We start from the raw sequence: 107,524 nt of genomic DNA, 5'->3' as shown, positions 1-107,524 counted from the left end.
GGTCAGAGCGACACCGGCGGTGCGGACTGCGCCGCCCGCCTGTGTAACAGCGGCATCGAGCCGGGTTTCACTGCGCGGCTCGGCAGCTGGCTGCAAGCCCGCCACATTGCCGATATTTCCCTGCGGGGAAATGCTTCTTTCATTGCTGATCGGGTTCATCTTGCTGATCCCTTCTGATTGCGATGGCTTCCAACATGACCTTGGCGCTTGCCGCCAGATCAGCCAGCTGCGGGTCGCCGCCCGCCAGCAGGTGGGCCGAGTGGAAGCCACTCTCGGCCCCTGTCAAATCCCCCTGTTGCAACCGGCACTCGGCTGCATGAAACGGGAAACGGGGATCTTTCAAATCGAGCATGGCGCCGAAGCTGTAGCTCTGAACTGCCGTTTCGTACTCACCCATCGCCTGACGGCAGGCTCCGAGCCCGAGGAAATAACGCGGCTCGTAATGATCCAGCATGCAGAGGGCCTGAAAAATCTTGTGGGCCTCTTGCCACTTGCCGGCCTGGTACTGCCCGTATGCCAGCGCATAGAGCTGCTCCAGGGTATCGCCGGAGATATCCTTCAACATGGCGATGGTGCCGCCATCGGCGAGGAAGGACTCCAGTTCGGCTTCATACTCCGGGGCCAGGGTGGTATCGGTCTGCATGTGATCTCCTTAAATGGCGGCAAGAATGTCGCGCATGATGCTGTCGTATTTCTGGATAAAACGGTTGAGGGCTTCGATGGCCGAGTTATAGCGGGAGCTGACATCGTTGAGCCGGGTGGTCTTCTCGCTCACCTGATCGTTGAGCGGACGTGAGCGGTCACTCACGCTGGTGGCGAAGTTGCCCAGCTTGTTGTTGTCCTTGTCGTACTTGTACTCGTTCTCGACCCCTGTGATCGACCCACTCTGCTTCTTGTCACTCTCGAGAAACGTTTTGACCGACACATGGCCCGAGGCATCCTTTGGCATCTGATCCAGCAGCTTGAACTCGGGACCGGCACGAAACTTATCTTCGTTTTCATAGCCATAAAGCTTGTAATCCATCAGATTGAAATCTGTCTTGAAGGTCTGGCTGGATGAGGAAGAGAGCGCCTTGTTGATCTCTGACTGGATAACCCCGTAGATCTTCAGCTCGGCGGTGAGCGCCTTGAGCTCTTCGTTGATACCGGTACGCTTGTTGTTCTGGGTAAACATCACCCAGGTGAAGGCGTCGATGACCTCCTGATCGATACGATCATCGGTATAGCGACTGATCTGCGCCACGACATCGGGGAGCGCCACCGGTAGCACCAGCGTGTCGACTTGCTTGCTGACCTCATCGAGCACGTCATCGTTGCTCAGGTAGCGGGCAACCAGCCTCTCCAGTTGTGCCAGGGTCAGCCTGGTCGAGTCCTCCTTGCTGATGGAAACGTTGTCTTTCAGCTTGTCGACCAGTGCCCGCTGTTTTGCATTGAGGGTGCCTGACTCGCTGTTTAGCCACTGCTCAATCTGGATATGATTTTTGTTGCGGGTGTAATCAGAGATAATGCTCATCACGACTCCTTAAATCATCAGTCCACGCATCATGGTGGGACGCCGGCTCTTGCGGCTCTCCCCCTGCTGTTCCGGCAGCATCGCCTGCCTGCGGCGAAACTCCGCCAGCAACTCCTGTTCGGCCACGGCGACCTGTTCGCCGGGAGCATTGAACAACAGCTGGCAGGTCTGCTCCGAGAGAGCAAGGCCGGCCAGCATCTCCTGCAGCAGGGCATTGCGCTGCTCGCTGTCGGCGATGGCCTGTTCGGCTCGTTCGATGGCATCGCTATGGTGGGCAAAACGCGGTTGTTTCATCATGGCTCCTATTCTATGAGGCCCTTTTGGGCATGCCTGTCACGCAAGGCCGTCCTTTTGTCGTTTTCGCATCTCGCGCAGGGAGCAGACCTGCTCGGCCGCAAGAGCAAACCAGCCTGGTGCGGGTTCGCTGGCGCCGGTCCAGTGGCGATAGAAGCGCCCCAGCCGCTCAGCGCTAAGGGTGCTGCCACGAAACACATCGACGTTGCCATAGAGCTCGTAACCCGCACCCAACACCGCCAGCGTCGCCTCCGCCAGCAGGTAGAGCGCGGCAAAGGGGTTGGCAAGACCATCCCGCTCGCCCTCACGGCGTACCAGCAGGATCCAGACCCGGCGCGTGTCGCTATCGACCCGCCAGGCGAGAGAGATGTGGCGATAGTGCAGGGCATGGCCGAGCTGGATCGGGGTCACCCCCAGATGGTGAGGAGTCACTGTCACGCCGCGGGCCTGCAGCCAGGGGATAAGCGGATCGCCGCCGTTCACAGGCAGACCCTGCCAAGCGGCTGGATATTGATCTGCTGGGTCAGCTCCTGATAGGAGAGCACCGGCAGGGCGTGGTAATCCCCCTCGATGAGCTTGCGCACATAACGGCGGATATCCATGGAGACGATGAGCACCGGCTTGTTCTGCATCCGGGCCAGATCCCCCACGGTGTGACGCACCTGATCAAGGAAGCCCTGGGTCACGGCGGGGTCGAGGGCAAGATAGCTGCCGGCGCTGGTCTGGCGGATGCCGCCACGGATCTGCTCCTCCACCTGCTGATCGAGCAGATAGGCGGGCAGGATGTTGTTGCCGTTGGCGTACTTGTAGCAGATGTAGCGCTTGAGGCTGCTGCGGATGTACTCGGTGAGCTGCACCACATCCTTCTCCTTCTGGCCCCACTCCACCATGGCCTCGAGAATGGCGCGCATGTTGCGGATCGAGATATCCTCCCCCACCAGCCGCTGCAGGATCTCGGTCATCCGCTGCAGCGGAATGATGCGCTGCGCCTCCTTCACCAGCTCGCCATAGCTCCCCTCCATCTGCTCCAGCAGATAGCGGGTCTCCTGAATACCGATAAAGTCCTCGGCATATTCGCGCAGCACATGGGAGAGGTGCCAGGTCATCACCTGATCAGGGGTGAGGGCGGCAAGGCGCGAGGTGTCGAGCCGTGCCTGATGTTCGCTGGCCACCCAGAGCGTGGGCTGCCCCGGCAACAGCGGCGTCCCCTCCTCGTAGGCAAGTCCCAGCAGATCGAGCTGGGAGGCGCTCTCCTGCACCAGCAGATGACCCGGCCGCAGCTGACCGCGGGCCACCGGCACCTCCTGCAGCTGGATCAGGTATTCGCCCGCCCCCATCCCCTCGTTGAAACGTAGGTGAATACCCGGGAACGGCACTCCAAGATCGAGATAGAGGGCACGGCGCACTCGCACCAGCTCGTCGTTGAGGGCGATGGCCTCCAGCTCGGCCTGCAGGGCGGCATCCACATCGATCAGGAGAGGCACCGTCATGGCAAACTCCTCCTTTTCACCCAGCTTGCCGCGCGGTTTGCTGCCCGCCTTCGGCTTGCTGCGGGCGGCAGGGGCTCCCGCCCCCTGCGCCAGCATGGTGGGCAGATCCTGGCTCTGCTGACTCTGCGCCTTGCGCTGGCGCAGTCCGATAAAGTAGCCCCCCGCCGTGACGATGGCAGCCAGGGTAAAGAAGGTGACCATCGGGAAGCCCGGGATCAACCCAAACAGCACCAGCAACAGGCCGCCGATCAGCATCGCCTTGGGCTGGGCCACCACCTGGGCGCCGATATCGGAACCGAGATCGGAGGACTCTTCGGACGACACCCGGGTCACGATAATGCCCGCGGTGATGGCGATCAGCAGGGCCGGCACCTGGGAGACCATGCCATCCCCCACCGTCAGGATGGAATAGAGCTGCAGCGCATCGGCCGCCGACAACCCCTTCTGGGTCACCCCTATGGTGACCCCGCCGAGGATGTTGACGAAGATGATGATGAGACCCGCGATGGCGTCCCCCTTCACGAACTTCATGGCGCCATCCATGGAGCCGAACATCTGGCTCTCCTTCTCGATGACGCTGCGCCGCTCGCGCGCCTCGTTGACGTCGATCACCCCGGCGCGCATGTCGCCATCGATGCTCATCTGCTTGCCGGGCATGGCATCGAGAGAGAAGCGGGCACTTACCTCTGCCACCCGCTCCGAGCCCTTGGTGATCACCAGAAACTGGACGATGGTGATGATGAGGAAGATGACGATCCCCACCACTAGATTGCCCCCCACCACGAAGTTGCCGAAGGTGTAGACAATCTGGCCGGCATCAGCCTGCAGCAGGATCATCCGGGTGGTGCTCACCGAGAGGGCGAGCCGGAACAGGGTGGTGATGAGCAGCACCGCCGGGAAGGCGGAGAACTGCAGCGGCGAGTTGATATAGACCGCCATCATCAGCAGCACCACCGAGATGGTCATGTTGATGGCGATCAGGATATCCAAAGCCACCGGCGGCAGCGGCAACACCATCATGAAAACGATGGCCAGCAGCAGCACCGCCAGCATGATGTCCTTGCGCTCGCCAATCCGGCGCAGCAGCTCAAGAGAGCGTTGGTTCATTCTGCTCTTCCAGTTCGAGATATTGTTGATAGGCGAAACGGGCTTCATCCAGCCTGCCTGCCAGCTGGCAGGCGCGGCTGCGGCAGAGCCAGAGCGGGCCGTCAGCCTCCCCCTGTGCCATCAGCAGATCGGCATGACCGAGCGCCTCCTCGCCAAAACCCTGCCTGAGCAGGGCCACCAGCAGAGTGCGGCGGGCCGCCTGATTGGCGGGGTGCAGCTGCAGCAGCGCCACCAGCAGGGTGCAGGCACGGTCGGGGTGGCCATACTGCAGGTGCAGCCAGCCGGTGAGCAGCAGCGCATCCTGCTGCTGTGACGAGAGGATCATGGTCATACCTTGTGCAGCAGATGGAGGGTCATCTGCATTAGTTGTTCATCCCCGTGCTGCTGCTCGAGCAGTGCACTGGCTGCCTGCAACTCGGGGGTGGCGCCTTCGGCCAGCACGGCCCGCAGCCCCGCCATCACCTGCGCAAAATCGCGCGGGCGCAGCAGATCGTGAAAACCGCGATCCGGGGTGGCGAACTCATACAGGGTGCGCTCCGCCAGATTGGCGGGATAGAGCCTGCTGATGTGGGGTTCGATGGACTGGCCATCCGGCAGCAGGGCGTAGCGCCCCGGCAGGCTCTGCTCCTGCTCGTCGAGGCGGATGGCACTGAGCTGCTCAATCCCGATATGGGCCGCGGTGATCCGGCTCATGGCGCCACCACGTCCTGTTGCAGTCGGGTCAGGGTGCGTAGCGCCTGATGGAGCAGCGGCAGGGTTACGGCCCGCTCATCGAGGGTTACGAAGAGGATCAGCCGATCCTCCCCGAGCCAACCGCAGCGCACCGGCAGGGCGGGCGCCTGGGCGGCTGCGGTGAAACTCATGGCGCGGCGCATGGCCTCGCCACTCTGGTGCCACGGCAGCGTACGGGCCAGCCAGAGGGTCAGTTGCCCCTGATGGCGCTCCAGTTGCAAGGTTCCGCTCTGCTCCAGCTCAAGCTGGAGCAGGTAGTGGGGGTTATCCCCGATGGTGATGCCCAGATCCTGGCAAAACTGCACCAGCTGGGGTTCAATCCAGTTCATGACGACTCTCCGGACAACTCATCCTCTTCCCGTTCGATGGCGTTATCGAGCGCCCCCTGACAGCAATGCAGCAGGTTCTGGCGCTGATCCTCCTCACTGAACAGCTCCACCGGCAGCAGGCGGATCAGCCGCTTGAGCTCCTGATAGAGCTGCACCTGCTGATGTGTTTGCGTCAGCTCCAGAGCGACACCGATCTGCTCCACGTCGTGCACCGAAGACCAGCGCTTCTCTACCAGCGCAATGAGATCGCCCATCAGATCAGAAGGCCCGTATGCCATGGGCCGCCCCCTCCTTCACCCGCAGCCACAACTCGTCAACTTGCGCCGAGAGGGTGTTGAGCAACCGCAGCTTGTGCATATCGCTCATTACCCGCTCCAGCTTGACCGGGTCGAGCCAGCGTTGCTGACTGTCGAGATCGGCGCTTAAGGCCTTCATCATGAAGCCGGTCACCTTCTCCAGCGCACCGTTGCCAAAACGGCTATGAATATCGCGCCAGGCGGTGGAGAGAGCCCGATAGTCCTGCACCGCATCGCGATAGAGATCCCGCAGATCCTGCACATGGCCGAGCCCCTCACGGGCAGCCTCCTGCGCCGGGCCGGTAATGCGGGCGCCCAGCACGATGGCGCTGCCCTGCTCGTCGGCCAGTTTGGCCAGCGCCTGTTCAACAAGTGCCAACGTACCCCGCATTTCGGGGCGACCAGCGAGGGCCTTGCGTGCCTGGGTAAGCGCCTCGAACTGCTCGCTCACCTCCCCCGAGTAGCTCTCGAGGTAGGCCAGCAGCTGGGAGAGGTTGGCCAGCCGGCCGCTGCCGAGGTGGCTGATCATCTCCTTGATCTTCTGCTGGCGCTCGAGCTCCGGCACCTTGTCGAGGTAGTCTCCCACCAGCGCCTCTATCTCGCTGATACGGGCCTGACTGTCGCTCAGCTTGCGCTTGGCAAGGGAGAGCTCGGATCGCTCGGAAAAGACAAAGGTGAGCTCTTCTGCCATGTCGCCCAACGACTGGGTCGCGCTGGCCAGCACGACCTGCTCCCCCTGAAACTGTCCTCCCTGCAGGGGCACCTGACGGGGGGCATTCTCGGCGCCACGGGCTTCAGGTTGAGCGGTGGGGAGATAGGGATTGCTCTGGATAGTGGCCATGGCGGCTCCCGTAATGAGTGGATTGACGAGGATGGCATTATAAAAATCGCCCTCGGACGCCTATGCCAAAATCGGTCGTGAATTTTTAGCCGGCTCGCAACGCTTTTCTAAAAAGTCCCGACTCGCGCTGAAATCCCCGCGCGCGCCTATCGCCTATAGTGGCCACCGTTTTTAATGGTGCAGATCTCCCGATGTCCCTCTCCCTCGACCACATTCCCGGCCAGCTGCGTCACGCCATCGACGAGTGCCGCCTGATCCAGATCCGTGGCCGGGTCACCCAGGTGACCGGCACCCTGCTCAAGGCGGTGGTCCCCGGCGTGCGCATCGGCGAGCTCTGCCATCTGCGCAACCCCGACAACACCCTCTCCCTGCAGGCGGAGGTGATCGGCTTTGCCCAGCATCAGGCGCTGCTCACCCCATTGGGGGAGATGTTCGGCATCTCCTCCAACACCGAGGTGAGCCCGACCGGTGCCATGCATCAGGTCGGGGTCGGCGAGCACCTGCTCGGTCAGGTGCTCGATGGCCTTGGCAACCCCTTTGGCGGCGGCCAGCAACAGGAGCCAGCGGCCTGGTATCCGGTCTATCGCGATGCCCCCGCCCCCATGAGTCGCAAGCGGATTGAGCAGCCCATTTCGCTGGGCATTCGCGCCATCGACGGTCTGCTCACCTGCGGCGAGGGGCAACGGATGGGGATCTTCGCGGCCGCGGGGGGCGGCAAGAGCACTCTGCTGGCGTCGCTTATTCGCAGCGCCGAGGTGGATGTCACCGTGCTGGCGCTGATCGGCGAGCGGGGCCGCGAGGTGCGCGAATTTATCGAAGCAGATCTGGGGGAAGAGGGGCTCAAGAAAGCGGTGCTGGTGGTGGCCACCTCGGATCGCCCCGCCATGGAGCGCGCCAAGGCGGGCTTTGTCGCCACCTCCATCGCCGAATATTTCCGGGATCAGGGCAAGCGGGTATTGCTGTTGATGGATTCCGTCACCCGCTTTGCCCGTGCCCAGCGCGAGATTGGTCTGGCTGCCGGTGAACCGCCGACCCGACGGGGCTATCCGCCCTCGGTGTTTGCCGCCCTACCCCGCCTGATGGAGCGGGCCGGTCAGTCGGACAAGGGCTCCATCACCGCCCTCTATACCGTGCTGGTGGAGGGGGATGACATGACCGAGCCGGTAGCCGACGAGACCCGCTCGATCCTCGATGGCCACATCATCCTCTCGCGCAAGCTGGCGGCGGCCAACCACTACCCGGCCATCGACGTGCTGCGCTCTGCCAGTCGGGTGATGAACCAGATCATCGCGCCTGACCATCAGGCGCAGGCAGGTCGCCTGCGCAGCTGGCTGGCCAAATACGAAGAAGTCGAACTGCTGCTGCAGATCGGCGAATACCAGAAAGGGCAGGACAGGGTAGCCGACGAGGCGATCGCCCGTATCGAGACCATTCGCCAGTGGCTGAAACAAGGCACCCATGAGCCGAGTTCACTGCCCGAGGCGCTCACCACTCTGGAGGCGCTGACCCGATGATTGGCCGCCTGCAACGGATCAAAGACCTGCGACTGGAGCGAGCCGATCAGCAACTCACCGCTCAACAGGCCCGACTGCAACTCGCCCGCATCCGCCAGCGCGAAGCGGAGCAGGAGAGCCTCGACTACCGCCAGTGGCGGCAGGCCGAAGAAGATCGACTATTCGCCATCTGTCAGGCGGAGCAACTCGATCGCAAGGAGCTCAAGGCGTGGCAACAACAGGTCGCGCTGCTGCGAGAGAAGGAGGCTCACCTTGAGCAACTGGCCGCCGAACAGGGCGAGCGCGTTGCCGAAGAGCGCATTCGCTTGCAAGAACGCCAACAGGCGGTACACCGCGCCCGCCAGCAGCAACAGAAATTTGCCGAACTACACCGTCAGGAGCTGGCCTCACAGCAAGCCCTGCGCGACTACAACGAAGAGCAGGAACAGGAAGAGTTCCGCCAGCAGATCAGGATGTAACCAGAGATGAACCGACTCACTGCCCCCCGCGCAGAACCCCGGGTTGCTGACGAACAGCAAGGCTTGCCGCGCGAACCGCTCAAGGCGGATCTGGCGCAGCAGCAGCAGCGCTTCGAGCAGGCCCTGCGCCTCGAGTCCGCACAACAGAAGAGAGCGCGGGACCACAAAGCGCTGCCCGGCAACCCCATCGGCAAACGGGATGAGCAGCGCCGGGCAAAGCAGGATGCCCCCCTTGCCAACAACAAAGTGGCAGACAAGGAGAAGGAACTGGCGGAGAGAAGGCTGACACGCCCGGCCCCGCGCAGCAAAGCCCAGCATGACAAGCCGGAGGGAAACGATCGGCAGGAATCGCAGACGCTCCCCGTGACCTTGCCGCAGATACGTGAGGGCATGCAGGCCCCCACTGCGCAGCAGGATCACGAACAGCAAACGGCCACCGAGCACGCCTCACATGACAAAGATGGTGAGCTCATATTTGCCCTCCCCACTTCTTCCCTGTCGACTTCCATGGCGTCAGACGGTGAGCTTACCGGGCAGGATCAGAATGCCATGCAAGAAAGCGGCGAGCTGGCCGCCCGGTTTGAGGTGGGGGAACGGCTGCAAACAGCAGACGAGCCTACCGAACAAAGACCTGCGACCAGCGAGGAGGAGTTGCTTGCGCAAGAGAGCTTTGCCAGCTCGGCCATCCGGGTTCCACCTCTCAGTGCAACTCCGGGGGATCTGTTGCTGGCACGGGTTGCCCCCCGCGTCGATCATCACGAGCTGGGTCAACTACTCAGCCGACTGGCGGTGGATATTCACCTTGAGCTGGGTCGCCCGGAGCGCCCCCCCATGCTCCAGCTTACCCTGCCGGCGCTCGGGGAGCTTGCCATCCGCATCGAGCGCCATCAGGGCTCGCTACAGGTGGAGATGCTGGCCAGCGAACAGGGTTCCCATCTGCTCAATCAGGGACGCGGCGAGCTGATCGACCGCCTGCAACGGCTCTACCCCGGCGAGCGGGTCGCCTTTGACCTCTTTACCCGGGGCGACAGCGAACAGGGGTCGCGCCAGAAACGATCCATCTATGACGAGTGGGATGCCGACGCATGACATCGATAGCCTTTCCCTCTGCCTCGGCGGCGGAGCTGACCCTGCAGCAGCGGCTCAGCCAGTGCCGCCACCACTATGGCTGGAGTGGCGGCGAACTGACGCTCGCCATCGCGCCGCTGCCGGCATCCCTCGACTGCCGGCTGCAACTGCAGTGGCAGGGGCTCTCCCTGCCGCTGTTCTGCCATGGCGCCGAACTGGCTCGCTGGCTTGCGCCAGACCTGCAACAGGCAGCCCTGTTCAGCCTGCCCGAATCGCTGCAACTGGCACTGATCGAGCGCCTCGGGCAACCCCTTGGCGGCCTCAGCTGCTCGGCGCTGATACCGAACGCCACCTGCGAAGCGGCTGGTGACGCCGCGTTGCAACTGCAGCTCAAGCGGGAGGATACAACCCTCGCCCTCTGGCTGGCCGAGCCAGGGCCACTGCTTGGCAAGTTGCCTGCGCGACCCAGCCAGCAACGCCTGGTGCTGCCTCTCACCCTCTCCTTGCAGTGGGGGGCGATGGGCGTTGCCATCAGCGAGCTGGAGACACTGTGCTGCGGCGATGTCTTGCTGCCACCGCCGAGCACCTTGCTCGGCCAGCAGCTGCTGGTCTGCATCGAGGGACGCCCCTATGCCTACTGCCAACCCCATCAACAACATCTGGAACTGACCGCCATGCACAACGCCGCCCCCGATGATGCCCTCGACGCCACCTTGCTTGAGCACCTGCCGGTGCAGGTCACCTTTGAAGTGGGCCGTCAGACCCTGGACTGGCATACCCTCACCACCCTGCAACCGGGCTCACTCATCGATCTCGGCGCCCCCATCGATGGTGAGGTGCGGATCATCAGCAACGGCCATCTGCTCGGCAACGGTCGGCTGGTGGAAATTCAGGGGCGACTCGGGGTGCGGGTCGAGAGCCTCAAGAGCGAGTCGCCGTCATGATCCAGCTGCCGGACGAGCTAAACCTTATCGTCGGGCTGGCGCTGCTGGCCCTGCTCCCCTTTATCGCCGTGATGGCCACCTCCTTCGTCAAGCTGGCGGTGGTCTTCTCGCTGCTGCGCAACGCCCTCGGAGTGCAGCAGATCCCCCCCAACATGGCGATGTACGGGCTGGCCATCATCCTCAGCATCTATGTGATGGCACCGGTCGGCTTTGCCACCCAGGATTACCTGCGCCAGAACGAGGTGTCGCTGGCCAAATCCGAATCGGTGGAGAAGTTTCTCGACGAGGGGATGGCCCCCTACCGCGCCTTTCTGAAAAAGCAGATCAAGCCGCGGGAGCACGCCTTCTTCATCGACAGCACCAAGCAGCTCTGGCCCAGCGAATATGCCGACCGGCTGGAGCCCGACAGCCTGCTGATCCTGCTGCCTGCCTTTACCGTGAGCGAGCTGAGCCGCGCCTTCGAGATCGGGTTTCTCATCTATCTGCCCTTTATCGCCATCGACCTCATCATCTCCAACATTCTGCTGGCGATGGGGATGATGATGGTCTCCCCCATGACCATCTCGCTCCCCTTCAAGCTGCTGCTGTTCGTGCTGCTCGATGGCTGGGCCCGCCTCACCCACGGGCTGGTCACCAGTTACGGAGGCTAGGATGAGTCACGCCGATATTCTCCACTTCACCAGCCAGACCCTCTGGCTGGTGCTGATCCTCTCGATGCCGCCGGTACTGGTGGCCGCACTGGTGGGCACCCTTGTCTCTTTGCTGCAGGCACTGACCCAGATCCAGGAGCAGACGCTGGGCTTTGTCGCCAAGCTCATCGCCGTGGTGATCACCCTGTTTGCCACCACCGCCTGGCTTGGCAACGAGCTCTACAGCTTTGCCGACATGGTGCTGCTCAAGGTGCCGCAGATCCAATGACCCTCGAGAGCCTGCAGGGCCAGATGCTGGCCTACACCCTGCTGCTGCCGCGCTTTATCAGCTGCTTTGTCATGCTGCCGGTGCTGAGCAAGCAGATGCTGGGGGGGGCGATGATCCGCAACGGCGTGGTCTGCTCGCTGGCGCTGTTCGCCTACCCCATGGTGGCCGACACCCTGCCCCCCGCCATCGATGCCCTCGATCTGGCGCTGCTGGTGGCCAAGGAGGTGCTGCTCGGCCTGCTGATCGGCTTTGTCGCCGCTATCCCCTTCTGGGCCGTCGAGGCAAGCGGCTTTCTGGTGGATAACCAGCGCGGCGCGGCCATGGCGTCGCTGTTCAACCCGAGCCTCGCCAGCCAGACCAGCCCCACCGGTCTGCTGCTGACCCAAACCCTGATCACCCTCTTCTTTTCCGGCGGCGCCTTTCTCGCCCTGCTCTCGGCCCTGTTCCAGAGTTATGCCAGCTGGCCGGTGACCCGTTTTTTTCCCGCTATCGGAGATCTCTGGGTGAACTTTTTCTACAGCCAGTTCAGCCAGATGCTGCTGCTCTGCGCCCTGCTGGCGGCACCACTGCTGATCGCCATGTTTCTGGCAGAGTTCGGGCTGGCCCTCATCAGCCGCTTCGCCCCCTCCCTCAACGTCTTCGTGCTGGCGATGCCGATAAAAAGTGCCGTCGCCAGCCTGCTGCTGGTCATCTACATCAAGCTGATGATGGATCACGCCTACCGCCAGGTGCTGGCGGTGATGGATCCGCTGCAACTGCTGGCCCCCATTCTGGAGGCGCGATGAGCGGCGAAAAGACCGAACAGCCCACCCCCAAAAAATTGCGCGATGCCCGCAAGAAGGGGCAGGTGGTCAAGAGCAAGGAGGTGGTCTCCACCGCCATCATCCTCAGTCTGGTGGGCATGCTGATGGCGATGTCCGACTACTACCTCGAACATCTGGGCAAGCTGATGCTGATCCCGGAATCCCACCTCAACCTCCCCTTTGCCCAGGCGCTCAACCATGTGGTGGAGAACCTGATGCAGGAGATGGCCTACCTCTGCATCCCGATCCTGGCGGTCTCGGCGCTGGTGGTGCTCGCCTCCCATATCGCCCAGTACGGTTTTCTGCTGAGCGGCGAGTCGATCAAGCCCGACATCAAGCATGTCAATCCGGTGGAGGGGGCCAAGAAGATATTCTCCATCAAGAGCCTGATGGAGTTCGTCAAATCCCTGCTCAAGGTGAGTCTCCTGAGCCTATTGGTGTGGGTCACCATAAAGGGCAATCTGCAGGCGATGCTCCAGTTGCCCGGCTGCGGCATGAGCTGCATCACTCCGGTACTGGGGGGCATGCTGGGCCAGCTGATGGCGGTCTGCGCCATGGGTTTTGTGGTGATCGCCATCGCCGACTACGCCTTCGAGCACTACCAGCACATCAAGCAGCTCAAGATGAGTAAGGACGAGGTGAAGCGGGAGTACAAGGAGATGGAGGGGAGCCCGGAGATCAAGAGCAAGCGCCGCCAGTTCCATCAGGAGTTGCAGTCGAGCAACATGCGCGCCGACGTCAAGCGCTCCTCGGTCATCGTCGCCAACCCGACCCATATCGCCATCGGCATTCGCTACGAGCGGGGAGAAACGCCACTGCCGCTGGTCACCCTGAAGTTCACCGATGCCCAGGCGCTGCTGGTGCGCAAGATTGCCGAGGAGGAGGGTATTCCGGTGCTGCAGCGCATCCCGCTGGCCCGCGCCCTCTATCGCGATGCGCTGATCAACAACTACATCCCCGCCGACCAGATCGAGGCGACCGCCGAGGTACTGCGCTGGCTGGAGCAGTGGCGCCAGAGCGAAGGGCCGCAGTGGTAACCGCTTGCGGGTGAGCACCAGAGCGCATCACCTAAAAAACCGCGACCCGGGTTAATATCCGGCCGATCCCTCTTTTTGCGATCCTGCGCATCACAATCATCAACCCAGAGATGTGCATGGATCTCGATACTCTACTGACCCGGCTTGCCCGACAGCTCGATGCCGACCAGCTCAATCAGCTCTCTGCCGACGAGTGGCTGCTGCTTGCCACGGATGGCCTCGCCTTGCAAATCACCCGGATCGACACCGGCATGGTGCTGGCTTGCCGCCCCGATGACCGGGAGCTGGATCCCCGCTGGATGCCACTACTGCTCAGCTATAACGGCCTGCTGACCACCACGGGAGGCATCGTCATGGGGCTGACCGACAACCAGCGCCTGCTGATGCAGTTACCGGTCGCCATCGCAGATGACGATGCACTGGCCAGCGTGACCCTCAACTTCCTGCAACTGGTACGGGAGTGGCAGTTGCGACTGCTTGCGCCGTGCCAACCAACTCTGCCCGAACCCGACTCTCTTAATATGCTGTCTGCCATCAAGGGATAACTCATGAATACCACTTCAGCGACCTCATTGACGTCACTCTATCGTGACCTCCACTTATCCTCCGCCGGCAGCCAGCAGGAGCTGCGTGCCAGCAATGGCAACCTCTACCTCAAGGAGGGCAAGGGGCTGGTCTCCGTCGAGAGCCATCGGCTGGCTCACCGGGACGCCGCCATTGCTCAGGTGATCACCGCCATGAGCCGGGAATATGGCATGAGTACGGAAGAGGCTGGTAGCCTGCTGCGTAGCGTACAGGCAAATAGCGGCAAAGTGACGGTGGCGGATGTGCGTCAGCTGCACAACGAACTCACCCTCGGGGCCCGGCACCAGAGCGAACGCTCGCAAGAGCTGCAACAGGTCGCCGACCTGCGCAAACAGCAGCTCGTCTCAGCCACCCGCGCTCAGGGGCTCGCCCCCGATATTCGCATCCATGAGCAGTTGCGTAGCGCCATCACCCGGCAACATGGCGAGCAAACGCTCGCCCTGCTCGACGAGAAGCTCCCCTCTTTCATGCACAGCAAGGGGATGCTGACTCCGCGCCATATCGAGACCATCGGCCAACTGCTCAACTCCGGCGAAGTGGCCCGCTTCCAGCAAGCCATCACCATGGTCACACTCAACGCCAAGAGCCCGGTCGACAGTCAGGCGGCCCGGGCCGTTGCCATCGAATTGGCCAAGCTGCCCATGAACCTGCTCAAGCAGGCCGATGCAGAAGGGCTGACGATCCGGGTCACCCATGACAATGTGACCACCTACCACACCCATCTGGCCGGAACGAGCGCCCGTGGTCATGGTGGTGGCGGGTGGGACAAGCTGCCGGGCGTCGGTGCCTTCGGCGGCAGCAAAGAGACTGTTATAGCCATGGAGCAGGACCGCTCTGGCAAATGGCAAGTGGGTAGCCATCACGGCTCGGCCAATCTGGTGTTGCACGAATTTGGCCACTCCATCGATCGTCTGGTAGGTGCCAGCACCACAGGTGCCAACCTGAGTCAGGACAGCTCCTTCTATGCGGCCTGGTACAACGACTATCACAAGCTGGGGGATGCCTACTTTCAGCAGGCGGGCCCAAAAGGGAACTACGAACCGGGACTGGAGGAGAGCTTTGCCGAAGGTCTGGCACGTCTTTATGGCGACAACAATGCCTTCGCTCACTGGAGCCATATCGAGGCACAACTGTTGACGCTCTGACAGGATTCCCCTGTCCAACAGACCCGCCAAAAGAACGGGGCCATCATTGATGGCCCCGTTGTTGTCATCTGCTTGATGACCCCCCGTCAACCACTGCAAGGTTGTCGATTGCGGCCCATTTACGTACTATTGCCAGCCATTGTGCTTCAGGCTTCTTGGCTCGTGATTCAAGGAGTTGTCACTCGGCAGATAGTGGATACCGCCTCTTATGAAGATCTTGAAATACTGTTCGGCACTGGCACTCACGCTTGCTGCTTTTCCTTCGGTTGCCTCATTCGACCAAGACGGGTGCAGTTTTTGGCTGACAGACTGTCCATTGCCTGCTTATCCGCTTTTCCTTTCCGAAAATGACACCAAGAGCAACTTGCTGATGCTGCTGGCTGACAAGAAGCGACTCTCCCTTCCCTTTATGCTTCCGGCCGACCCGGCCAACGAACGCGATATGGAGCTCTTCTCTCTGCAACGCCTGCCACTTCCAGACGAGATGGAAAGCCCGGAACTGCGTGAACAGCTGGTTAGTCGGCTCACCGCCCATGACGCCTCGCTCCCGGCTTTGCTGGAACACTATGCTGGTCGTGATGCTCTTTACGGCCGAGCCATTTCCAACTCGCTGCAATCTGTCAGTCAATTTCTTGATGCCCTTGAGCAGAGTGACCTGTCATCTACCGAACGCACGCTTCTGCTCAAAACCCGCTTACAGCTCCTTGGCCAACAGGAAGATAGCCCCTGGCCTTCCGAAGTCGCAATGAGCGAGTCAGCCAAAGAGTGGCAGGCTTATCTGGATGCGGCACGCCACTTCTACCAAGGTCATTTCTCCGAGGCATTGACCGGCTTTATGGCTCTGCAAGGGGCAAAAGCGCAGTGGGTTGCCGAAACCGCAAGCTATATGGTGATGCGAGCACACCTTAATGCAGCGGTGAAAGATGCACAGAGCGAGTATGGTGATACCGATTTCACCAAGAGTGATAAAGAAGCGCTGAAACAGGCCATGACGCAGGGGCAGGCGTATCTGGCCGCCTATCCGCAAGGACGTTACGTCAGCTCGACCAAGGGGATGTTCAGACGCATCAACTGGATGGCGGGTGATCAGGCTTCATTACGCGATACCTATAGTGAAGCGATAGCCGCTGACCACTCCCTGCCGGAACTTGAGGCGCTGGTTAACGAAATAGATCTCTCTTTGCTGAGCGCTGACGCCTATCGAAATGAACTCGCCTACGAGGATAAAACTCAGCCTGAGCTGCTGTTTATCAATGCACTGCGTGGCCTCAGAACTGGCTATGACCAGAAACGCAACTGGAGTAACGAGCAGCTCGATGACGCCATCAAACAGCTGCAAGAGATGGGTAAAACGGAAGAGGCCACCTATCTGCAAGCTTATCGATTGCTGCAGAACCAACAGTTTGACGCTGTGCTGGCGCTGTTACCCAAAACAGAAGGACAAAACGCATCAACCCTGGCGTTCAGCCGCCAGTTGCTGCGCATCTGGGCGCAGCAAGGAATGAAGGCTTTTGACCAGGCAGAGCACGCCCTGATGACGCTGGTAACGGCACCTCTCACTCAAGCCCAACAGGCATTTGTGGAGAACATGCTGGCTGATCAGTGGGTGCGTACCGGCAATACTGCGGCCATTTTCAACCAAGAGAGCCCTGTCACTCAGTTGCGGATCCGCACCATAGTGTTAAAACAGTCGGCAGATCCGGACTTGCTTCGTCAGCAGGCCCGGCAGGCCACAAGCGCCTTGGAAAGACAAATCGCCCTGCATACCCTGCTGGTGAGAGACCTGATTGCAGGGGATTACGCAACATTCCTGAAAGACGTGACACTTATTCCGGCCGACTACAAGGAGGCTACCCCACCCAAGGATGAGCCGTGGCAACCGGTACCCAACGGAGATGTGCCCCTGTCAGCATTCAAGTGGGGAGGTGAAGGCACACCGCAGGACTATTACTGCCGTGATTTGGCCTCCACTCTCGGCACACTGCTGCAACGCCCCGGAGATGGACATGCACTCAACTGCCTGGGTGAATATCTGCGCAACAAGGATCCCGAGATCAATTTGTGGCAAGGAAAAGAGATGGTTTGGGGATTGCCAAAACCTGAGTCAGCCACCGCGCCAAGCAGGCTCAAGCTATATCAGGCAGTCATGGCCAACCCTAAAGCAGAGCCCGAAGACAAGAGTTATGCCCTTTACAGAGCCATCAACTGCTACGCACCATCAGGCAACAACGGGTGTGACGCTCAGGAGATCCCCAAGAGCATGCGGCAAGCCTGGTTCAACACGCTCAAGCAGCGTTATGGCAACTCGGTATGGGCCAAATCACTCAAATACTACTGGTAAACCATGCCGCAACCCCTCGGGCCTAGCCTGCTAATTCTGTTATCGACACTTGCTGCGCCACTTAAGGCAAGTGTCGATGCCAGCAGCTATCACGCATTCTGGCTCTGGTCTGCCACCCGGCATCAGCCAATCTTGGCACAGGCAACAACCCTCTATTTGCATCAGGGGGAGATCCTGAACAGGCCATCCGGCCCCCGTTTTATCAAACTGGGGCGCGCTCCAACACCACTTCAGACCGAACAACTCTGGCTTGTGGTGAGAGTGAATACGCTGCCGCTCTCTGCCGATCACAAGAAGTTGCTGGTCAAGCTGTATCAGGAGTGGCGCAAGGCCGGAGCCAAGGTAACGGGTATTCAGATCGACTTTGATGCAGCCACCCGCCAACTGGATCGTTACGCCACCTCTTTGCGGCAGTTGCGACAAGTGTTGCCTGCAGAGTGCAAGCTCAGCGTGACAGGCCTGCTCGACTGGGCCAAGACGGGAGATGTGGCGCAACTCAACAGCCTTCCGGTCGATGAGATAGTGATCCAGACCTATCAGGGCAAACATACGGTACCGGGTTACAGCTCCTATCTACCCGCCATGATGCAGCTCACCATTCCATTCAAGGTTGGTCTGGTGCAGGAGGGCGAGTGGGAACCCTCGTGGCAGGCAAAACTTGCGACCTCCCCCCACTACCGGGGGGAGGTCGTCTTCTTGCTCAATCGCTAGTCCAGGATATCCCTTACCCCACCTCCCCCAGCGCGCCGATGAGGGCATCGAGTCCCTGATCTACTTTCGAGCGGGGGCAGCCGACGTTGAGGCGGATATAGCCTGTGCCTTCCGGGCCGTAGGTATCGCCGCGCATGATGGCGACCCGGTATTTCTCCACCAGCAAGGCTTGCAGCGCATCCATCCGTTCGGTGGAGTCGATGCCAAGGCCGCTCAAATCAATCCAGGCGAGATAGGTCCCTTCGGGCACCCGATAGTCGATGGCGGGGAAAGCCGCGTTGAGCCGCGCCGCCACCTGGGCGAGGTTGCCGTGCAGATAGGATTTGAGCGCATCGAGCCAGGCAGCGCCGTCCCGATAGGCGCTGATATGAGCCAGCACCCCGAGAATGGGCGGTGATGAGAGGCCATGAGCCGCCTTGAGCCGCTGCAGATAGGCGGCCCGCGCCGCTGCGTTGGCGATAAAGGCGTAGGCGCCGCCAAGGGCCGGAATATTGAAGGATTTGGAGCCCGAGCTCACCAGCGCCCAGTGATCGTCCGGCGCCACCTCGCTCCACGGCAGGTAGCGAGCAAAGCTCACATCCATATGGATGTCGTCCGAGATGACTTTGACCCCGTGGCGCTGGCAGATGGCGGCCATCCGGCCGAGTTCATCCCGCGTCCAGACACGGCCGGTGGGGTTGTGGGGGCTGCAGAGCAGCAAAATCCGGCAATCGGGGCGGGCCGCCTGTTGCTCGAAGCTGGCCCAGTCGATCTGGTAACTCCCCTGCTCTTTTTTAAGCGGACAGGGCAGCAGCACCCTGTCGTTGGCAGCCAGCATATTGCCGAAGGCGTCGTAGGCGGGGGTATGCACCAGCACCCCCTCCCCCGGCGCCGACCAGAGGCTCACCAGCTGGGCAATCACATAGATGACCGAGGGGCCGTAGACCAGCGTCTCGGGGTCGAGGCTCGCCCCGTAGCTGCTGGCAAACCAGTTGCTCACCGCCCCCTTGAAGTCGTCGTGATTCCAGCGGCTGTAGCCAAATACCCCGTGTTCGAGCCGCGTTGCCAGTGTCTGGCGAATGCAGGGGGCGGTCTCGAAATCCATATCGGAGATGGTAAAGGGGAGCAGATCGGCATGGCCAAAACGGTCGGCCACATAGTCCCACTGGGTGCAGTAGGTGCCGTGGCGGTCGACCACATGGTCGAAGTCATAAATATCGTGCATGAAGTTTCTCCCTCCATAAACAGGAGACATATTGGGAGAGGCAAACAAGGGGGGCTTGCGCCCCCCGTTCGGATCTTATTGGCCGGTTCAGGCCCCCATCAGACTCTGCAGCTGGTTTTTCACCAGATGGACCTGCGGGCCGATCACCACCTGCAGGTTGTGCTCGTCGAGCTTGATCACCCCGATGGCACCGTTCGCTTTCAATACCTTGTCATCGACCCGGCTCATGTCCTGCACCGACATCCGCAGGCGGGTGATGCAGTTATCGAGCGCCAGAATGTTATCGGCGCCGCCCAGAGCGTTAAGGATGATTTCACCGTTGTAACCGCTGTTGCCGGCCTTCTTGCCTGCGGGCTGGGCAGCTTCGCTGGTTTCAATCTCGCGGCCCGGAGTTTTCAGGTTGAAGCGCACGATGGCAAAGCGAAACACGCTGTAGTAGATGGCAAACCAGATGGCGGCCGCGACCGGCACCAGATACCACTTGGTGGCAGTGCCTTGCAGCACGCCGAACACCAGAAAATCGATAAGGTTGCCGTCGGTGTTGCCGATGGTAACGCCGAGCAGCCCCATGGTCATAAAGCCCAGACCCGTCAGGATGGCGTGAATGACGTAGAGCACCGGCGCCACGAACAGGAACAGGAACTCCAGCGGCTCGGTGATACCGCCGATAACGCAGGCCACCACGCCGGAGACCAGCAGTGCCTTGATCTTGCCGCGATTTTCCGGGCGGGCGCAGTGATACATGGCAAGCGCCGCACCCGGCAGGCCGCCGAGGAAGGCAGGCATCTTGCCCTGAGAGAGGAACGAAGTGGCAGAGACCGAGAAACCGCTGGTGTCAGCGCAGGCGAGCTCTGAGTAGAAGATATTGAGCGCGCCGCTCACCTCGTGACCGCATACCAGCTGGGTGCCGCCCGCTTCGGTAAAGCGGATCAGCGCCACCAGAATGTGGTGCAGACCGAGCGGCAGCAGCAGGCGCTCACCGGTACCGAACAGGAAGGGACCGAAGGGACCAGCGTGGGAGATAAGCGCCCCGATACCGTTGATGCCAGCGGCAAACCAGGGCCAGGCAAACGGCACGACCAGACCGACCACCCCCAGTACCAGCACAGTGATGATGGGCACGAAGCGGGCACCGCCGAAGAAGGCGAGCGCATCGGGCATCTTGTAGGTGTAAAAACGGGCGTGCAACTTGGCGACGATCACCCCGACGATGATGGCCCCCAGAATCCCGGTGTCGATGGAGCTGATGCCGAGGATCGATTTCACCCCGTAGGCCTTCTCCGCTGCCGCATCACCGATGACGTTGGCCACCGTGAGGTAGAAGTTGATGGAGAGGTTGAGCGCCGCATAGCCGACGAAACCGGCAAAGGCCGCCACCCCCTTCTCTTCCCGTGCCAGCCCCAGCGGAATGGCCACCGCGAACATCACCGGCAGGTAGATAAAGGCCACCAGCCCCACCTTGGTCATCCAGAGGAACAGCAGTTGCAGCACGGTATTGTCGAGGAAGGGCATGCTCTGCTTGACCGCATCGCTGGTGAGCGAGCTGCCGACACCGAGCAGAATGCCCGAGAAGGCCAGCAGGGCGACCGGCAACATAAAGGTCTTGCCGAGGCTCTGCAGGAACTCCCAGATAGTGGATTTGGCTTGAGGCTTGGCCATGAAACGGCTCCTTGTGAATAGACAGCAATATCTGCGGCTTTCCCCGTGGCTGCTCGTAGCAATCTCGACGCAGAGGCGCGGGTCAGCATCAGGTTTTGCTGGATGATAAAACGTTTTATCAACTTACAAGTGCCGACAGGATCACAGAATAAGGGGGCTGGCTGGCAGCAGGATCCAAATTTGTGAGCCGGATCGGCCAGATGGTGATGTAACGTTTCACTTAAGTACTCGAGCAGGTATGCTGGGGCCTCGCTTTCAACTGTCCGTCGTCCATTCGCCCTATGTCGCCCAAATCCCTCTCTGCCAAAGCCACCAAGATCACCGATGTCGCCCAGCGGGCGGGAGTGTCGGTCACCACCGTCTCCATGGTGCTCAACGGCAAGGGGCGCATCTCGCCGGCCACTGCCGAGCGGGTGCAGCAGGCGATAAAAGAGCTCGACTACGTGCCCAACAGCGCCGCCGCCAACCTGCGCAGCCAGCAGTCCAATCTGGTGGGGCTGATCCTGCGCGACATCACCGACCCCTTCTATACCGAGGTGACCGCCGGGGTGAGCGAGGTGCTGGAGCAGCAAGGCTATCTGCTGTTTCTGACCCAGTGCGGCCACAGCCCGGAGCGGCTGCAGCAGAGCATCCACTCCCTGTCACGGCAGGGGGTGGCGGGCATCATCTTCAATCCGGTGCGCGGCGCGGCGGCCAAAACCCTGGAGACCCTGCTCGACTCCGAGCTGCCGGTGGTGTGCGCCGCCCGCTCCTACTATCGCGATGACGTGGACTTTATCGGCCCCGACAACACCCACGCCGCCAAGCAGGCCACCACCTACCTTATCGAGCAGGGCCACCGCCATATCGCCTATGTCGGCGGTCGGGCCGACTCCCTCACCCGCGCCGAGCGCATCGGCGGCTACTGCGCCAGCCTGCTGCAATATGGCTTGCCCTTCAAACCGGAGTGGGTACTGGAGTGCGAACGCACCCAGCGCAGCGCCGCCGACACCATCGCCCAGCTGCTGCACCAGCACCCCAAGGTGACCGCCGTGCTCTGCCACTACCCCGAGGTGGCGCTCGGCGCCATCTATGGCGTCGAGGCAAGCGGGCGCACCGTCGGCAAGGACAACTACATCGGCCAGCAGGTGGCCCTGCTCGGCTTTGACGATGTGGCGGAGGCCGAACTCACCTCCCCCGCCCTCACCTTCGTCAGCTCACCGGCCCGCGAAATCGGCCGTCAGGCGGCAAGGCGCCTGCTGACCCGGATGCAGCAACCCGAACTCGCCCCCAACCGCCATATCATCACCCCCAATCTGCAAAAGCGGGAGTCGGCCTGAGCTGGCTGGGCGCCCGAGCTCGCCCCACCCGCCATATCATCACCGCTCACCAGCAAACCGCAGAAGCAGGAGTCGGCCTGAGGCGCACGGTTACGGCGCGCAAATAAGGGGCTGTAGTGGCCAAATAGCAAAGAGGGGGCGCAAAACGTGAGCCTGCTCACTGCGCTGGCAAGGAGAGATTGAGAGCCAAGTGGAGAGGAATATGATGGGCGTCCACTCTCTTCACGAGCCCCTTTATGAGCAACCCGCACGACCAGAATCCGCCGAGTGAAATCCATCGCTGTGACAAATGTGGCGAGCGAACCCGCCATATCGTGGTGCTGGTCGCTCGCGATCACAGCCAGGACATCATGCCCAAGGATCCGCGCAAAGCCTTCTGGCAAGCCTTTACTTCCAGCAGCATCACCAACTGGGCGTTTGGTGAAACACTGGCCTACCAGACAACCCATGTAAAACATCTAATTTGCGAGCGGTGCGGGGAGAAGTTTCTGGAGTATTGAGGGCTACAGCCTGCCATCCGTCACACAACCAACCGAATAAACTCCCGCCATCAAGCAAGTAGTTTGTTGATCCTTGGCAGGTTTTTACCTGCTGCCGGTTTTGCATCGCCCCCACCTTGATTACCATGGCTCACTTGGCAACCGGGATTGGGAGGGACGTTGCCGAGATCGCTCTGGCCACCATAGCGCCATCCCCTCCCACCACATCGCCGGTTAACAGCAGCAGAGTGGAGGCTGTCGTCCAGGGGCGGTAGCGTGCCGCTTGGCCACACCTGGGCCACAAACCCCTCTCCAGTAATCCACAAGGATCCCGCCGTTATGTTTGAGTACGTCGAAAAACTGCAAGCGCGCATCACTACCATGGTCAGCCAGAACGAAGCCGGGATCCGGCAGGCGGCCTACTGGTTTAGCGAGGCCATCGTCCACAACAAGATGATCCATATGCTGGGCACCGGGCACTCCCATATGGTCGGGCTGGAGGGGTTTATCCGTGCCGGTGGCCTTGGCAATATCAACGCCGTGCTCGACTCCACCGTCACCACCGCCGATGGTGCCCTGCGCAGCTCGGCGCTGGAGAAGCTGCCGGGGCTTGCCGCCATCCTGTGGGAGGAGCAGCCGATTGCGCCGGGGGACCTGATGGTGGTCATCTCCAATTCGGGTCGCAACGCCCTGCCCATCGAGTGGGCCCAGCTTGCCAGAGCGCGCGGCCACAAGGTGATCGCTATTACCTCAGTGGCGCAATCGGCGCAAAACCCGAGTCGTCACCCTTCTGGCCAGAAACTGATGGAGCTGGCCGATCTGGTACTGGACAACTGCGTGCCGCCGGGCGATGGCCTGTGCGAAGTCAATGATCAGGTCACCGGCGCCTTCTCCTCCATCTCCGGCATGGTGCTGATCAATACGCTGGTAGTCGAAGCGCAGAAACTGGCGCTGGCACAAGGCGTCACCCCACTTATTTTCTCCAGCCAGAATGTGGATGGCTTTAATAACGAGGATGTTTACCGCCATTTCCAAGGACGATTGAAGTCGATGTAAGCAATTAAGATATTGTCGCGGTAAACGTTGGGCTTCACTTCGTTTAGCTCCAACCTACGATGTTTGGCCCAACATACGCGATACAACCTATTTTTTCCTTTTCTCATAAAATAAAAACAGGATAATCAATGCACGTATATAGATACCGTTCACCAGGTCTTTTATCTCAAAAAGAGCTTATTTATGATGAATGGTACTTTGCCTCCCGTGAAGAGCTAAACGACCCAATTGATATGCAATCAAGATTTGAGTTCCCTGGAAATAGTACAGAAATTTGGAAAAGGGTGCTCAGAGCGCTATGGAAAGATAGTGAATATATAGATTTTTTTGCCAATTACTTATCAAACATAAGTCCTATCTCTTACGAGAAAATTCTTTCTGAGTATGAACACCATGTAAAAAACTTAATCTCTCATGCATACGAGAGTAATAATTTTAATTTGTTCAAACTAGAACAGTTAAATAGTCATATAAACCAACTATCATCTCTATTGTCACTCTATGCACCAAATGCAGGCTATTCGGTCTCTCTTTCAAAATCAAATAGCGATATGTTAATGTGGTCCCATTATGCATCTAGCCACACCGGTTACTGCTTAATATATAGGCCAATTAATAAAAAATTAAATCAATGCCCTCATAGAACAAAGGATTCATTAATCGTTAGTGATGGGCATACCAGTCTGATAGGTTGCGATTTCCCTCTAGAAGAGATTCAATACAGTAATCAATTAGAACCTATAAACGCATTCTATCTTCTTCCCAGTTTTAACACAGGACTTCAATTCAAATCAGATAGTGAGCGTTTGCATTTTCATTCAAAAATACAACAGCAACTACTAACAAAAAATGAATGCTGGGATTATGAAGAGGAAGTTAGATTGTTACTTCTACAGCCTAATCACTGGATATCAGGTCAGTCGGAATATAGTAGTTATCAACGCCTCTTTCATTATGATTTTGACCAAGTGGCTGGAATAGTATTTGGTGCAAGGATGAAAAAAAATGAAAAGGCAGCCCTAAAAGAAATTATAAATAAAAAACTAGAAGAGAGAATACGCATAGAGAACTGTAAGGGTGGTAGAAAATACATCTTCGATTTTCTTTACCAGCAAGCTGAAATTTGCAATTCATCTCGAACAGTAAAAATAATAGATAATGAATTGATATCTATGGGTTCAGTTATTGATGTAGGCACACCATATTATGAAAGACAGTTAAAACGATGGAAGGATTTTAAAGGTATGACTTGGGATTCAGAAATGTTCAACTATGACGACATACCATAGAAACGTCGGTTAGACGTGTGCTGCGTATTTAGGCATTCATTTAATCACCTCGACCTTCCAGACGCCACAATTTTGTTACCAAATAAGCAGTGCAATTCACCTAGTTTATTACCCCAACGGTACCACAACTTTAAATATCAAAACAAAATATTATGAAATTACGCGTTATTTACTTATTGTTTTTCCTCGGATTATCCAGCCAAATCTCATTTGCTAATGAAACCGGATCTCAAGTTCCACCTCGGACAGAAGACTACCCGGCACCACCTGTATATAGAGGTAAGCCAGCCAAGCTTTCACTAGACTCTGAATTGGCCAGAACATTCCGTACCCGACTTACCGCGGCCTTGTCACAAAAACCAGTATATGCTGGTGAATATGTACTGACAGGCTGGGGATGTGGTTCATCAGGTTGTTATGATCAAGTCCTTGTCAACAAACGCACGGGCAAGGTACTTGATATGGTATTTAATGCTTATAGCTCATATGATGTAAATGATGAATCTGATATCCGTGTGGGAGAATGGATAGAATCACCCAAAATTGATAGCAGCCTTCTCACAACGGTTAAAGTTGAAAACAGTCAAGACGGAAAGTCTTTTATTTATTACACAAACTATTACATTGTTGATAAAAACCAGCTCACGCTTATAAAAACGCTCCAAGACAGTCCATAGATTCGAGTATTCAGGTATTCATCCGGTCACCTTAATCCAGTAGGGTGCAATAAGCGCAGCGCATTGCACCTCTATCTTTGCCACCACCCAGCCTGCCCAAACAGGCGGTGCAATTCACTCTGTTCATTGCACCCTACGGTGCGTCTATGGCTGTGGTTTTTCTTGCCCGTTGTGGTGAGCTGTCTGGCACTGATGGTGCAACCCATTTATCCAGCTTGTTCTGCTCGCACCTCCCCTGCGCCCGCCCCTCGCTTCCCGCCAGCGGGGCCATTTCTGTGCGTTGGCTCACATCTCGCAGCCGTTTATCACCTCACAAATTTATAGAAAGAGTGCTCCCATTCGCTGAGTAAAAACTCACCGCATGGCCAAATCGCTGAACCACGAACAAACACAACTAATTGATTTTAATCATCAATAAAAATATGAGCGATTCAATCCGCCCCCGTTTCAGCAGCTGTTCAGCTTTGCGATCAGGGTCACACTCAAGGTGATGGCGCACAAAAATCCAGTTATTCGCACATTTGTCCGATAGGGTGACCTCTCCCCCGGCGCGATAATAGTCGGGTCAATTTTGTCTGCATGCCGCCCAGCAAGGGCGGCATGCCAACAGGCTCCGGCAACGGAGCGGGGAGAGCGCCATGATAACCACCTTGATCAATGAACATCTGATCAATCTCGATTTGAAAGCGACACGCAAGGAGGAGGTCTTCACCGAGATGGCCCGCCTGCTGGTCGCGCAAGGCAAGGTCAGTGACGAGCAGCAGTTCGTCAAGGATCTGTGGGCCCGTGAAGAGCTGGACAACACCGGCTTTGAAGAGGGTGTTGCCCTGCCCCACGCCAAGAGTGCGGCTGTCAGCACCCCGGCCGTCGCCATCGGCATCAGCCGCAACGGCATCGACTACGGCGCCGAAGATGGCAAGCCGTCCAAACTGTTCTTCATGATTGCCTCCCCGGCCGGTGGCGCCAACCACCATATCGAGGTGCTGGCCGAGCTCTCCGCCAAGCTGATTGAAGAGGGCTTTATCGATGCCCTGCTGGCAGCCAAAACCCCGGCCGATGCGCTGGCACTGCTGCTGGCCAAGAAAGAGGAAGCGGCTGCCGCACCTGCGGCTAACAAGGGGCTGATCATCGGTGTCACCGGTTGCCCGGCCGGTATCGCCCACACCTATCTGGCGGCCGAGTCGCTGGAGCGCGCCGCCAAGGAGCTGGGTTATGAGGTGAAGGTGGAGACCAACGGCTCCATCGGCGTCAAGAACAGCCCGACTGCGGACGAGATCGCCCGCGCCGCAGCCATCGTGGTGGCCTGCGACAAGCAGGTGGACATGGCCCGCTTTGCCGGCAAACCCCTCATCAAGACCGGCGTAAAAGCCCCCATCAAGGATGGCAAGGGTCTGATTGAGCAGGCCCTGAAAGCCCCCGCCTATGTGGCAGACAAGGATGAGAAGAAGGGTGACGAGAAGCGCGCCAGCGGCGGCAGCTCGGATCTCTATCGCTACCTGATGAACGGCGTATCGCACATGATCCCGTTCGTGGTGACCGGTGGTCTGCTGATCGCCCTGTCACTGGCCATCGGCGGCAACCCGACTCCGAGCGGCATGCAGATCCCGGAAGGGAGCATGTGGAACCAGATCCTCAACGTGGGCGTGGCCGCCTTCACCCTGATGATCCCCATTCTGGCGGGCTATATCGCCTACGCCATCGGTGATCGTCCGGCACTGGCACCGGGCTTTATCGGCGGCTGGATCGCCAACAACGGCAGCTTCTACGGCGCTGACGCCGGTACCGGCTTTATCGGTGCCATCATTGCGGGCCTGTTGGTCGGCTATCTGGTGCGCTGGATTGCCACCCGTCAGTACCACAAGATGGTGCAACCGCTGGTGCCGATCCTGATTGCCCCCATCGTCGGGTCGCTCTTTATCGCTGCGGTATTCATCTTCATCATCGGCGCCCCGATTGCCGACATGATGACTGGCCTCAACGCCATGCTGCTCTCCATGAGCGGTGGCAGTCTGGTGCTGCTGGGTATCGTGCTGGGTGGTATGGCCGGCTTTGATATGGGTGGCCCGGTCAACAAGGTGGCCTTCCTCTTCTCCGTCGGCATGATCGCCTCCGGTCAGACCCAGTTCATGGGGGCCATGGCCTGCGCCATCCCGGCTGCGCCTCTTGGCATGTCGCTGGCTACCGTGCTCGGTCGCAAGCTCGGCATCTTCGACGAGTCCGAGATCGAAGCGGGCAAAGCCGCCGGTGCCATGGGTCTGGTGGGTATCTCCGAAGGTGCGATTCCGTTCGCCGCCCGTGACCCGCTGGCCGTCATTCCGGCCAACGTGCTGGGCAGCATGACCGCCGCTGTGATGGCCTTCCTGTTCGGCATCACCAACAGCGTTGCCCACGGTGGCCCCATCGTGGCCCTGCTGGGTGCCGTCAACAAGCCGCTGCTGGCCCTGCTCTGCATGATCTGCGGTGCCATCGTCACCGGCGTGGTAGCGGTTGCCCTGAAAAAGCTGCGGGTAAAAAAGAGTGACGAGGTAACCCTGGCCAAGGCGGCCTGAGTTCTTCCTCCCCGAGCCACAAACGCTCGCGAACCATAACAATGAGGCCACCCCGGGGTGGCCTCTGCTTTTTCCTTGTCTTTTCCTTATCTTTTCCTTGTCGGCCTCAACACCCTCTTTATCGCCCCCTCTCTTGCCACGCCAAAGCAGCGCCTCGTTTCCCGCGCCATTCCCTCTCCTCCCACCCCGATACCGGCGGAAATATCGCCAATCCAGGGTCAGCTCTGTGATTGCACTCACGCTTTGCCCGCGAAATCGCAAAAACTAGGAAATTTTCCTAATTGCCCTAGGGATGGCTCTCAAGCCATTTTTTCCGCCCCTGATTAGAGTCACCCCACCTGATGTCGTGACCCGCACCACGACGGGCGAAATGCCCCGTCCTTCGGCAGCGGGCCCGGGTTTACACGGGCAGAAGCAGGCCAACCGGCCCCCTTTTGCCCCCTTTCCGTGGCGTGACCTCCCATAACTGCACAACAACGCAAGGGGCGCGGCGGAATAGCGTCTATCTCGCAGAGGATGAACGAAAATGTTGAAATTTCTTGAACAGGTCCGGGTCCCCACCCTCGACCTGCCGGTAGAAGCCCGGCGCAAACTCTGGTTCAAGCCGTTTATGCAATCCTATCTGGTTGTATTTATTGGCTATCTGACCATGTATCTGATCCGCAAGAACTTCAACATTGCGCAGAATGACATGATCCAGTCCTACGGTCTCTCCATGACCGAGCTCGGCATGATCGGCCTTGGCTTCTCCATCACCTACGGGGTGGGCAAGACCATCGTCTCCTACTATGCCGACGGCAAGAACACCAAGCAGTTCCTGCCGCTGATGCTGATCCTCTCCGCTCTGTGCATGCTGGGCTTCAGTGCCAGCATGGGCGGCACCGGCTTCAGCCTCTACTTCATGATCTTCTTCTACGCCCTGAGCGGCTTCTTCCAGAGCTGTGGCGGCTCCTGCAGCTACTCCACCATCACCAAGTGGACCCCCCGCAACAAGCGCGGCACCTATCTCGGTATGTGGAACCTCTCCCATAACGTGGGCGGTGCCGGTGCGGCCGGTGTGGCGCTGTTTGGTGCCAACTACCTGTTCGATGGCCACGTGCTCGGCATGTTCATCTTCCCCTCCATCATTGCGCTGATCGTCGGCTTTATCGGCCTGCGCTTTGGTAGCGACTCGCCGGAAGCCTACGGCCTTGGCAAGGTGGAAGAGCTGTTTGACGAAGTGGCGAGCGAAGAAGATATCGCCACCGAGGAGCAGAAGCTGACCAAGGGTCAGATCTTCGTGAAGTACGTACTGCTGAACAAGGTGATCTGGCTGCTCTGCTTTGCCAACATCTTCCTCTATGTGGTGCGTATCGGTATCGATCAGTGGTCCACCGTCTATGCCCACCAGGAGCTGGGCTTCTCCAAAGACGTGGCTATTCAGGGCTTTACCTTCTTTGAAGTGGGCGCTCTGGTCGGCACCCTGATGTGGGGCTACCTCTCCGATCTGGCCAACGGCCGTCGTGGTCTGGTTGCCTGCGTGGCACTGGCGCTCATTATCGCCACCCTGGGTCTCTACCAGCACGCCACCACCCAGTTCATGTTCCTGGGCTCCCTGTTCACCCTGGGCTTCCTGGTGTTTGGTCCGCAGCTGCTGATCGGCGTGGCCGCCGTGGGCTTCGTGCCCAAGCAGGGCATCAGCGTGGCCGATGGCGTCAAGGGCACCTTCGCCTACCTCATCGGTGACAGCTTCGCCAAGCTGGGTCTGGGCATGATTGCCGATGGCACCCCCATCTTCGGCCTGACCGGCTGGAGCGGCACCTTCGCGGCGCTGGACATGGCAGCAGCCGCCTGTCTGGTACTGATGGCCTGCGTGGCGATTGCCGAAGAGCGCAAGATCCGCCGCATCAAGCGCGAGCTGAAAGCCGCCGAACTGGCAACCCAGACCGCCTGATAGCCATAACAACAGACGCAGATTGTTCAGGGCTACCCACACGGGTAGCCCTTTTTGTTTAGCCAAACTAAATACTCAAGTGGCCCTTTTCCGCCATTTTTGTGGCCCAAAGCCCTATCGAGATCCCACTTTTGGCCGGGGCTTTTGGCAAAAAATCCCCGCCGGCGTTATCTTGTTGGCCCCCCGTTTCGCACAGTTCAGAGCCAATGAAGATCATTGCCGTCACCGCCTGCCCGACCGGCATCGCCCACACCTATATGGCAGCCGAAGCGCTGCAAAAAGCCGCCGCCGCCCTCGGCCTCAAGATCAAGGTCGAAACCCAGGGCGCCATGGGGATGGAGAACTCCCTCACCGCCCGCGACATCGCCAGCGCCGATCTGGTGCTGATCGCCTCCGACATCGACATCGAGCAGAAGGAGCGTTTCCTCGGCTGCCATATCCATCGGGTGAGCCTCGAAACCGTGTTGCTCGATGCGCAGGCGGTGCTGAGATCACTGCCCCGGCCCAGCTGATGCTAAGCCGCGAGATCACCTTCTACTGCCATCAGGGGATGAGCATTGCCCGCACCAAACAGCTGAGCCGGCTGGCGGGGATGTTCAAATCCTGCATTCGCTGCGCCAACCTCACCCGGCGCCAGACGGTTATCGCCAGCAATCAGCTCTCCCTGCTCACCCTCGCCACCCAGCCCGGCGATCTCTGCCAGCTGCAGATCGAGGGCAACGACGCCGAGCTGGCCCATATGGCCTTCACCTGCTGGTGCGGCGAGCTGGGCCAGCCGCTGGTGCGTCCCGCCAGCGCCGCGCTGGCCGAGCTGCGTCTGGCGAGCGCCCTGCCCGACTACCACTTCGCCCTGCACCAGCTGGCCCACAGTCCCGCGCCGCTGACCAAGAGCGAGGCGCTCGAACACCTGATCGACCTGCTGCCCGCCGAGCTGATCAGCAACAGAGCCGCGCTGGAGGAGGCGATCAGTCGGCGCGAGCAGATCGCCGCCACCATCATCTGCCCGGGCCTCGCCATGCCCCATGTGCTTTGCGAGGGGATAAGCCAGCCCGCCCTGAGCCTGCTCAGCAGCCCGGCCCCCATCGAGTGGGGCTCGCAGCTCGGGCCGGTGCAGACCATCATCCTGCTGGCGGTGCCGACCGGCTGCGGGCGCGACACCCTGCTCCCCCTCACCCGGCTGGCCCGCGCCCTGATGGACGACGTGATAAGCGGCGCCCTGCTGCAGGCGAGCTCGGCCCCCGCCAGACAAGCCATCGTGATTGAAAACCTGCTAGGTTGACCCTCGGCCGGAAGCCGCCTATTTTCCCGGGATCTCTTTACCCCCCTCCCATTCATCCTGCCGTCAGCCCCCTGTGGTACACTCGCTGCCATTCCCACTTGCCAATCCGCTATCCGATGAAATCTGCCCGCTCCCGACTCTCGCTGCCAAACCGTCCCGCCCGCGATGGCGCTCCCCGCTCTGCTGCCCGGCCAGCCGAATCCCGCCACGTTGCGGCGCGCAAGCCGGAGCTGGCCCCCGAAGATCGCAAGCTGCTCCTGCTGAACAAGCCCTACATGGTGCTCTGCCAGTTCACCGACGAGGCGGGCCGCGAGACCCTCAAGGATTACATCAAAGAGCCCGGCATCTACGCTGCTGGCCGACTTGACCGTGACAGCGAGGGGCTGTTGCTGCTCACCAACGATGGCAAGCTGCAGGCGCGCCTCACCCAGCCGGGGGAGAAGACCCCCAAGACCTACTGGGTGCAGGTGGAAGGGATCCCGAGCGAAGAGAAGCTGGCTGCCCTGCGCGCCGGTGTCGAGCTCAACGACGGCATGACCCTGCCCGCCGGGGCACGCATCATGGATGAACCTGCGGTGTGGCCGCGCAATCCGCCCATTCGCGAGCGCAAGGAGATCCCCACCTGCTGGCTGGAGATCAAGATCATCGAGGGGCGCAACCGCCAGGTGCGGCGGATGACCGCCCATATCGGCCACCCCACCCTGCGCCTTATCCGCTACGCCATCGGTGACTGGACGTTAGATGGTCTGGCCCCGGGCGAGAGCCGCGCCCTGCCCGCCCCCGAGCTGGCGCCAGCCCCGCGCAGGACACAGACGCCAAACAAACCGCGCGGTCAGGGCTCGGGCAGCAACAATCCGCGCGCTGCCCAATCGACCCGAAGCCCTCATAGTCAGGTACAAGGGCGCGACAGCCGTGACGCGAGCCCGCGCCCGGCCAATCGCAGTAGCGGCCGTGGCACTGCGCGCCGACCGGCCCGCAGCAAACCCTCGGAATAACGCGCAGCCTGCTGGCAATCAAGCAGTAAAGCACGCCGCAGAATCGAGCCCCCTTGCTCCGGCTGGGGGCCAAACCGGTAACGAGACAAGGAGTCCTTATGAGCGATAACCTTCCTGTATCGCAGGAGAAAACGCCGCACGAACGCATGCAGGCCAGATTGACGGTCGCCGCGCTGGTGCAGTGGCAGGGCCGTTTTCTGGTGGTGGAAGAGGAGATCAAGGGCCAGCGCCGCTTCAACCAGCCCGCCGGCCATGTAGAGGCCGGTGAAGATCTGCTCACCGCCGCCTGCCGCGAGCTCAAAGAGGAGACGGGGCTGACCGCCACGCCCACCGCCTGGCTTGGCACCTATCTCTATAAACCGGCCGACAGCGAGGCCACCTATGTGCGCACCGCCATCATCTTCGACCTTGAAAAAGCGCCGGGTCAGCACCATCCAGAGGATCCTGACGGCGATATCCTCGCCTGCCACTGGCTCACACTGGAGGAGATTGCCGAGTGCAAACCGGCCCTGAGAAGCCCGCTGGTGTGGCAGTGCATCGAGGATTATCTGGCCGGCACCCGCCTGCCGCTCTCGGCGCTCAAGGCATTTATCCAGAGCTAGGGGCAGAGCAGGCATCCGCTGGCAATCGCCACAAGAAAAACGATTTCCTGCCGCAAGGTTCCTGATGGGGACAGTGGCATGGAGATGTGACCGGGGGCGCAAAACTCTGGTAGAATACGCCCCGTTTAAACGAACTGGTAACTTCGACTAATGACAGACAACAGCCAAATCAAGGTGATCGTCGGCATGTCCGGCGGCGTGGATTCTTCCGTCTCGGCCTACCTGCTCCAGCAGCAGGGCTATCAGGTCGAAGGCTTGTTCATGAAGAACTGGGAAGAAGACGACACGGACGAGTACTGCTCTGCCGCCCAGGATTTGGCTGATGCCAAGGCCGTCTGCGACAAGCTGGGGATGAAACTCCACACCATCAACTTCGCGGCCGAGTACTGGGACAATGTGTTCGAGCACTTCCTCGAAGAGTACAAGGCTGGCCGCACGCCGAACCCGGATATCCTTTGCAACAAGGAGATCAAGTTCAAGGCATTCCTCGAATTTGCTGCCGAAGAGCTGGGAGCCACCTACATCGCCACCGGCCACTATGTGCGCCGTGACGACAGCACCGGCCGCCCGCGCCTGCTGCGCGGTCTCGATACCAACAAAGATCAGAGCTACTTCCTCTACACCCTGAGCGAGAAGCAAGTGGGTCAGAGCCTGTTCCCGGTTGGCGATCTGGAGAAGCCGGAGGTGCGCCGCATCGCCGAGCAGCTGGATCTCATCACCGCCAAGAAGAAAGACTCCACCGGTATCTGCTTTATCGGCGAGCGCAAGTTCAAGGACTTCCTGGCCAAGTTCCTGCCCGCCCAACCCGGTAAAATCGAGACCGTGGATGGCAAGGTGATCGGCGAGCATCAGGGTCTGATGTATCACACCCTGGGCCAGCGCAAGGGGCTCGGTATCGGCGGGCGCAAAGATGCCACCGAAGAGGCCTGGTATGTGGTCGACAAAGAGGTCGAACGCAACGTGCTGGTGGTTGCGCAGGGCGAGCATCCGCGCCTCTACTCCGATGGTTTGATTGCCAGCCAATTGCACTGGGTGGATCGCACCCCCATTCGCGAGCCGCGTCGCTGCACCGTCAAGACCCGCTACCGCCAGCAGGATATTCCCTGCCTGATCCAGCCCATCGACGACGAGACCATCCGGGTCATCTTCGACGAGAAGCAAGCTGCGGTGACCCCGGGCCAATCCGCCGTCTTCTACGACGGGGAAGTGTGTCTGGGCGGCGGCATCATCGAACAGCGTTTCAGCCATCCGGTTTGAGCCAATAGCAGAAGGCAGCATACGTGAGCGATAAATTCCAAGACAGAACCATGGCCTTTGCCGGCATCTGCCAGGCGGCCGCGCTGGTCCAGAAGGTGGCCCGCGACGGCAGCTGTGACGAGGCCGCCCTGCGCGAGAGCCTCTCCAGCATTCTGGTGACCAATCCGAGCCACCCGCTCGAGGTGTTCAACAACACCCATCTGGCCATTCGCGACGGCTACCGCGCGCTGGTCGAGCAGCTGGGTGCCGATGGCAGCCAGAAGAATGCCGAGCTGACCCGCTATGTGGTGAGCCTGATTGCACTGGAGCGCAAGCTGGCCAAGCGCAAGGACATTCTCAACATGCTGGGTGAGCGGATCAGCCAGATCGGTCGCCAGCAACAGCATTTCGATCTGCTCGACGAGCAGATCCTGGCCAACATGGCGAGCATCTACAGCGACCTTATCAGCCCCATCGGGCCGCGCATTCAGGTGGCCGGCACCCCGCTGTTCCTGCAGCAGCCGCTGGTGCAGCACAAGGTGCGCGCCCTGCTGCTGGCAGGCATCCGCGCCGTGGTGCTGTGGCGCCAGCTCGGTGGCAGCCGCACCCAGATCATCTTCGCTCGCAAGAAGATGGTGGAACTGGCCAAGCGTTACTAATCATTGGCTTGCGCGCAGGCAGAGGGAGGACAAGGTGAACAGCCGCACATCAGCCTTGATATACCCCGACCGGCGCGCAAGTGAATACGGATCCCCCACACCAATCATCAGGAGTTCACCCCATGGAGCTGTCCGCGCTGACTGCTGTTTCCCCGATTGACGGTCGTTATGGCGACAAGGCCGATGCCCTGCGCCCTATCTTCTCCGAATTCGGCCTGCTGCGTTTTCGCGTTGAAGTCGAGGTTCGCTGGTTGCAGAAACTGGCCAGCCACGCCGGGATCCCGGAAGTCCCTGCCCTGAGCGCGGCCGCGAACGCCCTGCTCGACGGCATCGTCAGCAACTTCAACGAGAGCGACGCCGCCCGCATCAAACAGATCGAGCGCACCACCAACCATGATGTGAAAGCGGTGGAGTACTTCCTCAAAGAGAAAGTCGAAGTGAACCCGGAGCTGGCGGCTGTCAGCGAGTTCATCCACTTCGCCTGCACCTCGGAAGACATCAACAACAACTCCCACGGTCTGATGCTGAAAACCGCCCGCGAAGAGGTCATCAAGCCTTATTGCGAGAAGCTGATCGGCGAGATCAAGCGTCTGGCCCATGAGTACCGTGACATGCCGCTGCTCTCTCGCACCCACGGCCAGCCGGCGACCCCGAGCACCATGGGCAAGGAGATGGCCAACGTCGCCTACCGTCTGGAGCGCCAGTACAAGCAGATCATGGCGGTGGAGATCCTCGGCAAGATCAACGGTGCGGTCGGCAACTACAACGCCCACATCAGCGCCTATCCGGAAGTGGACTGGCACCAGTTCTCCGAGGAGTTCGTTACCTCCCTGGGTCTGACCTGGAACCCCTACACCACCCAGATCGAACCGCACGACTATATCGCCGAGCTGTTCGATGCCATGGCCCGCTTCAACACCATCCTGATCGACTTCGACCGCGATGTGTGGGGTTACATCTCCCTGGGCCACTTCAAGCAGCGCACCATCGCAGGTGAAATCGGCTCCTCCACCATGCCGCACAAGGTCAACCCCATCGACTTCGAGAACTCTGAAGGCAATCTGGGTCTGGCCAACGCCGTGTTCCAGCATCTGGCGAGCAAGCTGCCCATCTCCCGCTGGCAGCGGGATCTGACCGACTCGACCGTGCTGCGCAATCTGGGTGTTGCCATCGGCTATTCCCTTATCGCCTACCAGTCCACCCTCAAGGGTATCTCCAAGCTGGAAGCCAACGATGCCGCCATGGCCGCCGATCTGGATGCCAACTGGGAAGTGCTGGCCGAGCCGATCCAGACCGTCATGCGCCGCTACGGTATCGAGAAGCCCTACGAGAAGCTCAAGGAGCTGACCCGTGGCCGCCGTGTCGATGCCGAAGGGATGCGCACCTTTATCGACACCCTGGAGCTGCCGGAAGCGGTCAAGGTTGAGCTGAAGAAGCTGACCCCGGCCAACTACATCGGTGACGCCCAGCGTCTGGTTGATCTGCTGAAATAAGCGGATAAATGACACCACCGGGGCCCTGTGCATGATCTGCAACAGGGCCCCGGTTATTTTATGTGGCACCCTATACACGGTTTGCAAGAGGGCTTGCCCGAGGCCGGCTGCCGCCTCTGGCAAGACCTCTCCTGACCTTTGTCGAACCCTTTGACGAGAAGATCTATGTACGAACTCAATCTGGATATCGCTCACTTCCTCGAGCACTACTGGCAGAAGCGCCCGCTCCTTATCAAGGGCGGCTTCAAGGACTTTCAGGATCCCATCAGCCCGGACGAGCTGGCGGGTCTGGCCATGGAAGAGGTGGTAGAGTCCCGCCTCGTCACCCGTTTCGACGGCAAGTGGGATGCGGCCCACGGCCCCTTCGAATCCTATGACCATCTGGGCGAAGAGAACTGGACCATTCTGGTACAGGCTTGCAACCACTGGGCTCCCGAGGTGAACGAGCTGGCCGTGCCGTTCCAGTTCATTCCGGGCTGGCGCTTTGACGATGTGATGGTGAGCTTCTCCACCCCCCATGCGGGTGTTGGCCCCCACATCGACAACTACGACGTGTTCATCACCCAGGGTCTGGGCAAACGCCACTGGCGCGTTGGCGATGCCAAGCCGCTCAACGAGTTTGCCGCCCACGCCGCCCTGCTACACTGCGAGCCGTTCGAGGCGATCATCGACGTCATCATGGAGCCGGGCGATATCCTATACATTCCGCCCGGATTCCCCCACGAGGGCTACGCCATCGAGCCCTCCATGAACTTCTCGGTGGGCTTCCGTGCACCGGATGCCAAGGCGCTTATCTCCTCCTTTGCCGATCACTTGATCGACAACGAGGTGCGTACTGAGCGTTACGCCGACGCCGACCTCAAGCCCCGTGCCCGTCACGGCGAGATCCAGCCCCACGAGCTGCACCGTCTGCGCGAGCTGATGCAGCAGGCCCTCGATGACGAGACCCTGTTCAAGGAGTGGTTCGGCACCATGATCTCCGAGGCCAAGCACGATCTGGACGTCAATCCGGTGGAGCCGGACTACAGCGCCGAGGAAGTGGCCGACCTGCTGACCCAGGGCGAGCCTGCCATCAAGGTGCCGGGTCTGCGCACCGTCTGGTTTAGCGGCGAGAGCCAGCAGTGCTATATCGATGGTGAAGCCTGGACTCTGCAGAGCGAAGATGCGGCAGCCATTTCGCTCTTGTGTGACAAGGACATCATCACTCAGGCCGACATGGTGGAGCTGGCCGATCAGGCCGGTTTCCTGCAACTGCTGACCCGTCTGGTCAACCGCGGTTACTGGTTCTTCAACTGATCCAGCTGTGACTGAACGATAAAAAGGCGCCTTATGGCGCCTTTTTTATTGCTATGTGCCCAACGGTTCAGCCGGGAATGGCGCCGCTGTTGAAGGTAAAGCTGTAGCTATCGCCGCGGCAGAGGCTTTGACTCACCTCGAGCAGCTCCCCCTGCGCCGTGTAGCTGCGCTGCATCACGGCCAGCACCGGCATGCCGACCGGCAATCCCAGCATGGCGCTCTCGGTCTGGCTCGGCACCTGCTGGCGGATCTGGTACTGCTGGGCGACGGGCTCAATTCCCTCCTCGCGCCAGTGGGCGTAGAGCGAGCCCTCCAGCAGGTCGGGACGGGGCAGAAACTGGCGAGGGATATAGGTGGTCTCGATGGAGGTGGGGTCATCGTTGACGCAGCGCACCCGGCGGATCTTGGCGATCTCGGTGCCCTCCGCCACCCCCATCAGGGCGGCCTGCTCGGCGCTGGCGGCCACCAGCTCGCGCGCCAGCCAGCGATCGCTCAGCGCCCCGAGCTGGCTCAACTGGGCGGTAAAGCTGCCACCGGCCAGGTTGTAGGTAAACGGAGCGTGTACTACGGTGCCCTTGCCCTGCTGCTTGATCACCAGCCCCTGCTCCGCCAGCAGAGAGATCCCCTTGACCACAGTGGCCCGGGAGAGAGCGAGGCTGTCGGAGAGCTGACGCTCGGAGGGGAGCACGCAGCCGTGGGGCAGCAGTTTGCGTTCGATAGCCTGCTGCAGCCCCTGCGCCAGAATGAGATAGAGCGGCTCATCCCCTGCACAGGCCAGCCGTTGTTTCAACTCGTCAAACAGGTGTTCAGCACTCTCTCTCTGCATGGCGCTCTCGTCTAAAGATGCAAAAATATCAACAAATGAATCCAGTCCACTTTACTTTAAAATGCGTTATGGTTCACACTGGACTGACACTGGATGTGTATAATACCCACTGGACTGCAACTGGACTACACAAAAAGGTGATCGATATCGTCATGACCCCATCAAGCTCTACCTCACTTCAACAGCAGCGTATTCTGGGTTGTCTCTATGGACAAGCGGTTGGCGATGCCTTTGGCATGCCATCGGAGCTCTGGTCCCGCGAGAAGGTGCGTGCCTTCTTCGGCTGGATCCATGACTTCCTCGACGGCCCCGAGGAGAACATCGCCGCCAACGAATTCGTGCGCGGCCAGTTTACCGATGATACCAGCCAGATGGTTGCCCTGATGGATGCCATCATCGAGGAGCAGGGGGAGATCAAACCACTGACCATCGCCCGCCACATCATGAAGTGGGCCGAGGGGATCGACGCCTTTAGCAAAAATATTCTGGGCCCTACCTCCAAGGGAGCCCTTATCGCCCTGCAGCAGGGGATCCCCCTTGAGGAGATCCAGGCCAACGGCGTGACCAACGGCGCCCCGATGCGCATCGCCCCCATCGGCTGCCTGATGCCGACCAGCGACAAGGAGGTCTTTATCGAGGCCGTGCGCCTTGCCTGCGTGCCGACCCACAAGTCGGACATCGCTATCGCTGGCTCCGTAGTGATCGCCTGGGCCATCAGCCGCGCCATCGAAGGGGCCAAGTGGGCAACCATTCGTACCGAACTGCCCCCCCTCGCGCAAGAGGTGCAGAGCCGTTTCGCCTCCACCTTCAGCGCCTCCCTTGGCCGCCGCATCGAACTCGCCTTCACCGCTGTCGACAAGGCGCCGACCATCGAATCGGGTCTGGACGATATCTATGACCTGATCGGTTCCGGCATGGATGTGATTGAATCTATCCCAGCCGCGCTCGGCATAGTGGAGCTCTCCGAAGGGGATCCCATGCTCTGCGCCCAGCTGTGCGCCAACCTCGGCGGCGATACCGACACCATAGGTGCCATGGCCACCGCCATCTGCGGTGCCCTGAGCGGCATCTCGGCCCTGCCGCTGGCAGCGCGCCAACTGATTGATCAAGCAAACCGGATTGACTTCGGCCCCTATGCCGAAGCCCTTGCTCACTATCGGCAACAGGACGTATGACTATGAGCCAGCAAGCAACCGAGATGCAGCCGGAACAGGCTTCCAGCGGCATCGATCTTATCCCTCCCCACGAACGAACCAAGCAACCGGCGGAGCTCTTCTTCGTCTGGTGTGCCGCCAATATCGGCATTCTGGGGGTCGTCTACGGTGCCGTGGTGGTCTCCTTTGGCCTCTCCTTCTGGCAATCGCTGCTGGCGGCGGTCGCCGGGGTCGCCTCCTTCGCGCTGGTGGGGATCACCAGCATGGCGGGCAAGCGCGGCCGCACCACTACCCTTACCCTCTCCCGCATCTGCTTTGGCAAGCGGGGCAATATCGCCCCCACCGCCTTCTGCTGGATCAACCTGATGGGCTGGGAAGCGGTCAATCTGGTCACCGGCACCCTGACGCTGGCGGCACTGTTTGCCGCCATGGGGATGACGGAGTCCCACTGGATCACCGCACTCTCCCTGCTGCTCTTTGGCGGCCTGACCGTGGTGGTCTCGCTGCTGGGGCAAAATACCGTGCTGATGATGCAGAAGTGGATCACCCGCACCTTCGGGGTGATGACCCTGATCGTGGTGCTCTATCTGATGGCCAACGCCAACTGGCAGGTGATCATGGCGCTCCCCTCCGGTGACTGGCTGACCGGCTTCCTGCCCGCCGTGTCGGTGATTGCCGCCGGTACCGGCATCAGCTGGGCCATAGCAGGTGCCGACTACAGCCGCGACCAGAGCGAAAAATCGCGCCCCGGCTCCGTCTTCTCATCCGTGGTGGTGGGCGCCTCCCTGCCCCTCATTCTGCTGATGTTCGCCGGCATTCTGCTCACCGCCCAGATCCCCGATCTCGCCTCTACCGAGAACCCCATCGCGGCCATCGGCAAGCTGCTGCCAGCCTGGATGGCGATCCCCTATCTGGCCGCCGCGGTTGCCGGCATCGTCACCATCGCGGTGCTGAGCCTCTATTCCGCCAGCCTCAACCTGCTGAGCATGGGGGTCAAGCTGCGCCAGTCCCACGCCGTCATGCTGGATGCCGTGCTGGTCGTCGGCGTCGCGCTCTACGTACTGTTTGTCTCTGGCGACTTCCTTGGCCCCTTTATCGCCTTCCTGATCTTTTGCGGCCTCTTCCTGGCCTCCTGGGCCGCCATCTTCATCCTCGACTATCTGGCGCTGCGCCGTCATCAGGGGTACGACTATCTGGCTCTCTACGGTGATACCGGGGTGCGCAAGGGGCCGCTGCTCTGCTGGCTCGCCGGCTCCATCAGCGGCCTGATGGTCACCAAGACCGGCTTTATCGACGGCCCCCTGGCCATCGGCGTCTTTGCCGACTCCAGCCTCGGTCTGTTTGTCTCGTTTGCCGTCAGTCTGGTGCTCTATGCCCTGTTGCTGCCCCGCATGAGGAGTGTCTGAGATGACTCCGCCCGTCCCGACCATGCCGGTCATGGTGATTGGCGCCGCCTTTGGCGACGTGATGCTGGAGATGAACCGCCTTCCCGTCTCGGGTGGCGATGAAGTCGCCCGCGAGAGCGGCCGCCAGATTGGTGGCTGCGCCTTCAACGTAGCCCGCGCCCTCGCTCGGCTCGGCACCCTGGTGATCAACGGCATTACCGTCGGCCAGGGCAACTGGGGAACAGCGGTGGAAGCCGCCATGCTGGCGGAGTCGCTGCCAGTCCAGTTGCGCGATCCGGCTCACGACAATGGCTGGTGTCTGGCACTGGTCGAGCCCGATGGCGAGCGCACTTTCATCACGGTGGAAGGGTGCGAGCAGTACTGGGATACCGCGGCACTAAGCCGTCTGCTACCCGCTGGGACAGGGTGGGTCTATGCCTCCGGCTACGAGCTGACCGGTACCCAGGGCGCACCGCTGCTGGAGTGGTTGCTCCAGCTACCCGAGCGCATCACGCCGTTCATCGATCCGGGTCCCCGTATCGGCGATCTGAGCGCTGACGAGATTGCCACTCTGCTGGCCCGTGGCGCCCTCTTCTCCCTCAATCGTGAAGAGGCAGCCGTGCTGCTGGGGGCCCCCGCCAGCACAGAAACCGTGGCCAGCTTCTGCCGGCAACACAGGGCTGCTCTTATCGTGCGGGAAGATAAAGAGGGCGCTCTGGTCGGCTCCCCGGATGGTCAATGCCTGCGGGTACATCCCGTTGCGGTAACCCTCTGCGATACCGTCGGAGCGGGCGATGCCCATGGCGGCGGCACCCTGATGGGGCTCGCCAGCGGCCTGCCGTTGGCAGAGGCGGTTCGCCTCGGCAATCTGGTGGCCGCCATCGTGGTCAGCCGTCCCGGCGCCGATGGCGCACCAACCCTTTCTGAACTGGTCAATTACGACTTGCCTGTGATCACCGCTGCGTGATCGCTTTGGCCCGCTCCGGCACCGCCGGAGCGGGCATTTTTTCAATGGCAGCAACCACTTCCCCCACACCGTTCACCTCACCCCTCTGTAACAGACGATTTGCGAAGCTGAACCGGATCTTGACGGCACTTCATTTGGTGTTTTATTGACCAGAGGAGGGCTAGTATTATGAGTAGGTTCCCGATCAGTCAGAGAAGCGATCATGCAAATCAACTCAGCCTCCATGCCCATCATGCGCCCCGATTACGGCAAATATCCCTCTTATCCCGAGGCCACACCGGAGCAGATCAATCAGGCTCAAAACAAGGTGCTGGACAAGAAAGACGAGGTTGAAACTCAGCGTGAGGATCAGGCTACCGCCCGCCGCACCATGGCGGTCTCCTACTCGGCTGCGCAGCAGAACAAGGCGGTGGTCGAACGCTATATGGAAGCCAGCGATACAGAGAGCAACGAAAATAGCGGCCCGAGCGCCAGTGACGTCTATCAGGCGGCCAACCGCTACCAGCGCCAGCAGAACCTGAGCGACTACCTGCAATTCCAGCAGAGCCCGCTCGGCCAGCAGATGGGCAACATGGTCGGTGAAGAGAAGCCCAAGGGCTCCCTGCTCGATATCACCGCCTGACAGACCAACATCCGCTAATGAAAAAGCCCTCTCGATGAGGGCTTTTTGCTATCAGTGAGATCCTTCCGCCACTTCGTCGGGCAGCTCGTCAAAGAGAGGATGGTAGAGCACCTCGCCCGCCACGTTGGCCAGCCCCCCCGGCTGCAGCTCCATCGCCATAAAGCACTCTGCCGGCACCTCGTAGATGCAGCGCAGGCCAAATTCGCTGGCGGGACGGAAACCGAAGCGGCTGTAGTAGGCCGGATCGCCGAGCACCACCACCCCTTTCCAATCCATCTCGAGCGCAGTATCCAGCCCTTCACGGATGAGATCGGAGCCAATCCCCTGCCCCTGCCAATCAGGATGCACCGCAACCGGTGCCAGCCCAAGCCAGGGCCCCTCGACACCGTTAATGGTGATCGGGCTTAGCATCAGGTGGCCCATGAACTCGTACTCTTCCTCTTCGACCATGGTCACCACGGCGGCACCACACTCGCGCAGACGGTTGACCAGCTCGGCCTCATCGGTGCGGCCAAAAGCGGCAGTGACCAGCTCATAGACCGGCAGCATGTCACCGGGGCGCTCGGTTCTCAACATCAGGTATTACTCCTCGTACAGCAGAGCGGCCATTATTCCACAAACTGCCCCCGCTCCTGAGCACCTTTGTCCAGAAATGGGAGGGTGCACTCAGGAAAACGATCGGCAAACTGCTCTCGCAAGGCTCGCCAGTTGTCCGGTGCGGGCTGGGCCAGCACCCTCTGATAGGCATTCAGCAAGGAGGGGGACTCCCGCGCCAGCCGCGCAAACGTCTGCTCCAGCCCCGGATGCCAGCGACCATCCAGCTCATCCATCAGCTCCGGCAACTCCACCAGCAGCCTCATCAGTCGATAGCGCAGGGGGAGCTCGCTTTCAGCCGTCAATCTATCCCCATCGGCAAGTAGCCGGGTGATCCAGCCCAGCCGCTCGCACCGCTCTGTCAGCGTCAGCAACGTGGACCCCTGACGCAGCAGTGCAGCGAATTGCAGCAGCCACTCCAGCCCCATATCCCCCTCATCCTTTAGCAGCACGCCACCAGCATGGTGGAACAGCTCGGGCTCTGCTGCCTCCAACCGGGAGAGGGGATAGTTATGCAGCTGATATCCCTCGGCCGCCAGCAGTGGATCAGAAAAGAGCCGTGCCTCGTCAGCATTCATGTCGGCCAGAAAGAGGGAGATGACTGGCAGCGTCGCTTCGCACACAGCGGGATCGCAGAGGATCACCACAACGATCCGCTCATCCTGCTGCCATCTGGCCAGCGCCTGCTGCAACGCCCCGGTCAGGGCAGGACGGCGATCCAGCCGCCAGTAACGCACCTCGCACGGCTGATGACCGTCAATCAGACGCAGCCCCTGCTCAACCATGCCAAGCTTGGCCATCACCCGGCCAGAGGCCAGATTCTGCGGCATATGGCGAGCCGTGATGGCGGGCAGATGCAGCTGGTCAAAGGCGAATGCCTTGACCAGTCTGGCCGCCCGGGTTGCAATGCCGCGCCCCTGCCAGGGGACACCGACCCACCAGGCCAGCTCGCCATTCCAGTGCAGTGAGATGACGCCGACAAGGGGCGCTTCTGCCTCCCCTTGCGGCAAGGTGATGGCCCAACTCCAGCCAAGGCCAAGCGCCGCTCTGCGCCAGCAAAGGGCCAGCCAGTCGCGGGCCCCCTCCGGTGGATAGGGGTGGGGAATATTGAGGGTGTAGCGGGCGATCGCCTCATCGCTGCAATAGCGCACGATCTCTTGTTCATCTCCGGCGTGCAGCGCTCGCAGCTGCAACGGAGCATCACCATCGAGTTCCCGCAAGGAGGGGATCTGCAGGCGACGCGCAAGCAGGCGATTGAGCAGAGCGCCCAGATCCGTGTGCGCATCCAGCGTCAGATCGGCGCCAACTGTCCCCAGCGTGAGCCCCCCCTGCTCCCGGGCCAGCGTCAGCAAGGAAGCTGAACCACTGATAAGGATCTGCTTGGTAGGATCGGCGTGGTGTTGTGGCAACAGGTCGCCATCAAGCCAGGCTGCCAGCAGGGCGCCGGGACAGATCACGCCATCAGGGGTCAGACCTGCCCAGGGGGCACAGTGGTGATCGAGGGTAGCGGCAGCCTCCTTGCCCAACAATAACTGCCAGCGATGGCCCCGCTGCTGCCAGCTGCCCACCACCTGGTTCCAGTGGGGCTGCCACAGGCTCCCCTCGATCAACAGCTCCATCAGCCCGCCTGACAGGCCGCTGGCAGGCTCATGTGATGTGGATGCGCCTCGATGCGGGCAATCCAGTCACGAATGGCGGGCCACCCCTGCAGAGAGAAGATCCCCTCCTCCGCCACATGGGTGTAGGCGTAGAGGGCGATATCGGCGATGGTCGGCGCCTCGCCGCACAGATAGGGGCTCTTTTTCAGTTGTTGCTCCATCACCGCCAGCGCCTTCTCGCCACCGGCTTTCAGCCCGTCGAGCCGCGCCTCCTGCGACTCGGGCCGCCCCAGATAACGGACGATAAAACGGGCCACCGCAATATAGGGCTCATGGCTGTACTGCTCGAAGAACATCCATTTGAGCACGTCGGCCTGCTGGCGCGGATCGGTCGGCCACAAAGGCGAGCCTTGCGCCAGATAGAAGAGGATGGCATTGGATTCCGCCAGCAGATCGCCGGGAGCAAGCTCCAGCACCGGGATCTTGCCATTGGGGTTCATCGCCAGAAAATCGGGGGTTTGAGTCTCCCCCGCTGCGATATCGACCGCCACCCACTCGAGAGGCAGTTCAAGCCAGCGGGCCAGCAACCACGCCTTGTAGCAGTTGCCGGAGCGCAGATCACCGTGCAGACGCATGCACACTCCTTGTGAAAAACGGGTTTGAGAAACAGATCAGGGAGCCAGACGCTCGATATGCCAGCCATCCCCTTCACGGGTATAGTAGAAACGGTCGTGCAGACGGTGTTCACCCCCCTGCCAGAATTCGACCGTCTCGATCACCACCCGAAAGCCACCCCAGAAGCTCGGCAGCGGCACTTCGCCGTTGGCAAACTTCTGCTTGAGCTCGAGAAACTTGGCCTCCAGCACGCCGCGCGCCGAGATGCGGGTCGACTGTTTGGAGACCCAGGCGGCGATCTGGCTATCCTTGGGACGACTGTGGAAGTACTTCATCACCTCGAAGGTGCTCATCTTCTCCACCCGACCAGTCACATGCACCTGACGGTCGAGGGTGTGCCAGGGGAAGAGCAGGCTGATGCGGGGATTCCCCTCCAGCTGATGCGCCTTGCGACTGCCCATGTTGGTGTAAAAAACCATCCCCTGGGTGTCGTAGTGCTTGAGCAGCACGGTACGCTGCCACGGCTGGCCGTCGGCATCAACGGTGGCAACCACCATGGCGGTGGGATCGGTCAGTTTGGCTTCGCAGGCCTGTGCCAGCCACTTCTCGAACAGCTCGAGGGGTTCGGCGGGCAGATCGGCCCGATGCAGCCCGCCTCGGGTATACTCCCGGCGCAGATCAGCAACATCCATCATCTTGATTTTCCTTCAAATAAATAATGGTTCCACGACCATCAAGAGAATGATTGCAGGCATTGTGCGCCCGATAAAGCGGCCTTGTAAACCAGGTATCAGGGACAACGTTCACCCTTCCTTGGCCACTGGGCGCCCCTGTCGCTTATATTTCCGGCTCATTTTCCATGACCGTACAGTTGGCCAGTCGCACTGCCGTCAATTTCCCTGAAATCAGGTATAGCGGCCGGTCAGCGGCCGCTCATTTATATGGAGCCACCGAACCAGGGACTGCATGACTCGCCGAATATCCACCTTGCACCGCATCCCCCTTCCACCTATCATTGCGCCGTTTGTCTGTTTCAGAATCATCCCGCTACCGGGGTGATTCATCTTTATCTGGCCAAGGTTAATCTCATGCTCAAATCCCCACTGTTGCCCCGTTTCGGGGATCTGGTCGTTGCCATTGTTGATGACGTGCTGGGCCAGGGTCTCACCCTGGATCGCGCCTATGCCCGTCACTTCTCCGGCATCGAACTCAAACCGCAAGAACAGGCAAGGATTGCCCTGGTCACCGGCGACCTGCTGCGCCGCCTGAGCCTCTACTGTGCCCTGACCGGTATTCAGGTTCGTCAGGCCGAGAAGAACGTATGGCCGCTGCTGCACAGCTGGCACGCTTTCCACAAGATCCCCCAGCCCAACCACCCGACCCTGGATCGCTTCAACGAAGAGGCATTCCGTCGCCGCCTGACCGAGGCGAAGAAGAATCCGGTATTGATGGATGGTTGCCCGAGCTGGCTGGAGAAACTGGGTAGCGAGCAGTTGGGTGAGGCTTGGTCTGCCGAGCGTGCCGCCCTGGCCTGGATGCCCAAACGCTACCTGCGGGTCAACACCCTCAAGTGTACCCGCGAGGAGTTGCAGGCCATGCTGGCCAAAGAGCAGGTCACCACCATTCCGGTTGAAGGTGTGGAGACTGCCCTGCAGGTCACCTCCGACGCAGCCCTGTTCCGCACCAAGGCCTTTGCCGATGGCTGGTTCGAGCAACAGGATGCCGGCTCCCAGCACATCGCTGCCGCACTCGACGTTGCGCCCGGCATGCGGGTGATCGACGCCTGCGCCGGTGCCGGTGGTAAGACCCTGCATCTGGCCGCCGTGATGAAAGGCAAAGGCCGCCTGCTGGCAATGGATGTGGAAGAGTGGAAACTGGAAAACCTCAAGCAGCGTGCCCGCCGCGCCGGCGCCCACAACGTGGAGACCCGGGTCATCACCAGCAGCAAGACCGTCAAGCGCCTCAAAGAGAGCGCCGACCGCCTGCTGCTGGACGTCCCCTGCTCCGGTCTTGGCGTACTCAAGCGCAACCCTGATGCCAAGTGGCGCGATACCGCCGAGCGTCTGCCGGTGCTGGTCGCTCTGCAGGAAGAGATCCTGCAGCGCTACAGCCAGATGGTGAAGGTGGGCGGCATGCTGGTTTACGCTACCTGCTCCATCCTGCCCGAGGAGAACCGCCAGCAGGTGGACAAGTTCCTCGCCGCCAACGAAAACTTCCGCCTGCTTGGTGATCACACCGTGAGTCCGGCGGCTACCGGTTTCGACGGTTTCTATCTGGCGCGCATCGAGCGGATCGCCTGATCCAGCGTGACCTGCTTTGCGCCCTTATCGCGCACGGCAGGTGCGATGAAAAAAGAGCGGCAGCCCTCGGGCTGCCGCTCTTTTTATTGATAAGGATCGCCGCGTCAGGACTCCAGCGCAGCAATCGCCTCTATCTCGATCTTCACATCCTTGGGTAGGCGAGCCACCTCCACGCAGGAGCGCGCTGGATACATGGCATCGTGCTCGGTGAAGAAGTCGTTGTAGACCCGGTTGACCGCAGCAAAGTCGTTCAGATCGGAGACAAAGACCGTGGTCTTGAAGATATTGCGCACCTCACCGCCTGCCGCCTCGACAATCGCCTTGACGTTTTGCAGAGAGCGCAGGGTTTGCGCTTCGATACCCTCTGCAATGTCACCGCTCACCGGGTCCAGCGGGATCTGGCCGGAGGTGTAGAGGATGTTGCCAATCCGGGTGGCCTGCACATAGGGGCCGATGGCGCCCGGCGCCGCTTTGGTAGTGATAACCTGTCGCATCTGTTACTTCCTCGTGCTGACAAACAAAAAGTAGGCCCGGAGCAAGCCTGCTCACCCCGGGCATGAGAGTTACATCATGTTGGTGAAGGTTCTGGAGATAACGTCCTGCTGCTGCTCGCGGGTCAGGGCGTTGAAGCGCACCGCATAACCGGAGACCCGGATGGTCAGGCTGGGGTACTTGTCCGGATTCTCGATGGCATCCAGCAGCATCTCGCGATTCATCACGTTGACGTTGAGGTGCTGACCCCCTTCCACATCCTGCTCGTGATGGAAGTAGCCATCCATCAACCCCACCAGATTGTTCTCGCGATTGGCCGGCTCCTTGCCGAGCGCCCCCGGCACGATGGAGAAGGTGTAGGAGATCCCGTCTTTGGCGTATTTGAACGGCAGCTTGGCCACCGAGGCGAGCGAAGCGACCGCCCCCTTGCGATCCCGACCGTGCATCGGGTTGGCCCCCGGCGCAAATGGCGCACCGGCACGGCGGCCATCCGGGGTGTTGCCAGTCTTCTGGCCATAGACCACGTTGGAGGTGATGGTCAGGATCGACTGGGTCGGCACCGCATTGCGGTAGGTCGGCAGCGCCTGGATCTTCTTCATAAAGCGCTCGACCAGATCGCAGGCAATGGAGTCGGCCCGCTCGTCATTGTTGCCGTACTGGGGATACTCCCCCTCAATCACGAAATCGACCGCCAGCCCGTCAGCATCGCGCACCGGCTTGACCCTGGCGTACTTGATGGCTGCCAGCGAATCGACCGCCACCGACAGACCGGCGATACCGCAGGCCATGGTGCGATAGACGTCGCGGTCGTGCAGCGCCATCAGCGAGGCTTCGTAGCTGTACTTGTCGTGCATGTAGTGAATAAGGTTGAGCGCGCTGATGTACTGCACCGCCAGCCAATCCATAAAGCTGTCGAGGCTCGCCATGACAGTGTCGTAATCCAGCACCTCGTCCATGATGGGCGCCACTTTCGGACCAACCTGGATCTTCAGCTTCTCGTCCACCCCGCCGTTGATGCAATAGAGCAGGGTCTTGGCCAGGTTGGCACGGGCACCGAAGAACTGCATCTGCTTGCCGATCACCATGGGGCTCACGCAGCAGGCGATGGCGTAATCATCGCTCTCGAAGTCGGTGCGCATCAGATCATCGTTCTCATACTGCAGGGATGAGGTATCGATGGAAACGCGGGCCGCATAGGTCTTGAAGGCACGTGGCAACCCTTCCGCCCAGAGGATGGTGAGGTTGGGTTCGGGCGCCGGCCCCATGGTCTTGAGGGTATGGAGGTAACGGAAGGAGTTCTTGGTCACCAGAGTGCGACCATCCAGCCCCATACCGCCGATCACCTCGGTCGCCCAGATGGGATCGCCGGAGAAGAGGGAGTCAAACTCGGGGGTGCGCAGGAAGCGCACCATGCGGATCTTCATGATGAAGTGATCGACCAGCTCCTGGGCATCCTGCTCGCTGATGAGCCCCACCTTCAGATCCCGTTCGATATAGATGTCGAGGAAGGTGGCAGTGCGACCGAGGGACATGGCCCCGCCATTTTGCGACTTCACCGCCGCCAGATAGGCAAAGTAGAACCACTGCACCGCCTGCTGCGCCGTGCGGGCTGGACCGGAAATATCGCAGCCGTAGCTCGCCGCCATCTGTTTGATCTGCACCAGAGCCCGTTTGTGCTCGGCCAGCTCCTCGCGCTGACGGATCACCTGCTCCAGATTCTCGCCACGTTCGAGGGCTGGTTGCAGATCGGCAAACTGCAGCTCCCGCTCACGGATTAGATAATCTATGCCATAGAGCGCTACCCGACGATAATCTCCGATAATGCGACCACGGCCGTAACCATCCGGCAAACCGGTCAAAATCCCTGATTTTCGGCAGCGCAACATCTCTGGAGAGTAGACGTCGAACACCCCCTGATTATGGGTTTTGCGCAATTCGCTGAAGGTATATTCAAATTCGGGATCCATCTCCCGGCCATACGCTTCAAACGAGCTGCGGATCATATTTACGCCACCAAACGGGTGCAGCGCTCTTTTAAGAGGCTTGTCGGTCTGCAGGCCAACAATTTTTTCCAGTCCCTGCTCGATATAACCCGGCCCGTGGGCGGTGATGGTCGTGGCAATATTGGTATCAAAATCAACCGGCGCGTGGGTGGCATTCTCGATGCGGATCCCCTCCATCACCTTGTTCCACAAGGTGGTGGTCGCTTCGGTGGCATCTGCCAGAAACTGTTCGTCACCTTCATAGGGGGTGTAGTTCTGCTGGATAAAATCACGAACGTTGATCTCGTGCTTCCAGTTTTCACCGGCAAACCCTTGCCATGCCTGACGGAATTTATCCTGATCCAATTGCATATCAACTTTCATCAAATAAACCTCATTCACTACTCATGACACTACAGTGGAAGATGTCAGACGCACTCGGCCTGACGAACCTGCTGCCCCAGACGAATGGCATCCAGCGCGATCATTTTCTCTTCATTGGTGGGAATAACTGCCGCCAGCACCATGGACTCTGCCGCCGAAATCACCCGGCAGCCCTCGCTATTGGAACGCTGGTTAAACGGCTCGCTGATCGCTACGCCAAATACCTGAAGTCGTTCGCATACCAGTTTTCTGATAAAGGCCGAGTTCTCGCCGATCCCGCCAGTGAAAATAACGGCATCCAGCCGGCGCAATGAGGTGGCATGGCCGCCGATATGGCGGGCAATACGATGGACAAAGGCGTGAATGGCCAATTTTGCCCCGGGATGTCCTTCGTGATAGGCAGCTTCCAATACCCGCATATCGGAGGAGAGCCCCGAAATACCCAGCAGGCCGGACTGCTTGTTCAATACCCGCTCGATATCCTCGATGGATTGCCCCGTCTTGCTGGCGATATAGGCCAACGCGCCAAAATCGATATCACCGCTGCGGCTGCCCATGATCAGCCCCTCCAGCGGCGTCATCCCCATCGAGGTATCGACGCTCTTGCCATCCTGTACCGCACAAATAGAGGCGCCATTGCCCAGATGGGCGATGACCAGACCGGCATGCTGCCCATCCAGCCCCATAAATACGCAGGCCTGCTCGGCCACATAGCGATGTGAGGTGCCATGGAAGCCATAGCGACGCACGCCGTAATCCTGCAGATATTGGTAAGGCAGCGCATAGATATAGGCTTCCGGCTTCAGGGTCTGATGAAAGCCGGTATCAAATACCGCAATCTGGGGCTGGTCGGGAAATAGCTGGCGGGCGGCCATCACGCCGCTCAAATTGGCGTGGTTGTGCAGCGGGGCCAGTGGCGAGACCTGCCTGATTTTGGCCAGTACCCGCTCGTCAATGATGGCCGCTTCGCTGAACTCATTGCCGCCATGGGCAATGCGATGGCCGACCAGGGTGATGGCATCGAGCAAACCGCGCAGTTTCAGCTCTTCTGCAATCGCCGCCAATGCGCAGCTATGGTTGTTTTCCGGCAAGGGAGTGGCCGGGTTTCTATCAATTTTCAGCTGTGGATGTTCGGTCTCGATACCATCGGCCATGCCGGAGATCACCACCTCGCAGGTTTTACTATCCAGTACCGAGAATTTGACCGACGAAGAGCCGCAATTGATAACCAGAACCAACGAATCAAACTTCATTACATCGCCTCGATATTTATGATGTCGAGTCACTGCAGTCAGAACATATTTACCACTGTTTGTGGTGGCCAAATAACGGATAGTCTTGCCCTGGGCCCAAATAATTGGACCAACCAAGAACCGGTTATTGCGCGCTTCTGACTGCGCCATGCAGACCCCGCCAAGAGGTCAGGGTCTGAATGGCTGATGACTTACAGAAAAGGTTTTCAGAACAGCTTGGAAACAATATTCAGGATGGTCAGCACACCGATGATGGTGACAAACACGTTGCTGGCCTGGCCTTTATATTTGGCCAGCGCAGGTGTTTTATTGACGGCATACATCGGCAGCAGACAGAGCAGTGACGCGATGATCGGCGCCCCCATTGCCTCAATCAGGTCGAGGATGTTGGGGTTCACATAAGCGACCAGCCAGGTCGAGCCCATGATGAACAACATACTGACCATGTTGAGTTTTTTACTGGAAACCTTGCTCTTGTCGCCCTGGTAGCCAAAGCGGAGGATGAGGCCGTTCAACCCTTCCAGCGTCCCCAGATAGTGGCCGAAGAAGGATTTGAAGATGGCAACCAGCGCAATGATGGAAGCGGCATACTCCAGGGTGGTGGCAAATGCAGACTTGCTGCCAGCCAGCGAGGAGAAGTGGTTGGCCAGATAGGAGAGCACCGGAATATTCTGGGCCTTGGCTTCCGCCATATTTTGCGGCGACAGGGTAAACAGGCAGCTGAAGGCAAAGAACATCACCACGGCCACCATCAGCATGCTGGCACCGGAGATAATCTTCGAGCAGCGCTTCTCGGTAAAATCACGACCGAACTCCTGCTCATACTCTTCCCGTTTGGAGACGATGAAAGAGGAGACAATCGGCGAGAAGTTGAAGGAGAAGACCATGATAGAGATCCCCAACCAGACGGTGACCAGAATACCGTCGTGACCGAACATCGATATCTCGCTCAGATTGACCTGATCAAAGACGGCACTGTTCCAGTAAGGAACTAGGGAGAGAGAGATGACCACCAGGCTGGCGATGAAAGGAAATACCAGATAGCTCATCACGCGAACCATCAGATCCTTGCCGAAATAGATCACGAAGGCCATCAACAGCAGCAGCCCAAGGGCGACAACACCCCGATTGAGCGGTGCCATTTGCAGTTGATGCTCCCAGAATGCCATGAAGGTATTGGTGATTGTCACACCATATATCCAAAGCAGTGGGCAGATGGCAAAGAAATAGAGGAAGGTAATCACTACCCCACCCATTTTGCCAAAATGCTCTTCAACGGTCTCGGTAATATTTGCCGATGGATTGCTGCCAGAAAGACATAATCTTGCCAACGCCCTGTGGCAATAAAATGCTATAGGATAAGCCAGCACCAACATGATTAATATTGGTATCAGACCACCATATCCGGCCCGAATTGGGAAAAATAGAACACCTGCACCGATCGCTGTACCAAATAGACCGAGTCCCCAGGTTGTATCCGACTTACGCCATGCTTTGATACTCTCTTTACTGCTGCTAACGACACTATCCAATATCATGACTGTATTCCTTACAGGCTAAATTGACGGATATTGTTCTGTTCGATAATTTCGGCGATTCGGGTCAGGTCAATATTGCCACCCGAAATAATGCTGACGGTCTTTTTGCCTTCGACATAATGTTTCAGCTTGCCGCTCAGCAGCGCTGCCGAGGCCAGAGCTCCCGCCCCTTCGGTAATCACCTTGTTGCGCTGAATAAGGTCAACCATGCTGTGGCGAATATCATCTTCAGTGACCAGAACGATGTCATCGACCAGCTCTTTGACAATTTCATAGGTCAGGGTGCCGGGTCTTGCCACGTCACAACCATCAGCCAGCGTGCTGCTGGTTCTGTGATTGGTAATGGTACCTGCGTAGTATGAAGCCGCCATGCCGTGGACATTCTCCGACTGCACGCCAATCACACGGATAGTCGGGTTGATGGATTTGATGGCCATTGCGACGCCGGCAATCAGACCACCGCCGCCAATCGGCACTATGATGTTGTCCACATCATAGAGATCCTCGATGATTTCCAAGCCAATGGTGCCCTGACCGGCAATCACTTTTGCATCGTCGAAGGGGGGGATAAATACACGGCCTTCCATTTCCACGATTTCGCTGACTTTGGCAATGGTGTCATTGAAACTATTGCCATGCAGAATAACTTCCGCCGAATAATCGCTGGTTGCAGCAATTTTTGATTTTGGTGCACAGCAAGGCATGACCACCTTGGCATCAATTCCCAGCATGGCACTGGACAAAGATACCCCCTGCGCGTGATTACCGGCAGAGCAGGCGACAACACCTTTTTGACGATCCTCCAGACTTAATGAACTGAGTTTGTTGAAGGCACCGCGAATTTTAAAAGAGCCTGTACGTTGCATGTTTTCAAGCTTGAGGTAAACCTCGCCATGGCAACGTTCGCTGATGTAGTTAGAGGGTAATTGCGCGGTCTTGTATATATGGTTGGTCAGTCTTTTTTTGGCTTCGGTAATATCATGAAGACCAATGGGCAGATTGCTATACATCTTCATCGCAAATCTCTTTTTATTTATTAATTTGTAGGGTTTTATTTCACTGGGCGAAGCGATACTAGGTTCTATCACTTGCAATTAATGTGAGCATAAACACAAAAAAATCTACAAAGAGACTGCGTCACGGTGAAATTATCAAAAAATGTGATGGCAGCAACACTTGAATCCAAATGGATTAAAAAAAGTAATCAGAGATTGGCGAACAATATAATTAACAACTCCAACACAAAGCCGCAAAGATTAGATTTTTCAGGGCAATTTCGTTGCTTTTTGCAACCGGCAATCAGTTGCTTGCCTGCCAGAACCGGGACAATAAAAAAGGGAGCCTATATGGCTCCCTCTCGACAACACCGGACTGATTACTCGGCTGCAGCATCATCTTTCTTGTACTTGGCAGCAGTCTCTTTGATCAGAGCCTGCAGCTCGCCGGCCTGGAACATCTCGATCATGATGTCGCAGCCACCAATCAGCTCGCCCTCAACCCACAGTTGCGGGAAGGTCGGCCAGTTGGCAAATTTCGGCAATTCAGCGCGGATATCCGGGTTTTGCAGGATATCAACATATGCAAACGGCTCACCGCAGGACATCAGCGCCTGGGAGGCCTGGGCAGAGAAGCCACAGCTGGGTAGCTTGGGAGAGCCCTTCATGTAGATGATGATGGGATTGTCAGCCAGCTGCTGCTTGATCTTTTCGATAGTTTCCATAGATGCCTCACTAGAGCAATGATGGCGGCCATTCTACTGCAATCTGGCCCGATCACAACCGGACAAAGGGCAAGAACGGCACGAATCGCTGCCAGAATAGACAGATGATTGATCCTGATCATGGCGCCAATCAAGGGTTGTTAGCCCATCTTTGATACTGCTACAATCCCTTGGCTTTGGACTTTCCTGTCCCACCATTTTAAAAACAACTCTTTTCACATTGGAAAAGAGTACGCAATGTCTTGCAACCGTCGCGCTCGCACGGTCCAGCCAATGGAGAGTAGAAAATGGCATTCGAACTTCCCGCTCTGCCCTATGCAATCAATGCTCTGGAACCGCACATCTCCCAAGAGACCCTGGAATACCACCACGGCAAGCACCACAACACCTACGTGGTCAATCTGAACAATCTGGTGCCGGGTACCGAGTTTGAAGGCAAGTCTCTGGAAGAGATCATCAAGACCTCCACTGGTGGCGTCTTCAACAACGCAGCCCAGATCTGGAACCACACTTTCTACTGGCATTGCCTCTCCCCGAACGGCGGTGGCGAGCCGACTGGTGCACTGGCTGATGCCATCAACAAAGCATTCGGCTCCTTCGCCGAGTTCAAAGATGCCTTCACCAAGTCTGCCATCGGCAACTTCGGTTCAAGCTGGACCTGGCTGGTGAAGAAGGCTGACGGCTCTCTGGCCATCGTCAACACCTCCAATGCAGGCTGCCCGCTGACTGAAGCCGGTACCACCCCGCTGCTGACTGTTGACCTGTGGGAGCACGCCTACTACATCGACTTCCGCAACCTGCGTCCGAAGTACATGGAAACCTTCTGGGCTCTGGTTAACTGGGAATTCGTGGCCAAGAACCTGGCTGCCTGATAACGGCTCCTCTTCTTGCCAAAACGCCTCGCACCTGCGAGGCGTTTTTTATATCTGTGCGGTCGTTCCGCAGAGATGAAAAAGGCGCCATAAGGCGCCTTTTCTATGTCATGAGACAACCTATCTACTGGTCATCTATCTCGTCCATATACTGGTCGAGATTGGCATCATCAGACTGCTCCTGCTTCGCCTCCTTGAGCTCGGCTTTCTTCCCCGTCACCTTGCTCTGGTTGTACTGCAGGTAGAAATCTTTGGTCAATGCATAAGGATCAAGCGAGTTGTCGATGATCCGTTCCTGATCGATCAGCTTGGAGCGGGAGCCCAGGCCATCGAGCGCCCAGTGCACCACTCGCAGTGGCAAGGTCAGCAGGGCATAGGGGAAGTAGATGGTATCGACCGTATCACCTACCAGCTTGCGGGTCGTGGTCGGCCCATAGACTGGCACCATCAGGTAGGCACCTTCGCCAATATCCGCCTTGCCCAGTACGGTATCCATCTCCAGCTTGTCGCGCTCAAGACCGGCATGTTTGGCAACGTCGAAGATGCCCAGCAGACCGACCGTGGTGTTGAGGGTAAAGCGGCCCAGGTTGACCCCCGCCCCCTTCAAATCACCGGTGATAAGGTGGTTGACCATGCTGCTCGGTTCGTTGAAGTTCTCCACCAGATTTTCGATGCCATCCTTCATCCCCTGCGGTACGTAACGGGCATAGCCGTGTACCACGGGCCGGGCGACATAGGGCTCCAGCACATCGTAGTTAACTGCCCACATGGCCCGGTTTGGCCCCTGGAAGGGGTCACGAGGATCTGCTGCCGTACTGGTAGCTCCCGGATGATTCATTCCAGGATTGAGATCAAGGCTCTCTGGCCCCTGTTTGGGTGGGCCACCGGCGCAGCCAGCCAGCAACAGGGCTGACAGCAAGGCCCCTGCACGAAGATACATATGGAAGTCCCGACGTTTTATTTTGATTTATCAGAAGTATAGATAACCCGGCCGCCCTCCGGTGGCCGGGTTATCAAAGGACATATTAGAGGGCGTGATCGATACGGATGTCAATCGGAGCGCTTGGAATATCTGCGCTCTTGATCGGTGCAGATACCCCTTCAAAGGCCCCCTCCTTGTTCATGACGTTGCCGCCACGGGAGAGCCGTGCCTTGAATTGCAGCTCGGGATAGGAAGCAAGCTTGCTCCCTTCCATCATGGCATCGTCATCACCCAGCGAGAGCGTCACAGGCAGAGTGGGCCCTGCAATACGCTTGACGGCAATCGGCATGGGCGGCCCGTTGGGCACCACGGCAAACACGAAGAGATAGGCATCTTCCGGCATCTGAATGCCCGCCGCCAGCGAGATATGGATCGGGAACTCCCCCTGCTTCACCTCAAGCTGTGCATTCTGACTATCCCGAGCATCCACTGCGCCAGAAGGCGTCACCGCCATACCACGTTGCTTGAGCTGCGCCCTGGCATAATCCATGGAACGCTCAACCATCACATAACGGGGAGAGCCCTTCTCCATCAGCGGCAACATCGCCTGCCAGCGATCAAGGGCGGTCTGGAAGTCCTCTTTTTGCAGTGCCATAAAGGCGTAGACAGAGCGCGCCTCGATGTTGCCCGGCTCCTGAGCGATGGCAGCCTGCAACAAGGCATCGGCTTGTGCCTCATCCCCCGTCATCATCAGCGCCTGGGCGTAGGGAACAGCTACCAGCGATTTTTGCGGGGCCAGCTTGTAAGCTCGCTCCAGCGCGTCGTTGGCCATCTCGGGATCGTTGCCATCCAGCGCCAAGCGCCCCAACAGCAGCCAGCCACGGTAGTCGTTCGGTTCATCCTTGAGGCGGGTGCGCAACCCCAATGTGAAGTCGAGCAGATCCTGTTCGGTCACCTTGGCATCGCGCTCCACCAGAATGCGGTTGCTCAGCTCGCCAAGACGGCTGTTGGCATCCTGCCAGCGGCTCACCTCTTGCCAGCTGCCCAGCTTGAAGTAGAGGCCCAGACTCACCACCACCAGCACCACCACACCCGGGATCCAGATCAGACTCTTGCCGCTGCGGGCGGTCTGCTCCACATCGGGAATGTCATCGAGCAGGCTGCGCTGCAACTCGATGAGCGAATCGGGCTCCTCGGCCAGCACCCCCTGTTCGCGCTCCTCGCCGATCTCCAGCAGACGCTGGCGATAGAGCTGCTTGTTGAGGGCCGAGCGGCTGATGCTCTGTTTGCCTTCACCACGCCACAACGGTACGACCAGCGCCAGACTCACCAATACCAGCAGGGCCGCAATCACAATCCAAAAAGCGGTCATTGTTTCTCTTCCTCTTTGAGCAGTTCGGCAAGCCGGCGCTGCTCCTCTTCGCTCAGGGAGCTATCCACGGGCTGGACTGCAGCCACAGGTCGCCGGCTGCGCATCACCACCACCCCCAGACCGATGACGATGACCAGCAGAGGGCCAAGCCAGAGGATCAGGGTGGATGCCATCAGCGGCGGGTTATAGAGGATAAAGTTGCCATAGCGGGCCACCATGTAATCCACTATCTCATCCTTGTCCTTGCCCTGACGCACCATCTGGTAGGTCTTGTCGCGCAGATCCTTGGCCAGCCCTGCATTGGAGTCGGCAATATCCTGGTTCTGACACTTGGGGCAACGCAGCTCCTTGGTCAGCTCGCGAAAGACCTGCTCCTGATTGTCGTTGTCGAAGGTATAAACATCGATGGCGGCCATGGCCGGCGCTTGTACCACCCATCCCAGCAACAACAGCAGGGAAGCAATTAACACTCTCATCAGCACGCCCCTCACTTCATGGCATCAAAAATGGGTTTGAGGGTCGATGCCCAGTTTTCGGGGTTGATATCCCCCACGTGGCGATAGCGGATGATCCCCTTGCTGTCGATAAAGAAGGTCTCAGGCGCACCGTATACCCCCAGATCCAGCCCCAGCATGCCGTCCGGATCATAGAGATTGATCTGGTAGGGATTGCCCAGCTCCGCCAGCCACTTGATCGCCTTGTTGCGCTCATCCTTGTAATTCATCCCGACGATGTAGATCCCCTGCCCCGCCAGCTCCTTGAGATAGGTGTGCTCGCCATAGCAGGTCGGGCACCAGGTAGCCCAGACGTTGAGCAGCATGGGACGGCCGGTCAGGATACTGCGATCGTGCTGTTTATTCAGATCGTAAATGTCCTGCAGGGTGAAGACAGGCACCTCTTTCCCCACCATCACGGATTCGAGTTTGGTGGGATCAGAGTACAGCCCCTTGAACAGAAAAACGGCACCCAGCAGAAAGACGACAAAGGGGATTAAAAACAGCCAGGTCTTGCGATTCATGCCTTGCTCTCCTCCTCACGACGGCCAAAACGGTAGCGCTTGTCCAGCATCGCCAGCACGCCGCCAATAGCCATGAACACGCCGCCAAACCAGATCCAGCGTACGAAAGGCTTGTAGTAAATCCTCACCGCCCAGGCACCGTTGTCGAGCTGTTCGCCAAGGGCTGCGTAAAGGTCACGAGTAATACCGGCATCGATGGCCGCCTCGGTCATCGGCATCCGGGTCACCTTGTACATCCGCTTCTCCGGCTTGAGCAGGGCAACCTGCTTGCCATCCTTGTGCACTTCCAGCACGCCTTTGAAACCGTCGTAGTTGGGGCCGTTCTTCTCCTTGATGCCGGTGAAGACAAACTCGTAATCGGCAAAATGGATCCGATCCCCCGCCTGCATCCGCAAATCTTTCTCGATGCTGTAGTTTTGGGTACAGGCGATACCGATGATGCTGACTGCCAGCCCCACGTGGCCCAGGATCATGGCCCAGTGGCTATTGCCAAGCTTGCGAACCCCGATGGCAAAGCTGTGCTTGTGGGTAGCGCGCGCCCAGGTCTCCTGCGCACTGGTGACGATGATCCAGGCGCCAAGACCGATCCCCAATGCCGCCCACGGCTTGAATGTCTCGGCAAGGGTCAGCGGCAGCAGGAAGGCCGCCGCCAGACTCAGGAGCAGCGCAATCACGACCTTGCTCTTGAGCTCGCCCAGATCCTGGCGGCGCCAGCGAAACAGCGGGCCAATCCCCAGCAGCAGGGCGAACGGAATGATGAGCCAGCTGTAGATGTGGTTGAAGAAGGGAGTACCGATGGAGATGCTGCCCAGACCCAGCTCCTTGTGAACCAGCGGCAGCAGGGTGCCAAGCAGCACGGTCAACAGACCCGCCACCAGCATGATGTTGTTGGCCAGCAGCAGGGTTTCACGGCTCCACAGCTCATGCTTGCCGTGGCTCTTCACCTGCGAGCCCTTGAAGGCAAACAGCAGCAAGGATGAGCCGATTACCGCCAGCAGGAAGCCCAGAATGAACAAACCGCGGGTCGGGTCGGAGGCAAACGCGTGCACCGAGACCAGCACGCCGGAACGCACCAGGAAGGTGCCGAGCAGGCTCAGGGAGAAAGCCGAGAGCGCCAGCAGCACGGTCCAGGCCTTGAAGGTGGCACGCTTTTCACTCACCGCCAGCGAGTGCAGCAGGGCGGTACCCGCCAGCCAGGGCATAAAGGAGGCGTTTTCTACCGGATCCCAGAACCACCAGCCACCCCAACCGAGCTCATAATAGGCCCACCAGGAGCCTAGCACGATCCCCAGCGTCAGGAATACCCAGGCGGCCATGGTCCATGGACGGGACCAGCGTGCCCAGGTCGCATCGAGGCGACCGGTCATCAGGGACGCGATGGCAAAAGCAAAGGCGACCGAGAAGCCCACATACCCCATGTAGAGCATCGGCGGGTGGAAGATGAGACCCGGATCCTGCAACAACGGGTTGAGGTCGCGGCCATCTACCGGGAAGTAGGGCAAGGTGCGGATAAAGGGGTCGGAAGTAAACAGCACGAAGGCGGTAAAACCGACCGAGATGAGGCCCAGTACGCCGAGTACCCGCGCTACTGCGTCGAGTGGCAGACGGCGGCTGAACATGGCGACGGCCGCAGTCCAGCCCCCCAAGGTCAGCACCCACAGTAGCAGAGAGCCCTCATGGGCCCCCCATACTGCAGAGATACGATAAGCGAGTGGCAACAGGCTGTTGGAGTTGGTGGCCACATACTGCACGGTGAAGTCGTTATCGATAAATGCCCAGGTCAGGCAGAGGAACGACAGCAGCAACAGCAGGAACTGGGCATAAGCGAGCGGACGGGCCGCCGACATCATGCCAAGGCGCCCCCAGCTGGCGCCAAGCAGCGGGTAGCTGCCCAGCAATATAGCGGTGGCAAAGGCCAGGATCAGTGCGAACTGTCCTAATTCCGGGATCATTGCTTACTCCCCTTCAACTGCGCCTCGGTATATTGCGGCTTGAAGTGCATGCCGTTGGTGGCATCGGCCACTTCAGGCGGCATGTATTTTTCATCGTGTTTGGCCAGCACTTCGAAGGCCTCGACTGTAGTGGCATCTTTCAGGGTGCCTTGTGCCACTATGCCCTGCCCTTCGCGGAACAGATCCGGCAGGATGCCGTCATACTCCACCGTCACCAGATGACCGCCGTTATCCACCAGCTTGAAGGCTACCTTGAGGCTTTGTGGATCCCGTTGAACCGAGCCGGGCACAACCAGCCCACCGATGCGCAAACGCTGTCCCTCTTCCGGCTTGATCTTGTCCGGCCCTTTCCCTTCCACCAACTCGCTCGGCGTGTAGAAGAGATCGATGTTCTGACTCAGGGCATAGAGCACCAGCCCACATACGGTCGCGAGCCCCAGCGTGATGGCCAGGATAATGGTGAGGCGTTTTTTACGTCTCGGATTCATAGGGTGTTCTCCATCTGCTGGGCCGCCTTGCGGCGAGCCTCGCGTGCCTGCTTGCTGCGCAATTCGCCCAGCAGGCTGCGGGTTTTCATACGGGTGGAAATGACGATACCGATAAGGCAGACCAGAGTCAGGCCAAAGGAGAGCCAGACATAGAAGGCGTATCCGCCCATCGCCAGGAAGTCACTGAAAGAGGCAAAGTGCATGCTTACTTCTCCTGCTCGGCTATCTCTTTGACCCAGGGGCGGTGCCACTCCCGCATCAAGAGCTCGTTTCTAAAGCGCATAATGGTCAACGCACCGAGGAAAGTGGCAAACGCCAGGATCATGACGAGCAGCGGCCACAGCATATCGGAAGAGATGGAGGGCTTGGCAAACTTGGTGATGGTTGCCCCCTGATGCAGGGTGTTCCACCACTCCACCGAGTAGTGAATGATGGGCAGGTTGATCACCCCAACCAGCGCCAGAATGCCGGCCGCACGACCAGCCAGCACCTTGTCGCTAAAAGCGTTGTAGAGAGCAATGACGCCGAGGTAGAGGAACAGCAAAATCAGCTCGGAGGTGAGACGGGCATCCCAGACCCACCAGGTTCCCCACATGGGTTTACCCCAGGCCGCACCGGTAAAGAGAGCGATAAAGGTAAAAATGGCACCAACCGGAGCAATGGCTGCTACCGTCATGTCCGCCATCCGCAGCTGCCATACCAGCCCGATAAACGCAGCAATCGCCATGGTGGAGTAAGCCCCCATGGAGAGGATGGCAGCAGGGACGTGGATATAGATGATCCGGAAGGAGTCACCCTGCTGATAATCTGCAGGGGCAAAGGCCAGACCCCAGACAGAACCGATGATGAACGAAAGCAGACTAATCACCGCAAACCAGGGAAGCAGGGTACCTGCCAACTGATAGGCCCGCTCCGGTTTGGCGTAAGGGTGCAACCATTTCCACATAGCTCACAAAACCTTTTTGTTATTAATCATTTGGCGAGGCCTACCATACCGACCACAGGGCTGCATCAAATACCCCGAAAGCAATAAGCGGCGCTCTCCTTGATCCATCGCAACTTAATTTTTCCAACATTGCCCCATACGAGGCTTATTACTTTTGCGCCAACTCCGTCAGTTGAGGCTGACTCGCAAAGCGGCCGACACCGCCAGCGGGGTCAACGTCAATGCCCCCACCAGCATGGCCGCCAGAATGGCAAGCTGACCCCCGTAAGGCAGCCCCATCCCAGCCGCATCAATTGCCGAGGTCGCAAAAATCAGCACCGGTATATATAGCGGCAGGATCAGCAGACTGAGCAATACCCCCCCTTTGCGCAGGCCAACAGTCAGGGCTACGCCGATGGCACCGAGCAGGCTCAATACCGGCGTTCCCAGCGCCAGTGTCGCCACCACAGCCAGATAACTCTGCATATCGAGGGAGAGCAAAATTGCAATAAGCGGTGAGATGAGCAGCAGCGGCAAACCCGTCAGCAGCCAGTGAGCAACCACTTTGGCTAGCGCCAACAGGCCCAGAGGGTGAGGCATCAACATCATCTGCTCCAGAGAGCCATCGCTGAAGTCATCGCGAAACAGTCGCTCCAGCGACAACATGGCCGCCAGCAAAGCGGCAACCCAGATGATGCCGGGAGCGATACGAGCCAGCAGTTTCGGCTCGGGACCTATGCCCAGCGGAAATAGGGTAATAACAATCAGGAAAAACCAGAGCGGGTTGAGGATGTCGGAACGCTGGCGCAGAGCGATCAGCAGTTCACGTCGAATAAGGTGAAGGATAGCGCGCAGCATGATGTCACTCCTGCATCATGGGGGTCAGTGACAAGGTCTTGAGGCGTCCTTGCATCAGTGTGAGATCCTGATGGGTTGTGAGGATCACCATGCCACCCCGATCGGCATGGGCCAGGAAGAGCTGCTCCAGCACCTTGACCCCCTGTTTGTCGATAGCGGTGAAGGGCTCATCCAGGATCCAGAGCGAAGGCTTGTTGCAGAGCCATAAGCGGGCCAGTGCTACGCGTCGTTGCTGACCTGCTGAGAGCTGACCGGTGGGGTTATCCTCAAAACCGGCCAGACCAACTCGAGCCAAAATCTGCCACAAGTCGCTCTCAGTCTGCGCAGAATGGTGAAGTTGCTGATAAAAAGTCAGGTTTTCAAAGGGTGTCAGGGCTGCCTTTACCCCAGGCTGATGGCCCAGATAGAGCAGACTGGCGTGATACTCGTCACGGCAAGCGCGAATATTCTCCCCATTCCAGAGCACTTCACCAGAAAAGGGTTGTGAGAGGCCAGTCAGCAAACGCAACAGACTGGTTTTGCCAACCCCGTTGGGGCCTTCTATTTGCACCAGATCGCCGGGTGAAACTGTAAAGGAGAGATGTTCAAACAGAGTGCGATCTTCACGCACGCAGCTCAGATTGTTGACTTGAAGCAGCATGAGGATGTTATCAAATAGAATTAAGCGGCCTGCATCTTAACACAGTATTGGGATACGTCGTTTCATAGATGCAACAATTGGCGCAAGTCGCGATGGTGATCGCGAAAAGAGGTAAAGGGGGTGTCGATATGGCTCAGATCTGTTCCCGTCACTACATATAAAATAAAGGAAGGCATGAGCCTTCCTTCACTATCAAGAACGACCTTTTCGCAAGGATATCAAGAGTTCGGCTTCTGCCTTTGGCAACTCGCACTCGCTCATGACTTCATCCAGATCGGCACCCAGTTCAACCATCTTGGCAGCACGGCTGTAGAGCCTGCGCTCTGGATCCTGCATGGTCAGCTCTTGCTGGCGATCGTTGATCTGTTGCATCGCCCCCTCCACTGCTTGCAGGCGCTGCCCCATGCCAATGGCACCGGTATGCAGCTCCATCATCTGTTTGCGCAAGCTTTCAAGTTGCCCCTGCAAAGTGGTCACGTGCGCCTCGGACTCCTGCTTGCTGCGCTTGCTTCTTGACCAGACATAAAAAGCAAACGCCAGTGCAATCAGGGACACCACCAAGGCAACTATCTCAATGATCAAAACATCACCTTATTGTTAGAGAGAACCAATTTCGTCCCACTCTTCATCAGAGAGCAACTTGTTCAGGTCAACCAGGATCAATAGTTGACCATCGCGGTTGCTAACACCCTGGATGAACTTGGCGCTCTCTTCGGTACCCACTGCGGGAGCGGCATCGATCTCGGAGGAGCGCAGATAGACCACTTCAGCTACGCTGTCGACCATGATGCCAATCACCTGCTTCTCGGCTTCGATGATGACGATGCGGGAGTTTTCACTCACATCGCCGGAAGGCAGGCCAAAACGGGAACGGGTATCGATGACAGTCACCACATTACCACGCAAGTTGATGATCCCGAGTACATATTCGGGAGCACCCGGCACAGGCGCGATTTCGGTGTAGCGCAATACCTCCTGCACCTGCATCACGTTGATGCCATAGGTCTCATTTTCCAGTTGGAAGGTTACCCATTGCAGCACTTCATCTTCAGCCAGATTCTGTGCAATATTGCGCTTTTCTGTCATGTTTTTATTCCTTTTATGAAAACGTCTACTGCTAAAACTAGCAATAAAACAGCTCGATTGCAGAAGTTATCAGCGACCTTCTATGTTGACCCCACGCTCCAATAAAAGGAGCAATTCGCGAACATGCAACAGGGCACACATTTTTTCTTTAACCATGCCCGCGAGCCAAGGACGCTTGCCCTCTTGGTGGCGCCACTTGACCTGATCGCGGTGCAACAATTCAGTTCCTTTGAGGTGATGACACGCCAGTCCCCAAGGTGACTCTCCAAGCATAATCAGATATTTGTAAGGATCCATCTCCAAATGCTGCCCAGGCATCACCCACTGGGCTGTATCCACTACATTCATCTTTTGCTCGCGAGAAGTCATGATCCCCTTATACCAGCCTGGCTGACCAAAAAGAGAGGTCACCTCTCCCAGCTGATGAATCCCGCCAAGATCGGTCAAGGGCACAGCAAACGTCACGCCAGACACTTCAAAGAAGAGAGCCTGGAACTCCTTGCCCGTCTCGATATTTTCCCAACTGATGGGAGACTCTGTTCCTTCCGGTGCAACTTCTACCGCCGTCTCGGTTACTACCGTCGTAATCGGTTCTGCAATCTCAGGGCTCAATACCTCTGCGGGCCACTCAGGCTCTACTGGCGACAGTGACTCTTCAGCCACAATCTGCAGCGGCTCTGACACTGTTAGCTCATTGGTAAACGCATCATTCTCAAATTGCACCTGCCCCACTTGAGCCAGCAATTCACTCAGTTGGGTAAGACGCGGGTCACTCTCCATATAGGGAGGAGCAACTACCTCAGGCACACTTTGAGGTTGTCGCTGCAACTGCACTACTGGCGCAGCAGGAACTTCTTCGATTTCATCAAGCCCTGACGTGTCATCAAGGAGCAGCGAATGGAAATAATCATCCATTGCCCGAACTTGAATGGTATCTCTCATGCCGTCACCTCATGAGTCCGCTGCCGCTCAAGCGCGTCAAGATATTTGAGCAGAGTTTCGTAGGCATAAGTTCCACGACTCCCGGGTGAATAAATGGAGGGGGGAATATGCAGCAAACTGGCATCCCGGAATTTGGTATCGATAGGGATCACCGCGTTCCACACCGCATCACCGTACTGTTCCTTGATTGATTTCAGTGTCATCAACGATGCTCGGGTACGCTTGTCAAACATGGTCGGAATGACGGTAAAACGAAATTTATCCCGTTTTGAACGCTGCATGATTTCAAACGTCTTCATCATCCGCTCCAGCCCTTTCAGCGCCAAGAATTCGGTCTGAACAGGCACCAAGATGCGGTCACATGCAGCCAGAGCATTGACCATCATCACTCCCAATACTGGTGGACAGTCAATGAGCACGTAGTCGTACTGATCCTGAATACGCAGCAACGCGCGTTTAAGCACCAGCCCCATCCCTTCCCGGTTCCCCATGACACGATCGAGCGTTGCCAGCGTGATAGATGCGGGCAGTAGATTGATATTGTCGAACTTGGTTTTGAGCGTCAGTTTATTGACAAGCTCGGTGGTCGGCTTGACTGCTTGAAAAAGCTCATAGAGCGTGCCATCAAGACGATCCGAATCGTAATCGAGATAAGCGGTCAACGAGGCATGCGGATCCGTATCAATCAGCAGCACCCGTTGGCCACGCTGAGCCAGGATCCCGGCAAGAGAGACCACTGTGGTGGTTTTACCGACACCGCCTTTCTGGTTGGCAACCGTCCAAACAATCACTGTATCAATCCTGCCTTGTTGTTATACGCATGCCACCACCGGGTAGCGAGATCACCTTGACCTCACCAGCATCCGCCGCTTTTTGCACTTCCGGCACAACCTCTGTGGCTGCCGGAGTTTTGACTACAGGTCTTGCAGGTACCCAGGCAAACTTGGAGATAGCGACCACGACTTTACGGTTCTGTAGCCGCCCCTCTTCGCTACCATTGTCTGCAAAAGGAGAAAACTCACCATATGCCTCGAATGCCAAGCGCTGAGGTGCGATACCGTTGGCAATCAGACCGTTTAATACCGCCTCAGCCCGAGCCGCAGACAGAGCCCAGTTTGAGCGATAAATTTCATTATTTATCTGTTGGTTATCGGTATAACCTCTGACTCTTACATAGTTATCGACCGGTTTGAGAATACTTGAAAGAGTATTGATAACCGGCGCTGCATTCGGCCCCATAAATGCACTTCCACTGCTAAATAACAGGCCGGAGCTCAACTCGATAGTCAGCCAGTTTTCATCTTGGGTCAGTTTGACTATCCCAGACTCAACCAATGATCCCATGCTTGCCTGCAGCTGTGTACCAAGCGTCGCAAGTGTTGTGCCATTTTGCAAAATAGGGACACCGGAAATAGGTGCAAGGGAGGGAGCCGGTCCGCTTGTGCCATCAAGTATTGAAGGTGCGGAAGAGGCCGAATTTTCCAATAGCGAATTGCCTTGACCATCCAGCAAACCGTCACTGCGCGGCTGAATAACACTGAAAGCCTGACTCATACCGTCAATGACTGCACGATACTTGTCCTTGTTAACCAAGGCTACGGAATAGAGCACCACAAACAGGGCAAAGATGAGAGTCATGTAATCGGCGTAGGAGACCAGCCAGCGATCCAGATGCTCACGCCCTTGCAAGTGCAACCGATAACGCTTACGCATGGCTACTCTCCCTTCAGATATGCCTTGAGCCGCCGTTCTACCTGCAGACCATTTTCACCATGGGCAATAGCAATGAGCCCCTCCAGCGTCATCTCCTGGAAAAGCGCAGAATGGTAATGGAAAGCCCTTAACCGATTAGCAACAGGCAGATAAATCAGGTTGGCAAACCCCACTCCATAAATGGTTGCAACAAAGGCTACCGCAATTCCCGCGCCCAGTGCTGCAGGGTCTTCGAGATGGAACATAGCCTGGATGAGCCCCATCACGGCGCCAATGATCCCGATGGTTGGGCTATAGCCCCCCATGGATTCAAATACCCTGGCCGCATGTTCATTGCGCTCTTGCTCGATATCGATATCCGCCTCCAGCAACATGCGAATATCCTCTGTCGACACACCATCGACAATCATGTTCAACCCTTGGCGGGTAAATTCATCTTCCTCTTGCTCCGCCTGATCTTCCAAAGCCAGCAGCCCTTGTTGCCGGGCAAATACAGCCCAAGATTGCAAACGCTCAGCCTGAAGTACCAGTTCTTGACGTGGGGGAACAAAAATCCAGAGGGCTTGTCTGAGCGCAAGCAAGATATATCTGGCGGGAGTCTGCAGAGTAACGGCACCGAAGGTGCCGCCCAATACGATCAGAAAAGCGGGGCCATCAACCAGAGTTAGCAGGGAACCACCATGCCACAATTGGGCAATGGCAATGGCCCCCAAAGCCAGGAGCAGGCCAAACAAGCCCATGATCAGCGCCCCAACTCAACCAGGATACGCTGTGCCACTTTGTCCAAAGGAAGTGATTCACTGGCAATGCCAGCCTTGACAACCGCCTGAGGCATCCCATATACCACACAGGATGCTTCATCCTGAGCCCAGATAGTGGATCCTTGCTCTTTCAGCAACTTGGCACCATCGCGACCATCAGCCCCCATGCCCGTCAAAACAATAGCAAGCACCTTGTCCGCGTAGGTTTTCGCAGCAGAAGCAAAAGTAATGTCAACACAAGGCTTGTAGTTAACTTTATCATTGCCATCGATTATCCGGATACGAGCACCAACGCCACGCCCTTCAAGCAACATCTGTTTACCACCTGGCGCCAAATAGGCATGACCAGGTTTGAGCACGTCACCATCCTCAGCTTCCTTGACACCGATCTGGCACAAGCCATTGAGGCGAGCTGCAAATGCTGCTGTAAAAGTCGCCGGCATATGCTGGATGAGCAAAATAGGGTGAGGAAAATCACCAGGCAGCTTGGTCAACACATTTTGTAATGCAACCGGCCCCCCGGTTGATGTACCAATAGCAACCAGTTGATAAGTTTTACCACTGCGCTTGAATGCCGGAGCTGTTGTCATGCGCGGTGTTTCTGGAACACGCTCAGCTGTGCGCGATGCAGCAGAAGAACTCAGTGGCGCTCTGGTCATCGGCTCAGGAGCTTTAGGACGAGCAGAGCTCATCAAAAAGCGCTTGCGGGAGATCTCCTTTACCCGCTGCTGCAGTAATCTGACCGCTTCATCTTTGTCTCTGGCGATGTCTTCAAACTTTTTAGGTAAGAAATCGAGGGCCCCTGCATCCAGTGCATCCAGAGTCGCCTTTGCTCCTTCATGGGTCAAAGAGGAGAACATTAAAATAGGTGTTGGGCATTTGGCCATGATCTCGCGCACAGCGCTGATGCCGTCGAGCACGGGCATTTCAATGTCCATAGTGATCACATCAGGGCGCAGTGAAATCGCCTTGTCCACGGCCTCACGTCCGTTTTGAGCGGTATCAATCACTGTCAGCATGGGATCCTGACTAATGATTTCACTTACCCGACGGCGGAAGAAACTCGAATCGTCGACAACTAATACCTTGACTGCCATTGTTATTTTTCTAACTCCTTGGGCCTGAGCTATTAATGTCTACGCGCATATGCTTTGAGCAGACTCGGCACATCCAAAATCAGGGCTATTCCACCATCACTGGTAATTGTTGCCCCCGCCATACCTGGCGTTCCTTGCAGCAAGCTATCAAGTGGCTTGATAACCACCTCTTCCTGGCCAATCAGGCTATCAACAACAAAACCAATTTGCTGTGTCCCAATCTGCACAATAACCACATGACCTGTATCTTGACGGGAGCGTTTGTTGGGACCACGCACCAGCCATTTATGCAGATAAAAGAGCGGAATTGCCTTCTCACGAACAATGATGGTGAGCTGACCATCCACCATATTGGCCTTTTTCAGATCCAGATGGAAAATCTCATTCACGCAGCCAAGCGGCAGAGCAAAAGTTTGCTCCCCCACCTCTACCATCAGGGTCGGCAAAATAGCCAGCGTCAAGGGCACCTTGATTTCAAGACGCGTCCCTTTACCCCATGTCGAATCAATGTGTACTGAGCCATTGAGCCCGACAATGCTAGTCTTCACCACATCCATACCGACACCGCGGCCAGATATATCCGAAATCTCTGACTTGGTAGAGAAACCCGGAGCAAAAATCAGGTTGTAGGCATCATTGTCACTCATGCGAGCAGCAGTATCTGCATCCAGTACACCACGGCTGATTGCTATAGACTTGAGTTTTTCTGGATCCATACCTGCACCATCATCTTCGATACAGAGCAGGATATGGTCACCTTGCTGAGAAGCACTCAGGGTGATGGTTCCCTGACGTGGTTTACCCGCTTTTTCACGGATCTCGGGCAACTCAACCCCATGGTCACAGGAGTTACGAACCAAGTGAACAAGGGGGTCAGCCAATGCTTCAACCAAGTTTTTATCAAGATCGGTCTCTTCACCGACCATGACCAATTCGATTTCTTTTTTGAGAGTACGAGCCAAATCACGAACAACGCGCGGGAATCGACCAAAAACCTTCTTGATTGGTTGCATTCGGGTCTTCATGACCGCACCTTGCAGATCAGCAGTCACAACATCCAGGTTGGCAACAGCCTTCGACATCTCTTCATCGTTGCTGGCAATACCAAGACTAACCAAGCGGTTACGCACCAATACCAACTCGCCCACCATATTCATTATCACGTCGAGCGTCTTGGTATCCACCCTCACCGTTGTATCGCTTTGTACGGCACTGTTTTCCGCAGGGGCAGGAGCAGAAGCCTTGGCTGCTGGTGCAGGAGCCTTGGCTGGTGATTCTGCAGGTTTTGCTGAGGCACTGGTCACGGGCTTGGCTGCAGGAGTAGGCACTGCAGGTTTGGACTGAGCTGGCACCGCGGCAGGTGCGGCAGGTGCGGCAGGTGCGGCAGGTGCGGCAGGTGCAATTGTACTCTGTGGCCCTTGTCCGCGCCCATGAAGTTCATCAAGCAAGCGTTCAAACTCATCATCATCGATCAGCTCGTCTACTTCCTTCTGCACCGACTTAAGCGGATTAACTTCTGGTGCACCTATATGTTGTCCCTGGCCATGCAGCTGATCCAACAAGGCTTCGAACTCATCATCAGTAATGTCACCGGAATCTGTGGTCACAGATGTTGAAGCCGCTTTGGTTGGCGCTCCGCCAACACCATGCAGCTCATCCAGTAAACGTTCGAACTCGTCAGCAGAGATCTCGTCAATAGAGCCCCCGCCATTAACGGCTGATGGCTCAACGTTCTCTGCTGAAACCACCGCTTTTGGTACTTCAGGCTCAGCAACGAAAACGTCTACTTGAGGGGCCACTGGTTCGGGGTCGGCAACAATAACATCAGAGGCAGCACTGCTGGTTGCAGTCCTCAGTTGCTCTTCACCCTCAGGCTTGCACAGCTCATGAAGGTCGTGCAGGAGATCTTCTGACGCAGGACTTGGCGCTTCACGATTTTGCACTTGGGCAAACATGACGTTGATGGCGTCCAGAGCCTGCAAGATTACATCCATCAATTCTGCAGTCACTGTACGCTTGCCGTTGCGCAATATATCAAATACGTTCTCGGCACCGTGGCATACGTCAACCAGTTCGCCCAGCGACAAGAACCCAGCCCCACCTTTCACGGTATGAAAGCCGCGAAAAATCGCGTTCAGCAGGTTCTTGTCATCGGGCCGCTTTTCCAAGTCGACCAGTTGCTCAGACAACTGTTCCAATATTTCGGATGCTTCGACCAGAAAGTCTTGCAGTATGTCTTCATCAACTTCGAAGGCCATGCGTCACTCCATTAGAATCCCAAGCTAGACAGCAGATCGTCCACATCATCCTGACCATTGACCACGTCGGCACGGGCCTCGGGGTTCATGATGGGGCCTTCAGCTTCAATTCCGTTGATAGGAAGGTTGCGAGTTGAATGCTCTGCAGAAGCCTCACCAAACATAGTCAGCATTTCTATTAATTTTGTTTCTACTTCCTGCACAAGTTTGATGACCTTGCGGATCATCTGCCCTGTCAGATCCTGAAAATCTTGCGCCATCAGGATCTCTGTCAACAGTTGCCGTAATTTATCGGCATCAGACTCTGAAGCCTTAATAAAATCATCGAGTTGGTGACATAGCGATTTGAATTGCCCAACATTCATGTCGCGGGACATCAAGGCATTCCAGTTCGGCATAACCAGCTGGATATTGTCATTAAGACGATCTGCAATCGGCAGACTGGCTTCTACCGCATCCATGGTGCGGTTCGCGGCCTTGTCAGTCATATCGATAACGTAGCTAAGGCGTTCCCGAGCATCGGGGATATCATGAGTAGCCAGATCGGGAATCCGCGGATCAAGGCGAAACTCTTGTAGTGAATTATGCAGTTGTCTTGTCAGTTGACCGACCTTGTCAAACAGATCGGAGGCATTGGGGGCACACACTTCGGCAAGCAGATCATCGGCCAGCTCAAATTCACCTTGCTCAAGATGAGCAACAAGCATCCTTGCCTGGTCGAGCGAAATCATTGCTCTCGTTTTGGCCATCATCCCTGCAGCTCCTTAGCCGATTCGTTCAAAAATCTTGTCCAGTTTTTCTTTGAGCGTCGCTGCAGTAAAAGGCTTGACGATGTAGCCATTAACGCCAGCCTGGGCGGCCTCAATGATCTGTTCGCGTTTGGCTTCAGCTGTCACCATCAAAACCGGAAGATGTTTGAGTTTGTCATCAACCCGAATGGCCTTGAGCAGGTCAATACCTTGCATGCCAGGCATGTTCCAGTCAGTTACGACAAACTGGAAATCACCATTTTTCAGCATCGGCAATGCTGTATTGCCATCATCCGCCTCGTGGGTGTTGTTGAATCCCAAGTCGCGCAGCAAGTTCTTGATAATCCGGCGCATCGTTGAAAAGTCATCAACAATGAGGATTTTCATGTTCTTGTCCAAAATTCCCTCCTAAATAGCCGCCTCGGCGGCTCACTTACATGATGCTAAAAACGGGTTGTGTCGTGCGGATTATGCCTTAGAGTTTAGTCTCAGTGTAGCCAGTACAAACACTTATAGATGCCAATCTCGCAAACGAGCACGTAATCTGTGCATTGCTTGACTGTGGATCTGGCTCACCCGTGACTCACTGACATTCAAAACCTCGCCGATTTCGCGCAAATTCAGCTCTTCATCGTAGTAAAGAGAGAGAACCAAGGCTTCCCTCTCTGGTAAGCGACCAATTTGCTCGGCTAATGCAATCTGAAATCGCTCTGCAGCCAATTCATCGAATCCCGAGCCTGAAGGGGCATCATCGGGGTTGCCGATCACATCCTCGCTGACCCCCAAATCTTCGATGCCGATAATTTTGCCGCAAGAGACGTCTTGCAGCATCGCATGGTAATCAGCGATGGAGACCCCCATCTCGGCAGCAACCTCGGTATCTCGCGCGTCACGCCCGTGAGTCTGCTCGACATTCTCGATCGCCTCTGCAATAGCGCGACTGTTGCGATGCACAGAGCGGGGTACCCAGTCACCACGCCGGATCTCATCCAGCATGGCGCCTCGGATGCGGATCCCGGCATACGTCTCGAAGCTGGCCCCCTTGCTACCGTCAAAATTGCGGGAGGCTTCAAGCAGCCCAATCATACCTGCCTGGATCAGGTCATCCAGCAAGACACTGCTGGGCAGGCGAGCCAACAAATGCTGGGCAATTCGCTTGACCAGGGGAGCATGACGCTCCACCAGCACATAGGAATCCTGATGACGCAAGTACGCTTGGGCTTTATTCACGGGAACCTTCCTGTGTTGTGGCCGGTTTCTGCAACAAATTTTCCAGGAAAAACTCCAGATGGCCGCCTGGCTGGTTGGGCACCGGCCAGCTCGCCGCCTTGTTGGCAAGGGCTCGGAACGCCAGTGCGGCCGGCGACTTGGGAAACGCCTCGACAATCAGCTTCTGCTTGCGCACTGCGGCACGCAGATTGGTGTCATAGGGTACACAAGCGACCAGTTCCAGCGAGGTGTCGAGGAAACGATCCGTGACCCGGGTCAGTTTGGCAAAGAGCTCCTGCCCTTCGCGCAGACTGCGCACCATATTGGCCACTACCTTGAAGCGGAACACACCGTGATCTTTGGAGAGGATCTTGATAAGCGCATAGGCATCGGTGATGGAGGTCGGCTCATCGCAGACCACCACCATGATGTCTTGAGCGGCCCGGGTGAAGCTCAGCACCATGTCGGAGATCCCCGCAGCCGTATCCACCAGCAGGATGTCGACCTGGGTTTTCATCTCGCTGAAGGCACGGATAAGCTCGGCATGCTGCACCGGAGAAAGCTCGACCATGGACTGGGTGCCCGAGGTCGCGGGCACGATCATCATGCCGTAGGGACCTTCGACGATGATATCGTCGATGGTGCATTCACCCGCCAGGACATGGGAGAGATTGCGATGGACCCGCAGCCCCAGCATGACGTCGACGTTGGCCAGACCCAGGTCGGCATCCAGCACCATCACCCGCTTGCCTTGGGCGGCCATGGCTCCGGCTACGTTCAGGGTCACGTTGGTCTTGCCCACGCCACCTTTACCACCGGAAACGGCGATTACTTTTACTCGATTGTTTTGACGCATTTTGCGCAGACCACTCGCCTGATCCATATACATGTTACTCATAAAACTCCGAATCTTCGGCCTCGCCAAAGCCTGCGCCCCAGAAGTAGGGCTCCTCTGTTTCTCGCTCCAGCGAGCCCATGGCAGCCCCGACGAGCTGCGCCGCATTGGCAACCTGAATATCTTCCGGAACCCTTTGTCCGTCAGTGATATAGCTGATGGGCAATGAATTCTGGATACACACGTTAATCACTTCGCCCAGATTCAGACTTTCATCCAATTTGGTAAGTATGCAGCCGCTAAGCGGAATACGCCGGAAATGGTCAACCGCCTCCTGCATCACCCGACGCTGGGAGGTTGCGGACATAACCAGATAACTGCGGATCCGCACCTTGGCATTCTTGACCAAGGTATCGAGCTGCTCGGTCAAGCGAATATCCCGCTGACCGACCCCTGCCGTATCGATCAATACCAACCGACGATGGCGGAATTGATAAAGCGCGCTGGCCAGCTCCTCGGCATCGCGCACCTGACGAACCGGACATCCCATGATGCGACCATAGGTCTGCAACTGCTCATGGGCACCGATCCGGTAATTGTCAGTGGTGATCAGCGCCACCTGTTCAGCACCATATTTCATGGCAAAGCGTGCTGCCAGTTTGGCAATGGTGGTAGTCTTACCCACCCCGGTCGGACCAAGTAGCGCAACCGCGCCGCCCTGCCGCAAAATTTCGTCTTCGCTGATCTTGAGTTGAGCTGTAAGCACTTCAGCCAGTTGAGCCATTCCCTGATGGATCGACATATCTTCCGGGATCATGCCAGCCAGCTGATCGGCAAAAGCATCGTCAAACCCCATCTTCTTGAGCTCTTTGATGAGCAGCGCACGCATCGGCTCCCGGCGCTCCACCTCCTGCCACATCAAACCGGAGATCTGGTGCTCCAGCAACTTGCGGATACTGGCCATCTCCTTGCGCATCCCCTCCATCTCCTGATCCCGTTGATTGGACTGAGGGGCACGAGGAGAAGTGGATGTGGCACGAGCCCGAGGTTTGGCAGGTTCGGGAGCGGCCCCCCACTGTCCCTGTTCTGCAAGGGTTTTCGGCGCAGAAGTCGTGGCAGCTATTGCGGCTGGCTGAGCGCCACCCATCCCGGCAGCATTGCCCGGTTGGAGCTTTTGCTGACGAGCAAGCAAGGCTGCCAGCGTATCGGCATAGTGTTCGTTCTGGTTGGGTGCTGGTTCAGGGCGCCCCATCTGCCGCGCGGCAGACGAAATATTGACGCTCTCATCGTTCAGCTGACGGCGAACCGGCGTATCTCTAGGCCCCGGAACCTGGGATTGATAGTCAACGGCGGCGACTATCTCGACCCCTCCGGTCACCTTCTTGTTGGACATGATGACGGCATCCGGCCCGAGAGTCTCCTTGACCTCGGCCAGAGCCGTTCGCATGTCCTTGGCAAAAAACCGCTTAATCTTCACCCGTCATCTCCGCTAACTAGTTCTGTCCGACTGCACTGACGATACGAATCTGCTTGTCATCAGGCACTTCCTGATACGACAGAACGCGCAATCCAGGAATGGCATTCTTTACAAATTTGGCCAGGGTATTGCGCAAGATACCCGATGTCAGCAACACGGCTGGTTGACCTTCCAACTCTTGCCGCTGTGTGGCCTCCACCAGTGAGCGCTGCATCCGCTCCGCCAAACCCGGCTCAATACCAGCCCCATCACCGCCACCTGCCTGCAAGGACTGATGCAATATACGTTCCAGTTCTGGGGCCAAGGTAATCACCGGCAGCTCGGGATCCGGGCCGGCAATCTCCTGCACGATCAGGCGGCGCAGGGCAATCCGACAGGCGGCTGTCAGCACTTCCGGATCCGGGCTACGGGGTGCGTACTCCACCAGGGTCTGCAGGATAGTGCGCATATCGCGAATTGGCACGCCTTCATTGAGCAAATTCTGCAATACCTTCACCAGGTTACCCATGCTGATGACTTCAGGTACCAATCCTTCAACCAGCTTGCTCTGGTGCTTGCCAATCATGTCGAGCAGCTGTTGCACCTCATCGTGACCGAGCAGCAACGAGGCATGGTTGGTAAGGATCTGGCTAAGATGGGTGGCAACCACGGTCGCCGTATCCACCACGGTATAGCCCAGAGTCTGTGCCTGGGAGACCTGATCCTTGGCAACCCAGACAGCTTCCAGCCCGAAGGCGGGATCCCGTGCTGCAATGCCTTGCACCTGACCAAAGACCTGACCCGGGTTAATGGCCATCTCCTTATCATGGTAAACATTGGCTTCGCCGGTACTGACTCCCATCAAGGTGATCCGATATTGATTGGGCGCCAGATCAAGATTGTCGCGAATGTGTACCGCTGGAACCAGAAAACCCAGCTCCTGAGACAGTTTCTTGCGCACCCCTTTAATCCGGTTGAGCAACTCGCCTCCCTGACTGCGATCCACCAGCGGAATGAGCTGATAGCCCACTTCCAGACCGATGATATCGACTGGCATCACGTCGTCCCAGCTCAGCTCTTTCTGCTCGTGAGCAGGTTGGTCGGCACTTGCCGGCATCAACTCCCCTTTGGCTGCCTTGGCTGCAAGCAGTTTCTCGCGGCGCAGCAGCCACCAGGCTCCGACCGCAGCTACGCCACCCAGACTCAGAAATGCCACATGCGGCATACCGGGCACACTGCCCATCATCAGCAAGATACCGGCAGAAATGACTAGCGCCTTGGGATTATCGAACAGCTGTCCCAATACCGCAGTCCCCATATCCTGATCGGTATTTTGCCGGGTGACTATGATGGCGGCTGCGATAGAGAGCAGCAGGGAGGGGATCTGGGCAACCAAGCCATCACCGATAGCCAGCAAGGTGTAGATCTGGGCCGATTCGCTGAAGGTGAGCTGGTGTTGGGCCATGCCGATGATGAAGCCCCCCAGTATGTTGATAAAGAGGATCATGATGCCCGCAATCGCATCCCCTTTAACAAATTTGGACGCACCGTCCATGGAACCGTAGAAATCAGCCTCCTGAGTCACATCCTGGCGGCGCTTTTTGGCCTCTTCCTGATTGATAAGGCCGGCGTTCAAATCGGCATCGATGGCCATTTGCTTGCCAGGCATCGCATCCAGAGTGAAGCGGGCGCTCACCTCGGAGATGCGGCCTGCACCCTTGGTGACCACCACAAAGTTGATGATCATCAGGATCATGAAGACGATGATGCCGACCGCATAGTTACCGCCGATCACTACGTTACCGAAGGCCTCAATTACATGCCCCGCAGCAGCACTGCCGTTGTGGCCTTCCAGCAAAACAACTCGGGTAGAAGCAACGTTAAGCGCCAGACGAAGCAGAGTCGCGATAAGCAGCACGGTAGGAAATGCGGCAAATTCAAGAGGACGGCGGGTGTAGACGGCAACCAGCAGCACCACGATGGAGAGCGCGATGTTGAAGGAGAAGAGGATATCCAGCATCAGAGGCGGAATGGGCAGAACCACCATCCCCATGGATGCCAGCACCAGCAACGGGGTACCGACCCCTTTGCCAAGCAGCCATCTGTACTCTTTTAACCGGCCCAATGATGCCTTGAATTCCATCGCTTTTCTCGATCTTTACTCGCTGGTTCCAGATTAAAGCAAACATCAAGCCAAGAATTCAATTCATTGATTTTAAATCATTTTATTTTGACTGTGTCAGAACTTTGTCATTTGCGATATTCAGGCGGAATAGGAAGATCTTTAGCCAGCGGCTGCGGGCGACGTCCATGTCCACGGCGGAACTTCTTGAGCTGGAACACATAGGCCAGCACCTGGGCCACAGCAGCAAACAGCCCCTCTGGAATTTCTCTACCCAGCTCGGTAGAGTGATAGATGGCGCGGGTCAACTCGGGAGAGGGCATGATGGGAATATTGTATTCACGGGCGATCTCCCTGATCTTCATCGCCACCTCGTCAGTCCCCTTGGCGATGACCTTGGGTGCGGCACCAGGCTTGCCCGCCTCATATTTGAGGGCAACCGAGTAATGGGTCGGGTTGGTGATCACCACATCCGCCTTGGGTACGTCCCCCATCATCCGGCGCGCAGCCATCTCCATTTGCAGACGACGGATCCGCCCTTTGACCTCTGGCTTACCTTCGCTATCCCTGAATTCGTCTTTTATCTCCTGCTTGGTCATCTTGAGCTGACGCATGTGATTCCACTGCTGGAACGGCACGTCTATGGCCACAATAGGGATAAGGGCACAACAGAGGATGATCAGCATCCAGAGAAAGAGTTCTAGCGCATCAATGATGCCACCGGGGTATCCCTCCATCGAGAGATTGAGCAGATGGTTAAACTGGCTGGAAAGCATCCACCATGCAAACAGGGAGATAAACACAACCTTGGCAATCGACTTGACCAGCTCGACCAACGATTGCACTCCGAACATCCGCTTCAACCCGTTGAGCGGGCTCAGCTTGCTGAACTTGGGCATCATGGCTTCGGTGGAGAAGTTCATCCCCCCCATCAGGGTATTGCCGATAAAAGCGGCAATGGTAACCAGCGCAAAAAGCAGACCCAGCGGAAGGATCAATTCCCCAAGCAGCGCTGGAACCATGGCGATCATAGCGTCAGGGTCGAAGGCCTGCTCCCTGTCCAGAGTAAAACCGGTCGTCAACACCTTGCTCATGGCGCTAGCGAGCGACCCTTTGAGCATCAGCAGCCCGAACACGGCTGAAAGCAAGACACTGGCGGTACCCAGCTCCTTTGAACGCGCAATCTGCCCTTTTTCACGGGCCTGCTGCAGTCGTTTGCCCGTGGGTTGTTCGGTACGTTCCTGATCGGTATCAGCCATGGGCCCCCCCATGGCACTGGGTGTCAATCAGCTCACAGCTGACCTCCTGCACCCGCTCCCACAGGCTATCGAAATGGCCGAGAAAACCACCGATCGTGAGCCAGAGGATCAGCAGACCAGACATCATGCTGACGGCAAAACCGATACTGAAAATATTGAGCTGAGGAGCAGCCCGGGTCATCACGCCAAAAGCGAAGTTGATCAGCAGAAGCGCCACTATAGCAGAGAGCGACATAACCAGCGCCGCCTGATACATAACCCCCAGGAATGCGCTCAAGGTTTGCATAGAGGAAACTGAAAGACCGCTATCGGAGACGGGGAGCGTCTCAAAGCTGAGGATGACCAGCCGCAGCATCACCAGATGACCATCTAGCGCCAGAAAAACCAGCGTCGCCAGCATCAGATAAAACTGGCCGACCACAGGTGTAGCCTGACCATTCATGGGGTCAACCAGGGTGGCAAAACCCAGACTGGTCTGCATGGCGATTACCTGACCCGCCATTACGAAACTCTCCATCAGAAACTGGGTCATCAGTCCCAGCGCAATGCCTATAAGCAACTGCTGGGCCAATACCAGAAAACTGCCGACGGAAAAAAGCTCGATGGGAGGCATCTTGGGGAGAAGAGGCGCAATCAGAAAGGTAATGGCAAGGGCCAAGCCAATCCGGATCCGAGCTGGGGCAAGACGGCTACCAAACACCGCCATCACCATCAGCAGGCTACTCACCCGAGCCAGTGGCCAGAGGATGGAAGACAACCACTCCATGATAAGAGCGGTTGTGTAGGTCATCCCACCACCTCGGGGATCTGGCTCACCATTAGCTGAAAGAAGTCCATCAGACTCTGCAAGCCCCAGTGAGCACCAACCCCCAAAGCTAAAAGCGTCACAATCAGACGAGGCAGAAAGCTCAAGGTCTGTTCGTTGATGGAAGTGGCCGCCTGAAAAATAGCTACCAGCAAGCCAACGAAGAGGCTGGGCAGTATCACGGCACAGACCATGATCGTGACCAGCCAGAGCGCCTCGCGAAATACGTCGACAAAGGTTTCAGGGCTCATACTGCCTGCTCCTTCGGCCCGGCTTAGCCGGTACCCAGTCCGAAACTGTTGGCCAGAGAACCCAAGATCAGGTTCCAGCCATCCACCATGACAAACAGCATCAGCTTGAATGGCAGTGAAACGATCATCGGCGAGAGCATCATCATACCCATCGCCATCAAGATACTGGCCACCACCAGGTCGATAACCAGAAACGGTAGAAAGAGCATGAAGCCAATCTGAAAGGCAGTTTTCAGCTCACTAGTCACAAAAGCCGGGATCAACACCCGCAGCGGCACATCGGCAGGTTTCTCCACCTGCACGTTGGCGATCTCCATAAAGGTATTGAGATCCTTGATGCGAGTTTGCGCCAGCATGAACTGATGGATGGGTAATTCGGCCCGCTCCAGCGCCTCTTTCGCCTGAATGGTCTCTGCCAGATAAGGCTGCAACGCTTCATTGTTGATGCGATCGAGTACCGGCGACATGATGAAAAACGACATGAAGATGGCAATGCCGATGAGCACCTGGTTGGAGGGGCTCTGCTGTAGCCCGATCGCCTGCCGCAAAATTCCCAGCACAATGATGATGCGGGTAAACGACGTCATCATGATCACCATGGATGGCAAAAACGAGAGCGCCGTCATCAACGCCAGAACTTGCAGGGTCAGGCTGTACTCCTGACTACCATCAGCCATGGTTTTGACGGTCACTGCCGACATGGCATCTTGTGCCACGGCCAGCGAGGAGAAGAGCAGCGGGGTCAGCAGGCTGAGCAGCAGCCAAATCCAGTTAGCTTTTTTCATGCTTACCCATCAATTTGCCAAGCTGCTGGGAGAAAACCTGAGGCTGATTTTCATCGAGCGGATCTTCCAGGCGATAGAGGAAGTTGACCTGCTGTGGCGTGACCCCGACCAGCAACTGCTGTTCACCCACCTTGACCACCAGCAACTTCTCTTTGTAGCCCACCGGCAAGCTGGCGATCACCCTCATTTGGCCGCCCCCCATGGCGGTGGCAATCTTGCTCTTCTTGAGCAAAAAACCCAGCACCAGAATAAGGCCGATCACCATCAGGCTGGAGAGCAACCAGGAGGTGAGGCTAGGCGGATTGGCGCCCGCACCAGGTTCAGCCAGTGCGGGAAGGGACAACAGCAGTAACGGAAACGCGCGGATCATTTGAGTTTCTTGATCCTTTCGATCTGGCTGATGACATCGGTCAGACGGATACCGAACTTGTCGTTTACCACCACTACCTCGCCGTGGGCAATCAGGGTGCCGTTGACCAGCACATCCAGCGGTTCACCGGCCACCCGATCCAGCTCAACTACCGAGCCCTGGTTCAGTTGCAGCAGGTTGCGAATGCTGATCTGGCTGCGGCCCACTTCCATGGCGATGGTGACAGGGATATCCAGAATGGTATCGAGCTTGCGGCGCTCCTCGGCACTGATGGGAGCGTCATCTTTCAACTCTTCCAGCGGGGCTGGCTTGGCTTCCGCCGTCACCTGCTCTTCCAGGGCGGCAGCCCAGGCGTCCGCCATCAGATCCTCTTCCTCAGTTCCGCTCATCTTGCTTCCTTATCGCTACTTCATGACCGTTCATTGCAATAAACCGTCGATTATCTCTGTTGATCCTCGATGCTGCGCTCCAGCTCTTCCAGCTCGGCCTCGCCATCGATACGTACACCGCCCCGGGTCACCAGATGCATCTCGGTCTTGACCCCTTCCGGGCGCTTGAGTTTGTCGGTGATCTTGAGGGCAACATGATCCTTGGTACGCCCCATTTTGGCGTGGAAAGTCGGCAAATCTTCCACGAAAACCAGCAGATTTTCCGGCATCTCGACCGGAATGATATCACCGGGTTGCATCTCCATCAGCTCGCGCAGGGTGAGCTCGGTCTCCAGCAGTTTGGCCCGCAGCTCGACCTTGACGTCCATGATTTCGTCGCGCAGCGCCTTGCTCCAGCGCACATCGGTATCACCCTTGTCGCTCTGCACGCCGGCATCCAGCAACTCACGGATGGGCTCCAGCATGGAGTAAGGCATGGCCACATGGAAGTCACCACCACCGCCATCCAGTTCAATGTGGAACGAGCTGACCACGATTACTTCGGTCGGGCTGACAATGTTGGCCATCGCCGGGTTCACTTCGGAGTCGAGATACTCGAAGCCAACATCCATCACCGGAGCCCAGGCATCCTTGTAATCTTCAAACACCAGCTTGAGCAGCATCTGGATGATGCGTCGCTCGGTGGGGGTAAATTCGCGCCCTTCAATTTTGGCGTGGTAGCGGCCGTCGCCACCAAAGAAGTTCTCCACCAGGATGAAGACCAGCCGGGCCTCCATGGTAATGAGCGCAGTCCCCTTGAGTGGGCGAAAACGAACCATGTTGAGACTGGTTGGCACAAACAGGGTGTGGACATACTCGCCAAACTTGAGCATCTGTACGCCGTTGATGGATACCTCGGCGGTACGGCGCATCATGTTAAAGAGACTTATCCGCATGTGGCGGGCAAAACGCTCGTTCACCAGCTCCAGCGTCGGCATGCGGCCACGGACGATGCGGTCCTGGGAGGAGAAGTCAAACTGGGCTACGCCGGGATCCCCCGCCGAGCCTATCTCCTCCTCTTCGACATCATCGACACCGTGCAAGAGGGCATCAATTTCGTCCTGACTTAACAGATCGCTCACGCTTCACCTACTGCATTACAAAGCCGGTAAACAGCACTTGTTCGATAACGGGGGAAGAGACCAGATCCTTGAGCACCCGGCGACACTCTTCCAGTGAATCCTTGCGCAGCTTCTCCTTGCCTTCGAAGGTCATCAGCTGTTCTGCCGTTGCTGCGCTGAACACCCGCAGCAAGGTGCCTTCAATCAGGGGAATATTCTGCTTGGCCAGCGTCTCATCGGCTGCACCGCGCACCTGCAGCTGGATCTTGATCTGCACCAGACGATCTCGCTGCACACCCGCCACGTTGAAGACGAAGGGACGCGGCATCGATACATAAAGTGAAGGCTGAGGCGCCTCCTCCTTGGGTTTGGCCTCTTTCCCCTCGGCAGCTTCGGCGGCCGGCTTGTCCGAGCCGGAGAGCATCAAAAAGGCGCCAGCACCACCACCCAGCAGGATAACGGCAAGGGCGATGATAATGATCAGCTTCTTTTTCTTGCCCGCGGCCGGGTCTTTCAGGGTTAATTCGTTATCGTCTGCCATCCCTTGTCCACCCTCATATCAAACTTGTTCGATATCATAAACTTACTCGGGATTGCATCAAGCATAGAAATCAATTCCGGAACCGTTTGTCGATTCCACCAGCACATTGAGGGTAGAAGTGGTCACATCCCCCGTATCCTGCCCTCTGCCGGAGCCTGACTGACCGCCACTCTGGCCCTGCTGACCCTGACCGCCAGAGGTTGCCTGACCTTGCTGTTGCTGCTGTTGGGACTGATGCTGCACCTGGGTTTGACCAAGCTGGATCCCCTGCCCCGCCAGCATGTCGCGTAGACGCGGCATCGCCTGCTCCAGCATCTCACGAGTCTGTCCATGTTGTACCACGAAATGGACGCTGGCCTGACTGGACGCATCGATCTGGATCTGGATTTTCATCTTGCCAAGGCCGATGGGGTCGAGCTGGATCTCCGCCTGCTGCAGCTTGTCCGCCAGCATCAGGTTGACCTTCTGATGTAACTCGACAGGGGCATCCTGGCCAGCCAGCTTGAGATGGGGCAAATTCTGCGGCTCGCGGCGCTGTGCGCCCTCGGCGGCTGACAGGGTACGGTTTTCGGCAACCTGCACCTGCGGCTGGCTGTTCTGGCTATGTTGCACCGCCTGACTCTGGTTGCTCTCGCTGGCCGCCTCGGTCACCGGCGCACTTTGGTTGGCACTATCCACTTTGGGTTTTATATCGAGTTGGGCTGATTTGCGAAGAGGGCTCGTTCCGGCCGCCTCCATCTGCTGAATGCCTGCAGAGATGGTCGACAAGGGGGCCTGTGGCCCTTGCGATTCAACCTGTGCCAACACCTGCTGTGGCGCAACCATCACGGGTTCCGCGCTGGCAGGAGTAGGAGCCTGAGCGCTCTGGGTCGTGACAGAGACGGGAGCAGTTGCAGCCCCTTCGCGAGCACTCTGGGCTGTCGGCGTCAGATTATTCTCTGCCGTTGTCTGCTGCCCGGCGCTCTTGCCATCCCCTTGTGCGCCACCTTGTGACCCATTCTGCGCCGTACCATCGGCTTGCTTGAGCCCTTCGCGGAAGGTCTTGAGCGCCTCGCTCTGCCCCTGAGCCGGGGTCGTCTGGGCAGACTGCTCCTTGTTCAGTGGTAGAGTAGTATCCATTTCACTGTCGGGCCCGACTTGCGAACTGGAAGCCGTCTCCGGCTTGGTGACCGGTGCAGACTCGCCAGCTGGCATCAGTTTGGCCAACTGGGCAACACGTTCGGCTCCGGAGAGAGGTTTATCCCCCTTGGCGGCAGATACTGGTTCCCCCTGCCCCTTGAGTTCAGCATCTCCCTTGAGTGTGCTGGCGCTCTGCCCTTCGCCGGTATCCTCAACTACCTCTTCTTCAACTACAGCCTGTGAGGATTCACTATTCTGTGCGGTGGACGCTGCTTGTGCGGACGCCGCAGCAAGCTTCTCCAGCATGGTTCCAGCTGCTACCGAGGATTGCTGCGCCGGCTTGTCAGTCGCGCTCAGTTTGACATCATCACCAGCCTCAAGCGCATGCGGCTCACCCTCTTGCGGCAACAGATTGCCGTCAACAGGAGCCGCGGCAACGACAGAAGGCGTTACCAAAGAGGTGTCGAGTTTGAGGGAGTCTTGCAGACGCAGCAGAAAATCGTTGGGAGGCAGCTCGTCCCCCTTCTTCTCGGCATCTTCTTTGATGCTGCTATCGCTCTCGGTCGCCAAAGATTTGGCTGATCGGTCGCTGCTGCCGGATTTGTTGACGGCACTCTCTGCGGACCCTTTATCTGCTGGCCCCTTATCCTTGCTCTGCGCCTTCGCAATCAGAGAGGCGAAGTCACCCTTGCTGTCGAGGGCACCGGCGCTATCCATATTTGCAGTTTCGGGTGTACCGTTCAGAGCGGCTTTGTCCAACCCGTTCGTCTGAGCCGAAGGCGCTTGTGTCAACACTGTCTGCATCATGATGGAGTCCCTGAATTATGGAGGTTCCCTGCGAGATGACCTCCGACCATGTTCAGTTCAAAGCAAGTTACAGGCCAGATTGATGGAAGCGCCGCAAGATAGCGTACTCATCCAGCATCTTCTGCTCCTGACGCTGGGCCTTCTGCTGTTCGCGGCTAGCCTGTTTTTCCAGCAACAACTCCACCGCCTTGCGCCGCTGCTGAGCTGCCAGCCACTCTTCACGGCGCTGCTCCAGCGCCTGCCGCACCTGCAACACCCCTTCGTACTGCTGGGTTGCCGCCTGCTCGAGCTTGTTGATAAAGGCGTGATACTGGGCATTCTGCTGCGGAGAGATCCCCTGCAAGCCGCGATCGGTCCACTGCTGGTGATAGATCTGGCGATACTGGTTGAGGGCATTTTGCTGCTCCATAAACAGCTTGAGATCCTGCTGGGCCTTCGCCAGCGCCAGCGCACACTGCTGCTCCGCCTCCACCAGCCGTTCCGACAACAATATCAACCCTTTACTCATGGATCAGCTCCACCATCCAGCGACTCATCAACGCATCAGTGGCATCGCCACCATCTGCAAGGCCTGCAGGCCATCGTCATAAGGGATAACCTCGCGCATCCCCTGCTGCAAGAACTGATCCAGATAGGGTTTCTGGATGATGGCACGGTCGATACGGGGATCAGAACCCTGGCTGTAGGCACCTATGGTGATGAGATCCCGGTTCTGCTGATAGAGGGAGTAGAACTGCTTGAGGGTGCGCGCCAGATCCATGTGTTCCGGCGAAGTCACCATGGGCATGACCCGGCTGATGGACTTCTCGATGTCGATGGCGGGATAGTGGCCCGCATCAGCCAGCTCGCGTGACAGTACTATGTGGCCATCGAGGATCGCCCGCGCTGCGTCGGCGATGGGATCTTGCAGATCGTCCCCCTCGGTCAGTACGGTGAAAAAGGCGGTGATGGACCCCTGCCCATCGCTGCCGTTACCGGCCCGCTCAACCAGCGCCGGCAGTTTGGCAAACACCGAGGGCGGATAACCCTTGGTAGCCGGCGGCTCGCCCACGGCCAGCGCAATCTCGCGCTGGGCCTGGGCGTAACGAGTAAGAGAGTCCATCAAGAGCAGTACGTTAAGCCCCTGATCGCGGAAGTATTCGGCGATGGCCAGCGCCGTCTCGCACCCCTTGAGGCGCATCAGCGGCGAAGCATCGGCGGGAGCCGCCACCACCACGGAGCGGGCACGCCCCTCCTCGCCCAGGATCTCCTCGATGAACTCCTTCACCTCGCGGCCCCGTTCGCCGATAAGCCCCACCACGACCACATCGGCTACCGAGCCGCGAGTCATCATGCCGAGCAGCACGGATTTGCCGACACCGGAGCCGGCAAACAGCCCCATCCGCTGGCCCTGACCGACGGTCAGCACCGCATTGATGGCACGCACCCCGACATCCATCGGCTGATAAATAGGGCGGCGCGCAAGCGGATTGATGCGGTGCTGGGCAAACTGCACAGTCTGGGAGGAGAGAATGGGGCCAAGGCCATCCAGCGGCTGACCGATACCATCGATCACCCGGCCGAGAAGATTCATGCCGACCGGAATACCGTGCTCTTCGGTGACGGGTACCACCCGGGCACCGGGAATAACCCCCTTGAGCTGTTCACTTGGCATCAGATAGAGGCGATCGCCAGAGAAGCCGACCACTTCGGCCTCCAACGCCCCATCAAGGGTATCGATACGACAGAGAGCACCGATAGCGGCACGGCAACCAATGGCTTCGAGGGTCAGCCCCACCACCCGGGTCAATTTGCCGGCAACCGGCGGTTTGGGGGCGCTATCGCGCACCTTGTACCCTTGCAACCGGTTCAGTAGCGAGCCGCTCATCTGACCTCCTGAGGTAGAAAACAGTCAACCGGACAGCAGTGTCCGGCATTGATTACGGGTGCGGATCCGGCGAGGAGTTATTGGGCGTCGCATTATCTCGCAAGAAGTTGCGCAGCAGCTGATCGATACGTCCGGAAAGAGTCAGGTCGATGCTGGAGAGCTCGGTCGCCAGTTGCAGATCGCCGGGAGAGAGGGTGGGATCGCTCTGCAGCCGCCACTGGCGCTTGACGCACTCCTCGGCACCGAACGCCTGCTCGACCCGGGCAATATCGTCAGGATGCAGCATCAGCGTCACCCCCTGTTCGGCGGCAGGCAGCAGGGCAATCCCCTGCTTGAGCGCCTCCAGCAAAATACGGGGAGAGGTTTCGGCCTCATGGCGGATGAGAGCCCGCGCCAGTTGCAACACCAGCGAGAGAAGCTGCTGCTCTACCGCCTGATCCAGCTCGTTGAGAGGATTGGCCAACCGGGCTACCAGTGCTTGCCAGTGAGCCATCTCCTGCTCCACCAACTCGCGCCCCATGGCCAGCCCCTCTTCGCGCCCCTGCTCGAGACCGGCGGAGTGGCCCTGCTGCAACCCTTCCAGCTTGCCCTCTTCCAGCCCCTTGGCATAACCGGCCTCACGCCCTTCTGCCATCCCCTCTTCCCAAGCTGCCTGGCGAATTGCCTCCAGCTCCTCGGCGGTGATAGAGGGGGTCGGCTCCTGCTCGGGTTCCGGCTCGACGACCTCTTCTTCCTGCTGATACCAGTCGGGAGCCAGGCCGAGGGCATTGGTCTCGACCTCGGCCTCGACCTCCATCTCGGGCCAGCCCCAGGTTTCGATCCGGGCATCGTCTCCATCAGGCCGCACATAGCCACGCAGTTTGTTGTTCATGGATTAGCGCAGCTCCTCGCCACCGCCGGATACAGTCCCGGCACAACCGTAGAGTGTGTGGTCCATGGCTTAGAGGAACTCCTCGCCACCACCGGCACCCAGCATGATCTCGCCGGCATCCGCCAGACGACGGGCAATGGAGAGGATCTCCTTCTGGGCGGCTTCCACTTCGGAAACCCGGATCGGCCCCATGGCCTCCAGATCGTCTGCCAGCATCTCGGCGGCGCGCTTGGACATGTTCTTGAAAATCTTCTCGCGCATCTGATCGTCCGATCCCTTGAGCGCCCGTTGCAGCAGATCGCCCGGCACTTCCCGCAGCATGGTCTGGATGCCTCGGTCGTCCACATCGATAAGGTTCTCGAACACGAACATCAAATCCTGGATCTGCTGGCTCATCTCCTCGTCCGATTCGCGGATGGAGTCCATCAGCTGGCCTTCGATGTTGGTGTCGAGGTAGTTCATGATGTTGGCCGCAGCCTTCAGGCCGCCCATCTTGGCTGCCTGAGCGCCCGCCGCACCGGCGAACTGTTTCTCCATGATGTCGTTCAGCTCTTGCAGCGCCGCCGGTTGTACCTCTTCCAGGTTGGCGATACGCATCACCAGATCGAGGCGCACCTGCTCCGGGAACTGGCTCAGGATCTCGGCTGACTGCTCCGGCTCCAGATAGGAGAGCACGATGGTCTGGATCTGCGGGTGTTCGTTCTGGATGATGCTGGCCACCTGACGGGCATCCATCCACTTGAGCGAATCGAGGCCGCGGGCACCGGAACCCAGAATGATCTGATCCACCAGGTTGCTCGCCTTGTCTTCGCCAAGGGCCGCCACCAGCGCCTTGCGCACGAAATCTTCGCTGCCGATACCGATGTTGGTGTACTTCTGGATATCGTCGATGAATTGACGGTGTACCGCCGCTACCCGGTCGTGACTGAAATCCGACATGGAAGCCATCGACATACCGAGCCGTTGCACCTGCTTGGGCTCGAGATGACGGAAGATCTGGGCCGCATCTTCTTCATTGAGGCTCAGCATCAGCACTGCCGCCATCTCCATCCCTGACATCTGCTCCAGAAGCTGGCGCTGACTGTCGGTGATGTCGTTGCCAGTGACCTGGCTCTTATTCTCTTCAGGCATCTTTGGTTACCCACTCTTTAATGACCTGAGCGGCCAGATCCGGCTCGTTCGCCACCAGGGCACGCACGGCCTTGAGCAAATCTTCATCCCGGTGCAGATCAGGCAGCTTGAGCTGACCATCGCGCAATCCGAACACCGGCTCTGCTTCGGCCTGAGCCGCCAGCAGACTCAACTCGTCGTCACCACCCAGCACAGTGTGGTTGTCGAAATCCAATTCTCCTTCCGGCTTGGCATCCGGATAGAGCAGCCGCTTGAGCATGGGGCGAACCACGGTCACGATCAAGACGATAATAACCAGCACGGAAGCCGCGATGCGCACCGCACGCCAGAACCAGGGCTCATCATAGACAGGGGTGGCAGCCACGGCTTCAAGTTCGGGACGGTTGAACGGGATGGCAACCACTTCCAGAGTGTCACCACGGGTCACATCAAAGCCCAGACCACCGCTCAACAGACGACGCAGGGTATCGAGCTCAGCCTGGCTGCGCGCCTCGCGAGTCACCTTGCCATCAGCGGCTGTCATCGACTTGTAATCTACCGCCACGGAGACGGTCATGCGGCGGATCCCCCCCATCTGACGACGGGTATGGCTGACGGTGGTATCCAGCTCGAAGTTGCGGGTGGCCTCTTTGCGTGAACGGCCATTGGCAGCGGAGCCACTCTCGCCGGCAGTCGCCTGCTCGGGAATAGTGGATGCTGCTGGTGGCTGGTTGCTGAGTGCCCCCGGCACACCGCCGTTGCTGCTACCGGAGCTGTTCTCTTCCAGCGTCATTTCAGAACGCACCGCCGGCAGATCCGGGTTGTAGGTTTTGCGGGTCTGCTCCTGCTGGGAGAAGTCGAGGGAGAGATCCACTTCCGCCGTATAGTTGTCAGCGCCCAGTACCGGGATCAGAATGGCGTCAATTTTTTGTTTGTATTCGAGCTCCTGCTTCTGCTGCATCGCGAACTCTTTGCGAGTCTGGGCAGCGAGAGGATCTTGCGAGCCGGAGTTGAGCAGGCGGCCGTTCTGGTCGGTAACGGTGACACGAGTCGGTTCGAGACCGTGGACTGCCGAAGCAACCATATCGACGATGGAGTCCACCTCGCCCTGACCAAGCGCAGCCCCTTTCAGATTGACGACCACGGTCGCGCTGGGTTTACGTTCGTTGCGGGCAAAGACGTTGTCTTTCGGGATGGCCAGCAGCACTTGGGCCTTGGCTACATTCTGGAACTGCTCGATAGCGCTGGCCAGCTGGCGCTCGCGGCTCAGCTTGAGGCGCTCCGCCTCCATCCGCTGGCTCACACCGAAGCTGGAGTCCTTGAGCAGGATATCTTCGCCGTCACTGCTGGCGTCGGTCACATTGGCCAGACCGGCACGGGTCAGCGCCAGCTTGATATTGGGGTAGTTCTCGGCACTGACCAGCACGCTCTTGCCATCCACCTCGTAGGGGATCTTCTGCTGATCGAGGAAGTCGAGAGTTTTGACCAGCTCCTGGGTGGTATAGGTGCCGAGGGGACGCATGTCCGGCTCCTTACCCCAGAGCAGGATAAACACGGCAATGGCCAGACAGATGGCAAGTCCCAGGATCAGGGTGATCTGGCGCAGTACATCGGTATTGGACAGAAAGCCCAGTGCCGAACTCTTCTGCTCATTCTCATCGAGGGCGGCAGTACCCTCATCGTTTAGCAGCAGATCGCCGTTTTGGTCAGTAGCCACGATTTATGTCCTTATTGCTGACATGTTCATGATGCCCGGTCGTCATGATTCGTTGAAATCCTTTATACCGGCATGTTCATGATGGTCTTGTAGGCATCGACCATCTTGTTGCGTACCTGTACCGTGGCCTCGAACGCGATGGATGATTTCTGCCCGGCAATCATCACTTCGGCCAGATCCACTGACTTGTCACCCATATCGAAACGGGTGCGCAGATCGTTGGCGGCGCCTTGCAGCTCGTTGACGTTGCCCAATGCCTGTTGCAGCAGCAGGCCAAAGTCGGAGCTAACCTGACGGCCCGGCTGTGCCAGCGGGGTTGCACCGGCCTCTACCTTGAGTGTCTGCATCTCTTGCATCAGGCTACTTGCACTAATTTCCATTTTTCCATCCCCAGACAAATCATTGACGCTGGCATGCAACAAGCAATTAGAGTGCCAATGCGTTAAAAGTACGGCCAGGATGAGTGGCCAGACCAGGCCGGACGGGTTCGACAACGGCAAGTGGCTCTGATTAAATCCGACACTGACGCCCACTTTTGCTGGCTGGCAAGGAGCCCGCTCTGGATTATCGCAAACCTGTGTTCAAGGCGATGGACTACATCAGCCACCATCTGGATGACAATCCGAGCCTTGATGAGGTCGCAGCGGCGGCGGCCATCTCCACCTTCCACTTCCACCGTATTTTCAAGACGATGGTCGGCGAGACCATTGCCGGATTTACCCGGCGCCTGCGTATGGAGCGCGCAGCCCGTCGCTTGCTCGCCTCACCCCAGAGCGATATCACCACCCTCGCACTGGCCGCCGGGTTCTCCAGCTCCCAGAATTTCGCCAAGACCTTTCGCCTGCACTTCGCCATGAGCCCCTCGGAATACCGCCAGCAACAGGGAGGAAACTGGAAAAGCAAGATTGGAAACGATCCCCTTCCCTTTGACACCTATGATGGCCTGGTCATGCACCCGGTCACCGAACACCCGGGTCTGTTGCAGGGGGCAAGCGTCAGGCAGATGCCCGCCCGGCGCGTGGCGTACATGCGCCGCCTGGGCCCCTATGGCAAGGAAACCTGCGAGCAAGCCCATCGGGATTTGCTCGCCCTGTTTGCCTCAGACGAGGCGATGACACCGGCGGGTACCCTGAGTCTCTATTGGGATATCCCCGATATCACCGATGAGACCCGCTGCCGTACTGACGTCTGCATCGAGCTGGGGCCAAAGATCCCCACTGGACGCCAGTTAACTACCCAGACCATCGCCGCGGGTCCCTATGCTGTATGTCAGTTTATCGCTCGCGGCGATCAACTGGCAGCCTGCTGGGAGACGGCGTTTCGCTGGGTAGTGGGCCAAGGGCTGAACTGCGACGATCGCCCGTGTTACGAGCAATACCACGCGGGCACGGACCCCGACCGGGATCATTACGTGTTTGATATCTGTATCCCGCTTATCAACCGATAAGCCGATACCCCATTTCCATTTACCCACTTCGGTGTCTTCGGACTCCGAAGCGACGGAGTCATGCCTATGAATATCAAAACGCTGTTGCTCGCCAGCCTGCTGGTGACGCTTCCCGCTGCCACCAATGCCCAGTCACAGAGGCAGACCCTGATCTTTGGCGGCACCATCTACAGTGGCGATCCGGCGAACCCTCACCCGGAAGCGGTCGGCATTGAAGGTAAAAAGATCGTGGCAGTCGGCAGCTATCAGGAGGTCAGCGCCCGCCTCGGCAGCCATGCCAAGCGTCTTGATCTAAAAGGAAAGTACCTGATGCCGGGGCTCATCGACAGCCATGTTCACGCAGCATTTGCCGGCTTTCAGGGGATGACGGTTAATTTTCCTGATGCCATGAATGAGGTTGAGCAGGTGCAGCAATTTCTGACCCGCAGTAAAGATGATCCCCGCCTGACACTGGGTGATGTTGAGCTATACAGCAATGTCTCCCTCGACTATTGGCATCAACTTCCCCTGCTCAATCAGGTGTTCAATGGGCCACAATACCGGCAGATCCCGGTGGTGCTGGCCGGTTCGGATGCCCACACTGGTTGGGCCAATCAGGCCATGCTGCGCAAGGCTGGCATTGATGCCGAGTCCCTTGCCGGTCGTTATGCCCCGCTGAAAGGTAATTTTGGCCTCACCCCATCCGGCAAGCTCAATGGCTTTGCCTCGGAAGGCGGGTGGGATGCCATCCTCAAGGCGCTGCCCCCCGTCAGCGACGAGACGATTGCCAGTGCCATCATGACCGCCGCCAAGCAGCTCAATCAGGTGGGCATTACCGCCTGGATGGACCCTATCAGCAACATTCGCCCCCTTGCGCCCATCTTCAACGCCGAACCGGATCGCTGTGACACCGGCCTGCTTCCGGCGTACAGCATGCTCTCCCGGGAAGGCAAACTGACCGGGCATGTATCCGCACTGGCACTGGTAGGGATCCATGCATCACCCGCCATCATTGATGACGTATTGGCGCTGCAACAACAGTTTCAAGATGCCCCGGACGTCAAACTGGTGGGGATCAAGATCCTGCAAGATGGTGTCATCGAGTATCCATCCCAGACCGCCAAGTTGAGCGAGCCCTACCTCAACCGCCCCGGTTACAGCGGCAAGGACGATCTGGACAAGCAGCGTTTCAACGAGCTGATCCGCACTGCGGATGCCCATCAACTGATCACTCACTTTCATGCCATCGGCGATCGGGCCGTCCGTGAATCTCTCGATGCCATCGCCTATGCCCGGGCCCACAATCAGGATCATCGCCTGCTGCACAGCATCACCCATCTGGAGGTGGTGAGCCCGGCCAGTATTGCCCGCTTCAAACCGCTCAATGTGGCCGCATCGATGCAACTGCTGTGGGCCGGGAAAAACATAGCGACCACCATGCTGCTGGAGGGGAAAGTGCACCCGGCCCTGCTGGCCCGCCTCTATCCGGCAGGTAGCTTGCTGCAAAGCGGCGCTATTATCGCCGGTGCCAGTGATTGGCCGGTCTCCAGCCCCAACCCTTTCCTCGCCATGTATACCGCGATCACCCGCCAAGGGGAGCTTGGCTTGCTGCCCCCCGCCAGTGAGCAGATCAGCCGTCAGGCTATCTTGCAGGCCTATACCCTCAACGCCGCCAAGGTGATAGGGCGGGAGAAAGAGATTGGCTCCATCAGCGCAGGCAAGAGTGCTGACCTGATCTTGCTGGATCGCAATCTGGAGCAGGTGGCAAGTGAACAGATCAAAGAGACCAAGGTACTCTGGACCATGTTCAAGGGTAAACAGGTCTATTCAGCCCGCTGACCCCGAGAAAACCAAAAGGCCCGCATTGCGGGCCTTTTGGCCGAACTCACGGCAAGCGAATGGCGTGCAGTGAACAACCGATAACGACGGTATTAGCGGCTCGTTTCCGTCAAGTCCTTGTCGATCCAGTATTTGGATCCGGAGATATTGGCATCGAGCAGCAGCCCCTTCTCGCCAATCTGATAGATGGCCATGCCGCCGTTGTATTTGGCGGTCAGCTCGGCGCTCTCCTTGCCGGCCACCACGCCTACTTCGGAGGTGGCCTCCCAACCTTGAGTCACGAAGGCATCAAATCTGGCCTTGTCTTCAAACAGAATCACCTGCTGATAAAACTTGCCACCGATCCCGGCCGCCAGACCCGCACCAAACATCTTCATATAGGTGTGTTTGCCACTCTTGCGATTGACGGCTACCCCGGCCCCCTGATTGGTATGAAGCATCAGGGAGAACTTGCGCGAGTCGAAGACGGCGTAACCATAAGCCTTGTCAAACAACAACTTGGCTGAGGGCTGTTCATTGAAGAGATGTATCAGCGCAGTATCAGACATGGTGTTGAGCGCAATCCTTGCCTCTTGTGCCGTCTTGGGGTTGAGCATTTCCGTGAGTTTTTTGTCGGCGACAACCAACCACTCCTTACCGGTCGCTATGCTCTTGTCAGTCCAGACACCGGCGGTATTGAACGCCTCCTCACCCCAGGTCGAAATAGAGGCCCAGCTCTTTTTGGAGAAATCGCTGACATCCTGCCACACCTCCTTGCCGGTTTCGCTCAACGCACTTCCGAGATCGGATGCCGCAGCCTTGAGCTTTGCCCAGTCGGCATAACAGGGGGAGATAGCCAGACTCACGGCCAGACCCAGCAACCACTTGTGATTCTTCATCCTTTTGCTCCCATATGCTTCGGCTTCATGGCATTCACCTATCCGCGCGGGTCAGGGCAAACACCTTGGATAATCTTGCGCATTATCGGGATGGGCTCCGCCATAAGCAATCTTCGAGTCCATTCCCACAAGTGAGAGGTACACCAGACAGTAATAAAAAAGGCCGCTCACCGAAGGGAGCAGCCTTGATAATCAACAAGTCAAATCGCTTATTCGACCATCATCACCTTGCAGGTGTTGGTACTGCCGACGGTCTCCATCTTGTCACCGTGGGTCAGCAACACCATGTCACCGCTCTGCAGCAACCCTTTGGCTTTCAGGACATCCAGCGCATCGCGGCACACTTCATAAACCGGCTTGGTCTCGTCACCGTCAAACAGCACAGGGGTGACACCGCGGTAGAGGTTGGTCCAAGCCAGAGTCTTGTTGTGCGGAGACATGGCAAATATCGGCAAACCGGAGCTGATACGGGACATCAGCAGCGGGGTGGTACCGGATTCGGTCAGCGCCACGATCGCCTTGACTCCTTCCAGGTGGTTGGCCGCATACATGGTCGACATGGCTACCGCTTCTTCGACAGAAGTGAAGGTGTAGTTCATGCGGTGGTTGGAGACATTCAGGCTCGGATGCTTCTCGGCACCGACACAGACGCTGGCCATGGAGGTCACGGTCTCGATGGGGAACTGACCGGCAGCGGTCTCGGCAGAGAGCATCACGGCATCGGTACCATCCAACACGGCGTTGGCCACGTCCATCACTTCGGCACGGGTCGGCAGCGGTGCGTTGATCATCGACTCCATCATCTGGGTCGCGGTGATCACCACCCGGTTCAGACGGCGGGAGAAGCGGATCAGCTTCTTCTGCACGCCAACCAGCTCGGGGTCACCGATCTCGACACCCAGATCGCCACGGGCAACCATGACGGCGTCGGAGCCGAGGATGATATCTTCCATCGCTTCGTCAGTGGCGACAGTTTCGGCGCGCTCAACCTTGGCCACGATCTTGGCATTGGAACCGGCTTCGCGGGCCAGCTCGCGGGCATAACGCAGGTCATCGCCACAACGGGGGAAGGAGACCGCCAGATAGTCCACGTTCATACGGGCAGCAGTCTTGATATCTTCCTTGTCCTTCTCGGTCAGTGCCGGCGCGGAGAGACCACCCCCTTTCTTGTTGATGCCCTTGTTATTGGAGAGCGGGCCAGCAACAGTGACAGTGGTCAGAATACGGGTGCCTTCAACGCTCTCTACTTTCAGCTGCACACGGCCATCATCCAGTAACAGGATATCGCCAGGCACGACATCGTTTGGCAGGCTCTTGTAGTCGATACCAACCTGCTCCTGACAACCTTCCCCTTTGCCAAGGGCTGCATCCAGCACGAATTTGTCACCGATAGCCAGATAGATCTTGCCATCTTTGAAAGTGGAAACACGGATTTTCGGCCCCTGCAGGTCACCCATGATGGCAACGTGACGGCCCAGCTTGGCAGCAATTTCACGCACCTGATTGGCGCGCAGGATGTGATCTTCAGGAGTGCCGTGAGAGAAGTTCATCCGCACCATGTCGGCACCGGCGCGGATGATCCCTTCGAGGATCCCTTCGCGGTCGGTAGCAGGACCGAGTGTGGTTACAATCTTTGTACGTCTAGGCATGAAAGACTCCGATATGAAGTTGATACGAGTTGAGATTCTGCCCCATCAAGCCAATGGCTCAATGCACCCGTTTGCAAGCCCTCTGGGTGGCTTTTGTTACTAAATTACAATACTACACCAAGGCGGGTGGCATAGACAGTTGGGGGCAAAGGCCCCCGACCATTCAGGAAGAGTGGGGGGTTTCGAAGCGGGATTCGCGCAGTCCCTCTTTAACCTTCTTCAGGTTTTCGCGAAATTTCATTCCCCGGCGCAGGGTAAAACCGGTTGCCAGCACATCCACTAACGCCAGCTGAGCAATGCGAGATGCCATCGGCATATAGACGTCGGTATCTTCCGGCACATCCATGGAGAGCACCAGATTGCACTCGCGAGCCAGCGGGGAGTCCTTGGCAGTCATACCAATGACGGTGGCGTCGTTCTCACGAGCCAGCGCAGCAATTTCCACCAGCGCCTTGGTGCGACCAGTGTGGGAGATCAGCACAACCACGTCCCCTTCGCTGCTGTTGATGCAGCTCATGCGCATCATGACGATGTCGTCAAAGCTCACTACCGGAATGTTGAAGCGGAAGAATTTGTTCTGGGCATCGCGGGCCACTGCGGAGGAGGCGCCAAGGCCAAAGAAGCTGATCTTCTTGGACTGAGTCAGAATATCGACACAGCGGTTGATGGCTGAGATATCCAGGCTGTTTTTGGCTGCATCGAGGCAAGCCATGGTGGATTCGAAGATCTTGGCGGTATAGGTATCCGGACCATCTTCCGCTTCCACATGACGATTCACATAAGGGGTGCCATTGGCCAAGCTCTGGGCCAAATGCAGTTTGAAATCAGGGAATCCTTTGGTGTCGAGGCGACGGCAAAAGCGGTTGACGGTCGGCTCGCTGACATCGGCCATCTTGGCCAAGGCGGCGATACTGGAGTGAATAGCCGTCTGTGGGGATGCCAAAATCACTTCGGCGACCTTGCGCTCTGATTTACTGAAACTTTCCAAGTTGTTTGTAATTTTATCAAGGGTATTCATCATCACCACCAGGCATTTTGTAATTTAGCTTCAGTGTCTTTGCACTCAATTTACGGCTAAGCAGGTTTCCAATCAACCTGATGACTATACAAGACAAGCGGTTAACGCAACTAACACCCACAATACAAAGTATGACTCATCTCTAATTATTTCGTTCTTTTCGTTACAAAATGTCACTGCCGATTGAAACCGCTTACAAATGTTGCAAAGCAACAACACTGTGAGCGGGCGCACGTTTGTGCGTCTCTAACAGACGACCATCGCTTTGGCTCGGGTAGAATTGGCGGCAAATAATAATGTCGGGGCGCCACTGGTCGTCCACACCTTGTAACGAAGGAGTTGTTATGCAGCATACCCATGCACTGGTCGGCGATGTCGGCGGAACCAATGCTCGCCTGGCCTTGTGCGAACTGGCCACCGGCGCTATCTCTCAAGCCAAGACTTACTCAGGTCTGGAGCACCCATCTCTGGAAGCGGTCGTCCGCCTTTATCTGGAAGAACACAAGGCTAAGGTCAATGAAGCCTGTATCGCCATTGCCTGTCCCATCAACGGTGACTGGGTTGCCATGACCAACCACAGCTGGGAGTTTTCCATCAGCGAGATGCAGGCAAACCTTGGCCTTGGCCGTCTGCAGGTGATCAACGACTTCACCGCCGTCTCCATGTCAGTACCGGTACTGGCTGAGGAAGAGCGTATCCAGCTGGGTGGTGCAGCCCCCGTTGCCGGAAAACCTATCGCTATCTATGGTGCTGGCACCGGACTTGGTGTGGCACATCTGGTGAAAGCAGGCGAGCAGTGGCTCAGCCTGCCGGGTGAAGGCGGTCATGTGGATTTTGCCGCCAACAATGAAGAAGAAGATGCCGTTTTGCAGGTAATGCGCGGCGAGCTGGGCCATGTCTCGGCCGAGCGCTTTCTCTCTGGCCCGGGTCTGGTCAATCTCTATCGCGGGCTGGTCAAATCCGACGGGCGCGAACCTGAAGCCCTTGAACCCAAAGCGATCACCGAACGGGCGCTGGCCGGCTCCTGCCTCGATTGCCGCCGTACCCTGAGCCTCTTCTGCGTGTTGATGGGTCGCTTTGCCGGTAACCTGGCCCTCAATATGGGCACGTTCGGCGGCGTCTATATCGCCGGTGGCATAGTGCCACGCTTCAAGGAGTTCTTTATCAACTCGGGTTTTCGAGTGGCGTTTGAAGACAAAGGTCGCTTCAGATCCTATCTCAAGGAGATCCCGGTTTTCCTCATTACCCATGAGGGCCCTGGGCTGCTTGGCGCTGGCGCATACTTGCGTCAATCAATGGGTATGGCCATCTAATGTAAGGCGGAAATGGGGCTGAATGATCCATGGTTCAGCCTCAATTCAGTGAGGCAGACATATAGTATCGGCACGTAACCAAGAGAGCAGGAATTCACAAGGAGTGGAAACCTCTTTCATCCACTGGATACGTTTGTCACCTGACAAGCCTGAACTGTTTCAACCGGCCCTTTGGCCGGTTTTTTTTATCTTCAAATTACTGCGCCAGCGACTTCAGCTGCGCCTTGTCAGGCGGATTGCTCCAGTCGATAGGCCCGTGAGTAAAGCGGTACTGCAGCCGCGGCAAGCTGGTCTCCAGCCACTCTTCCCGGAAATAGGCGTAGCCTTGATCCCAGTCTGGATCATTGGCCCAACCGGTTTGCAGGAAATAGAGACGGGTTCCCTGCCCTTCCGGTACAAAGCGCAGACAAACCTGAGTCTTTTGCTGACGGATGTGCGGGAAAGCGGGAGGAAAATTCCAGCTGAAACTGAGCAGGTCATAGGGCATCACAGCCATCACCCGGCATCCTTCACTGCCACGCTCCCCAAGCGGAGCATCCGGTCTGAAGTAGATTTCGAACGGGCCATTCGGTTCGGCCACCATCAAACACTCGGGCGCCAGAAAACTGCGCAGGCCACTCTCTGTTGTCCAGGCATGCCAGACATCGTCTATATGAGCCGGAACAAAGATGTTGCCTTCAATCTGCTTATTGTCCATAAATCAGCGAGCCTCAAGCCATCCATACAGGGGACTTCGGCAGTATAGCCCCATGCTCATGACAATAGACAGAGCTTAATCACGTCCTTGTCATTTACTTCTGAACAACAAAAACCAAGACACATAAGATGTGCCACAGCCTGACCAAGGAGGTCACAATGATCCGTGCAATGGAACAAAAAGATATTCCCCAACTAGCTCAACTCTTCCTGAAAAGTCGCAGAGATACGTTTCATTGGGTAGAGCCAGCCAGGTTCCAACTTGATGATTTTGAGCAACAAACAGCAGGAGAGGAAATATGGATTGCCGAGCACGGAGGAAATATCTGCGGCTTTATTGCAATCTGGAAACCCGATAATTTTGTCCACCATCTTTATGTTTCGACAGACTGGCATGGCCACGGGATTGGACGGGCCCTGCTTGAACAGGGTCTTGCGACAGGCCCAGGATCACTTAAAGTCGCCACTCGCAATACTGCAGCCGTTGCTTTTTATCACCGGCTTGGCTGGATAGAGACCGAAGAGAGAGGTCACTGCGATCTCACCGGCCCCTGGCGCACGCTAATCAAGGCTTAACCTTCACTCTGCCCTTTGCTTGGCAATAGCGGTGCTGGCGGAAAGAACCAGCGGTAAAGATCAAACCAGCCATCACGCTGGGCAATCACAACCTCGTGTACCGGGTCTCGCTGAAAAATCGCCACCTTGTTTTCCGTCAACGGCACCCAAGCATAGTTAACCAGTGCGTACTGGGACTGGATGAGATTGTATTCGTTCAGATAAGAGTCGTCCTTGCCAGACTCGTGGAGCTGTACCCTGCTGTCGATGAGATATACCAGCTGGTCAAACAACGTGAGTTGAAATCCGGTTATCCGCCATTTCTCCTTGGTGGACTCTTCCTCCTCAATCACGGTGATCTTGCCCCAACGACATACCCCATGATAATTGACGCCATTCGCAGACATTCGAAGCTCGTAATGACATCCCAGGCTGTTGATGAACATCCCCGCGACAAACAGCACTACCAAGAGCAGCGGCAAAAGCAACAAGGTATTTTTTAACGTTCGTTTCATCACAATCCCTTACGGCGTTTGTTCTAACTCTTGGTAGGAAAAAATACGCACCTGATGGCCCGAGATCAGAACCAGAGAGTCAGGCTTGGTGACAGGTACTTCACTTCTGGCTTCCATCTGACAAACAAGTCCCGAAGCGCCCTCGCCACAGCTGACGTGGAGCCATTCAAAATGCAAATAACTGGCAACGCACAGCAATAACAAGAGCAGAGCCAGATTCATATTGGTCAAGGCTTTTGCAAACACAGGTCGACCCAGTCGATGCAGCATTGCAAACTTGATACGTTGCATGAGGGATGTTGCCTCGGCGGGTGTGGGGGCAACTACCTTATCACCAGATGAAGAGGCCGTTTCTGCAGACGTAATATGGGAGGATGCAGCAATTATCTCATCCGGTATGGGATATTCTTCAGTGACCACATTTTCGGGCTCCTGATAGCCATATCCCGCTATAACCTTGCAATTCAGGTGCAAGGAATAACCCTTCTTAGGCGTACTTTTTATATCAAGAATCTGAGGCGTCTGGGCGAAGTGGCGACGGATATTGGCAATGGCTACGTTCAATGAATTGGGGCTGATAGGGCGCCCTTGCCAACCAATATCCAGCAGTAAATCCTTGTCACACAATTCATCAGGGTGATCCAGTAAATAACAGAAGATGAGAGACTCTGCCGATGAAAAACGGGCTGTCTTGCTGGTTTGTGCAGCATTTGAATCCGCACCAAAAACAAGCTCCCGCCTTTTAACATCAAAAACATAATCACCGAAATGGTAGGTTGATATGTTATTGCCTGTCGCAACGCCCGTCATATCAACCCCTTGCTATTTTCTTCATCGTCAAGCAAACCGGAATCCACATCCAGATAGAATCAAACAGCTCCGAAAACGGCCTGCCATCGCGGGAAATTCTAATGGGTAAGGATCTGCTTCACAATAGAAGCGAGAAAAGTGTAAGACGGGAAAATCAGGGCAGTATCTATCTGTATCAACTTTCAAAGGTTCCCCCGGCCAGACCGGGGGAACAGGCAGGATGAATCCGTTGTTTGGTATGTCATAAAGACAACCGTTTCAGACCCTAAACTGCTTCAACAATTTGTCCAGCTGGGCTGATAACTGACGCAGATCGCTGCTTGCTTCGGCAACCTGGGCAACTCTTCCAGCATTTTCACTATTGAGTGTCGCAATCCGGTTGACGCTGTGGCTCACCGCCTCGGCAACCGAGTGCTGCTCTTCCGAAGCCTGAGCAATATACATGTTCATCTCGCGGATCAGGCTGACCTGATTTTTAATCTTCTCGACCGACACCTGCACATCAGCGGCTTCAACACCAGCCTGTGACGCTCGATCCTGACTCTGTTGCATCCCGGCCCCCACATTCTGGGTCGCCTGCTGCAAGCGCTTAATGCTGGCGCTGATCTCTTCCGTTGACTGGCGAGTACGCCCGGACAGCGTTCTCACCTCATCGGCCACAACGGCAAAACCGCGTCCCTGATCCCCAGCTCTCGCGGCCTCGATAGCTGCATTGAGCGCAAGAAGATTGGTCTGTTCGGCAATGCCGTTGATCACTTCGATAATATTACCGATGCTGTTGCTCTCGGTCGACAAAGAACGCATCAGTGTCGCAACCCGTTCCACTTCACCCACCAGCTGCCTGATCGCCTCGTTGGCATGACCTGCCAGACTATATCCCTGCTCTACGTAAAGATTGGCTTCATCAGTTGCTGTAGAGGTTTTCACGGCATTCCCTGCTACTTCCTGCACTGCCTGGCTCATCTCGGTGATAGCAGTTGCAACTTGATCCAGTTCGGATTGCTGGGCATCGCTACCACTGCGGGTATCGGCAGACAAATTGTCACACCGCTCTGCCGTTTGCAGAACTCCGACCGACAACTCGTTAATCTCCGCCACCATCTCCTGCAACTTGGCAATAAAGTGGTTGATGTTGATAGCAAGCGTACCCATCTCATCCTGACGGTTGATTTTCAAACGCTGGGTCAGATCACCATCTCCTTGGGCCAAATCGAACACGGCTTGATTCATCTGATTGAGCGGTCGCAGCACATTGCGATGCATCAGAACCATCAACAAGGCGATGATGCATATATCGAGCACCACGATCTGCCAAACAGTGGTAATCAGTTGCTGCCGCAGGTGTGCCTGAATGGCGGCATCGCTGGTATGTACCAACAAGCGGGCTACCGTCGTCTTCTGGCCGCTATCGTCATAAACCAGATCATGACCACTGTATGTGCTGATATCAGCGGGGATTGTACTGATCGGTACAATCGAACCTACCTCATCTCGAGAGAAACCAGCTACCAGTTTGTCCTTGCTGACCACCAGCAAGGCACTCAGCATGTCGGCAGCTAGCTCGGACTTGAGCGATGCCTCGATAAATGAGGATTCGTAGTTCCACAAAGGACCTGGCAAAGAGAGCTGCAGCCGGCTGATGGCCTGGTCCACCAGCTGCGCTTTTTTGCTGTAGCTCTCCGCCCTGGAGGCACTGTAATTGTACCCCCCAAACAACACCAACAGCAGACTCACCGACAGGGAGGTCAGCACGGCAATCCTGAATTTCAGACTTTTCCAATCCATGGCTTCCTCCCGGTATTTACGGCAGCCCGAGCAGTAAGACTTATTGGTACTTGGCGTTGATCTTCTCGATGGTGCCATCTGCTTTCATGGCCGCCAGTATTTCGTTCAACTTTTTAATAAGCTCATCAGGCGTATCTTTGTTGAACGCCAAACTCATCTGGGTTTCCTTGAACACGAACACCGGTTTGGGATTGGCTGCCTTCTCCTTGTTCGCCAGATAGGGGGCCAGATACTGACCTGTCGCCCACAGCTCGATACGTCCAGCCTCCAGTTTTTTCACGTTTGCCGTATCGTTAGCGGCTAGCTGCAATTTGGAAAAACCCTGTGCTTTCAGATACTCAGCAGCAGCATCGCCGTTATAGCCACCGACCGAATACTGTTTGGCATCGTCCAGCGACTTGATAGAAATATTGGCTGTGGAGCTGGAGAAGAAGACCCAGTTATTGTTGACCAAGGGGCCAACCCATTTGAACAGCGTTTCACGTTCAGGCGTGCGAGTAGTGGAATAGAGGGCGGTGTTGGGGGTGCTGAGGGTATCTTCATAAGCCCGTTTCCAGGGCATCAGGGTAATCTTGTATTCCACTTCGGCGCGCTTGAACAGCTCTTCAACAACTTCGGTAGAGAGGCCTACAATCTTGCCCCCTTCCCCTTGCATGTTGAACGGTGGGTAATCCTCAGTCATCACGTTTAGCGGTGCAGCCTGTGCCGCTCCCAACGCCAGCATGGAAGAGACTGAAAACAGGGCACCTTTCCACAACAATTGATAGTTCATTGCGACCTCGCTTTGCTTGCCATTCATCCCTAAACCCCCGCCGTCATCGATGGCTGGGCTGTATGGCCCTAACTCGGGCCGTGCCGGTTTCCACGGCTCGCTACCCGCAAATCAGATACGTAGCAGCAAACAGATTCGAATGGTGTTAGCAAGCCACCATTTGGAGAAATGTGGCTCGAACAAAATCTTTGGCCAAATGGCAATGAAAGAGATGGGGGCAAGTAACTGTGGATGAGTGACGACGTGAAATGCATCCAACCTTGATGTGATATACGAAGGCACCTTGGTGATGTGCCAACACGTGATCAGGAAACAATGAGTGAGAACACCAACATCCATTTTCTCGTCCCTGCTCAAGACTGCCTTAGAGCCAAACCTGTCCTTTAGCTAAGGCCACGAAGAGAGATCCGTCAAATAGGGGCAGCGACATAAAGTCGCTGGCGAGGCAATCCTTGATCCATGACAAAAAAGAGAAAGCATAAAGCCACCGCGAGGTGGCTTTATGCTTATCCGCTTGAGACATCTGGCAAAAATCAATCCTTGGCAGAGTCCATAATCCCCTCTTCTGAGTGAGCAGGCAGGATCAGGTTGAGCAGGATGGCAGCAACAGAAGCCAGACCAACACCAGCCAAAGCGAAGTCGCCGATTTTCATCTCCAGCGCACCGACACCCACAGTCAGAGTAACGGCCACGATGGCGATATTGCGCGACAGTCCCAGATCCACTTTGGATTCGACCAGTGTCTTGAGACCGATGGCAGCGATGGATCCAAACAACAGCAGCATGATACCGCCCATCACCGGCATCGGGATGGAGGTGAGCAGCGCATTGAACTTGCCGAAGAAGGCCAGGATGATGGCAAACACGGCAGCCCAGGTCATGGTGACCGGATTGAAGTTGCGGGTGATCATCACGGCACCGGTCACTTCCGCGTAGGTAGTGACGGGAGGACCACCGATCAGGCCAGCGAAGCAGACGCCGATACCGTCACCAGCCAGAGTACGGTGCAGCCCCGGATTTTTGGTGTAGTCCTGACCAGTCACACCACCAATGGCGAGCACGCCACCTATATGTTCGATACAGGGAGCAATCGCCACCGGCAGCATGAACAGCGCCGCGGCCCAGTTGACCTCAGGGGTTTCAAAGTGAGGCAACGCCAGCCAAGGGGTGTTGATCAGACCATCGAAGTTAACCTGCCCCATCAGCACGGCAGATACATAACCGGCAATCACACCACACAGGATGGGGATCAGCTTGATCCACCCCTTGCAGAACACAGCAGCAATCAGGGTGACCGCCAGCGAAATCCCCGCCAGAGCCAGCGCGGTTGATGCGGGAACAACCTGCTCGCTACCGGCACGCCCCATCGCCATGTTGCAGGCCACCTGTGCCACAGAGAGACCAATCACCATGATCACCGGGCCAATCACCACCGGCGGCAGCAATTTATGGACAAATCCCATCCCTTTCGCCCGGATCAGCGCAGCCAGAATGAAATACATGAAACCGGCAGCAAACAGACCGAACATGGTGGACGGCAAGCCCCAGGTCTGGGTGGCATAGATGATGGGAGCAATGAAAGCGAAGCTGGAGCCCAGAAAAATGGGCACTTGGCGGCGGGTACAGAGCTGGAACAACAGGGTGCCCACACCGGCGCCAAGCAGGGCCATGGAGGGGTTCAGTCCGGTGAGCAGAGGCACCAGAACCATGGCACCGAAGGCAACAAACAGGATCTGCAGCCCGGCGACACTTTGCTTGACTAGGGAAAACATGGATGTCCTTAATTTTTTGATAACTGACAGGGATATTTGACACTTTTCAGTTATCGAAAGACGCTTTCAAGGTAAAAAGTGAGCATCTCGGCATCACAAATTACTTTTTACTGCTTGGGGAGGGCATGAAACAGGCTTTTTAGGCGGGATTCGTTGCTACAAGCATCGAGTATGCGATTTTACGTACTTTTGTGACAAACGCCAATCGTTTTTCCATCATGTTTGCTTTACAGGTCTCCGCTCAAGGTCTCCCAGCACCGCTCTATACTTGACCGCATGGTTAACAATGGACAAGGAGTCCTCCATGCCAAAACCCCCTTTCAAACCGACACAACGCAGGATCCTGATTGGTTCTGCCGTTGCATTAGCCCTATTTGCCAGCCCGTTTAGCTATGACTTTGCCCATCAAGAATGGCAGGTGACCAAGGCATATGCCGAGTCCTGCTTCGTTGCTGGCACCCGCATCACCATGGCCGATGGAAGCGAACGTCTCATAGAGACGTTGCAAGCAGGTGAACGAGTTCTGGATCAATATAGCCATACCAACCAGATCTTGGCGATAGAGCGTGTGCTCTTGGGAGAGCGCAGACTCTATGGTATCAACCAACTGCCTCCTTTCTTTACCGGCGAACACCCATTCCTGACCACTCGCGGTTGGGCTGCTATCTCACCGGCCCTGACTCGTGCCGAAAACCCGACATTGATTGTATTGCCCCTCTTTACCGGCATGCGACTACTGGGATGGTCGGCCGCCGCTAACACTGGCAACCTGGCATTGGCACCGCAACCGGTTGAGCTGCTGGTGGAATCCCTCTACTGGATTGACGCTCCACCCACCACCGAGCTGTTCAACCTGGTACTTAATGGTACCCACAGCTATATAGCCAATTCATTAATCGTGCATAACAAGGATGGTAATGGGGGTGGCAGCGACAATAGTGGAGGTGGC

General features: G+C 57.6%; 108 protein-coding genes and 1 pseudogene. 38 read left to right on the top strand and 71 right to left on the bottom strand.

The window, feature by feature from the left end:
- Nucleotides 1-139: 139 nt before the first annotated feature.
- The 10 genes from AACS24_RS15450 to sctW are packed head-to-tail and all read right to left on the bottom strand — an operon-like array spanning nucleotide 140 to nucleotide 6,602.
- Entirely contained in the window at nucleotides 140-643 is a 504-nt protein-coding gene (locus AACS24_RS15450; RefSeq protein ID WP_108571211.1) for a SycD/LcrH family type III secretion system chaperone, read from the bottom strand.
- Nucleotides 644-652: 9 nt separating this feature from the next.
- Entirely contained in the window at nucleotides 653-1,513 is an 861-nt protein-coding gene (locus tag AACS24_RS15445) for a virulence-associated V antigen (protein ID WP_108571210.1), read from the bottom strand.
- A gap of 9 nt (nucleotides 1,514-1,522) precedes the next feature.
- Nucleotides 1,523-1,810, bottom strand: coding sequence for a type III secretion protein (locus AACS24_RS15440; RefSeq protein ID WP_274518910.1), 288 nt, complete (start codon nucleotides 1,808-1,810; stop codon nucleotides 1,523-1,525).
- Nucleotides 1,811-1,846: 36 nt separating this feature from the next.
- Nucleotides 1,847-2,290: an LcrR family type III secretion system chaperone gene (locus AACS24_RS15435; protein WP_108571209.1), complete on the bottom strand. Its 444-nt coding sequence runs from the start codon at nucleotides 2,288-2,290 to the stop codon at nucleotides 1,847-1,849.
- The gene (gene ascV, locus AACS24_RS15430; RefSeq protein ID WP_308810136.1) at nucleotides 2,287-4,452 is read right to left on the bottom strand and encodes a SctV family type III secretion system export apparatus subunit AscV; all 2,166 of its coding nucleotides are present in this window, start codon (nucleotides 4,450-4,452) and stop codon (nucleotides 2,287-2,289) included. Before ascV ends, AACS24_RS15435 begins: the two co-directional genes overlap by 4 nt.
- Nucleotides 4,385-4,729: a type III secretion system chaperone AscY gene (gene ascY / locus AACS24_RS15425; RefSeq protein ID WP_108571207.1), complete on the bottom strand. Its 345-nt coding sequence runs from the start codon at nucleotides 4,727-4,729 to the stop codon at nucleotides 4,385-4,387. Before ascY ends, ascV begins: the two co-directional genes overlap by 68 nt.
- A gap of 2 nt (nucleotides 4,730-4,731) precedes the next feature.
- Complete coding sequence (ascX, locus tag AACS24_RS15420; protein ID WP_108571206.1) at nucleotides 4,732-5,097, bottom strand: type III secretion system protein AscX; 366 nt, start codon at nucleotides 5,095-5,097, stop codon at nucleotides 4,732-4,734.
- On the bottom strand, nucleotides 5,094-5,465 hold the full coding sequence (gene acr2 / locus AACS24_RS15415; RefSeq protein WP_108571205.1) for a SycN family type III secretion system chaperone Acr2: 372 nt from the start codon (nucleotides 5,463-5,465) through the stop codon (nucleotides 5,094-5,096). The genes ascX and acr2 overlap by 4 nt, the downstream gene beginning before the upstream one ends.
- Nucleotides 5,462-5,743: a TyeA family type III secretion system gatekeeper subunit gene (locus AACS24_RS15410; RefSeq protein ID WP_108571204.1), complete on the bottom strand. Its 282-nt coding sequence runs from the start codon at nucleotides 5,741-5,743 to the stop codon at nucleotides 5,462-5,464. Before AACS24_RS15410 ends, acr2 begins: the two co-directional genes overlap by 4 nt.
- Nucleotides 5,724-6,602, bottom strand: coding sequence for a type III secretion system gatekeeper subunit SctW (gene sctW / locus AACS24_RS15405; protein ID WP_043850403.1), 879 nt, complete (start codon nucleotides 6,600-6,602; stop codon nucleotides 5,724-5,726). The genes AACS24_RS15410 and sctW overlap by 20 nt, the downstream gene beginning before the upstream one ends.
- 191 nt (nucleotides 6,603-6,793) lie before the next feature.
- On the opposite strand from sctW, the gene ascN reads away from it, so the two are divergent.
- The 12 genes from ascN (at nucleotide 6,794) to AACS24_RS15345 (ending at nucleotide 18,126) form a co-directional block, all read left to right on the top strand.
- A complete protein-coding gene (ascN, locus tag AACS24_RS15400; RefSeq protein ID WP_108571203.1) occupies nucleotides 6,794-8,116 on the top strand; it encodes a SctN family type III secretion system ATPase AscN in 1,323 nt (440 codons plus the stop codon).
- A complete protein-coding gene (locus tag AACS24_RS15395; RefSeq protein WP_108571202.1) occupies nucleotides 8,113-8,574 on the top strand; it encodes a type III secretion protein in 462 nt (153 codons plus the stop codon). Before ascN ends, AACS24_RS15395 begins: the two co-directional genes overlap by 4 nt.
- Nucleotides 8,575-8,580: 6 nt before the next feature.
- Entirely contained in the window at nucleotides 8,581-9,663 is a 1,083-nt protein-coding gene (locus AACS24_RS15390) for a type III secretion system needle length determinant (RefSeq protein WP_108571201.1), read from the top strand.
- Complete coding sequence (gene sctQ, locus AACS24_RS15385) at nucleotides 9,660-10,586, top strand: type III secretion system cytoplasmic ring protein SctQ (RefSeq protein ID WP_108571200.1); 927 nt, start codon at nucleotides 9,660-9,662, stop codon at nucleotides 10,584-10,586. The genes AACS24_RS15390 and sctQ overlap by 4 nt, the downstream gene beginning before the upstream one ends.
- The gene (ascR, locus tag AACS24_RS15380) at nucleotides 10,583-11,236 is read left to right on the top strand and encodes a SctR family type III secretion system export apparatus subunit AscR (RefSeq protein ID WP_029302711.1); all 654 of its coding nucleotides are present in this window, start codon (nucleotides 10,583-10,585) and stop codon (nucleotides 11,234-11,236) included. The genes sctQ and ascR overlap by 4 nt, the downstream gene beginning before the upstream one ends.
- Nucleotide 11,237: 1 nt before the next feature.
- Complete coding sequence (ascS, locus tag AACS24_RS15375; RefSeq protein WP_033113185.1) at nucleotides 11,238-11,504, top strand: SctS family type III secretion system export apparatus subunit AscS; 267 nt, start codon at nucleotides 11,238-11,240, stop codon at nucleotides 11,502-11,504.
- Nucleotides 11,501-12,289 (top strand): type III secretion system export apparatus subunit SctT, encoded by a 789-nt coding sequence (gene sctT, locus AACS24_RS15370; RefSeq protein ID WP_108571199.1) that lies wholly within the window; start codon nucleotides 11,501-11,503, stop codon nucleotides 12,287-12,289. Before ascS ends, sctT begins: the two co-directional genes overlap by 4 nt.
- On the top strand, nucleotides 12,286-13,344 hold the full coding sequence (gene ascU / locus AACS24_RS15365; protein ID WP_108571198.1) for a SctU family type III secretion system export apparatus subunit AscU: 1,059 nt from the start codon (nucleotides 12,286-12,288) through the stop codon (nucleotides 13,342-13,344). The genes sctT and ascU overlap by 4 nt, the downstream gene beginning before the upstream one ends.
- A gap of 116 nt (nucleotides 13,345-13,460) precedes the next feature.
- Nucleotides 13,461-13,889 carry a type III secretion system chaperone gene (locus AACS24_RS15360; protein ID WP_181364196.1) on the top strand — a complete coding sequence of 143 codons (429 nt, stop codon included), beginning with the start codon at nucleotides 13,461-13,463 and terminating at the stop codon, nucleotides 13,887-13,889.
- Between the two features lie 3 nt (nucleotides 13,890-13,892).
- Nucleotides 13,893-15,074: an anthrax toxin lethal factor-related metalloendopeptidase gene (locus AACS24_RS15355; RefSeq protein ID WP_108571196.1), complete on the top strand. Its 1,182-nt coding sequence runs from the start codon at nucleotides 13,893-13,895 to the stop codon at nucleotides 15,072-15,074.
- 208 nt (nucleotides 15,075-15,282) lie between these two features.
- Nucleotides 15,283-17,415, top strand: coding sequence for a hypothetical protein (locus AACS24_RS15350; RefSeq protein WP_146181422.1), 2,133 nt, complete (start codon nucleotides 15,283-15,285; stop codon nucleotides 17,413-17,415).
- A 132-nt stretch (nucleotides 17,416-17,547) separates the two neighbouring features.
- Nucleotides 17,548-18,126 (top strand): DUF3142 domain-containing protein, encoded by a 579-nt coding sequence (locus AACS24_RS15345; RefSeq protein WP_238567467.1) that lies wholly within the window; start codon nucleotides 17,548-17,550, stop codon nucleotides 18,124-18,126.
- A 13-nt stretch (nucleotides 18,127-18,139) separates the two neighbouring features.
- Here the strand turns inward: AACS24_RS15345 and AACS24_RS15340 are convergent, their stop codons facing one another.
- Nucleotides 18,140-19,330 carry a MalY/PatB family protein gene (locus tag AACS24_RS15340; protein ID WP_108571193.1) on the bottom strand — a complete coding sequence of 397 codons (1,191 nt, stop codon included), beginning with the start codon at nucleotides 19,328-19,330 and terminating at the stop codon, nucleotides 18,140-18,142.
- Between the two features lie 87 nt (nucleotides 19,331-19,417).
- On the bottom strand, nucleotides 19,418-20,989 hold the full coding sequence (malX, locus tag AACS24_RS15335) for a maltose/glucose-specific PTS transporter subunit IIBC (protein ID WP_108571192.1): 1,572 nt from the start codon (nucleotides 20,987-20,989) through the stop codon (nucleotides 19,418-19,420).
- A 281-nt stretch (nucleotides 20,990-21,270) separates the two neighbouring features.
- Here malX and AACS24_RS15330 point away from each other — a divergent pair, with 281 nt between their 5' ends.
- The 15 genes from AACS24_RS15330 to AACS24_RS15260 all read left to right on the top strand — a co-directional run bounded on the left by AACS24_RS15330 (nucleotide 21,271) and on the right by AACS24_RS15260 (nucleotide 37,851).
- Entirely contained in the window at nucleotides 21,271-22,308 is a 1,038-nt protein-coding gene (locus AACS24_RS15330; RefSeq protein WP_005344074.1) for a Mal regulon transcriptional regulator MalI, read from the top strand.
- Nucleotides 22,309-22,544: 236 nt separating this feature from the next.
- A complete protein-coding gene (locus AACS24_RS15325) occupies nucleotides 22,545-22,808 on the top strand; it encodes a hypothetical protein (protein ID WP_033113193.1) in 264 nt (87 codons plus the stop codon).
- A 318-nt stretch (nucleotides 22,809-23,126) separates the two neighbouring features.
- The gene (locus AACS24_RS15320; protein WP_108571191.1) at nucleotides 23,127-23,843 is read left to right on the top strand and encodes a sugar isomerase domain-containing protein; all 717 of its coding nucleotides are present in this window, start codon (nucleotides 23,127-23,129) and stop codon (nucleotides 23,841-23,843) included.
- Between the two features lie 128 nt (nucleotides 23,844-23,971).
- The gene (locus AACS24_RS15315) at nucleotides 23,972-25,132 is read left to right on the top strand and encodes a DUF2971 domain-containing protein (protein ID WP_108571190.1); all 1,161 of its coding nucleotides are present in this window, start codon (nucleotides 23,972-23,974) and stop codon (nucleotides 25,130-25,132) included.
- A gap of 152 nt (nucleotides 25,133-25,284) precedes the next feature.
- Entirely contained in the window at nucleotides 25,285-25,809 is a 525-nt protein-coding gene (locus AACS24_RS15310; protein ID WP_146181421.1) for a hypothetical protein, read from the top strand.
- 638 nt (nucleotides 25,810-26,447) lie between these two features.
- The gene (locus AACS24_RS15305) at nucleotides 26,448-28,358 is read left to right on the top strand and encodes a PTS fructose transporter subunit IIABC (RefSeq protein ID WP_019446857.1); all 1,911 of its coding nucleotides are present in this window, start codon (nucleotides 26,448-26,450) and stop codon (nucleotides 28,356-28,358) included.
- A gap of 526 nt (nucleotides 28,359-28,884) precedes the next feature.
- Nucleotides 28,885-30,291: a hexose-6-phosphate:phosphate antiporter gene (gene uhpT / locus AACS24_RS15300; protein WP_033114408.1), complete on the top strand. Its 1,407-nt coding sequence runs from the start codon at nucleotides 28,885-28,887 to the stop codon at nucleotides 30,289-30,291.
- A 206-nt stretch (nucleotides 30,292-30,497) separates the two neighbouring features.
- Nucleotides 30,498-30,803, top strand: coding sequence for a PTS fructose transporter subunit IIB (locus AACS24_RS15295; RefSeq protein ID WP_033114409.1), 306 nt, complete (start codon nucleotides 30,498-30,500; stop codon nucleotides 30,801-30,803).
- Nucleotides 30,803-31,570, top strand: a complete 768-nt coding sequence (locus AACS24_RS15290; RefSeq protein ID WP_108571189.1) for a PTS sugar transporter subunit IIA — start codon at nucleotides 30,803-30,805, stop codon at nucleotides 31,568-31,570. Before AACS24_RS15295 ends, AACS24_RS15290 begins: the two co-directional genes overlap by 1 nt.
- Nucleotides 31,571-31,686: 116 nt before the next feature.
- Nucleotides 31,687-32,565 carry a 23S rRNA pseudouridine(2457) synthase RluE gene (rluE, locus tag AACS24_RS15285; protein ID WP_108571188.1) on the top strand — a complete coding sequence of 293 codons (879 nt, stop codon included), beginning with the start codon at nucleotides 31,687-31,689 and terminating at the stop codon, nucleotides 32,563-32,565.
- A 98-nt stretch (nucleotides 32,566-32,663) separates the two neighbouring features.
- Entirely contained in the window at nucleotides 32,664-33,167 is a 504-nt protein-coding gene (locus tag AACS24_RS15280; RefSeq protein WP_181364195.1) for an NUDIX hydrolase, read from the top strand.
- Nucleotides 33,168-33,317: 150 nt separating this feature from the next.
- Nucleotides 33,318-34,424, top strand: a complete 1,107-nt coding sequence (gene mnmA, locus AACS24_RS15275; RefSeq protein ID WP_005353619.1) for a tRNA 2-thiouridine(34) synthase MnmA — start codon at nucleotides 33,318-33,320, stop codon at nucleotides 34,422-34,424.
- Nucleotides 34,425-34,447: 23 nt separating this feature from the next.
- The gene (gene hflD, locus AACS24_RS15270) at nucleotides 34,448-35,062 is read left to right on the top strand and encodes a high frequency lysogenization protein HflD (protein ID WP_041208876.1); all 615 of its coding nucleotides are present in this window, start codon (nucleotides 34,448-34,450) and stop codon (nucleotides 35,060-35,062) included.
- 122 nt (nucleotides 35,063-35,184) lie between these two features.
- A complete protein-coding gene (gene purB / locus AACS24_RS15265) occupies nucleotides 35,185-36,555 on the top strand; it encodes an adenylosuccinate lyase (protein ID WP_041208877.1) in 1,371 nt (456 codons plus the stop codon).
- 165 nt (nucleotides 36,556-36,720) lie between these two features.
- The gene (locus tag AACS24_RS15260; protein WP_108571187.1) at nucleotides 36,721-37,851 is read left to right on the top strand and encodes a ribosomal protein uL16 3-hydroxylase; all 1,131 of its coding nucleotides are present in this window, start codon (nucleotides 36,721-36,723) and stop codon (nucleotides 37,849-37,851) included.
- Nucleotides 37,852-37,918: 67 nt separating this feature from the next.
- On the opposite strand, the gene AACS24_RS15255 is transcribed toward AACS24_RS15260, so the two are convergent.
- Nucleotides 37,919-38,677, bottom strand: coding sequence for a GntR family transcriptional regulator (locus AACS24_RS15255; protein WP_041208882.1), 759 nt, complete (start codon nucleotides 38,675-38,677; stop codon nucleotides 37,919-37,921).
- A gap of 152 nt (nucleotides 38,678-38,829) precedes the next feature.
- On the opposite strand from AACS24_RS15255, the gene AACS24_RS15250 reads away from it, so the two are divergent.
- The 4 genes from AACS24_RS15250 (at nucleotide 38,830) to AACS24_RS15235 (ending at nucleotide 42,805) form a co-directional block, all read left to right on the top strand.
- A complete protein-coding gene (locus tag AACS24_RS15250; RefSeq protein ID WP_108571186.1) occupies nucleotides 38,830-39,852 on the top strand; it encodes an ADP-ribosylglycohydrolase family protein in 1,023 nt (340 codons plus the stop codon).
- Nucleotides 39,853-39,854: 2 nt separating this feature from the next.
- A complete protein-coding gene (locus tag AACS24_RS15245) occupies nucleotides 39,855-41,237 on the top strand; it encodes a purine-cytosine permease family protein (RefSeq protein ID WP_219927730.1) in 1,383 nt (460 codons plus the stop codon).
- A gap of 1 nt (nucleotide 41,238) precedes the next feature.
- Entirely contained in the window at nucleotides 41,239-42,183 is a 945-nt protein-coding gene (locus tag AACS24_RS15240; protein WP_108571184.1) for a PfkB family carbohydrate kinase, read from the top strand.
- A gap of 202 nt (nucleotides 42,184-42,385) precedes the next feature.
- Entirely contained in the window at nucleotides 42,386-42,805 is a 420-nt protein-coding gene (locus AACS24_RS15235; protein ID WP_108571183.1) for a hypothetical protein, read from the top strand.
- Between the two features lie 51 nt (nucleotides 42,806-42,856).
- On the opposite strand, the gene AACS24_RS15230 is transcribed toward AACS24_RS15235, so the two are convergent.
- The 4 genes from AACS24_RS15230 to pdxH are packed head-to-tail and all read right to left on the bottom strand — an operon-like array spanning nucleotide 42,857 to nucleotide 46,307.
- Nucleotides 42,857-43,381 (bottom strand): GNAT family N-acetyltransferase, encoded by a 525-nt coding sequence (locus tag AACS24_RS15230; RefSeq protein WP_042031533.1) that lies wholly within the window; start codon nucleotides 43,379-43,381, stop codon nucleotides 42,857-42,859.
- A 32-nt stretch (nucleotides 43,382-43,413) separates the two neighbouring features.
- Complete coding sequence (locus AACS24_RS15225) at nucleotides 43,414-45,018, bottom strand: GNAT family N-acetyltransferase (RefSeq protein WP_108571182.1); 1,605 nt, start codon at nucleotides 45,016-45,018, stop codon at nucleotides 43,414-43,416.
- Nucleotides 45,018-45,632, bottom strand: a complete 615-nt coding sequence (locus AACS24_RS15220) for a glutathione S-transferase family protein (RefSeq protein ID WP_108571181.1) — start codon at nucleotides 45,630-45,632, stop codon at nucleotides 45,018-45,020. Before AACS24_RS15220 ends, AACS24_RS15225 begins: the two co-directional genes overlap by 1 nt.
- 36 nt (nucleotides 45,633-45,668) lie before the next feature.
- A complete protein-coding gene (pdxH, locus tag AACS24_RS15215) occupies nucleotides 45,669-46,307 on the bottom strand; it encodes a pyridoxamine 5'-phosphate oxidase (protein ID WP_041208889.1) in 639 nt (212 codons plus the stop codon).
- A gap of 393 nt (nucleotides 46,308-46,700) precedes the next feature.
- Here pdxH and AACS24_RS15210 point away from each other — a divergent pair, with 393 nt between their 5' ends.
- Complete coding sequence (locus AACS24_RS15210) at nucleotides 46,701-47,912, top strand: RsmB/NOP family class I SAM-dependent RNA methyltransferase (protein WP_108571180.1); 1,212 nt, start codon at nucleotides 46,701-46,703, stop codon at nucleotides 47,910-47,912.
- A gap of 104 nt (nucleotides 47,913-48,016) precedes the next feature.
- Here AACS24_RS15210 and AACS24_RS15205 read toward each other — a convergent pair whose 3' ends face one another.
- The 6 genes from AACS24_RS15205 to AACS24_RS15180 form a co-directional block, all read right to left on the bottom strand.
- Nucleotides 48,017-48,406, bottom strand: a complete 390-nt coding sequence (locus tag AACS24_RS15205) for a RidA family protein (protein ID WP_033114426.1) — start codon at nucleotides 48,404-48,406, stop codon at nucleotides 48,017-48,019.
- A 69-nt stretch (nucleotides 48,407-48,475) separates the two neighbouring features.
- Nucleotides 48,476-50,770, bottom strand: coding sequence for a formate C-acetyltransferase (gene pflB / locus AACS24_RS15200; RefSeq protein WP_108571179.1), 2,295 nt, complete (start codon nucleotides 50,768-50,770; stop codon nucleotides 48,476-48,478).
- Between the two features lie 44 nt (nucleotides 50,771-50,814).
- Nucleotides 50,815-52,023 carry a propionate kinase gene (tdcD, locus tag AACS24_RS15195; protein WP_108571178.1) on the bottom strand — a complete coding sequence of 403 codons (1,209 nt, stop codon included), beginning with the start codon at nucleotides 52,021-52,023 and terminating at the stop codon, nucleotides 50,815-50,817.
- Between the two features lie 206 nt (nucleotides 52,024-52,229).
- The gene (gene tdcC / locus AACS24_RS15190) at nucleotides 52,230-53,561 is read right to left on the bottom strand and encodes a threonine/serine transporter TdcC (RefSeq protein ID WP_108571177.1); all 1,332 of its coding nucleotides are present in this window, start codon (nucleotides 53,559-53,561) and stop codon (nucleotides 52,230-52,232) included.
- 11 nt (nucleotides 53,562-53,572) lie between these two features.
- Entirely contained in the window at nucleotides 53,573-54,577 is a 1,005-nt protein-coding gene (tdcB, locus tag AACS24_RS15185) for a bifunctional threonine ammonia-lyase/L-serine ammonia-lyase TdcB (RefSeq protein ID WP_041208895.1), read from the bottom strand.
- Nucleotides 54,578-54,936: 359 nt separating this feature from the next.
- Complete coding sequence (locus AACS24_RS15180) at nucleotides 54,937-55,281, bottom strand: Grx4 family monothiol glutaredoxin (RefSeq protein ID WP_005353650.1); 345 nt, start codon at nucleotides 55,279-55,281, stop codon at nucleotides 54,937-54,939.
- Between the two features lie 287 nt (nucleotides 55,282-55,568).
- Here AACS24_RS15180 and sodB point away from each other — a divergent pair, with 287 nt between their 5' ends.
- Nucleotides 55,569-56,153: a superoxide dismutase [Fe] gene (gene sodB, locus AACS24_RS15175; RefSeq protein ID WP_005331469.1), complete on the top strand. Its 585-nt coding sequence runs from the start codon at nucleotides 55,569-55,571 to the stop codon at nucleotides 56,151-56,153.
- Nucleotides 56,154-56,277: 124 nt separating this feature from the next.
- On the opposite strand, the gene AACS24_RS15170 is transcribed toward sodB, so the two are convergent.
- The 39 genes from AACS24_RS15170 to fliE form a co-directional block, all read right to left on the bottom strand.
- A complete protein-coding gene (locus AACS24_RS15170) occupies nucleotides 56,278-57,093 on the bottom strand; it encodes an MlaA family lipoprotein (RefSeq protein WP_181364194.1) in 816 nt (271 codons plus the stop codon).
- A gap of 85 nt (nucleotides 57,094-57,178) precedes the next feature.
- A complete protein-coding gene (gene ccmI, locus AACS24_RS15165) occupies nucleotides 57,179-58,447 on the bottom strand; it encodes a c-type cytochrome biogenesis protein CcmI (protein ID WP_108571176.1) in 1,269 nt (422 codons plus the stop codon).
- Complete coding sequence (locus tag AACS24_RS15160) at nucleotides 58,444-58,923, bottom strand: cytochrome c-type biogenesis protein (RefSeq protein WP_108571231.1); 480 nt, start codon at nucleotides 58,921-58,923, stop codon at nucleotides 58,444-58,446. Before AACS24_RS15160 ends, ccmI begins: the two co-directional genes overlap by 4 nt.
- Nucleotides 58,924-58,934: 11 nt before the next feature.
- Nucleotides 58,935-59,465 carry a DsbE family thiol:disulfide interchange protein gene (locus AACS24_RS15155; RefSeq protein WP_041208898.1) on the bottom strand — a complete coding sequence of 177 codons (531 nt, stop codon included), beginning with the start codon at nucleotides 59,463-59,465 and terminating at the stop codon, nucleotides 58,935-58,937.
- On the bottom strand, nucleotides 59,462-61,417 hold the full coding sequence (locus AACS24_RS15150) for a heme lyase CcmF/NrfE family subunit (protein ID WP_108571175.1): 1,956 nt from the start codon (nucleotides 61,415-61,417) through the stop codon (nucleotides 59,462-59,464). Before AACS24_RS15150 ends, AACS24_RS15155 begins: the two co-directional genes overlap by 4 nt.
- Nucleotides 61,414-61,905 (bottom strand): cytochrome c maturation protein CcmE, encoded by a 492-nt coding sequence (gene ccmE, locus AACS24_RS15145; protein WP_033114435.1) that lies wholly within the window; start codon nucleotides 61,903-61,905, stop codon nucleotides 61,414-61,416. Before ccmE ends, AACS24_RS15150 begins: the two co-directional genes overlap by 4 nt.
- The gene (gene ccmD / locus AACS24_RS15140) at nucleotides 61,902-62,108 is read right to left on the bottom strand and encodes a heme exporter protein CcmD (RefSeq protein ID WP_033114436.1); all 207 of its coding nucleotides are present in this window, start codon (nucleotides 62,106-62,108) and stop codon (nucleotides 61,902-61,904) included. Before ccmD ends, ccmE begins: the two co-directional genes overlap by 4 nt.
- Nucleotides 62,109-62,110: 2 nt before the next feature.
- Entirely contained in the window at nucleotides 62,111-62,851 is a 741-nt protein-coding gene (locus AACS24_RS15135; RefSeq protein WP_108571174.1) for a heme ABC transporter permease, read from the bottom strand.
- A gap of 168 nt (nucleotides 62,852-63,019) precedes the next feature.
- Nucleotides 63,020-63,688, bottom strand: a complete 669-nt coding sequence (gene ccmB, locus AACS24_RS15130; protein WP_033114438.1) for a heme exporter protein CcmB — start codon at nucleotides 63,686-63,688, stop codon at nucleotides 63,020-63,022.
- A gap of 4 nt (nucleotides 63,689-63,692) precedes the next feature.
- Nucleotides 63,693-64,328 carry a cytochrome c biogenesis heme-transporting ATPase CcmA gene (gene ccmA, locus AACS24_RS15125; protein ID WP_108571173.1) on the bottom strand — a complete coding sequence of 212 codons (636 nt, stop codon included), beginning with the start codon at nucleotides 64,326-64,328 and terminating at the stop codon, nucleotides 63,693-63,695.
- A gap of 192 nt (nucleotides 64,329-64,520) precedes the next feature.
- Nucleotides 64,521-64,907 (bottom strand): DUF2802 domain-containing protein, encoded by a 387-nt coding sequence (locus AACS24_RS15120; RefSeq protein WP_108571230.1) that lies wholly within the window; start codon nucleotides 64,905-64,907, stop codon nucleotides 64,521-64,523.
- Between the two features lie 18 nt (nucleotides 64,908-64,925).
- Nucleotides 64,926-65,414, bottom strand: a complete 489-nt coding sequence (locus tag AACS24_RS15115; protein ID WP_033114441.1) for a chemotaxis protein CheW — start codon at nucleotides 65,412-65,414, stop codon at nucleotides 64,926-64,928.
- A 69-nt stretch (nucleotides 65,415-65,483) separates the two neighbouring features.
- The gene (locus AACS24_RS15110) at nucleotides 65,484-66,356 is read right to left on the bottom strand and encodes a chemotaxis protein CheW (protein WP_108571172.1); all 873 of its coding nucleotides are present in this window, start codon (nucleotides 66,354-66,356) and stop codon (nucleotides 65,484-65,486) included.
- Nucleotides 66,353-67,147: a ParA family protein gene (locus AACS24_RS15105; RefSeq protein WP_033114443.1), complete on the bottom strand. Its 795-nt coding sequence runs from the start codon at nucleotides 67,145-67,147 to the stop codon at nucleotides 66,353-66,355. The genes AACS24_RS15110 and AACS24_RS15105 overlap by 4 nt, the downstream gene beginning before the upstream one ends.
- A gap of 4 nt (nucleotides 67,148-67,151) precedes the next feature.
- Nucleotides 67,152-68,069 carry a flagellar motor protein MotB gene (locus AACS24_RS15100; RefSeq protein WP_108571171.1) on the bottom strand — a complete coding sequence of 306 codons (918 nt, stop codon included), beginning with the start codon at nucleotides 68,067-68,069 and terminating at the stop codon, nucleotides 67,152-67,154.
- 2 nt (nucleotides 68,070-68,071) lie between these two features.
- Nucleotides 68,072-68,809 carry a flagellar motor protein gene (locus AACS24_RS15095; RefSeq protein ID WP_181364193.1) on the bottom strand — a complete coding sequence of 246 codons (738 nt, stop codon included), beginning with the start codon at nucleotides 68,807-68,809 and terminating at the stop codon, nucleotides 68,072-68,074.
- Between the two features lie 2 nt (nucleotides 68,810-68,811).
- A complete protein-coding gene (locus AACS24_RS15090) occupies nucleotides 68,812-69,927 on the bottom strand; it encodes a protein-glutamate methylesterase/protein-glutamine glutaminase (protein WP_108571170.1) in 1,116 nt (371 codons plus the stop codon).
- Nucleotides 69,928-69,959: 32 nt separating this feature from the next.
- Nucleotides 69,960-72,185: a chemotaxis protein CheA gene (locus AACS24_RS15085; RefSeq protein ID WP_108571169.1), complete on the bottom strand. Its 2,226-nt coding sequence runs from the start codon at nucleotides 72,183-72,185 to the stop codon at nucleotides 69,960-69,962.
- Nucleotides 72,186-72,196: 11 nt separating this feature from the next.
- Entirely contained in the window at nucleotides 72,197-72,937 is a 741-nt protein-coding gene (locus AACS24_RS15080; RefSeq protein ID WP_108571168.1) for a protein phosphatase CheZ, read from the bottom strand.
- Nucleotides 72,938-72,949: 12 nt separating this feature from the next.
- Nucleotides 72,950-73,321 (bottom strand): chemotaxis response regulator CheY, encoded by a 372-nt coding sequence (gene cheY / locus AACS24_RS15075; RefSeq protein ID WP_005298814.1) that lies wholly within the window; start codon nucleotides 73,319-73,321, stop codon nucleotides 72,950-72,952.
- A 123-nt stretch (nucleotides 73,322-73,444) separates the two neighbouring features.
- On the bottom strand, nucleotides 73,445-74,164 hold the full coding sequence (locus AACS24_RS15070) for an RNA polymerase sigma factor FliA (protein WP_108571167.1): 720 nt from the start codon (nucleotides 74,162-74,164) through the stop codon (nucleotides 73,445-73,447).
- Nucleotides 74,157-75,032, bottom strand: coding sequence for a MinD/ParA family protein (locus tag AACS24_RS15065; protein WP_013723550.1), 876 nt, complete (start codon nucleotides 75,030-75,032; stop codon nucleotides 74,157-74,159). The genes AACS24_RS15070 and AACS24_RS15065 overlap by 8 nt, the downstream gene beginning before the upstream one ends.
- A gap of 1 nt (nucleotide 75,033) precedes the next feature.
- Nucleotides 75,034-76,455: a flagellar biosynthesis protein FlhF gene (flhF, locus tag AACS24_RS15060; protein ID WP_108571166.1), complete on the bottom strand. Its 1,422-nt coding sequence runs from the start codon at nucleotides 76,453-76,455 to the stop codon at nucleotides 75,034-75,036.
- A 16-nt stretch (nucleotides 76,456-76,471) separates the two neighbouring features.
- A complete protein-coding gene (flhA, locus tag AACS24_RS15055) occupies nucleotides 76,472-78,577 on the bottom strand; it encodes a flagellar biosynthesis protein FlhA (RefSeq protein WP_108571165.1) in 2,106 nt (701 codons plus the stop codon).
- 107 nt (nucleotides 78,578-78,684) lie between these two features.
- Nucleotides 78,685-79,815 (bottom strand): flagellar biosynthesis protein FlhB, encoded by a 1,131-nt coding sequence (gene flhB / locus AACS24_RS15050; RefSeq protein ID WP_108571228.1) that lies wholly within the window; start codon nucleotides 79,813-79,815, stop codon nucleotides 78,685-78,687.
- Nucleotides 79,808-80,605, bottom strand: a complete 798-nt coding sequence (gene fliR / locus AACS24_RS15045; RefSeq protein WP_108571164.1) for a flagellar biosynthetic protein FliR — start codon at nucleotides 80,603-80,605, stop codon at nucleotides 79,808-79,810. The genes flhB and fliR overlap by 8 nt, the downstream gene beginning before the upstream one ends.
- The gene (fliQ, locus tag AACS24_RS15040) at nucleotides 80,602-80,871 is read right to left on the bottom strand and encodes a flagellar biosynthesis protein FliQ (RefSeq protein ID WP_041208915.1); all 270 of its coding nucleotides are present in this window, start codon (nucleotides 80,869-80,871) and stop codon (nucleotides 80,602-80,604) included. The genes fliR and fliQ overlap by 4 nt, the downstream gene beginning before the upstream one ends.
- A gap of 23 nt (nucleotides 80,872-80,894) precedes the next feature.
- Nucleotides 80,895-81,656 carry a flagellar type III secretion system pore protein FliP gene (fliP, locus tag AACS24_RS15035; RefSeq protein ID WP_108571163.1) on the bottom strand — a complete coding sequence of 254 codons (762 nt, stop codon included), beginning with the start codon at nucleotides 81,654-81,656 and terminating at the stop codon, nucleotides 80,895-80,897.
- Complete coding sequence (fliO, locus tag AACS24_RS15030; RefSeq protein ID WP_108571162.1) at nucleotides 81,643-82,026, bottom strand: flagellar biosynthetic protein FliO; 384 nt, start codon at nucleotides 82,024-82,026, stop codon at nucleotides 81,643-81,645. The genes fliP and fliO overlap by 14 nt, the downstream gene beginning before the upstream one ends.
- Nucleotides 82,023-82,415 (bottom strand): flagellar motor switch protein FliN, encoded by a 393-nt coding sequence (gene fliN, locus AACS24_RS15025; RefSeq protein WP_005298791.1) that lies wholly within the window; start codon nucleotides 82,413-82,415, stop codon nucleotides 82,023-82,025. Before fliN ends, fliO begins: the two co-directional genes overlap by 4 nt.
- 50 nt (nucleotides 82,416-82,465) lie before the next feature.
- Nucleotides 82,466-83,536: a flagellar motor switch protein FliM gene (gene fliM / locus AACS24_RS15020; RefSeq protein WP_033114459.1), complete on the bottom strand. Its 1,071-nt coding sequence runs from the start codon at nucleotides 83,534-83,536 to the stop codon at nucleotides 82,466-82,468.
- A gap of 7 nt (nucleotides 83,537-83,543) precedes the next feature.
- Nucleotides 83,544-84,056: a flagellar basal body-associated protein FliL gene (gene fliL, locus AACS24_RS15015; protein ID WP_108571161.1), complete on the bottom strand. Its 513-nt coding sequence runs from the start codon at nucleotides 84,054-84,056 to the stop codon at nucleotides 83,544-83,546.
- A 57-nt stretch (nucleotides 84,057-84,113) separates the two neighbouring features.
- Nucleotides 84,114-85,982 carry a flagellar hook-length control protein FliK gene (locus AACS24_RS15010; RefSeq protein WP_108571160.1) on the bottom strand — a complete coding sequence of 623 codons (1,869 nt, stop codon included), beginning with the start codon at nucleotides 85,980-85,982 and terminating at the stop codon, nucleotides 84,114-84,116.
- Nucleotides 85,983-86,049: 67 nt separating this feature from the next.
- Nucleotides 86,050-86,490 carry a flagellar export protein FliJ gene (fliJ, locus tag AACS24_RS15005; RefSeq protein ID WP_033114462.1) on the bottom strand — a complete coding sequence of 147 codons (441 nt, stop codon included), beginning with the start codon at nucleotides 86,488-86,490 and terminating at the stop codon, nucleotides 86,050-86,052.
- 27 nt (nucleotides 86,491-86,517) lie between these two features.
- Nucleotides 86,518-87,849 (bottom strand): flagellar protein export ATPase FliI, encoded by a 1,332-nt coding sequence (gene fliI / locus AACS24_RS15000; RefSeq protein ID WP_108571159.1) that lies wholly within the window; start codon nucleotides 87,847-87,849, stop codon nucleotides 86,518-86,520.
- A 52-nt stretch (nucleotides 87,850-87,901) separates the two neighbouring features.
- The gene (gene fliH, locus AACS24_RS14995) at nucleotides 87,902-88,720 is read right to left on the bottom strand and encodes a flagellar assembly protein FliH (RefSeq protein WP_033114464.1); all 819 of its coding nucleotides are present in this window, start codon (nucleotides 88,718-88,720) and stop codon (nucleotides 87,902-87,904) included.
- Between the two features lie 69 nt (nucleotides 88,721-88,789).
- Nucleotides 88,790-89,851, bottom strand: coding sequence for a flagellar motor switch protein FliG (gene fliG, locus AACS24_RS14990; RefSeq protein ID WP_033114465.1), 1,062 nt, complete (start codon nucleotides 89,849-89,851; stop codon nucleotides 88,790-88,792).
- Entirely contained in the window at nucleotides 89,844-91,547 is a 1,704-nt protein-coding gene (gene fliF / locus AACS24_RS14985; RefSeq protein WP_033114466.1) for a flagellar basal-body MS-ring/collar protein FliF, read from the bottom strand. Before fliF ends, fliG begins: the two co-directional genes overlap by 8 nt.
- Nucleotides 91,548-91,609: 62 nt before the next feature.
- Nucleotides 91,610-91,927 (bottom strand): flagellar hook-basal body complex protein FliE, encoded by a 318-nt coding sequence (gene fliE / locus AACS24_RS14980; RefSeq protein ID WP_108571158.1) that lies wholly within the window; start codon nucleotides 91,925-91,927, stop codon nucleotides 91,610-91,612.
- 155 nt (nucleotides 91,928-92,082) lie between these two features.
- Between fliE and AACS24_RS14975 the strand changes: the two genes are divergently transcribed.
- Together AACS24_RS14975 and AACS24_RS14970 are read left to right on the top strand one after the other, a co-directional pair.
- Nucleotides 92,083-92,994 carry an AraC family transcriptional regulator gene (locus AACS24_RS14975; protein WP_181364192.1) on the top strand — a complete coding sequence of 304 codons (912 nt, stop codon included), beginning with the start codon at nucleotides 92,083-92,085 and terminating at the stop codon, nucleotides 92,992-92,994.
- 66 nt (nucleotides 92,995-93,060) lie between these two features.
- Complete coding sequence (locus tag AACS24_RS14970; protein ID WP_108571157.1) at nucleotides 93,061-94,812, top strand: amidohydrolase; 1,752 nt, start codon at nucleotides 93,061-93,063, stop codon at nucleotides 94,810-94,812.
- A gap of 92 nt (nucleotides 94,813-94,904) precedes the next feature.
- On the opposite strand, the gene befA is transcribed toward AACS24_RS14970, so the two are convergent.
- The 3 genes from befA to AACS24_RS14955 form a co-directional block, all read right to left on the bottom strand.
- On the bottom strand, nucleotides 94,905-95,690 hold the full coding sequence (befA, locus tag AACS24_RS14965) for a beta cell expansion factor BefA (protein ID WP_108571156.1): 786 nt from the start codon (nucleotides 95,688-95,690) through the stop codon (nucleotides 94,905-94,907).
- Nucleotides 95,691-95,899: 209 nt separating this feature from the next.
- Entirely contained in the window at nucleotides 95,900-97,339 is a 1,440-nt protein-coding gene (gene pyk / locus AACS24_RS14960; protein WP_033114470.1) for a pyruvate kinase, read from the bottom strand.
- A 163-nt stretch (nucleotides 97,340-97,502) separates the two neighbouring features.
- A complete protein-coding gene (locus tag AACS24_RS14955) occupies nucleotides 97,503-98,357 on the bottom strand; it encodes a MurR/RpiR family transcriptional regulator (protein WP_005334759.1) in 855 nt (284 codons plus the stop codon).
- A 296-nt stretch (nucleotides 98,358-98,653) separates the two neighbouring features.
- Here AACS24_RS14955 and glk point away from each other — a divergent pair, with 296 nt between their 5' ends.
- The gene (gene glk / locus AACS24_RS14950) at nucleotides 98,654-99,670 is read left to right on the top strand and encodes a glucokinase (RefSeq protein ID WP_108571155.1); all 1,017 of its coding nucleotides are present in this window, start codon (nucleotides 98,654-98,656) and stop codon (nucleotides 99,668-99,670) included.
- Nucleotides 99,671-99,866: 196 nt separating this feature from the next.
- On the opposite strand, the gene AACS24_RS14945 is transcribed toward glk, so the two are convergent.
- Nucleotides 99,867-100,367 (bottom strand): SRPBCC family protein, encoded by a 501-nt coding sequence (locus AACS24_RS14945; RefSeq protein WP_033114472.1) that lies wholly within the window; start codon nucleotides 100,365-100,367, stop codon nucleotides 99,867-99,869.
- Nucleotides 100,368-100,525: 158 nt separating this feature from the next.
- On the opposite strand from AACS24_RS14945, the gene AACS24_RS14940 reads away from it, so the two are divergent.
- Entirely contained in the window at nucleotides 100,526-100,942 is a 417-nt protein-coding gene (locus tag AACS24_RS14940) for a GNAT family N-acetyltransferase (RefSeq protein WP_108571154.1), read from the top strand.
- Here the strand turns inward: AACS24_RS14940 and AACS24_RS14935 are convergent.
- The 5 genes from AACS24_RS14935 to AACS24_RS14915 form a co-directional block, all read right to left on the bottom strand.
- Nucleotides 100,939-101,436, bottom strand: a complete 498-nt coding sequence (locus AACS24_RS14935) for a hypothetical protein (RefSeq protein WP_108571153.1) — start codon at nucleotides 101,434-101,436, stop codon at nucleotides 100,939-100,941. The two genes, AACS24_RS14940 and AACS24_RS14935, sit on opposite strands and share 4 nt — an antisense overlap.
- Nucleotides 101,437-101,445: 9 nt before the next feature.
- On the bottom strand, nucleotides 101,446-102,246 hold the full coding sequence (locus AACS24_RS14930) for a winged helix-turn-helix domain-containing protein (RefSeq protein ID WP_108571152.1): 801 nt from the start codon (nucleotides 102,244-102,246) through the stop codon (nucleotides 101,446-101,448).
- 258 nt (nucleotides 102,247-102,504) lie between these two features.
- Nucleotides 102,505-104,031, bottom strand: a complete 1,527-nt coding sequence (locus AACS24_RS14925; RefSeq protein WP_108571151.1) for a methyl-accepting chemotaxis protein — start codon at nucleotides 104,029-104,031, stop codon at nucleotides 102,505-102,507.
- A gap of 40 nt (nucleotides 104,032-104,071) precedes the next feature.
- Nucleotides 104,072-104,803 (bottom strand): substrate-binding periplasmic protein, encoded by a 732-nt coding sequence (locus AACS24_RS14920; RefSeq protein ID WP_108571226.1) that lies wholly within the window; start codon nucleotides 104,801-104,803, stop codon nucleotides 104,072-104,074.
- A gap of 533 nt (nucleotides 104,804-105,336) precedes the next feature.
- A complete protein-coding gene (locus AACS24_RS14915; RefSeq protein ID WP_108571150.1) occupies nucleotides 105,337-106,575 on the bottom strand; it encodes a uracil-xanthine permease family protein in 1,239 nt (412 codons plus the stop codon).
- A 304-nt stretch (nucleotides 106,576-106,879) separates the two neighbouring features.
- Here AACS24_RS14915 and AACS24_RS14910 point away from each other — a divergent pair.
- Nucleotides 106,880-107,524, top strand: a pseudogene (locus tag AACS24_RS14910) (hypothetical protein); the annotation flags it as partial.

It is taken from the genome of Aeromonas sp. HMWF016, from assembly GCF_963878195.1.
GTDB lineage: Bacteria > Pseudomonadota > Gammaproteobacteria > Enterobacterales > Aeromonadaceae > Aeromonas > Aeromonas lacus.
The sequence above is the reverse complement of the archived record's forward strand: the minus strand, read 5'-3'. Positions and strand labels throughout refer to the sequence as shown.

Coding starts and splice junctions, on each gene's coding strand:
- AACS24_RS15450 (WP_108571211.1), bottom strand. CDS start 643: ATGCAGACCGATACCACCCTGGCCCCGGAGTATGAAGCCGAACTGGAG.
- AACS24_RS15445 (WP_108571210.1), bottom strand. CDS start 1,513: ATGAGCATTATCTCTGATTACACCCGCAACAAAAATCATATCCAGATT.
- AACS24_RS15440 (WP_274518910.1), bottom strand. CDS start 1,810: ATGATGAAACAACCGCGTTTTGCCCACCATAGCGATGCCATCGAACGA.
- ascV (WP_308810136.1), bottom strand. CDS start 4,452: ATGAAGCCCGTTTCGCCTATCAACAATATCTCGAACTGGAAGAGCAGA.
- ascY (WP_108571207.1), bottom strand. CDS start 4,729: ATGATCCTCTCGTCACAGCAGCAGGATGCGCTGCTGCTCACCGGCTGG.
- ascX (WP_108571206.1), bottom strand. CDS start 5,097: ATGAGCCGGATCACCGCGGCCCATATCGGGATTGAGCAGCTCAGTGCC.
- acr2 (WP_108571205.1), bottom strand. CDS start 5,465: ATGAACTGGATTGAACCCCAGCTGGTGCAGTTTTGCCAGGATCTGGGC.
- AACS24_RS15410 (WP_108571204.1), bottom strand. CDS start 5,743: ATGGCATACGGGCCTTCTGATCTGATGGGCGATCTCATTGCGCTGGTA.
- sctW (WP_043850403.1), bottom strand. CDS start 6,602: ATGGCCACTATCCAGAGCAATCCCTATCTCCCCACCGCTCAACCTGAA.
- ascN (WP_108571203.1), top strand. CDS start 6,794: ATGTCCCTCTCCCTCGACCACATTCCCGGCCAGCTGCGTCACGCCATC.
- AACS24_RS15395 (WP_108571202.1), top strand. CDS start 8,113: ATGATTGGCCGCCTGCAACGGATCAAAGACCTGCGACTGGAGCGAGCC.
- AACS24_RS15390 (WP_108571201.1), top strand. CDS start 8,581: ATGAACCGACTCACTGCCCCCCGCGCAGAACCCCGGGTTGCTGACGAA.
- sctQ (WP_108571200.1), top strand. CDS start 9,660: ATGACATCGATAGCCTTTCCCTCTGCCTCGGCGGCGGAGCTGACCCTG.
- ascR (WP_029302711.1), top strand. CDS start 10,583: ATGATCCAGCTGCCGGACGAGCTAAACCTTATCGTCGGGCTGGCGCTG.
- ascS (WP_033113185.1), top strand. CDS start 11,238: ATGAGTCACGCCGATATTCTCCACTTCACCAGCCAGACCCTCTGGCTG.
- sctT (WP_108571199.1), top strand. CDS start 11,501: ATGACCCTCGAGAGCCTGCAGGGCCAGATGCTGGCCTACACCCTGCTG.
- ascU (WP_108571198.1), top strand. CDS start 12,286: ATGAGCGGCGAAAAGACCGAACAGCCCACCCCCAAAAAATTGCGCGAT.
- AACS24_RS15360 (WP_181364196.1), top strand. CDS start 13,461: ATGGATCTCGATACTCTACTGACCCGGCTTGCCCGACAGCTCGATGCC.
- AACS24_RS15355 (WP_108571196.1), top strand. CDS start 13,893: ATGAATACCACTTCAGCGACCTCATTGACGTCACTCTATCGTGACCTC.
- AACS24_RS15350 (WP_146181422.1), top strand. CDS start 15,283: ATGAAGATCTTGAAATACTGTTCGGCACTGGCACTCACGCTTGCTGCT.
- AACS24_RS15340 (WP_108571193.1), bottom strand. CDS start 19,330: ATGCACGATATTTATGACTTCGACCATGTGGTCGACCGCCACGGCACC.
- malX (WP_108571192.1), bottom strand. CDS start 20,989: ATGGCCAAGCCTCAAGCCAAATCCACTATCTGGGAGTTCCTGCAGAGC.
- AACS24_RS15330 (WP_005344074.1), top strand. CDS start 21,271: ATGTCGCCCAAATCCCTCTCTGCCAAAGCCACCAAGATCACCGATGTC.
- AACS24_RS15325 (WP_033113193.1), top strand. CDS start 22,545: ATGAGCAACCCGCACGACCAGAATCCGCCGAGTGAAATCCATCGCTGT.
- AACS24_RS15320 (WP_108571191.1), top strand. CDS start 23,127: ATGTTTGAGTACGTCGAAAAACTGCAAGCGCGCATCACTACCATGGTC.
- AACS24_RS15315 (WP_108571190.1), top strand. CDS start 23,972: ATGCACGTATATAGATACCGTTCACCAGGTCTTTTATCTCAAAAAGAG.
- AACS24_RS15310 (WP_146181421.1), top strand. CDS start 25,285: ATGAAATTACGCGTTATTTACTTATTGTTTTTCCTCGGATTATCCAGC.
- AACS24_RS15305 (WP_019446857.1), top strand. CDS start 26,448: ATGATAACCACCTTGATCAATGAACATCTGATCAATCTCGATTTGAAA.
- uhpT (WP_033114408.1), top strand. CDS start 28,885: ATGTTGAAATTTCTTGAACAGGTCCGGGTCCCCACCCTCGACCTGCCG.
- AACS24_RS15295 (WP_033114409.1), top strand. CDS start 30,498: ATGAAGATCATTGCCGTCACCGCCTGCCCGACCGGCATCGCCCACACC.
- AACS24_RS15290 (WP_108571189.1), top strand. CDS start 30,803: ATGCTAAGCCGCGAGATCACCTTCTACTGCCATCAGGGGATGAGCATT.
- rluE (WP_108571188.1), top strand. CDS start 31,687: ATGAAATCTGCCCGCTCCCGACTCTCGCTGCCAAACCGTCCCGCCCGC.
- AACS24_RS15280 (WP_181364195.1), top strand. CDS start 32,664: ATGAGCGATAACCTTCCTGTATCGCAGGAGAAAACGCCGCACGAACGC.
- mnmA (WP_005353619.1), top strand. CDS start 33,318: ATGACAGACAACAGCCAAATCAAGGTGATCGTCGGCATGTCCGGCGGC.
- purB (WP_041208877.1), top strand. CDS start 35,185: ATGGAGCTGTCCGCGCTGACTGCTGTTTCCCCGATTGACGGTCGTTAT.
- AACS24_RS15260 (WP_108571187.1), top strand. CDS start 36,721: ATGTACGAACTCAATCTGGATATCGCTCACTTCCTCGAGCACTACTGG.
- AACS24_RS15255 (WP_041208882.1), bottom strand. CDS start 38,677: ATGCAGAGAGAGAGTGCTGAACACCTGTTTGACGAGTTGAAACAACGG.
- AACS24_RS15250 (WP_108571186.1), top strand. CDS start 38,830: ATGACCCCATCAAGCTCTACCTCACTTCAACAGCAGCGTATTCTGGGT.
- AACS24_RS15245 (WP_219927730.1), top strand. CDS start 39,855: ATGAGCCAGCAAGCAACCGAGATGCAGCCGGAACAGGCTTCCAGCGGC.
- AACS24_RS15240 (WP_108571184.1), top strand. CDS start 41,239: ATGACTCCGCCCGTCCCGACCATGCCGGTCATGGTGATTGGCGCCGCC.
- AACS24_RS15235 (WP_108571183.1), top strand. CDS start 42,386: ATGCAAATCAACTCAGCCTCCATGCCCATCATGCGCCCCGATTACGGC.
- AACS24_RS15230 (WP_042031533.1), bottom strand. CDS start 43,381: ATGTTGAGAACCGAGCGCCCCGGTGACATGCTGCCGGTCTATGAGCTG.
- AACS24_RS15225 (WP_108571182.1), bottom strand. CDS start 45,018: ATGGAGCTGTTGATCGAGGGGAGCCTGTGGCAGCCCCACTGGAACCAG.
- AACS24_RS15220 (WP_108571181.1), bottom strand. CDS start 45,632: ATGCGTCTGCACGGTGATCTGCGCTCCGGCAACTGCTACAAGGCGTGG.
- pdxH (WP_041208889.1), bottom strand. CDS start 46,307: ATGATGGATGTTGCTGATCTGCGCCGGGAGTATACCCGAGGCGGGCTG.
- AACS24_RS15210 (WP_108571180.1), top strand. CDS start 46,701: ATGCTCAAATCCCCACTGTTGCCCCGTTTCGGGGATCTGGTCGTTGCC.
- AACS24_RS15205 (WP_033114426.1), bottom strand. CDS start 48,406: ATGCGACAGGTTATCACTACCAAAGCGGCGCCGGGCGCCATCGGCCCC.
- pflB (WP_108571179.1), bottom strand. CDS start 50,770: ATGAAAGTTGATATGCAATTGGATCAGGATAAATTCCGTCAGGCATGG.
- tdcD (WP_108571178.1), bottom strand. CDS start 52,023: ATGAAGTTTGATTCGTTGGTTCTGGTTATCAATTGCGGCTCTTCGTCG.
- tdcC (WP_108571177.1), bottom strand. CDS start 53,561: ATGATATTGGATAGTGTCGTTAGCAGCAGTAAAGAGAGTATCAAAGCA.
- tdcB (WP_041208895.1), bottom strand. CDS start 54,577: ATGAAGATGTATAGCAATCTGCCCATTGGTCTTCATGATATTACCGAA.
- AACS24_RS15180 (WP_005353650.1), bottom strand. CDS start 55,281: ATGGAAACTATCGAAAAGATCAAGCAGCAGCTGGCTGACAATCCCATC.
- sodB (WP_005331469.1), top strand. CDS start 55,569: ATGGCATTCGAACTTCCCGCTCTGCCCTATGCAATCAATGCTCTGGAA.
- AACS24_RS15170 (WP_181364194.1), bottom strand. CDS start 57,093: ATGTATCTTCGTGCAGGGGCCTTGCTGTCAGCCCTGTTGCTGGCTGGC.
- ccmI (WP_108571176.1), bottom strand. CDS start 58,447: ATGACCGCTTTTTGGATTGTGATTGCGGCCCTGCTGGTATTGGTGAGT.
- AACS24_RS15160 (WP_108571231.1), bottom strand. CDS start 58,923: ATGAGAGTGTTAATTGCTTCCCTGCTGTTGTTGCTGGGATGGGTGGTA.
- AACS24_RS15155 (WP_041208898.1), bottom strand. CDS start 59,465: ATGAATCGCAAGACCTGGCTGTTTTTAATCCCCTTTGTCGTCTTTCTG.
- AACS24_RS15150 (WP_108571175.1), bottom strand. CDS start 61,417: ATGATCCCGGAATTAGGACAGTTCGCACTGATCCTGGCCTTTGCCACC.
- ccmE (WP_033114435.1), bottom strand. CDS start 61,905: ATGAATCCGAGACGTAAAAAACGCCTCACCATTATCCTGGCCATCACG.
- ccmD (WP_033114436.1), bottom strand. CDS start 62,108: ATGCACTTTGCCTCTTTCAGTGACTTCCTGGCGATGGGCGGATACGCC.
- AACS24_RS15135 (WP_108571174.1), bottom strand. CDS start 62,851: ATGTGGAAATGGTTGCACCCTTACGCCAAACCGGAGCGGGCCTATCAG.
- ccmB (WP_033114438.1), bottom strand. CDS start 63,688: ATGCTGCGCGCTATCCTTCACCTTATTCGACGTGAACTGCTGATCGCT.
- ccmA (WP_108571173.1), bottom strand. CDS start 64,328: ATGCTGCTTCAAGTCAACAATCTGAGCTGCGTGCGTGAAGATCGCACT.
- AACS24_RS15115 (WP_033114441.1), bottom strand. CDS start 65,414: ATGACAGAAAAGCGCAATATTGCACAGAATCTGGCTGAAGATGAAGTG.
- AACS24_RS15110 (WP_108571172.1), bottom strand. CDS start 66,356: ATGAGAGATACCATTCAAGTTCGGGCAATGGATGATTATTTCCATTCG.
- AACS24_RS15100 (WP_108571171.1), bottom strand. CDS start 68,069: ATGCGTAAGCGTTATCGGTTGCACTTGCAAGGGCGTGAGCATCTGGAT.
- AACS24_RS15095 (WP_181364193.1), bottom strand. CDS start 68,809: ATGGGCTTGTTTGGCCTGCTCCTGGCTTTGGGGGCCATTGCCATTGCC.
- AACS24_RS15090 (WP_108571170.1), bottom strand. CDS start 69,927: ATGGCAGTCAAGGTATTAGTTGTCGACGATTCGAGTTTCTTCCGCCGT.
- AACS24_RS15085 (WP_108571169.1), bottom strand. CDS start 72,185: ATGGCCTTCGAAGTTGATGAAGACATACTGCAAGACTTTCTGGTCGAA.
- AACS24_RS15080 (WP_108571168.1), bottom strand. CDS start 72,937: ATGATGGCCAAAACGAGAGCAATGATTTCGCTCGACCAGGCAAGGATG.
- cheY (WP_005298814.1), bottom strand. CDS start 73,321: ATGAAAATCCTCATTGTTGATGACTTTTCAACGATGCGCCGGATTATC.
- AACS24_RS15065 (WP_013723550.1), bottom strand. CDS start 75,032: ATGTATATGGATCAGGCGAGTGGTCTGCGCAAAATGCGTCAAAACAAT.
- flhA (WP_108571165.1), bottom strand. CDS start 78,577: ATGGAATTCAAGGCATCATTGGGCCGGTTAAAAGAGTACAGATGGCTG.
- flhB (WP_108571228.1), bottom strand. CDS start 79,815: ATGGCTGATACCGATCAGGAACGTACCGAACAACCCACGGGCAAACGA.
- fliR (WP_108571164.1), bottom strand. CDS start 80,605: ATGACCTACACAACCGCTCTTATCATGGAGTGGTTGTCTTCCATCCTC.
- fliQ (WP_041208915.1), bottom strand. CDS start 80,871: ATGAGCCCTGAAACCTTTGTCGACGTATTTCGCGAGGCGCTCTGGCTG.
- fliP (WP_108571163.1), bottom strand. CDS start 81,656: ATGAAAAAAGCTAACTGGATTTGGCTGCTGCTCAGCCTGCTGACCCCG.
- fliO (WP_108571162.1), bottom strand. CDS start 82,026: ATGATCCGCGCGTTTCCGTTACTGCTGTTGTCCCTTCCCGCACTGGCT.
- fliN (WP_005298791.1), bottom strand. CDS start 82,415: ATGAGCGGAACTGAGGAAGAGGATCTGATGGCGGACGCCTGGGCTGCC.
- fliL (WP_108571161.1), bottom strand. CDS start 84,056: ATGGCAGACGATAACGAATTAACCCTGAAAGACCCGGCCGCGGGCAAG.
- AACS24_RS15010 (WP_108571160.1), bottom strand. CDS start 85,982: ATGATGCAGACAGTGTTGACACAAGCGCCTTCGGCTCAGACGAACGGG.
- fliJ (WP_033114462.1), bottom strand. CDS start 86,490: ATGAGTAAAGGGTTGATATTGTTGTCGGAACGGCTGGTGGAGGCGGAG.
- fliI (WP_108571159.1), bottom strand. CDS start 87,849: ATGAGCGGCTCGCTACTGAACCGGTTGCAAGGGTACAAGGTGCGCGAT.
- fliH (WP_033114464.1), bottom strand. CDS start 88,720: ATGAACAACAAACTGCGTGGCTATGTGCGGCCTGATGGAGACGATGCC.
- fliG (WP_033114465.1), bottom strand. CDS start 89,851: ATGCCTGAAGAGAATAAGAGCCAGGTCACTGGCAACGACATCACCGAC.
- fliE (WP_108571158.1), bottom strand. CDS start 91,927: ATGGAAATTAGTGCAAGTAGCCTGATGCAAGAGATGCAGACACTCAAG.
- AACS24_RS14970 (WP_108571157.1), top strand. CDS start 93,061: ATGAATATCAAAACGCTGTTGCTCGCCAGCCTGCTGGTGACGCTTCCC.
- befA (WP_108571156.1), bottom strand. CDS start 95,690: ATGAAGAATCACAAGTGGTTGCTGGGTCTGGCCGTGAGTCTGGCTATC.
- pyk (WP_033114470.1), bottom strand. CDS start 97,339: ATGCCTAGACGTACAAAGATTGTAACCACACTCGGTCCTGCTACCGAC.
- AACS24_RS14955 (WP_005334759.1), bottom strand. CDS start 98,357: ATGAATACCCTTGATAAAATTACAAACAACTTGGAAAGTTTCAGTAAA.
- glk (WP_108571155.1), top strand. CDS start 98,654: ATGTCGGGGCGCCACTGGTCGTCCACACCTTGTAACGAAGGAGTTGTT.
- AACS24_RS14945 (WP_033114472.1), bottom strand. CDS start 100,367: ATGGACAATAAGCAGATTGAAGGCAACATCTTTGTTCCGGCTCATATA.
- AACS24_RS14940 (WP_108571154.1), top strand. CDS start 100,526: ATGATCCGTGCAATGGAACAAAAAGATATTCCCCAACTAGCTCAACTC.
- AACS24_RS14935 (WP_108571153.1), bottom strand. CDS start 101,436: ATGAAACGAACGTTAAAAAATACCTTGTTGCTTTTGCCGCTGCTCTTG.
- AACS24_RS14930 (WP_108571152.1), bottom strand. CDS start 102,246: ATGACGGGCGTTGCGACAGGCAATAACATATCAACCTACCATTTCGGT.
- AACS24_RS14925 (WP_108571151.1), bottom strand. CDS start 104,031: ATGGATTGGAAAAGTCTGAAATTCAGGATTGCCGTGCTGACCTCCCTG.
- AACS24_RS14920 (WP_108571226.1), bottom strand. CDS start 104,803: ATGAACTATCAATTGTTGTGGAAAGGTGCCCTGTTTTCAGTCTCTTCC.
- AACS24_RS14915 (WP_108571150.1), bottom strand. CDS start 106,575: ATGTTTTCCCTAGTCAAGCAAAGTGTCGCCGGGCTGCAGATCCTGTTT.